109 protein-coding genes are annotated in these 114,683 nt (G+C 66.9%); 40 read left to right on the top strand and 69 right to left on the bottom strand.

Features of this window, described 5'->3' with window-relative positions; translation table 11 throughout:
* Positions 1 to 106: 106 nt before the first annotated feature.
* On the bottom strand, positions 107 to 934 hold the full coding sequence (locus tag ON22_RS03575) for a class I SAM-dependent methyltransferase (protein WP_033244212.1): 828 nt from the start codon (positions 932 to 934) through the stop codon (positions 107 to 109).
* Complete coding sequence (locus ON22_RS38715; protein WP_506329730.1) at positions 931 to 2,046, bottom strand: TetR/AcrR family transcriptional regulator; 1,116 nt, start codon at positions 2,044 to 2,046, stop codon at positions 931 to 933. Before ON22_RS38715 ends, ON22_RS03575 begins: the two co-directional genes overlap by 4 nt.
* A 449-nt stretch (positions 2,047 to 2,495) precedes the next feature.
* On the opposite strand from ON22_RS38715, the gene ON22_RS03560 reads away from it, so the two are divergent.
* Entirely contained in the window at positions 2,496 to 3,716 is a 1,221-nt protein-coding gene (locus ON22_RS03560; RefSeq protein WP_063820526.1) for a polysaccharide pyruvyl transferase family protein, read from the top strand.
* A 234-nt stretch (positions 3,717 to 3,950) separates the two neighbouring features.
* On the opposite strand, the gene ON22_RS03555 is transcribed toward ON22_RS03560, so the two are convergent.
* From ON22_RS03555 to ON22_RS03515, 9 genes are all read right to left on the bottom strand, one after another.
* Positions 3,951 to 4,376, bottom strand: a complete 426-nt coding sequence (locus ON22_RS03555; RefSeq protein WP_033244209.1) for a hypothetical protein — start codon at positions 4,374 to 4,376, stop codon at positions 3,951 to 3,953.
* Positions 4,377 to 4,680: 304 nt separating this feature from the next.
* A complete protein-coding gene (locus ON22_RS37360; protein ID WP_033244208.1) occupies positions 4,681 to 4,938 on the bottom strand; it encodes an alpha/beta fold hydrolase in 258 nt (85 codons plus the stop codon).
* 237 nt (positions 4,939 to 5,175) lie between these two features.
* Positions 5,176 to 5,799, bottom strand: coding sequence for a hypothetical protein (locus tag ON22_RS03545; RefSeq protein ID WP_051157116.1), 624 nt, complete (start codon positions 5,797 to 5,799; stop codon positions 5,176 to 5,178).
* A gap of 733 nt (positions 5,800 to 6,532) precedes the next feature.
* A complete protein-coding gene (locus ON22_RS36495) occupies positions 6,533 to 6,691 on the bottom strand; it encodes a hypothetical protein (RefSeq protein ID WP_156052293.1) in 159 nt (52 codons plus the stop codon).
* 91 nt (positions 6,692 to 6,782) lie between these two features.
* On the bottom strand, positions 6,783 to 7,112 hold the full coding sequence (locus ON22_RS03540) for a hypothetical protein (RefSeq protein ID WP_051157115.1): 330 nt from the start codon (positions 7,110 to 7,112) through the stop codon (positions 6,783 to 6,785).
* Between the two features lie 418 nt (positions 7,113 to 7,530).
* The gene (locus ON22_RS03530) at positions 7,531 to 7,920 is read right to left on the bottom strand and encodes a hypothetical protein (RefSeq protein ID WP_156052292.1); all 390 of its coding nucleotides are present in this window, start codon (positions 7,918 to 7,920) and stop codon (positions 7,531 to 7,533) included.
* 297 nt (positions 7,921 to 8,217) lie between these two features.
* A complete protein-coding gene (locus tag ON22_RS03525) occupies positions 8,218 to 9,759 on the bottom strand; it encodes an ArnT family glycosyltransferase (RefSeq protein ID WP_081595296.1) in 1,542 nt (513 codons plus the stop codon).
* 35 nt (positions 9,760 to 9,794) lie between these two features.
* Complete coding sequence (locus ON22_RS03520) at positions 9,795 to 11,375, bottom strand: FAD-dependent monooxygenase (protein WP_033244205.1); 1,581 nt, start codon at positions 11,373 to 11,375, stop codon at positions 9,795 to 9,797.
* A gap of 36 nt (positions 11,376 to 11,411) precedes the next feature.
* On the bottom strand, positions 11,412 to 12,431 hold the full coding sequence (locus tag ON22_RS03515) for a glycoside hydrolase family 113 protein (protein ID WP_033244204.1): 1,020 nt from the start codon (positions 12,429 to 12,431) through the stop codon (positions 11,412 to 11,414).
* 102 nt (positions 12,432 to 12,533) lie between these two features.
* On the opposite strand from ON22_RS03515, the gene ON22_RS03510 reads away from it, so the two are divergent.
* Entirely contained in the window at positions 12,534 to 13,199 is a 666-nt protein-coding gene (locus ON22_RS03510) for a TetR/AcrR family transcriptional regulator (protein ID WP_051157113.1), read from the top strand.
* Between the two features lie 447 nt (positions 13,200 to 13,646).
* Here ON22_RS03510 and ON22_RS03505 read toward each other — a convergent pair whose 3' ends face one another.
* The gene (locus ON22_RS03505) at positions 13,647 to 14,567 is read right to left on the bottom strand and encodes an oxygenase MpaB family protein (protein ID WP_231508562.1); all 921 of its coding nucleotides are present in this window, start codon (positions 14,565 to 14,567) and stop codon (positions 13,647 to 13,649) included.
* On the bottom strand, positions 14,564 to 16,492 hold the full coding sequence (locus ON22_RS03500; RefSeq protein ID WP_051157112.1) for a linalool dehydratase/isomerase domain-containing protein: 1,929 nt from the start codon (positions 16,490 to 16,492) through the stop codon (positions 14,564 to 14,566). The genes ON22_RS03505 and ON22_RS03500 overlap by 4 nt, the downstream gene beginning before the upstream one ends.
* Before the next feature lie 219 nt (positions 16,493 to 16,711).
* Here ON22_RS03500 and ON22_RS03495 point away from each other — a divergent pair, with 219 nt between their 5' ends.
* The gene (locus ON22_RS03495) at positions 16,712 to 17,326 is read left to right on the top strand and encodes a TetR/AcrR family transcriptional regulator (protein ID WP_169332446.1); all 615 of its coding nucleotides are present in this window, start codon (positions 16,712 to 16,714) and stop codon (positions 17,324 to 17,326) included.
* Positions 17,327 to 17,676: 350 nt separating this feature from the next.
* Here the strand turns inward: ON22_RS03495 and ON22_RS03490 are convergent, their stop codons facing one another.
* From ON22_RS03490 to ON22_RS03465, 6 genes are all read right to left on the bottom strand, one after another.
* Entirely contained in the window at positions 17,677 to 18,111 is a 435-nt protein-coding gene (locus ON22_RS03490) for a type II toxin-antitoxin system VapC family toxin (RefSeq protein ID WP_033244203.1), read from the bottom strand.
* The gene (locus ON22_RS03485; protein WP_033244202.1) at positions 18,108 to 18,359 is read right to left on the bottom strand and encodes a CopG family transcriptional regulator; all 252 of its coding nucleotides are present in this window, start codon (positions 18,357 to 18,359) and stop codon (positions 18,108 to 18,110) included. Before ON22_RS03485 ends, ON22_RS03490 begins: the two co-directional genes overlap by 4 nt.
* Positions 18,360 to 18,827: 468 nt before the next feature.
* Positions 18,828 to 19,862, bottom strand: a complete 1,035-nt coding sequence (locus ON22_RS03480; protein ID WP_033244201.1) for a substrate-binding domain-containing protein — start codon at positions 19,860 to 19,862, stop codon at positions 18,828 to 18,830.
* A 38-nt stretch (positions 19,863 to 19,900) separates the two neighbouring features.
* On the bottom strand, positions 19,901 to 20,914 hold the full coding sequence (locus tag ON22_RS03475) for an ABC transporter permease (protein WP_231508561.1): 1,014 nt from the start codon (positions 20,912 to 20,914) through the stop codon (positions 19,901 to 19,903).
* A complete protein-coding gene (locus tag ON22_RS03470) occupies positions 20,911 to 22,443 on the bottom strand; it encodes a sugar ABC transporter ATP-binding protein (protein WP_086007656.1) in 1,533 nt (510 codons plus the stop codon). Before ON22_RS03470 ends, ON22_RS03475 begins: the two co-directional genes overlap by 4 nt.
* Entirely contained in the window at positions 22,440 to 23,441 is a 1,002-nt protein-coding gene (locus tag ON22_RS03465; protein WP_033244199.1) for an NAD(P)-dependent alcohol dehydrogenase, read from the bottom strand. The genes ON22_RS03470 and ON22_RS03465 overlap by 4 nt, the downstream gene beginning before the upstream one ends.
* 275 nt (positions 23,442 to 23,716) lie before the next feature.
* On the opposite strand from ON22_RS03465, the gene ON22_RS03460 reads away from it, so the two are divergent.
* From ON22_RS03460 to ON22_RS03450, 3 genes are read left to right on the top strand one after another with little or no spacing between them, the layout of a single operon-like run.
* On the top strand, positions 23,717 to 24,667 hold the full coding sequence (locus ON22_RS03460; protein WP_033244198.1) for a sugar-binding transcriptional regulator: 951 nt from the start codon (positions 23,717 to 23,719) through the stop codon (positions 24,665 to 24,667).
* Positions 24,664 to 26,100 carry a xylulokinase gene (xylB, locus tag ON22_RS03455; RefSeq protein ID WP_033244197.1) on the top strand — a complete coding sequence of 479 codons (1,437 nt, stop codon included), beginning with the start codon at positions 24,664 to 24,666 and terminating at the stop codon, positions 26,098 to 26,100. Before ON22_RS03460 ends, xylB begins: the two co-directional genes overlap by 4 nt.
* Positions 26,100 to 26,765 carry an HAD-IA family hydrolase gene (locus tag ON22_RS03450; protein ID WP_033244196.1) on the top strand — a complete coding sequence of 222 codons (666 nt, stop codon included), beginning with the start codon at positions 26,100 to 26,102 and terminating at the stop codon, positions 26,763 to 26,765. Before xylB ends, ON22_RS03450 begins: the two co-directional genes overlap by 1 nt.
* Before the next feature lie 154 nt (positions 26,766 to 26,919).
* Here ON22_RS03450 and ON22_RS03445 read toward each other — a convergent pair whose 3' ends face one another.
* Positions 26,920 to 27,237: a DUF222 domain-containing protein gene (locus ON22_RS03445; protein ID WP_231508560.1), complete on the bottom strand. Its 318-nt coding sequence runs from the start codon at positions 27,235 to 27,237 to the stop codon at positions 26,920 to 26,922.
* Positions 27,238 to 27,406: 169 nt separating this feature from the next.
* Complete coding sequence (locus ON22_RS03440; RefSeq protein WP_033244594.1) at positions 27,407 to 28,255, bottom strand: helix-turn-helix transcriptional regulator; 849 nt, start codon at positions 28,253 to 28,255, stop codon at positions 27,407 to 27,409.
* 133 nt (positions 28,256 to 28,388) lie between these two features.
* Between ON22_RS03440 and ON22_RS03435 the strand changes: the two genes are divergently transcribed.
* Positions 28,389 to 28,832: a nuclear transport factor 2 family protein gene (locus ON22_RS03435; RefSeq protein ID WP_197039664.1), complete on the top strand. Its 444-nt coding sequence runs from the start codon at positions 28,389 to 28,391 to the stop codon at positions 28,830 to 28,832.
* Complete coding sequence (locus tag ON22_RS03430) at positions 28,829 to 29,698, top strand: NAD(P)H-binding protein (protein ID WP_033244194.1); 870 nt, start codon at positions 28,829 to 28,831, stop codon at positions 29,696 to 29,698. The genes ON22_RS03435 and ON22_RS03430 overlap by 4 nt, the downstream gene beginning before the upstream one ends.
* On the opposite strand, the gene ON22_RS03425 is transcribed toward ON22_RS03430, so the two are convergent.
* A complete protein-coding gene (locus ON22_RS03425; protein ID WP_033244193.1) occupies positions 29,687 to 30,877 on the bottom strand; it encodes an FAD-dependent monooxygenase in 1,191 nt (396 codons plus the stop codon). The two genes, ON22_RS03430 and ON22_RS03425, sit on opposite strands and share 12 nt — an antisense overlap.
* Positions 30,878 to 30,910: 33 nt before the next feature.
* On the bottom strand, positions 30,911 to 31,870 hold the full coding sequence (locus tag ON22_RS03420; protein ID WP_033244192.1) for a zinc-binding alcohol dehydrogenase family protein: 960 nt from the start codon (positions 31,868 to 31,870) through the stop codon (positions 30,911 to 30,913).
* Between the two features lie 70 nt (positions 31,871 to 31,940).
* Between ON22_RS03420 and ON22_RS03415 the strand changes: the two genes are divergently transcribed.
* From ON22_RS03415 to ON22_RS03400, 4 genes are all read left to right on the top strand, one after another.
* The gene (locus tag ON22_RS03415; RefSeq protein WP_033244593.1) at positions 31,941 to 32,576 is read left to right on the top strand and encodes a TetR/AcrR family transcriptional regulator C-terminal domain-containing protein; all 636 of its coding nucleotides are present in this window, start codon (positions 31,941 to 31,943) and stop codon (positions 32,574 to 32,576) included.
* 379 nt (positions 32,577 to 32,955) lie between these two features.
* Positions 32,956 to 34,506, top strand: coding sequence for an MFS transporter (locus ON22_RS03410; protein WP_063820525.1), 1,551 nt, complete (start codon positions 32,956 to 32,958; stop codon positions 34,504 to 34,506).
* A gap of 203 nt (positions 34,507 to 34,709) precedes the next feature.
* The gene (gene glsA / locus ON22_RS03405) at positions 34,710 to 35,747 is read left to right on the top strand and encodes a glutaminase A (RefSeq protein ID WP_306306580.1); all 1,038 of its coding nucleotides are present in this window, start codon (positions 34,710 to 34,712) and stop codon (positions 35,745 to 35,747) included.
* Between the two features lie 2 nt (positions 35,748 to 35,749).
* The gene (locus tag ON22_RS03400; protein ID WP_169332445.1) at positions 35,750 to 37,036 is read left to right on the top strand and encodes an MFS transporter; all 1,287 of its coding nucleotides are present in this window, start codon (positions 35,750 to 35,752) and stop codon (positions 37,034 to 37,036) included.
* 54 nt (positions 37,037 to 37,090) lie between these two features.
* Here the strand turns inward: ON22_RS03400 and ON22_RS03395 are convergent, their stop codons facing one another.
* The 3 genes from ON22_RS03395 to ON22_RS03385 all read right to left on the bottom strand — a co-directional run bounded on the left by ON22_RS03395 (position 37,091) and on the right by ON22_RS03385 (position 38,979).
* Positions 37,091 to 37,270: a hypothetical protein gene (locus ON22_RS03395; protein WP_033244190.1), complete on the bottom strand. Its 180-nt coding sequence runs from the start codon at positions 37,268 to 37,270 to the stop codon at positions 37,091 to 37,093.
* A 172-nt stretch (positions 37,271 to 37,442) separates the two neighbouring features.
* Entirely contained in the window at positions 37,443 to 37,673 is a 231-nt protein-coding gene (locus ON22_RS03390) for a hypothetical protein (RefSeq protein WP_033244189.1), read from the bottom strand.
* Positions 37,674 to 37,767: 94 nt separating this feature from the next.
* Positions 37,768 to 38,979, bottom strand: coding sequence for a YncE family protein (locus ON22_RS03385; protein WP_231508558.1), 1,212 nt, complete (start codon positions 38,977 to 38,979; stop codon positions 37,768 to 37,770).
* A gap of 99 nt (positions 38,980 to 39,078) precedes the next feature.
* Here ON22_RS03385 and ON22_RS03380 point away from each other — a divergent pair, with 99 nt between their 5' ends.
* Positions 39,079 to 39,840 carry a helix-turn-helix domain-containing protein gene (locus ON22_RS03380; RefSeq protein ID WP_231508557.1) on the top strand — a complete coding sequence of 254 codons (762 nt, stop codon included), beginning with the start codon at positions 39,079 to 39,081 and terminating at the stop codon, positions 39,838 to 39,840.
* On the opposite strand, the gene ON22_RS03375 is transcribed toward ON22_RS03380, so the two are convergent.
* Positions 39,822 to 40,397: a dihydrofolate reductase family protein gene (locus ON22_RS03375; RefSeq protein WP_033244187.1), complete on the bottom strand. Its 576-nt coding sequence runs from the start codon at positions 40,395 to 40,397 to the stop codon at positions 39,822 to 39,824. The genes ON22_RS03380 and ON22_RS03375 overlap by 19 nt on opposite strands.
* 114 nt (positions 40,398 to 40,511) lie before the next feature.
* Positions 40,512 to 41,549: a hypothetical protein gene (locus ON22_RS03370; RefSeq protein ID WP_156052291.1), complete on the bottom strand. Its 1,038-nt coding sequence runs from the start codon at positions 41,547 to 41,549 to the stop codon at positions 40,512 to 40,514.
* Positions 41,550 to 42,034: 485 nt separating this feature from the next.
* Between ON22_RS03370 and ON22_RS03365 the strand changes: the two genes are divergently transcribed.
* The 5 genes from ON22_RS03365 to ON22_RS03345 all read left to right on the top strand — a co-directional run bounded on the left by ON22_RS03365 (position 42,035) and on the right by ON22_RS03345 (position 45,381).
* Complete coding sequence (locus tag ON22_RS03365) at positions 42,035 to 42,403, top strand: ArsR/SmtB family transcription factor (RefSeq protein ID WP_033244185.1); 369 nt, start codon at positions 42,035 to 42,037, stop codon at positions 42,401 to 42,403.
* A complete protein-coding gene (locus ON22_RS38405; protein WP_033244184.1) occupies positions 42,400 to 43,467 on the top strand; it encodes an SRPBCC domain-containing protein in 1,068 nt (355 codons plus the stop codon). The genes ON22_RS03365 and ON22_RS38405 overlap by 4 nt, the downstream gene beginning before the upstream one ends.
* 67 nt (positions 43,468 to 43,534) lie before the next feature.
* The gene (locus ON22_RS34360; RefSeq protein WP_051157109.1) at positions 43,535 to 43,948 is read left to right on the top strand and encodes a hypothetical protein; all 414 of its coding nucleotides are present in this window, start codon (positions 43,535 to 43,537) and stop codon (positions 43,946 to 43,948) included.
* Positions 43,945 to 44,142 carry a DUF6186 family protein gene (locus ON22_RS03350; protein ID WP_156052290.1) on the top strand — a complete coding sequence of 66 codons (198 nt, stop codon included), beginning with the start codon at positions 43,945 to 43,947 and terminating at the stop codon, positions 44,140 to 44,142. Before ON22_RS34360 ends, ON22_RS03350 begins: the two co-directional genes overlap by 4 nt.
* Before the next feature lie 144 nt (positions 44,143 to 44,286).
* Positions 44,287 to 45,381 (top strand): CapA family protein, encoded by a 1,095-nt coding sequence (locus tag ON22_RS03345; protein ID WP_033244182.1) that lies wholly within the window; start codon positions 44,287 to 44,289, stop codon positions 45,379 to 45,381.
* A gap of 156 nt (positions 45,382 to 45,537) precedes the next feature.
* Here ON22_RS03345 and ON22_RS03340 read toward each other — a convergent pair whose 3' ends face one another.
* Entirely contained in the window at positions 45,538 to 46,920 is a 1,383-nt protein-coding gene (locus tag ON22_RS03340; protein ID WP_033244181.1) for an FAD-dependent oxidoreductase, read from the bottom strand.
* A 275-nt stretch (positions 46,921 to 47,195) separates the two neighbouring features.
* Between ON22_RS03340 and ON22_RS03335 the strand changes: the two genes are divergently transcribed.
* Together ON22_RS03335 and ON22_RS03330 are read left to right on the top strand one after the other, a co-directional pair.
* Entirely contained in the window at positions 47,196 to 48,314 is a 1,119-nt protein-coding gene (locus ON22_RS03335) for a cytochrome P450 family protein (RefSeq protein ID WP_033244180.1), read from the top strand.
* Between the two features lie 137 nt (positions 48,315 to 48,451).
* Complete coding sequence (locus tag ON22_RS03330; RefSeq protein ID WP_063820524.1) at positions 48,452 to 49,198, top strand: DsbA family protein; 747 nt, start codon at positions 48,452 to 48,454, stop codon at positions 49,196 to 49,198.
* A gap of 69 nt (positions 49,199 to 49,267) precedes the next feature.
* Here ON22_RS03330 and ON22_RS03325 read toward each other — a convergent pair whose 3' ends face one another.
* Together ON22_RS03325 and ON22_RS03320 are read right to left on the bottom strand one after the other, a co-directional pair.
* Positions 49,268 to 49,855 carry an NADPH-dependent FMN reductase gene (locus tag ON22_RS03325; RefSeq protein WP_197039671.1) on the bottom strand — a complete coding sequence of 196 codons (588 nt, stop codon included), beginning with the start codon at positions 49,853 to 49,855 and terminating at the stop codon, positions 49,268 to 49,270.
* A gap of 144 nt (positions 49,856 to 49,999) precedes the next feature.
* Positions 50,000 to 53,215: an ATP-binding protein gene (locus ON22_RS03320; protein ID WP_033244178.1), complete on the bottom strand. Its 3,216-nt coding sequence runs from the start codon at positions 53,213 to 53,215 to the stop codon at positions 50,000 to 50,002.
* 125 nt (positions 53,216 to 53,340) lie between these two features.
* Here ON22_RS03320 and ON22_RS03315 point away from each other — a divergent pair, with 125 nt between their 5' ends.
* The 3 genes from ON22_RS03315 (at position 53,341) to ON22_RS03305 (ending at position 55,571) form a co-directional block, all read left to right on the top strand.
* Positions 53,341 to 53,598 (top strand): ferredoxin, encoded by a 258-nt coding sequence (locus ON22_RS03315; RefSeq protein WP_306306579.1) that lies wholly within the window; start codon positions 53,341 to 53,343, stop codon positions 53,596 to 53,598.
* A gap of 23 nt (positions 53,599 to 53,621) precedes the next feature.
* Complete coding sequence (locus ON22_RS03310; protein WP_033244176.1) at positions 53,622 to 54,848, top strand: cytochrome P450; 1,227 nt, start codon at positions 53,622 to 53,624, stop codon at positions 54,846 to 54,848.
* 78 nt (positions 54,849 to 54,926) lie between these two features.
* Positions 54,927 to 55,571, top strand: a complete 645-nt coding sequence (locus ON22_RS03305; RefSeq protein WP_033244175.1) for a DUF4097 family beta strand repeat-containing protein — start codon at positions 54,927 to 54,929, stop codon at positions 55,569 to 55,571.
* Positions 55,572 to 55,671: 100 nt separating this feature from the next.
* Here the strand turns inward: ON22_RS03305 and ON22_RS03300 are convergent, their stop codons facing one another.
* Positions 55,672 to 56,115 (bottom strand): helix-turn-helix domain-containing protein, encoded by a 444-nt coding sequence (locus ON22_RS03300; RefSeq protein ID WP_033244174.1) that lies wholly within the window; start codon positions 56,113 to 56,115, stop codon positions 55,672 to 55,674.
* A gap of 59 nt (positions 56,116 to 56,174) precedes the next feature.
* On the opposite strand from ON22_RS03300, the gene ON22_RS03295 reads away from it, so the two are divergent.
* The gene (locus ON22_RS03295) at positions 56,175 to 56,834 is read left to right on the top strand and encodes a class I SAM-dependent methyltransferase (protein WP_197039663.1); all 660 of its coding nucleotides are present in this window, start codon (positions 56,175 to 56,177) and stop codon (positions 56,832 to 56,834) included.
* A gap of 30 nt (positions 56,835 to 56,864) precedes the next feature.
* Here the strand turns inward: ON22_RS03295 and ON22_RS03290 are convergent, their stop codons facing one another.
* The 7 genes from ON22_RS03290 to ON22_RS03260 all read right to left on the bottom strand — a co-directional run bounded on the left by ON22_RS03290 (position 56,865) and on the right by ON22_RS03260 (position 63,913).
* Positions 56,865 to 57,152, bottom strand: a complete 288-nt coding sequence (locus ON22_RS03290; RefSeq protein ID WP_051157105.1) for a hypothetical protein — start codon at positions 57,150 to 57,152, stop codon at positions 56,865 to 56,867.
* 78 nt (positions 57,153 to 57,230) lie between these two features.
* Positions 57,231 to 57,779 carry a hypothetical protein gene (locus ON22_RS36255; RefSeq protein ID WP_033244173.1) on the bottom strand — a complete coding sequence of 183 codons (549 nt, stop codon included), beginning with the start codon at positions 57,777 to 57,779 and terminating at the stop codon, positions 57,231 to 57,233.
* 236 nt (positions 57,780 to 58,015) lie between these two features.
* Complete coding sequence (locus ON22_RS03280) at positions 58,016 to 58,948, bottom strand: aldose 1-epimerase family protein (protein ID WP_051157104.1); 933 nt, start codon at positions 58,946 to 58,948, stop codon at positions 58,016 to 58,018.
* A 129-nt stretch (positions 58,949 to 59,077) separates the two neighbouring features.
* Positions 59,078 to 59,365, bottom strand: coding sequence for a DUF1330 domain-containing protein (locus ON22_RS03275; RefSeq protein WP_033244172.1), 288 nt, complete (start codon positions 59,363 to 59,365; stop codon positions 59,078 to 59,080).
* Positions 59,366 to 59,516: 151 nt separating this feature from the next.
* The gene (locus ON22_RS03270; RefSeq protein WP_033244171.1) at positions 59,517 to 60,521 is read right to left on the bottom strand and encodes an adenylate/guanylate cyclase domain-containing protein; all 1,005 of its coding nucleotides are present in this window, start codon (positions 60,519 to 60,521) and stop codon (positions 59,517 to 59,519) included.
* A 327-nt stretch (positions 60,522 to 60,848) separates the two neighbouring features.
* Positions 60,849 to 63,158 (bottom strand): CocE/NonD family hydrolase, encoded by a 2,310-nt coding sequence (locus tag ON22_RS03265; RefSeq protein ID WP_081595291.1) that lies wholly within the window; start codon positions 63,156 to 63,158, stop codon positions 60,849 to 60,851.
* Positions 63,159 to 63,301: 143 nt separating this feature from the next.
* A complete protein-coding gene (locus ON22_RS03260) occupies positions 63,302 to 63,913 on the bottom strand; it encodes a class I SAM-dependent methyltransferase (RefSeq protein WP_033244583.1) in 612 nt (203 codons plus the stop codon).
* A 91-nt stretch (positions 63,914 to 64,004) separates the two neighbouring features.
* Between ON22_RS03260 and ON22_RS03255 the strand changes: the two genes are divergently transcribed.
* Complete coding sequence (locus ON22_RS03255) at positions 64,005 to 64,586, top strand: helix-turn-helix domain-containing protein (RefSeq protein ID WP_033244170.1); 582 nt, start codon at positions 64,005 to 64,007, stop codon at positions 64,584 to 64,586.
* A gap of 277 nt (positions 64,587 to 64,863) precedes the next feature.
* Positions 64,864 to 65,379: a C40 family peptidase gene (locus ON22_RS03250; protein ID WP_033244169.1), complete on the top strand. Its 516-nt coding sequence runs from the start codon at positions 64,864 to 64,866 to the stop codon at positions 65,377 to 65,379.
* 118 nt (positions 65,380 to 65,497) lie between these two features.
* On the opposite strand, the gene ON22_RS03245 is transcribed toward ON22_RS03250, so the two are convergent.
* The 4 genes from ON22_RS03245 to ON22_RS03230 all read right to left on the bottom strand — a co-directional run bounded on the left by ON22_RS03245 (position 65,498) and on the right by ON22_RS03230 (position 69,769).
* Complete coding sequence (locus ON22_RS03245; RefSeq protein WP_033244168.1) at positions 65,498 to 66,664, bottom strand: thiolase family protein; 1,167 nt, start codon at positions 66,662 to 66,664, stop codon at positions 65,498 to 65,500.
* A gap of 224 nt (positions 66,665 to 66,888) precedes the next feature.
* A complete protein-coding gene (locus ON22_RS03240; protein ID WP_033244167.1) occupies positions 66,889 to 68,046 on the bottom strand; it encodes a Fic family protein in 1,158 nt (385 codons plus the stop codon).
* Between the two features lie 65 nt (positions 68,047 to 68,111).
* Positions 68,112 to 68,912 (bottom strand): inositol monophosphatase family protein, encoded by an 801-nt coding sequence (locus ON22_RS03235; RefSeq protein WP_033244166.1) that lies wholly within the window; start codon positions 68,910 to 68,912, stop codon positions 68,112 to 68,114.
* Positions 68,909 to 69,769 carry a DUF5919 domain-containing protein gene (locus ON22_RS03230; RefSeq protein ID WP_033244165.1) on the bottom strand — a complete coding sequence of 287 codons (861 nt, stop codon included), beginning with the start codon at positions 69,767 to 69,769 and terminating at the stop codon, positions 68,909 to 68,911. The genes ON22_RS03235 and ON22_RS03230 overlap by 4 nt, the downstream gene beginning before the upstream one ends.
* Positions 69,770 to 69,973: 204 nt before the next feature.
* Between ON22_RS03230 and ON22_RS38400 the strand changes: the two genes are divergently transcribed.
* The gene (locus ON22_RS38400) at positions 69,974 to 70,789 is read left to right on the top strand and encodes a nitroreductase family deazaflavin-dependent oxidoreductase (protein WP_306306578.1); all 816 of its coding nucleotides are present in this window, start codon (positions 69,974 to 69,976) and stop codon (positions 70,787 to 70,789) included.
* 49 nt (positions 70,790 to 70,838) lie between these two features.
* On the opposite strand, the gene ON22_RS03220 is transcribed toward ON22_RS38400, so the two are convergent.
* The 8 genes from ON22_RS03220 to ON22_RS03185 form a co-directional block, all read right to left on the bottom strand.
* On the bottom strand, positions 70,839 to 71,765 hold the full coding sequence (locus tag ON22_RS03220; RefSeq protein ID WP_051157102.1) for an EamA family transporter: 927 nt from the start codon (positions 71,763 to 71,765) through the stop codon (positions 70,839 to 70,841).
* 68 nt (positions 71,766 to 71,833) lie between these two features.
* Entirely contained in the window at positions 71,834 to 72,298 is a 465-nt protein-coding gene (locus ON22_RS03215; RefSeq protein ID WP_033244163.1) for a PIN domain-containing protein, read from the bottom strand.
* A complete protein-coding gene (locus ON22_RS03210) occupies positions 72,295 to 72,528 on the bottom strand; it encodes a ribbon-helix-helix protein, CopG family (protein WP_033244162.1) in 234 nt (77 codons plus the stop codon). The genes ON22_RS03215 and ON22_RS03210 overlap by 4 nt, the downstream gene beginning before the upstream one ends.
* 53 nt (positions 72,529 to 72,581) lie before the next feature.
* Positions 72,582 to 73,346, bottom strand: a complete 765-nt coding sequence (gene narI / locus ON22_RS03205) for a respiratory nitrate reductase subunit gamma (RefSeq protein WP_051157101.1) — start codon at positions 73,344 to 73,346, stop codon at positions 72,582 to 72,584.
* A gap of 63 nt (positions 73,347 to 73,409) precedes the next feature.
* Entirely contained in the window at positions 73,410 to 74,084 is a 675-nt protein-coding gene (gene narJ, locus ON22_RS03200; RefSeq protein WP_197039661.1) for a nitrate reductase molybdenum cofactor assembly chaperone, read from the bottom strand.
* Positions 74,081 to 75,751: a nitrate reductase subunit beta gene (gene narH / locus ON22_RS03195; RefSeq protein ID WP_033244161.1), complete on the bottom strand. Its 1,671-nt coding sequence runs from the start codon at positions 75,749 to 75,751 to the stop codon at positions 74,081 to 74,083. Before narH ends, narJ begins: the two co-directional genes overlap by 4 nt.
* Positions 75,751 to 79,446 (bottom strand): nitrate reductase subunit alpha, encoded by a 3,696-nt coding sequence (locus ON22_RS03190; RefSeq protein ID WP_033244160.1) that lies wholly within the window; start codon positions 79,444 to 79,446, stop codon positions 75,751 to 75,753. The genes narH and ON22_RS03190 overlap by 1 nt, the downstream gene beginning before the upstream one ends.
* 140 nt (positions 79,447 to 79,586) lie before the next feature.
* Positions 79,587 to 80,822 carry a nitrate/nitrite transporter gene (locus ON22_RS03185; RefSeq protein ID WP_231508556.1) on the bottom strand — a complete coding sequence of 412 codons (1,236 nt, stop codon included), beginning with the start codon at positions 80,820 to 80,822 and terminating at the stop codon, positions 79,587 to 79,589.
* A gap of 310 nt (positions 80,823 to 81,132) precedes the next feature.
* Between ON22_RS03185 and ON22_RS03180 the strand changes: the two genes are divergently transcribed.
* Positions 81,133 to 81,873 (top strand): RluA family pseudouridine synthase, encoded by a 741-nt coding sequence (locus tag ON22_RS03180; RefSeq protein WP_033244159.1) that lies wholly within the window; start codon positions 81,133 to 81,135, stop codon positions 81,871 to 81,873.
* Between the two features lie 169 nt (positions 81,874 to 82,042).
* Complete coding sequence (locus ON22_RS03175; protein WP_231508555.1) at positions 82,043 to 82,837, top strand: metallophosphoesterase; 795 nt, start codon at positions 82,043 to 82,045, stop codon at positions 82,835 to 82,837.
* Positions 82,838 to 82,841: 4 nt separating this feature from the next.
* On the opposite strand, the gene ON22_RS03170 is transcribed toward ON22_RS03175, so the two are convergent.
* Both ON22_RS03170 and ON22_RS03165 read right to left on the bottom strand, forming a co-directional pair.
* On the bottom strand, positions 82,842 to 83,894 hold the full coding sequence (locus tag ON22_RS03170; protein WP_033244157.1) for an AraC family transcriptional regulator: 1,053 nt from the start codon (positions 83,892 to 83,894) through the stop codon (positions 82,842 to 82,844).
* Between the two features lie 41 nt (positions 83,895 to 83,935).
* Entirely contained in the window at positions 83,936 to 84,850 is a 915-nt protein-coding gene (locus tag ON22_RS03165) for a cation diffusion facilitator family transporter (protein WP_255218507.1), read from the bottom strand.
* Positions 84,851 to 85,011: 161 nt separating this feature from the next.
* Between ON22_RS03165 and ON22_RS03160 the strand changes: the two genes are divergently transcribed.
* Both ON22_RS03160 and ON22_RS03155 read left to right on the top strand, forming a co-directional pair.
* Positions 85,012 to 87,105, top strand: coding sequence for an ABC transporter ATP-binding protein (locus ON22_RS03160; RefSeq protein ID WP_051157129.1), 2,094 nt, complete (start codon positions 85,012 to 85,014; stop codon positions 87,103 to 87,105).
* The gene (locus tag ON22_RS03155; protein ID WP_033244155.1) at positions 87,102 to 87,836 is read left to right on the top strand and encodes a CbiQ family ECF transporter T component; all 735 of its coding nucleotides are present in this window, start codon (positions 87,102 to 87,104) and stop codon (positions 87,834 to 87,836) included. Before ON22_RS03160 ends, ON22_RS03155 begins: the two co-directional genes overlap by 4 nt.
* A 9-nt stretch (positions 87,837 to 87,845) precedes the next feature.
* Here the strand turns inward: ON22_RS03155 and ON22_RS03150 are convergent, their stop codons facing one another.
* The 7 genes from ON22_RS03150 to ON22_RS03120 form a co-directional block, all read right to left on the bottom strand.
* Entirely contained in the window at positions 87,846 to 88,706 is an 861-nt protein-coding gene (locus ON22_RS03150; RefSeq protein WP_197039660.1) for a CPBP family intramembrane glutamic endopeptidase, read from the bottom strand.
* Positions 88,707 to 88,709: 3 nt separating this feature from the next.
* Positions 88,710 to 88,892, bottom strand: coding sequence for an antitoxin (locus ON22_RS03145; protein ID WP_033244153.1), 183 nt, complete (start codon positions 88,890 to 88,892; stop codon positions 88,710 to 88,712).
* An 86-nt stretch (positions 88,893 to 88,978) separates the two neighbouring features.
* A complete protein-coding gene (locus ON22_RS03140) occupies positions 88,979 to 91,198 on the bottom strand; it encodes an ATP-dependent DNA ligase (protein WP_051157099.1) in 2,220 nt (739 codons plus the stop codon).
* A gap of 50 nt (positions 91,199 to 91,248) precedes the next feature.
* Positions 91,249 to 91,488, bottom strand: a complete 240-nt coding sequence (locus ON22_RS03135; RefSeq protein ID WP_033244152.1) for an antitoxin — start codon at positions 91,486 to 91,488, stop codon at positions 91,249 to 91,251.
* Positions 91,489 to 91,522: 34 nt separating this feature from the next.
* On the bottom strand, positions 91,523 to 92,668 hold the full coding sequence (locus tag ON22_RS03130; RefSeq protein ID WP_033244151.1) for an MBL fold metallo-hydrolase: 1,146 nt from the start codon (positions 92,666 to 92,668) through the stop codon (positions 91,523 to 91,525).
* Positions 92,668 to 93,393, bottom strand: coding sequence for an enoyl-CoA hydratase (locus tag ON22_RS03125; RefSeq protein ID WP_033244150.1), 726 nt, complete (start codon positions 93,391 to 93,393; stop codon positions 92,668 to 92,670). The genes ON22_RS03130 and ON22_RS03125 overlap by 1 nt, the downstream gene beginning before the upstream one ends.
* A gap of 152 nt (positions 93,394 to 93,545) precedes the next feature.
* Positions 93,546 to 94,403, bottom strand: a complete 858-nt coding sequence (locus ON22_RS03120; protein WP_033244149.1) for an aldo/keto reductase — start codon at positions 94,401 to 94,403, stop codon at positions 93,546 to 93,548.
* A gap of 99 nt (positions 94,404 to 94,502) precedes the next feature.
* On the opposite strand from ON22_RS03120, the gene ON22_RS03115 reads away from it, so the two are divergent.
* Positions 94,503 to 94,781 (top strand): helix-turn-helix transcriptional regulator, encoded by a 279-nt coding sequence (locus tag ON22_RS03115; RefSeq protein WP_062972656.1) that lies wholly within the window; start codon positions 94,503 to 94,505, stop codon positions 94,779 to 94,781.
* The gene (locus tag ON22_RS03110; RefSeq protein ID WP_033244147.1) at positions 94,778 to 95,326 is read left to right on the top strand and encodes a hypothetical protein; all 549 of its coding nucleotides are present in this window, start codon (positions 94,778 to 94,780) and stop codon (positions 95,324 to 95,326) included. Before ON22_RS03115 ends, ON22_RS03110 begins: the two co-directional genes overlap by 4 nt.
* 109 nt (positions 95,327 to 95,435) lie before the next feature.
* Here ON22_RS03110 and ON22_RS03105 read toward each other — a convergent pair whose 3' ends face one another.
* From ON22_RS03105 to ON22_RS03085, 5 genes are all read right to left on the bottom strand, one after another.
* Positions 95,436 to 96,947 carry an acetyl-coenzyme A carboxylase carboxyl transferase subunits beta/alpha gene (locus ON22_RS03105; protein ID WP_033244146.1) on the bottom strand — a complete coding sequence of 504 codons (1,512 nt, stop codon included), beginning with the start codon at positions 96,945 to 96,947 and terminating at the stop codon, positions 95,436 to 95,438.
* A 72-nt stretch (positions 96,948 to 97,019) separates the two neighbouring features.
* The gene (locus tag ON22_RS03100) at positions 97,020 to 97,622 is read right to left on the bottom strand and encodes a GTP-binding protein (protein ID WP_174375547.1); all 603 of its coding nucleotides are present in this window, start codon (positions 97,620 to 97,622) and stop codon (positions 97,020 to 97,022) included.
* The gene (locus tag ON22_RS03095; RefSeq protein ID WP_033244145.1) at positions 97,603 to 97,977 is read right to left on the bottom strand and encodes a DUF742 domain-containing protein; all 375 of its coding nucleotides are present in this window, start codon (positions 97,975 to 97,977) and stop codon (positions 97,603 to 97,605) included. The genes ON22_RS03100 and ON22_RS03095 overlap by 20 nt, the downstream gene beginning before the upstream one ends.
* 7 nt (positions 97,978 to 97,984) lie before the next feature.
* Positions 97,985 to 98,398 carry a roadblock/LC7 domain-containing protein gene (locus ON22_RS03090; RefSeq protein WP_030522784.1) on the bottom strand — a complete coding sequence of 138 codons (414 nt, stop codon included), beginning with the start codon at positions 98,396 to 98,398 and terminating at the stop codon, positions 97,985 to 97,987.
* Positions 98,395 to 102,051 carry a sensor histidine kinase gene (locus ON22_RS03085; protein ID WP_231508554.1) on the bottom strand — a complete coding sequence of 1,219 codons (3,657 nt, stop codon included), beginning with the start codon at positions 102,049 to 102,051 and terminating at the stop codon, positions 98,395 to 98,397. Before ON22_RS03085 ends, ON22_RS03090 begins: the two co-directional genes overlap by 4 nt.
* A gap of 427 nt (positions 102,052 to 102,478) precedes the next feature.
* Here ON22_RS03085 and ON22_RS03080 point away from each other — a divergent pair, with 427 nt between their 5' ends.
* From ON22_RS03080 to ON22_RS03065, 4 genes are all read left to right on the top strand, one after another.
* Positions 102,479 to 104,416 (top strand): acetate--CoA ligase, encoded by a 1,938-nt coding sequence (locus ON22_RS03080; protein WP_033244143.1) that lies wholly within the window; start codon positions 102,479 to 102,481, stop codon positions 104,414 to 104,416.
* A gap of 92 nt (positions 104,417 to 104,508) precedes the next feature.
* Entirely contained in the window at positions 104,509 to 104,907 is a 399-nt protein-coding gene (locus ON22_RS03075; protein WP_033244142.1) for a hemophore-related protein, read from the top strand.
* Between the two features lie 145 nt (positions 104,908 to 105,052).
* Positions 105,053 to 105,757, top strand: a complete 705-nt coding sequence (locus ON22_RS03070) for a response regulator transcription factor (protein ID WP_231508553.1) — start codon at positions 105,053 to 105,055, stop codon at positions 105,755 to 105,757.
* Positions 105,754 to 107,121, top strand: coding sequence for a sensor histidine kinase (locus ON22_RS03065; RefSeq protein ID WP_081595287.1), 1,368 nt, complete (start codon positions 105,754 to 105,756; stop codon positions 107,119 to 107,121). The genes ON22_RS03070 and ON22_RS03065 overlap by 4 nt, the downstream gene beginning before the upstream one ends.
* Positions 107,122 to 107,388: 267 nt before the next feature.
* Here the strand turns inward: ON22_RS03065 and ON22_RS03060 are convergent, their stop codons facing one another.
* From ON22_RS03060 to pdxH, 3 genes are all read right to left on the bottom strand, one after another.
* On the bottom strand, positions 107,389 to 107,748 hold the full coding sequence (locus tag ON22_RS03060) for an FKBP-type peptidyl-prolyl cis-trans isomerase (RefSeq protein WP_033244141.1): 360 nt from the start codon (positions 107,746 to 107,748) through the stop codon (positions 107,389 to 107,391).
* 28 nt (positions 107,749 to 107,776) lie between these two features.
* Positions 107,777 to 109,114, bottom strand: coding sequence for a citrate synthase (locus tag ON22_RS03055; RefSeq protein ID WP_373280841.1), 1,338 nt, complete (start codon positions 109,112 to 109,114; stop codon positions 107,777 to 107,779).
* Between the two features lie 333 nt (positions 109,115 to 109,447).
* Positions 109,448 to 110,167: a pyridoxamine 5'-phosphate oxidase gene (gene pdxH, locus ON22_RS03050; protein ID WP_033244140.1), complete on the bottom strand. Its 720-nt coding sequence runs from the start codon at positions 110,165 to 110,167 to the stop codon at positions 109,448 to 109,450.
* 60 nt (positions 110,168 to 110,227) lie between these two features.
* Between pdxH and ON22_RS03045 the strand changes: the two genes are divergently transcribed.
* Positions 110,228 to 111,373: a citrate synthase 2 gene (locus tag ON22_RS03045; protein WP_174375546.1), complete on the top strand. Its 1,146-nt coding sequence runs from the start codon at positions 110,228 to 110,230 to the stop codon at positions 111,371 to 111,373.
* A gap of 380 nt (positions 111,374 to 111,753) precedes the next feature.
* Here ON22_RS03045 and ON22_RS03040 read toward each other — a convergent pair whose 3' ends face one another.
* Complete coding sequence (locus ON22_RS03040; RefSeq protein ID WP_231508552.1) at positions 111,754 to 112,467, bottom strand: hypothetical protein; 714 nt, start codon at positions 112,465 to 112,467, stop codon at positions 111,754 to 111,756.
* A 63-nt stretch (positions 112,468 to 112,530) separates the two neighbouring features.
* On the opposite strand from ON22_RS03040, the gene serC reads away from it, so the two are divergent.
* Entirely contained in the window at positions 112,531 to 113,655 is a 1,125-nt protein-coding gene (gene serC, locus ON22_RS03035) for a phosphoserine transaminase (protein WP_033244139.1), read from the top strand.
* A gap of 233 nt (positions 113,656 to 113,888) precedes the next feature.
* A partial coding sequence (gene sepH, locus ON22_RS03030; RefSeq protein WP_051157127.1) for a septation protein SepH occupies positions 113,889 to 114,683 on the top strand: 795 nt, incomplete at its 3' end.

Below are 114,683 nucleotides of genomic sequence, written 5' to 3'. Positions count from 1 at the left end.
CGTACAGCGCCCGGGTCGGTGGCTACCGACCCCGCGGGATAGTGCGTCACCGTGGCTGCCCTGGAACCACACCTCAACCAACGGAACCCGAGGAGTCGGCGTCGGGTCAGAAGCGGTAGCGAACCACCCAGACACCACGGCGGGCTTGGGCTCGCCAGCGGGCGAACAGCGCGGCGAGAAGACGGTAGCTGATGTTGAGTTGCCCGACTTCCGGGGAGGCGTCTCCGAATTGCTCTTCGACGAAGGTGAGTCCGGGATTGAGAGCAACAACGTCGCGTGGCTCGCTGATTCCAAAACCGCGGTAGTCGGCGGGCATGCCCACGACCTTCGTGTAGCGGCCGTTCATGCGGGCGGCAAGTTTGGTGTAGGCGTTGAAGACGAGTTCGCCGCTGCCGGTGAAGTGATCGGTGATGTGGGTGAGTATCTGTCTGTTGTCGGATTCGGTGAGGAATCCGAGCACGCCGTCGGCAACGAGGACAGTCGGGCGGTCGGCGGGGATCGTGCCGGTCCAGTTGGGGTCGAGTAGCGAGATGCCGATGTGGTGGGCGTTGGTTCGCTGCGGTAGCAGGGTTTTCCGTAGTTCGATGACGTCGGGGAAGTCGATGTCGTACCAGTCGACGGTGTCGGGTGGATCGAGGCGGTTCATGCGGGTCTCGAGGCCGCAGCCGAGTTCGACGACCACGGCGTCGGGGTGATCGTGTATGTAGTTGCGAACGGCTCGGTCGAGCATGCTGCTGCGGATCGCGATCGCGGCCGGAACGCCGAGTGTCAGCTTGACCGTGTCGAGGTCGTAGTCGAGCCGGCGGATGAGGTCGGCTGCCAGGTCGTCGCCCAGGATGGGTTTCTTCTCCGCGCTGTCGAGGGCTCGGCCTTTCAGCGTGATCAGCAGGGTTTTCGCCAGAGGTGTGAGGCGGTCGAGGGATTGCGTTGTCATTGCTGCTCTCCGGGGTGGTGGCCGAGGTTGTCGTGATATGTCGCGGTGGATTCCCGGATTCGTTGGGCGGTGGGTGAGATGGCGAATTCACCCATGGCGGCGTAGAGGTCCAGCATCGCCGTCCCGATGCGGGTCGCGTGTGCACTGTCGAGTGGGTCGATGCCGAATCGCCTGGCGAGGTGATCGTGGAGTACGACTGTGCCGCTGTGCATGGCGGCCATCACCGAGGCTGCGTCGCGGACCCGTGCCGTGCCCGGCGGGAAGCGGTCCGGCCAGGTGTGGCTGAGGAATTCTTCGGCGCCGGCGGTGAGTTCGTCGAATACCTCGGCCGCTGCGGCCGATCCGTCGATCATTGCCCGTGCGAGATAGCGCAGTAATGGTCCGCTGGTCGTGTAGAGGTCGGTCATCAGGCCCGGTGTGCCGAGGGTGTCTTCGGCGGCGCTACGGGTGAGCTCCCGGCGGAACTTCGCGACGATGACATCGTCGCAGGCTTGCCGCAGCGCGTCCTTGGTCCGGAAGTGGTGCTGCACGAGCCCGAGTGACACACCGGCTGCTTCCGCGATCCCTCGCATCGTGGCGCCTTTGACACCGTGTTCGGCGAACTGCTCCATTGCGGCGTCTCTGATCCGGGCCCGTGCCGTCAAATCCTCCGGGGCGCGCTCCTGGGCGCCGAATACCGAATCCATACTCGAACAATACGCTTGTATGGCAAACAATACAAACGTATTTCCTGCAGGGTCAGTACCAGAATTGCAGGCAGTGAACGGACCTGCCGAGGCCCGCCCGAGTTCACCGGATGGGCGAGATCGGCAGAGCCGGTGGTTGCCACGCCCAGATGGGGTTACTGTCCGGTGCGGTGAGAGTCGCCGCCACGGCGGTGCGGGGGTAGCTCGCTGTGCGAGTCGGGTCAGGTGGTGCGCAGCCCGGTTACCGTGCACCATCTGCTGTCCGGCGCGGCGCGCGTTGCGGACGACTGGTTGTGTGCGTGGCCTGCGTTCCCGGTCGAACCGGGCCAGAGCCGTGTCGAGGTTGTCGGTGGCGGCGAGGGAGGCGTCGAGGACCACCGCGTCCTCGAGGGTTTGACGCGCGCCTTGGCTGCGGTCGGGACTCATAGCGTGCGCAGCGTCACCGATGAGCACGACATTGCCGTGGACGTAGGTCGGCAGCGGTGGAAGATCGTGGATATCGATGCGGCGGACCTTGCCGGGGACGGTGGCGGGTGACCCGTTCCCAACTCGCGAGACCGGCCAGGCGTTCGTATCGAGCCGGAACGCCCGTAGAGATCGATGTCGGACCAGAACACCGGCGACAACGCGAGATGCTCGGTGCCGCCGACGGGGATACGCGGGATTCTGCTCGGAGGACCAGCCGACACACTGCGGATCGGCTTCTCACCGAGCAGGCGCTCGACGAGTACACGACCGGGCCCGTATGGGGAGTTCCCTCGCAACAAGGAGGTTCACCGTGGCACTGCGGTACGCCCGCCGATCGCGGGCGTCATGCATGTGTACCCAGCCGGGATATCATGACCGGAGTTCTCCTCGCGCGATCGGAAACCGCAATGCCCGCCCCATCATCGCTCTACTACTTGGTCGGCCCAGCGGGCCATCCGAACTACGGAGATGAACTCATCACCGCCGGTTGGTTGCGTCATCTCGCCGACATCGCGCCCGATGCGACCGTATGGGTCGATACACACTCACCGGGACCGGCGCAGGTTCTGCTCGGCGACTTGCATCCGCGAGTGCGATTCACCGATACGCTGTGGCGACTGTGCTGGGAAGCACCGACGGACGACCCGTGGCAGGTAGCCGCCTGGGTGCGGCGAGCGGTCAGCGATCCCGGCCTGGCCCCGCGATGGGATCGCGGTATCGCGTTGCTGCATCGCGCCGACGTGATACATCTCCTCGGCGGCGGATACATCAACCGGATCTGGCCGCGACATATCGGGCTGCTGGCGGGCGCGGCCGCGGTCGGCTGCACGTCCGGCGCACGGTGCGCGGCCACCGGACTCGGGCTCTTCCCGGAGCCGGCAGGGACGTCGCAGCTGGTGCAGGCCACGAGCGCCGAGTTCGCGATCACCGAGGTCCGGGATCGGAGGTCCGCAGAGCTGTCCGGGATCGAGCTGGGCGCCGACGATGCCTTTCTGGCGCAGCCGGCCATCCGCAGAGACGAGGAGAACCCGCGCGATGTCATGTTGTGCCTGCAGAGCGACCTGCTCGACATGGACATCAATGCGCTCGCCGCGAGCGTCTTGCGGATTCTGCACGCCTGGCGGATCCCGCCCGAACGGGTCGGGGTGGTCGAAGCCATCCCGGGCGTGGACCGTCGGGTGTTCGACCTGATCGAGCATCAACTCCCAGGCGCACGGTTCTATCCATTCGTCGAGATATGGGAACGCGGGCTGCCGGTCTCGCCAGGACAGACCTGGCTGTCGACACGATTCCACATGCACCTGGTCGCGGCAACGGCGGGCGCGAACGGAGTGGCGATCCCAATCAGTTCCGATTTCTACGCCACCAAGCACCGTTCGCTCACAGAACTCGGATCGGGCTGGACGATACTCGACGACCTGGATCAGGTGCCACAGCGACCGACCGGCACCGGTTTCGACGCCACCATAATCGCGAGCACACGCCGAGCAAAGCAGGCGCTCGCCCGATCGATCTATGCCCCCACCACAGCAGACGACGTGCCCGTCGCACCGATGAAATCACTTGGCCGCCTTGCCGGGGCAGCGAGCCGGTGGAGCTCCGGGTTCGGATTGTACGGCTCCCGCTGATTGCTGTCCCTCCGGCCGGAAACCAGGGAAAAGTCGACACCACCCGATCCCGGCAACGCTGACCTCTTCGCCAGCGACACAACGGAGAAACTCCAGAAATCGACCAAGCGCAATGAACCGTCGACTTATCCGATCGCAGCGGTTCGCGGTTGGGGAATGCGGCCGAGCATACGGCACCAGCTGTCAGCACGATCACAGCTGCTTCTCTGAACTTGCGCCGGTGAGGCGATCGAGTCAGGAGCGCCCGTGTTCGTGGTTGAGTTCGTGGTAGCCGCGAAAGTCGAAGAAGCGCAGGCCGTCGATCACCGTTCCAGACAGGATTTCCGGCAGGGTCCACGGGTGAGTGGTGTAGTCGTCCGTTGCCACACCTCCATGCTCGAGCAGCAGAGCGACCATTTGGTGGACCTCTGCGGTGCCGTCGATCCGCCCGGAGGTGTCGATCTGCACCGCCCAAGTGGGGTGATGTCCGATGGCCGCTTCGAGGAGAGTCACATCCTCGGGATCCCAGTCGGAGAAGAGGTGGCCGGTCTGCTCATCGTCGATGCCGATGTAGAGGTTGCCGTCCAGAGTCCACGGATCCCGCTGCCCAGGCAGATGCCGATCGAGCGAGGCGACGGCCTCAGCTCGCTCACCGGTGGGAAACACGAAGACAGTTCGCATGGGTTGGAGCGTAGCCAGTTCAGCTTCGTGGCGACCACGGATTTCAGGGACGGTGCTGGCCCGTCGATGTAGTGGTGGTGCGGTTGGCGATGTCGGCGAAGGCCGGCATGCCGAGGCCGACTGCGGAGGAGCGGCGGGCTGCTTCAGCATCGAGGTGGTCCAGCTTGTTTTGCGCGCCGGCGAGGCTGGTCTGGAGGCCCTCGACATCACAGCTAGAGCTCCGAATCGCCTAGGAATCGAACGACGTCGCCCACGAAATGCGGATACGAGAGAGTGCCGAGATGGCAGGTGCGCGGGTACAAGATCAGACGCGTGGCCGGGATGCCGTCGGCTGAACCAGCGGATCAAACTGGCACACCGCCAACACCACACCGAGTTTGCGCACCACATCGGGATGATCGGCTGCTAGCTGCAGGGCGATCGAACCACCGGAGGACACACCGAGAACAACAACCGGTTCGCCGAATTCGGTACGCAAAGCGTCGGCATGTTCGTCGCCGAGCCCGGCCATGGCGGCACCAGCCTCGGCTCCCCGCGGGCGGTCCGCGAAAATCTGCGGCACTTCGGGGTTCCGGTAGTAAAACTGCCTCTACCCCCATACCCCCAGTACACGTTTCGGGGACGTGTTCGTGGTGGGCGAGCCCGCGGCGGCGGGTGAGTGTTCGCGCCCTTGGACTGCACCAGGGCGCTACGTGCGGCCAGGTCCAGATCCTCCTCTATGTCGAGCTGGAACAGTTCGCACAGCAGCGCACCGGCCGCCGGGCAGAACGATTCTGCTGCTGCCCCGGCCTTTTCGCACTCAGAAGATGTGCTGGTTTTCGGCGGCGATGGCGAAACCGTGGCCGCCCGCGACACAACGGACACCCTGCGAGGACGAACTGCACGTGTAGCCGTTGGCAGTCAGGGACTCGCCGTAGTTCAGCACCGCGCCACCGGCAGGCAAGCCGTCCGGCGAAATACCGACGAAGATGCCCTGGCTGGTGCACAGGAACTCCGACTTGCCCTCATAGAGGTGCGCAGCGACCTTACGATCCGGCGCATCAGTACAGTTCGGCAGTTCCGGCGTAACGATGGTCGCTTTCGCCAGCTGGCAGCCGACACCGTAAGGCGCCGAGGCGAGGATGCCGCATTTGATGTTCCCGGAAGGTGACTGGAAGAAATAGCTGCCGTCGATCTGATACTTACTCGCGTCGACGTCGGTGAAGCCACCATTGGTAGGAGCGGAGGTCTCCGAGGCATTCGCCGACGCCGTAACAGGCGCTGGTGCCGAACCGGACACCGGCGCCGATGCCGGTCCGGCGGTCTGCTGGCCGGACGTGATGGCGTGCAGGCTCGGTGCCGACGTGGTGACCGGCGCTCCTCTCTGGTCGACCGCGCTGTCGCAGGCGGTGAGGCCCACGGCCGCTGCCACCAGTGCAGCCACCACAAATACTCTTCGCATGAATCTCTCCTGTTCGCTTATCCCCGCCCTCGCAGGGACAATCGAGGAGTAGACCATTTCGTTACGCCTCGATACGAAACGGTGCTCGATCACTAGCGCGTCTGTGACACAAGACATCTGGTACGCCACCTATGGCTCCCGACATGTGTGCGGCGCGCTCCCCCAGCCAGCGCCACGCGCATGCTGAGCGCGAAAACCCTTTCCTAGTTGGCAGCTCCGCTATATCTGCCCGATTTTCAGTGAATGCTATGGCCACCCGACCCCACCGAAACAGCGCGCCGGCGGGCTGCGAAGTGGCGAACACACGGCCACCGTCGCCGCCGACAGCCTCTACACCGCTCTGGTCAGGTCGCGAACCCTGCGCCAACGCCGGTAGAACGCGAGGATCCACCTGCCCGGTGCAGTCATCGGCGGCAAGGCCCGCAGAGGCGCGGCAGTACCTCGGAACGCAACGAGCGAACCCGCCAAGACGTGTACCCGACGCGCCCCGAGAACACCCCTGGGGATCGGACTTCGCCCGGTCCGCGATCCCGGGCGACAACGCCGCTCGGCACGAGGCGAAGCCCTATCCCCAGGCAGCGAAACGGGGTCCGCCCCGGGCGACGCCCGAGTTCCGGGATAGCTCCCGGCCAATTCTCGTGCTGATCACGGTTTCAGGCGTCCAGCATCCAGTACCAGCGTCAGATCGGGCCAGTTGATCGGGTGCTCGGTGTGCTCAGTGCGGCCAGGGGCCTTCCGGCAGTTCCAGCGGCACACCGGGCGGTTTCACCCGGTTCTCGCGTTCCAGGGGGCCGCACGACCTGGGGCCGCGGTAGCACTCGCCGGCAACCAGGTAGATATCCGAGGAACCGCAACTGAGGGTGCTATCGGTCATGACGCCGGGTCCCCGGTCCGTCGGCCGGCCACCAGAACAGCCTTCGGGCAGTTGCCGGCAACGCCGCGAGTGCAGGAGCGGACCACCCGGCTCATGCCTGAACAACCACGTCGTGCACGCTCGCGCCCCCGTTCGGGCACCATACCGATACCTTCCTCGGCCCCGGCGGTACGTTGTCGACGAAGAGGTTCCCCGACGGCGCGACCTCCAGGCTGACGGTTTGTGGCGTACCGAAATAGGGATCGACCCGGCACCATTCCGGCAGGTCTCCGCCGGTGGTGGTCACCGAGACCACAATCCACTTCTTGCCCGCAGTGACTGTCGCGGTCGCATCGGCGGCAGCGACGCCCGTCGATGCTGCCAACATGACCGGCACCGCAACGAGCACGGTGAGGAAACCGAGGATCTTCGATGCCTGCATGAGGTCCTTTCTCGAAATATCACGCCACGCGCTGCCCTACCGCCCGTGGCGACGTACAACCGGATTCTTCCACCCGGACTCACCTGAAGCCTGAACTTCCACGCCCACAACGGCGGACGTCAGATCCGATTTCTCGACATCGTGGACGAGTTCACTCGCGAAGCACTGGCGGTCACCGCGTTCCGGTCGCGCACCGCTGATCAGCTTGTCGACGTACTGGATGAGGCCTTGGCCGCTACCGGCCGGAAACCGGAGCATATCCGTCGGCGGCCTGGCCGTACTTTTCGATCCGCCGGTGGGGGCGCTGAGATTGTCGAGGGAGTGGCCTGAGCACCTACCCGCGGCGCAAATCAGCGATGATGGATTGATCTGCGCCGTCGTCCGTACCCGTGTCGGAACCAGCAATCGGGAGACCGACCTAACCGCTGCCGGTTTCGATGAGATCGAGGACGGGGTTGGATGCGGTGACCTCGACTTGTCCGTTGAAGACCTCGATCCCGTGCGGATTGTCGAGGCAGTGCGCACCCTCGGCGACTTGCAAGACCACCATGACGTGGCGGCTGCCGGGTGCGACATCGGTGAGGACGAATTGCGGATTTTCGGCATTGGCGAGTGGCACCTGAAGCTCACCGTCGATCAGGGCGTATGCACTCCAGCACTGGTAGTCGGACTCTGCCGACACAGTGATCTTCTCGCGCCCTCCGGTGACATTCGCCGAATCGGCGGCGGCAGCGGTGCCGGGTACCGCCAGCATCATCATCGCTGCGGCGAGCCCTGTTACCGCAGTTGCGATCTTGAAATTTCTCATGCACATGTTTAGCACGACGAATATCATCTACGACGAGGCGTTCACGTCGCACCGCGTTGTGTGCTGGGTGTAACTCCGATGCACTCCGACGCGACCTGCATCGATAATCGGGACAGTTTCTCGGCCCCTGTATTCAGGGTCGTTTCGTGCGGGAATTCTGGGCAACCGCTGTGGGTAGCCATCAGGCAGCCTCACCGGTTCCGGTCAGTCCCTCCTGCTCAGCGATCCATGCCCGCGCGGCCATGAGTTCCGCGAGTTCGACCGGGCGAGATAAGGGTCGAACATCGCGCTATCCCATTACCCGGGACGGGATTCTGGAATATCGGCCGGCCCGATGCGACGAATCGAGAGCCACAGCTGCGCCCACGACATCGTCAGGTCCTGACAAAGGAAGACTCGGGTGCCGTTCTCCTGATTCTCGATGCCGTATTCGTTGTGCACGACGGCGACCTCGGTGACCCGACCGCAAGCCTGCTCGGTCCACGCCGGGACTATCGAGGGTGCATCGGTACCCATGACGACGACCGTTGTGTAGCGCTCGGGCGGAGGCCCCCACCAGCCATACGCCTGATGCCCACTGTAGATAGGCGGAAATCGCGTGTCCTGGGCGGAGAAGGCAGGACCGAACTGCGCGATCGCCCCGGCCTGACCGTAATTATCTGCCACCACAACAGTTTCGGTGCGCACGTCGATTGGTAGTCGATCAACGACGTCGGCGACTGTGCGACCCATCTCCGGCCAACCGATCTGTTCACCGATTTCCCCGTTCACACCGACCACCGGGGTGTCCGCGAGCACCGATACCGGCAGTATCGGCAGCGAGAACACCGCTGCGATCGCGGCCGACACGGCAACCAGCAGGCTCACTGCCAGTGTGCGTAGTTGTCGACCACCGGCAGCAACCCACTGCGAGGCGGCGACACCGGCCGCGGCCAGTAATGGCGGGTAGGCGTCGACCAGATAGTGCTGCTGACCGCTGGTGACCAGAAGTAGTCCCAGCAGAGTGAGGAACGCGACACCGAAACAGCGCACCCCGGGCCGTTTCAGCAGCCACCACAGGCCGGCGATCCACACCGGCAGCAGCAGCGGGCCGACGATCACGATCTGGTAGGCCACCAGCTCCCAGCGGCTGTTGTCGGCACTGATCTCGGTCGCCATCTGCCACTGCGGCCACCCGTTGCGGGCCTGCCAGACAACCGTCGGTGCCGCGATCACCACCGCCAACACCACCCCGACCGGCAACCACCGGCCGCGCAGTACCTTCCGTGGCCCCATGGCGACAACGGCGCCGAGGACAATCACGGCATACACGGCGAGGAACACCCTGTTGAGCAGACCGAGACCGAGCACGATCCCGGCGATCGCCCACAAGCGTCGATCGCCGGTACGCACCAGTCGCGCGGCGACGAACACGAGGGCGGTGGCGAAGGCGATATCGAGCGTCGCCGTCGACAGGATGTGGCCGGAGACCAACACCAGGGCCGAGCTCGCCGCGATCACCGCGGCGAAGAATTGCGCGCGGCGGTCACCGCCGAATTCTCTGGCAATGAGACCGATCAACACGATCGTGACGGCAGCCGCCAGCGCCGCGGGAATACGCAGCGCCAGCAACGAGTCCGGCGCCAACTGGTCGGTGATCCGAGCCAGTAGAGGGCTCAGCGGCGGATGATCCGGATAACCCCACGCCAGATGCCGGCCGGATTCACGGATATAGAACTCGTCGCGATGAAAGCCATACCGCTCGGAGCACACCATCAGCACCCCGAAAACCGCGGCCGCAAGCACCATCAGCGGCCAGAACTCGCCACAAGCAGTACGAAAACGGCTACGCGGGACCATGTCCGACTCGCCGATGTCACGGGTTGGTCGATGTCTCAACGGATTTCCGACGCCGACGGCCAGCTCGGGCGCCCTACCGGTAAGAGACAGCGCTGCAGTGCTGTGCGAAGGGCCCGTCGGTCCGTGGTGTCCGGGTGAGGCGATGCCGTTGCCCATGCGACGTAGCAGTCCGGGCGTAGAAGCAGTGCGGTGGGCAATCCGGGTTGGAGGCTTGCGGTGACGATGTCGAGTTGGTCATGCCATTCGGTCAGCGATTCGGCCAACCCCGTATCGCCGGTCAGGTCGAGCAGCAGTGGCCGTGCGTTTCTGGTCAGCTCGGCCAGCCGGACGGTCCCGTCCGGAGTGAGCAGTTCCATGTCCGGGGCGAACCGGCCGATGAGTGGATGGGTATCGGGTCCACCCATGTCGTAGCGAATATCGGTGCCTGCGGTCAGGGCGGCAAGGCGCTGCACCGTGGCCTGATCGTGGAGCAGTTCGGTGAACAGTTCACGCAGGGCAGTGATGTCGCTGCCCGGGCCGATCAGTGCGGACTGCGCCTGGGCGTAGGTGACCATGCGGGCGGCGGCTTGCCGGCGTTCGGTCTCGTAGCTGTCCAGCAACCCGACCGGGGCGCTGCCGCGGATATGGGCCGCGAGTTTCCAGCCGAGGTTGGCCGCATCCTGCAGGCCGAGGTTGAGCCCGGGACCGCCTCCCGCGGTGTAGATGTGGGCGGCGTCGCCGACCAGGAAGACGCGGCGATCTCGGAACCGGTCGGCGATTCGGGTGTGGCCACCGCTCAGCCGCCGCAGCACGTGCGGTCCCTGGCCGGCGGGCGGGCCGAGGGGTATATCGGCGGCGAGTACGCGGTGGACGCTGGCCCGGAGTTCGCCGAGGCTCATGGAAGCGCCGGTATCGGGCTGGTCCCACTCGATGGTGCTGATCAGCGGCGGGTGACCGGGGAACGGCGCGTAGGAGAACCCCCCATATTCGGTGCGCAGCGGCAGGAACGGCCGGACGGTTCCGTAACCGGGCACGGTCAGCGCGCCGGTCGCCGGGTCCACCCAGTCGGACGGGACGGTGGCGTGCGCCGTCCGGCTGGTCGCGCGGTCGTAGCTGACACCGGGGAATCCGATGGCGGACAGTTTGCGGGTGAGGCTGTGGGCTCCGTCCGCGCCGACGAGGTAGCGGGTACGCAGCCGGTAACGTCCGTCCGGGCCCGCGACGTCGACGGTGACCGCGTCGTCGTCTTGCGCCAGGCCGATGACCTCGTGTCCGCGCCGGATCTGCGCGCCTAGTTCGACAGCACGCTTTTCCAGAACCTCCGTGATGCGATGCTGCGGGGCGGGCAGACCGTAGATCGGACTGTCGTCGAGCAGGCTCAGATCCAGGGCCATCGCGGCGAACATGAAGTAGGTGGAGTTCGGTTGCGGCGGTGACGGACTACCACTGAGCTGCTCGTAGAGGCCCCGCCGATCGAGCAGTTGCACGACCTGACCGAGTAGCCCGTTGGCTTTCGGTTCCGCACTCGGTGTGGCCAGCCGCTCCAGCACGAGCGGACGGACCCCGGCCAGGCTCAGCTCACAAGCCAGCATCAGCCCGTTCGGGCCACCTCCGCTGATCACAACATCGACGGTCATCGGTGTCTCTCTTCTTTTGCTCGTGCCGCGATATGGTCAGCCGCCGTAGTAGTCGCCAAGGGCGGTGAAGGCGGCCTTGGGTTCCCAGGACAGGCCGGGATATGTTTCTCCGCAGCGGTTCTCCAGAACTTTGACGATGCCGAGGCTGGCCAGATCGAGGTCGTCACGGGGGTCGCCGTCGGGACGGTGCGGGAAGTTGTCGAGCGCGAAGAGGAACACGAAGGCGCTGTCGACGCCCGCGTCGTCGAATACCTTCAGCAGCTCGCGCAGGTAGATGGCCTGCCCGGGCTCGTCACGGACGTACTCGCCGGTCAGTCGGAACGGCGAGCCGTCCTTGCTGTACTCGGCCACTTCCAGAACGCGACCGCCCCGGTGACCGGCGTCGCGGTAGGCCGCAGTGCCGAACTCCGTGATCGCGACCGGCTTTCCCTGCGCTACGAGTGCGCGGACGCCTGCGGCGAATTGATCGGCGACCTCGGCCGAGCGGTAGAGATCCACGCCGATGATGTCGAAATATTCCCAGTCGACGCGCTCGAGCGGGATGGCGGCGTAGGTGACTTTGCCGCCGAATCGTTCGCGGACCGAACCCACAGCGGCGGCAAGGAACTCGTTGACCCGTGTGCTGAGCTCGCCGATCCGTTCGGCCATGCCATCACGCCTGCTCAGCAACTCGAGCCGGTCCTGCTGTGTGTCGCCCGGCAGGAATCCCTTGTTCATCAAACTCAACTCGGCGCCGGTGACGAATACGACCTCGGCGCCCCCTTGCCGTAGCCGTTCCGCCCGCTCGGCGCAGTCGGCGAACAGCGACAGCATCTCGTCGGCAGTCAGCTCCAGCGGGTAGGGCGAGAACCAGACCTCTAAACCGAGGTCGGCGGCGAAGATGGCGGCACGTTCCATCCGCTCGGGATCACCGCCGATGACGCGGACCGCGGTGCAGTGCAGGTCGTCTCTGATGATGCGCAGCTCACGTGCGACCTCGTCCGGGTCGAAGCGCACACGGGAGAGTGCGCCGTGGCTGACGAAGCCGGTGTCGTAGCTGATGCCTTTGCCTCTCATCGGCCTGGTTCCTGTCGGTCGGGGGTGAGGACCCCAGACTAGAAGACAAAACTGCGTACACGCAACTTTGCGTACACGCAGCTAAGGTGGAATGCTGAGACGGTGACGACACAACGGACAGGCTTGCGTGAGCAGAAGAAACAGGCCACCCGGGAGGCGCTCCGCACGGCGGCACTTCGACTGGCACTCGAGCGCGGACCGGACAACGTGCGCGTCGAGGACATCGCAGCAGCCGCCGGCGTCTCACCGAGGACCTACAACAATTACTTCTCGAGTCGAGAACAGGCGATCGTCGCCGCTGTCACTTCCGAACGAGAAAGGCGGGTCGCGGCGGCAGTGGCCGACCGCCCCGCCACCCGCCTCGCCGACGCCGTCATCGACGCGATCGTGGATCAATACACTACCCACGGCGAATCCGACCGCGACGCGCTACTGCTGATCACCACCCACCCTGCACTGCGCACCGCATTCGTTCATGCCCCCAGCGCGATCGAACACCCCCTCGCCGACGCGATCGCCGAACGCATCAGCGACACCCACCCACACACCGCCCGCGTGCTCGCGGCCAGCGTGGCCGCCGCGGTTCGCGTAGCCCTCCAACAATGGTTGCAGCCCGCCGGCCCTTCCCCAGCGATCAGCGGACTCGTCGTGCCGTCCGGCGCGTTACCGGATTTACTCCGTTCCGCACTCGCGTCACTGGCCCCCGCACTCGATGCCGCCGAAGACGGCCGTACCGCCGACATCAGCGACCTCCGAAACCATGGTTGAGCCCACGCTCTGACCTGCACCGACAACGAACACCACGGTGATGTGAGCCGGAGACACCGCAAGGCTTGTGAACATGGAGACGGTCGGCCGATCCGTGATAACCGACCACTACCGTCAGACCGGATACACACCTGCGATTACCAGCCGTTTTCCAGTTGCCCATGTTGTTCGAATCCTGCCGAGGGCACAATTGGCCTCTGACCTGCATAAATTACCGGCCAAAGGCCATTCTTCACGTCCGCACAATGCTGTAACAGCTAGAAACTTTGCCGGTATAAGTGACCTTATCGGCCAGGACCTCGATGACATTGACGAACTGCTCGAGGTGGATTTATTCACGAAGACTACGTCGAGAACGCAACGGGCGCTCCCCAACCCGGCCACGCTCCCAACCCAGTCCTTCTTTTGTAAGCCCTGATTGTGGCCCATCCGAGGGCGGGCCACGCTCTAGGACTTACCCGCCCTCCGATGGGGGTGGGCGCGGTTGGGGGTTCCGCCGCGTCGGTAGCCGACTTCGTCGGGTGTGCGCGGTCCGTAGCGCCGTTCGCCGAAGTCGACGGCGAGGGACCGATGCGGGTCGAGGCGTTGGAACTCGACGCTTGCCGCGTAGGCGCGCAGCCCAGCGGCCACCAGCGAACGGGTCGCGAGGTCGGGCTCGGGGAGGCCGTGCACGCGACGAAGCAATTCGGGGCAGAGCGCGGCGATAACCCGGGGCGCGGCGGACCGCACAGGCCGGGGCAGGCAGCGCTCGCCGAAGGCGTCGATCAGGGCGCGGGCGATCGCGCGTCCGTCGTCCGAGGCCGCGTACTCGCGCTGCTCGTAGGCGATCGCCCAGCGGGCGAGTTCGGCGCGCTCGTCGGGTAGGTCGACGAGGTGCTGGCGTACCGCCACCGCCCGCCAGAATCGCCAGTGCGCTTCCCGCTCGGCCTCGGAGAACAGCCGGACGCCGAGTTCGGAGGTAATGGCGTGCGGGTCCAGAGCCAACGTCGCGAGGGTGTAGACGGAGTCCTGGTTGCGCAACGGGAAGTGCGCGTGGATCTCGTTGAGCCGTTCGATCCAGGCGCTGCCGATGGCGGAGCCGGGTCCGTGCTCGAGCAGGTTGCCGAAGAAGACGATCGTGTCGTCGTTGCGGCGCAGGGTGTCGCGGACGATATCGCCCGTGCCGCGGCGGTACAGCGTGCGCGCCATCGTCGGCACCGCCACCTGCTCGAGGAAGGCGACGGTGAACAGCGCGTACACCAGCGCGCTGTGGCCGTGCAGGACTGTCAGCGAAAGGCGGGCGATCTCGTCGGCATCGCGGATGGGGTCGAGCGCGGCGATGCGGCGTCGTACCTGCGCCCCGGAGATGTGGTTGTTCGCACGGGTCACAGCCGGGGCTCCACATCGAACTGGAGCCGGTCGCCGAGGTCGAGGGTGAGCGTCGTCCGACCTGCTCGGTCGGCGACGATCTCGCGCTCGATCGCTCCCGTCACGAGGTAGGGGCGCCCTGGCACCAGCCTGTCGACGACGACGGTGGTGCGTACCGGACCCGAGCCGGGCCGCAGAACGCACCGCAGCGCAGCGCCGTCGGAGACCGCCCGGGCCACCAGGACGTCGGGGTAGGCGGCGTCGGCGAGCCGGGGGCCGGTGCGCCAGGGGTCCGGCAGACCGTGCCCGATGAGATCGCGTAACCCGGACGCGCGCCCGAAGCGGGCCATCAGCTCGTAGAGGTTGCCCTGGGTGGAGACGCCGGCGTAGCGCGCCGCCCCGCCCGCGCGGTGGGTGGTCTCGGTGTCGGCCAGGTGGGCGAGTACGCGGGCGGCGACCTCTTCGTCGCCGATCTCGCGGGCAGCCATCGCCAGCAGGATCTGCCCGAACGCCTCACCGCCGAAGGCATAGGAGCCGGAGTCGCAGCGGTTGGCCAACGTCGCAGGCAGAACGAAGCGGCCGTCGCGCTCCTGCAGAACGGTCTCGCGCAGCAGCCGCCAGGATCGGTGCGCGAGTTCGGGGTACGCGGGGTGCAGCCAGTAGGTCGTTGGCAGCCACACGGCGTCGCCGGCCCACGGACTCCACGACAGGCCGAGGGTTTCGGAGCGGACACCGACGACACGGCCGTCGGGGCGATGGAACTCCTCCAGGTAGGCGGTGCGGACGCGCTCGTGCAGTCGGTCGTAGGCGGTGCCGCCGCGCAGGCGGCGGTCCATGAGGAGGGTGTTGACCGCGAAGGTGTTGCAGACGGGGTATATCCACCGAGGTTCGCAGGAGAACAGCGTGAACGACGAGCGCTCCATGTTGGTCGCGATCGAGGTGGCCAGCGCGGGTAGGTCGTAGCTGTAGGCCTCGTCGTCGGACCAGCGGTAGGTGAGCCCGCCCGGCGCGGAGAAGCGGGCGTCGTCGAAGGTCTCGAAGAGGCCGACCGATACGCCCTGCCAGCCGGTAAGCATGACGTTGTCGCCGTTGTCGACCGGATCGCGGCGCAGTGACAGGCGGCCCCACGCGTTCTCCAGCGCCCAGTAGCCCCATACGCGCCGGTCGCCCATCTTCTCGATCGAGCGGACGTGCGCCTCGGTGAGATAGCCTGCGAAGGCAGGGGCGCAGGTGTGGCGGTAGGCCGCCAGCGCGTAGCCGAGCAGACAGAGTTGATAGCGCAGCGCTGCCTCGCGGAACTGGTCACGCCGGTCGAACCCGTCGAAGGACGCCACCGGCTGCAGGGCGAGGTCGAGCGCGAACCGGAGCCGCTCGAGGTCTTCTGGGGTCGCCTCACGCACCGGCGGCTCGACGCGAGAGGGCACCTGGGTGATGGTGGCCGGCCTGGCCAGAACGCCCGCGTTGAGGCGCACAGCTCGCTGTCGGCGCCGGGCGTGCCGCACCGCGTGCGCGGCGAGGCAGAGCGCGGCCAGAGCCGGCCCGGCGACGGCGACTGCGCCCAGTCCGGCGTCGGTGGGGTGGTGGCCCGTCGCGAAACCGAGAGCGAGGTCGAGCGCCCAAACCGTCACAGGCGCGACGACCGCGCCGATCATCCACCAGATCAGCATGGCCGCAACGAGGGCCAGCACCGCGACGAGCGCGTGCAGCGGATGGCCGCTCGCGAGGTGCTGGCCGCCTGGCAGCATCAAACCCGCGCCGAGGAGGCGGAGCCGGTCGTCGCCGGCGAGGGCCAGAGCCGCGCCGAGTAGCCAGACGACACCGAGGCCACCTCCTGCGCGGAGCATGGTCCGCAGGGTGACCGGCGGTAGCAGGGGCGCGCGCTCGTCGAGCGGGGTGAGCGCCACGGTCATCGTGCGCAGCGGCTCGGCCCCGGTGGTCGCGCTCATCGGGTCACCACGTAGCGAGCGGGTGGAGCGAACACCGTCTCGCCCCCTCGCAGCGCGCGTAGGAGTCGGTCGAGCGCGGCCATCACCGCGAGCGCGGCCACACAACAAACCATGACGAGCCTCCTTGAACTGCCGGACAAAAATTCGATTTCAGGAACCGGAACGTTTTGGTTCCCAATAAGGTGACAGGTCGCGGGACGGCGTGTCAAGATGCTCGCCATGTCCTCCGTCGCCCGCCCCTACGGCGGCATGTCCAGCGGAGCGCGGCGCGAGCAGCGTCGGGCGCGACTACTCGAGGCAGTGCTCGACGTCGTCGCCGAGAGCGGTCTCGGCGTGTTGACGGTGGCGTCGGTGTGCGCCTCCGCCGGCGTCGGTAAGCGCTACTTCTACGAAAGCTTCGCCTCGCTCGACGAGCTGGTCGCAGGCGCCCTGCAGCTGATCTACGACCAGGTCGGCCGGGCTATCGAGGATTCCGGGCTCAAACCCGAAGACCCCGCCGAACGATTGCTGGAGGTAGCCGCCCGCAGCGCGCTCGCGGTCATGGACGACCCCCGGGTAGCCCGGTTTTACCTGGAGTCGGCCGGCAGCCCCGCGGGCATGGCCGTCCGCGAGGCCGCGGTCGGAGCCCTGACCGAACAGCTGCTCGTCCGACTGGTCGGCGCCGGCCCGCCGCAGGCGACCGCCCGACTGCTCGGACATCTGCTCGTGGCAGGCACCCACCATGTGGTGGCGCTGTGGCTGGGAGGAAAGTCCGGAGTCGGGCGTGAGGAGCTGGTCGCGCTGCTCGTCGGTATCGGCGTCGACGCCGCGGAGCGGATGCGCCGAGAAGCCTGACGGACCGTGCCAGGTCCGATTTTCTGTCCGCCGTTGAAGTCAGGTTCCCCCGCATTGCTGGAGGGCGGGGATATCAGGTTCCAGCCGGAACCGGGTGATGGGTAGCTCGCTTCGAACTCATCCGGCGATCGCCAACCCAGCAGGGCGGCCCCGGGTCCGGCAAGCCCAGCGATCAGGTGAGGCCGTCGGCTGCTCTTCGGCGTGTTCGCCCATGGGCCCGCAGTGTGCAAGTCCAGGCCGAGCGGGGTCAGCTCACCGATCTGCTCGCGCCGGAGTCGGCCGTGGGCTCATGCCGCCGGAAGATCGTGTCCCCGTACTGGATCACCTATCGAACGTTGCTCGATAGGGCATTAGAGATCATCGGGCAACAGACGAAACGCGGCATCACCAGTGAGCGGGCTGATTGCGCGGAAATCACGTCGGTCGAGGGTCAATACCGCCACCGTTTCGTATCGTTCCGCCAATGAAACATTGGTGGCGTCCGTGAGATCCAGGCGCAAGGCCAGGTATCTGTTCTGCACCCTGCGTGCGACCCGCAACAAGTCCGCCGAGACCGTGGGCACTTCGATGCGTCCGGTGCGCTCTTGCGCCAACAACCAATCATTCACCGCATATGCGGCTCGACGATTGAGATTTCGGGTGGTGATGTGTTCGACTTCCAGCAACACGAGTGGAGAGACGATGGTCAGCGCCGCCTGCTGCAGCGCTGCGCGCGCACGGACGTGCTCGGGATCCGCGGAGTTGAAAGCGGCGACCAGACCTGAGGTGTCGCCGATCACGATCATCCAGCATCGGATTCGGTGTTGGTGATCGCTTCTCGCACAGTGCTATCGATTTCATCCGCCGACACCGCATGCCCGTAGTCGAGTACGGGGATATCCCACTCCTCATCCCATCGGCGAGTGCGTATCGCGGCCAGATGAAAAGCTTCACGAAAATACTCGGACTCCGGCCGCCCTTCACGTGCCGCGGCCGTCTTCACCAGCTCGAGGTCGGCCTCGTCGACCATGACCGTCGTCTTCTTCAGCGCCATAAGGTTATGGTACCCGAACCATAACTTCAGGGCGCGCGCAACATATCTCCCGCGCTCCTCAGAACCGGCATAACCCCACGATGACCAGGTATTTTCCAGTTGCCCATGTTTTGCGTGTCCTGCCGAGGGCAGGATATCGGAGCTGGTCAGCCCGCTTTTTTTGCGGAGACTGACCGGCCCCGACCCGCTCTCGGTACGCAGTGAATACGCAGCAGCGAAACCCGTACGCACTGTATGAGCTCGGAAGCGACCGTATCCAGATCGTCGTCGAACAGGTCGGCGTAACCATCCAGCGTTGTACTCGGCTTGCCGTGGCCGAGCATCCGCCGTAGTTCATGATGCCGACCGGCTGGTACAACGCCGTGACAGCTGCCCGGAGACGGACTTCGCCGCTGGTGAGCGCGGACGCGCGCGTGGCGGAGAAGCGCGGTTCGATCGCAGCCCCGAGTGGCTACCGGCCGCTGTTTGTTACTGGCCGGGCAGGCCCTCGAAGGCGATATTGCCGTTCGCGAGGTTCTTGTCGACAAGGTCGGGCAGATTACGCAGGAAGTTCTCGCGATCGGTGACCACATTCTTCATCGCGGCGTCGACGTTGTCCGTGGTAATCGCGGGCATCCGGTAGACCGGCTTCGCATCCACCGCCTCGCCTTTGGCGAGTTTCGTCGCGACGGCCAGCCCCACCGCCATCTCGACCGTGCCGTGCTGCAGGGAAGTGCCGATGAACTGACCGTTCTTTACCGCGCGCAAACCATCCTCGATGCCGTCGATACCGACGATCGGAACCTGCTTGCCCGCCTCGGTCAGGGCCTGCAGGGCGCCCAGTCCCATATCGTCGTTCTGCGAAATCACCCCGTCGATGGTGTCGCCGAACGCGGAGATCCAGTTCTTCATCTTGTTGACGGCCTCATCGCGCTTCCAATTGGCCGTGTCCTTGGCGAGTACCTTGATGCCGGGATACTTCGCCAGCACGGAGTCGATACCGGCGCCGCGGTCGATCTCGCCGGAACCCCCGAGCGGACCCTGCAGGATGACCACATTGCCCTTACCGCCGAGTCGGTCCACCATCATCTGCGCCTCCTGCGCACCGGCGGCGACATCGTCGGGCTGCACGGAGCCGTCGAGATCCGAATTCTTCAGGGAGGCATTGACGTCGACGAACGGAATGCCCGCGGCCTTGGCCGCCGCCACCTGCGGCGCGAGCGATCCGGCTTGGACCGGATTGACGAGGATGGCGTCGACCTTCTGGTTGATGAACTGGTCGATCTGATTGGCCTGGGTGCTGACGTCGAGATTCGCCGAGTTCCACAGCACATTCACGTCGCGAGCTTCGGCGTAGGCGTCGATACCTTCCTTGCCCTGGGTCACGAACGACGACATATCGTAGACGCTGACCCCGATCGTGATCTTGCCGCTACTGGTATCACCTGCGCCGCAGGCAGCCAACATGGTGGCACCGACCGCGCCGGCGGCGAGCACCGCGAGCGTGCGAAGGGTTCGTTGCATGACTATCTCCTTGCAGTGGATTCACCGATGTGCCGGTGTCAGCGTTTGCGGTATTTCGACGTGGCCAGATCGATGGCGACGGCGGCGACGATGAGTGCGCCCGTGATGACGTCCTGCCAGTAGGCAGGGACAACGAGCAGGTCGAGACCGTTGTTGAGGGTTTGGATGAGTAGCAGGCCCAGTGCCGTTCCCCAGATGGTGCCCCGCCCGCCCATGAGGGACGCCCCACCGATGACAACGGCGGCAATCGCGTCGAGTTCATAACCGCTGCCGAGATTGGGCGCACCGGAGATCACCCGGGAGGCGAGCATCAGGCCGGACAAGCCGGCGAGGCCGCCACTGATCACGTACACGCTCAACAGGATCCGATCGGCCTTCACGCCGGCGATCTCGGCGGCGAGCCGATTGCCGCCGACCGCGTACACCCGCAGACCGAACGCGGTGCGCTTCATGATGATTCCCAGCGCGACCAGGCCGGCGATCATGAGCAGGACCGGAATCTTGATCCCGAGAAATTCGGTATTGGCGAAGGTGCCGAAGTTGTTCGGGAGTCCATTGATCGGCGCGCCGCCGCCGATGACGTAGGCGATGCCGGAGCCGAGGGTCAGCATGCCCAGTGTCGCGATGAACGGAGGCACATTGAGCCGAGCCACCACAAACCCGTTCACCAGCCCGGCGGCCAGCCCGACCCCGACGGCCACCACGAGCGCCAGCCACATCGCGTCCGGGTTGTTCTTGGCCGTCAGCGCCGAGGCCATGGCCGCCATCGCGATGACGCTGCCCACCGAGAGATCGATGCCGCCGGTGATGATCACCATCGTCTGTCCCAGCGCAATGAGGGCGAAGGGCGCGGCGGCGATCAGGATGGTGCTGAAGTTCTCGATCGTGCCGAATCGCGCGCTCCGATACAGAAAGAACGCGATGATCAGCAGCATCACAACGACCATGGCGTGGTCGATGACCAGATTGCGCAGCGTCTGCGGGCGCAGCCACCGTCGTGACCGGAGCGCGAGTGTGGTTGTCGCGGTGTCGGGTTGCTCGTCGATGGTCACGATGGGAATTCCTTCGATATCCGGTCGGTGTCTCCGGAGGCGAACCGGAAGATTCGGTCTTGCACATCTGGCCGGCCCAGCTGGTCGCGGTCGAGTTCGCCGGCGAAACGCCCTGCGTGCATGACGAGCACGCGATGGGACAGCGAGACCACTTCCGGCATATCCGAGGACGCCATGACGACGGCCATCCCACGCTCCGCCAGCTGGGTAATGATCTTGTAAATCTCGTTGCGTGCGCCGACATCGACACCACGGGTGGGTTCGTCCAGCAGCAGCACGTCTACGTCTTCGGTGAGCCAGCGGCCGAAGACGACCTTCTGCTGATTTCCGCCCGAGAGAGTTTCCACCGATTGCGCCAGACTGTGCCGGCGCAACCGCAGCCCATCCATCACCTTTCCGATCGCACGCGTCCGGCCGAGGGAGCTCAGGTAACCGGCGGTACTGAAGGCGCCGGCATGCGGAAGGGTGGCGTTGTCCAGAATGGACATGCCCATGATCGCACCGGCGCGTTTGCGGTCCTCCGGAACGAACACCATCTTCGCGACGATCGACGCGGCCGGATTGCCCGGGCGCACCCGGCTACCTTTGACGGAGATCGTTCCCGCGCGCGGGGTGCGCATGCCGAAGATCGTTTCCAGCAGTTCGGTGCGCCCAGCTCCCATCAGGCCCGCGAGTCCGACGATCTCGCCGCGGCGCACCGTCAGGTTTGCCGGCGGACGCTCGTCGACCGCCAGATCCCGCACTTCCAGCACAATCTCCTCGGAATGCGGTGCGACCGGAGGAAAGAGGGTGCCGAGCTCACGGCCGACCATGGCGGTCACGATCTCGTCGTCGGTGATATCGGCAAGGGGCGTATCGGTGACGAGTTCACCGTCCCGCAGCACGACGACGCGATCGGCGAAGTTGCGGATCTCCTCCATCTTGTGTGTCGTGAACAGTACGGCGACGCCGTCGGCTCGCAGTTGCCGCAGCACTGCTCCGAACCGGGCGACCTCGCCCTTGGCGATCGCGCTCGTCGGCTCGTCGAGCAGCAGCACCCGCACCCCGCGACTGGTGGCCTTGGCGATCTCGATGATCTGCTGCACACCGACCGACAGCTCGCCGACCTTCCGCAGGGGATCGAGATCGAGTCCGAAGGGTTCGAGCGATTCCCGCGCCCGGCGGGCCATGGCGCGGCGATCGAGCATCCCGGCGCGATTGATTTCCCGTCCCAGGAACAGATTCTCGTAGACCGTCATCTCGGGAATCGAGGCGAGTTCCTGGGGAACGATCCCGACGCCGAGCCGGTATGCCTCCTGTGGATCGCCGACGCGGAGCACCTGTCCGTGCACCGAGACCTGGCCATCGTCGGGGTGATACTGCCCGGCGGCAATCTTCATCAGCGTCGACTTCCCGGCGCCGTTCTCGCCGGCCAGCGCGGTGATCGTGCCCGGCTGCAAGGCCAACGACACTCCCTGTAAGACCGGTACCGAATTGAATGCTTTGACAATGCCGTCGCAAGCCAGCGCGGCGCCCGTGGTCACACTCATCTCTGGGGATTCACGATCAACTTCAATTGCGCGGAATCCGATACCGCGCGCAGTGCTTTCCCTGTTTCTTCCAGGGCGTAGTGGCCGGTAACGAGACGGTCGAGGTCGACGCGGCCCGTACGAACGAGTTCGATCGCGGTCGGCCAGGTATTCGCGTACCGGAAGACCCCGGTGACCACCAGTTCGCGGTTCTGCAGCACCGGGAGGGCGACCGTGATGTCGTCCGGTCCCATTCCCACCAGCACCAGGGTTCCGGCCGGGCGCAGCGCCCGCAGCGCCGAATCCATCGCCGCCGGCGCTCCCGAACATTCGATCGCGACGTCGAAGGGGCCGAGATCGGCGACAGCCGACGGCGCGACCGGGTCAATGGGACCGAATTGGGTTGCTCGCTCGCCTCGATTCAGGTCCGGGTCCGAGATGACGACCGTGGTCGCACCGAACGCGACGGCGGTCTGCGCGACGACGACACCGATCGGCCCCGCACCTGTCACCAGCACCCGCTGCCCGGCGCTGACCCCACCCTTGCGAACGGCCGCGATCGCCACGGACAAGGGTTCCATGAGCGCGGCCGCGTCGTCGGACACCGTATCGGGAACATCGAAGGCGAAGCCGGACCGGATGGTGACGTACTCCGCGAAGGCGCCATCGACCGGCGGTGTGCCATAGAAACGCATGTGCGGGCACAAATTATAGTGGCCCGCCAATGTTTCACGACTCGACAGATCGGGGTGCTGGGGCTCGATCGAGACGCGCGCCCCCACCCGATCATCGGAGATATCCGCACCGACCGCGACGATAGTCCCCGCGGCTTCGTGGCCGAGCACCAGCGGGGATTCGACGACGAAATCACCGATTCGGCCGTCGTGATAATAGTGCGCATCGGATCCGCACACACCGACCGCGCTCACCTCGACCAGCACTTCATCCGGCGCGACCGCAGGTACCGGTCGTTCTTCTATCGCGATATCGCCCGGAGCGCGCAGCACGCTGGCTCGCATTGTTCGAGGGATCTGATACATGGACTTCTATTCCTCCAAAACAGGTGGCCGCCGGCGCGCCCGGGGGTACCCGACCCAGCATTCGGCCACATTCACGACGTTCGGCGTGTTCGGCTCTCCCGATGTGACATGAGGCACTGCGTCGACCTTCGGCCACCGCGAATCATATGTGCAACTACCCTGCTCAAATGAGCGGGGTGCTGGCACGGGCACCCCGGACAGGGCATAAAGAGGGGAACGTCGAGTTGACTGCGCGAACATCGGGAGGCGAAGCAGTGCCGAGTCGAACGCCCGGACCGGACGAGGTCGTTCGTCTCGTCTACGCGGCGCGTCAGTACTACGTCGAGGGACGCACCCGGGTCGAGATCGCCGACCGCCTGGGTGTGAGCCGATTCAAAGTCGCGCGCATGCTCGAAAACGCGACGAAACTCGGCGTGGTCCGCTTCCAGATCGCCAGCCCCGGACCGGTCGACGCCGATCTGTCCCTTGCCCTGCGTGAACGCTTCGGGTTGCGGCGGGCAGTGGTGGTGCGCACACCCACCCAGGATCCGCCGACCGTGCAGGAACACCTGGGAGAGGTCGCGGCCGGGCTGCTGTCCGAGATCCTCGAGCCCGAGGACGTGGTCGGAATGACCGCCGGACGGACCTTGAGCCAGATGGCGAGTCGCGTTCGAAACCTGCCGCGTGTCCAGGTCGTCCAACTCGCCGGTGTCGCCGGATTCCGCCAGGCCACCGGGGTCGAGGTCATCCGCCGGGTCAGCACGGCCGCCGGCGGGCGCGCGTGGAATCTGTTCGCACCCATTCTCGCCTCCGATCCGGCTGCCGCCGAGGCAATCCGGCGGCAGCCGGAAACACAGGCCACGTTCCAGCAGTTCCCGCGAGTGACCTTGGCGCTCGTCGCGATAGGGAGCTGGGTGCCCCCGGATTCGGAATTCGCCACCAACTCCGCCCTGTCGGCAGACGATCGCAAGAGGCTGCTCGCGGCCGGAGTGCGAGCCGATGTCGGCGCGGTATTGCTCGACGGTGACGGCAAACCCGTCGACCTGCTGCGTGATCGATGCGTCGCGATCGACGCGGCCGGGCTGGCCGGAATCAACGAGGTGATAGGCGTCGCCGGCGGCGAGTTCAAGACCGATGCGGTACGCGCGGCGTTGGACTCCGGTCTGCTGAATTCGCTCGTTTCCGATAAAGCTCTCGCCGAACGACTGATGGGATTGCCGTCATGACCCAGCGCCGGCTCGTGGCAGGTGTCGACTCCTCCACGCAAAGCACCAAGGTTCTGCTCGTGGATGCCGAGACCGGCCAGATCGTCGCGCGCCGGGACGCGCCGCACCCGGATGGCACCGCCATCGACCCGGAACATTGGTGGCGGGCGCTGGAGACCGCGGTGGACGGGCATTTCGATCCGAACCCGCGGAAGCGCCACGAGCTCGGGCTCCTCGACCAAGCCGCCGCCATCTCCGTCAGCGCCCAGCAACACGGGATGGTCGCCCTCGATGCCGCCGGAACACCGGTATACGACGCGCTGCTCTGGAATGATGTGCGTTCCGCGCCGCAGGCTCGCCAACTCCGCGAGCTCCACGATTCCCACTGGTGGGCAACCGAACTCGGTGTCGTACCGGTCCCCTCGTTTACTTCCACAAAACTGGCATGGCTGGCCCGGACCCACCCCGACCTCGCCGCGCGTATCGATTCCGTTCTCCTGCCACACGACTGGCTGAGCTGGCGGCTGCGCTCATGCGACGGGCCGCCGTCCACCGACCGCAGTGACGCTTCCGGCACCGGCTATTACTCGGTGCCGGGCGATACCTACCGCGAAGACCTCGTCGAAACGATCCTGGGTCACCTGCCCACGCTCCCGACGGTGTTACGGCCCTCCGAGTGGGCGGGAACGACCCGCACCGGGGTACCGATCGCTGCTGGATGCGGCGACAATGCGGGGGCCGCACTGGGATTGGGCATACGGGAGGGAGATGTCGTCATCAGCATCGGCACCAGTGGAACGGTTTTCACGACAACGCCGAATCCGGTGTGCGATCCCACCGGCACCGTCGCCGGATTCGCCGATGCGGCCGGAGGCAACCTGCCGCTGCTCGCGACACTCAATGCCGCCCGGGTTTTCGACGCCACCGCCACCATGCTCGGCGTCGACCTCCACCAGTTCGACCAGCTCGCCCAGGCCGGGCCCCCCGACGCCGGCGGTCTCGTCATGGTGCCCTACCTCGATGGGGAACGTACCCCCGATCTGCCGGACGCCACCGGCATCATCGCCGGTGTAACCCGCCGCAATATGACACCGGAGAATATGGCCCGCGCCGCCGTGCTCGGCGTACTGCATGCGCTGCGTGACGCATTGGACAGTCTGCGGGCGGTGGGCGTGCCACTCGAACACGCCCTGCTCATCGGCGGCGGCGCTCGCTCGGGCGCGGTGCGCCGGGCGGCCGCTCAGGTCTTCCAGATGCCGGTCACCGTCCCGATGCCGGAGGAGTATGTCGCGCTCGGTAGTGCACGTCAGGCGGCGTGGGCGCTCTCCGGCGCCGCGGAACCGCCGACGTGGACCACCCGAATCGACGAGGTGATCGAACCGCGGACCGAAACCTGGTCCGCTACCGCGCGTGACAGGTTTGTGACGGCCCGACGCGCGTCCTATGGACGATGATGGCCAGATGCCACCCGGACGGTGACGCCCTATATGTCGCCGCTGTGCTGTTCGACCTCGACGGCACCCTGATCGATTCGCTCGCGGCCACGGAAAAAGCCTGGAACCGCTGGGCTATCGAGTTCGACATCGATATGCCTCCTATCGTCCACGGCGTCACCGCGAAACACCGTGTCGACCAATTGCTCCCGCCGCCATCGCGGGAACGGGCCCTCCTTCGCATCGACGAACTCGAATTGGAAATTCTCGACGGTATCGCCCTGACCGAAGGCAGTACCGCCCTGCTCTCCCGAATCCCCCGGCAGCAGTGGGCAATCGTGACCTCCTGCTCACCCCAACTGGCCTCGGCCCGGATGCGCGCCGCCACCTTGGCTCCACCCCCCACCATCGTCACCGCCGCCGATGTCGTCCACAGCAAACCGAGCCCCGAAGGCTATCTCGCCGCCGCAGCAGCGCTGGGCGTCGATCCCGCCGACTGCCTGGTGATCGAAGACGCACCCGCCGGCCTGCACGCGGGAAGTGCGGCCGGATGCTGGACCATCGGTGTGACACAACCGAATTCTCACGACGAACTCGACGCCACCTACGTGGTCGGATCGCTCGGCCAGATTCGCGCGACCAGCGAACCGCGCGGCATTCGGATCAACGTCGGCACGCGCGGATGACGACAGCTTGATCAGCCGAGATTTCGATCACCTCAACGCTCTCTCCGGGAGGCCGCCCTGGAATTCGGCGGTTACGGACGAATTGTCCGCCATCGCGTATTGAACCGGGCAGCCTTCGCCGTCGTTGTCTCGGCCGGGCTACGACCCGCCCGGCTCAGCTCACGGCCGCCAAGGCCCTCCACGGCTTTCTGGAACGCGATCGCGGCCGCGGAGCGGCGCATTCGATTCGCCGGTGCGCCTCGGAGGTACTGATCCGCAGCAGATCACTCAACAGCTCCGCTGTATCCCGGTAGCCGGTGTCGGCGGCGAGACCACGGCGCTCGGCCTCGGCGACGGCAGCGACCATGGCCGCGCCCAGGCGTCGGCGGTGGCGCTCGGTTTCGACCAGTGTGCGCAGCAAGTCGACATCGGCCAGGTCCGACCATCTCCGTGTCGGCGCATGCGGTGCCAGTGCAGTCGAATGTGTGTTCACCCCGCCGACTTTACCCCACCCATAGAACATATGTTCGATAAACGGCCTGATGGCATAGGCCGTGTCGGGCAGCCGCACTGTGGCCGACCACCATATCTGTCACATCCGATCGGCACATCTGTTACCGCGAACGCACGGTATTCGGCATGAGGACGTCTCGAGCGGGCGATCACCGCCGGGGCGGCGGTGCCGAACCCGAAGAGGCGAGCGCGGCGGCGCTCGGGCTGCCCGGTTCCGCAATGTACATCGCCAGCTGCAGATCGGTTCCGGGCAGCAGCAGGGTTTGACAGGTAACTTCGAGCTCACCCAGCTCGGAGTGACGCAGATGTTTGTGCAGCGTGGGTACGGGGCGAACATCGTGGTCGCGCCAGCCGGCCGCGAACTCCGGGCTGTGCGCGGCGAACTCGTCGACCAGTTCGCCGAGGCCCCGGTCGGCCGGGTAGCGAACGCCGGCCGAGCGCAACTGGGCGGCGAACTGCCGGGCAAGCGCGCCCTCCTCGCTCGGCGGTGCCCCACAGAGGGTACCGCCGTACCGGATGGCCAGCCGCACAACGTTGCGGTCGTCAGGGGGCAAGAGCCCGAAATCGGTGATCAACGCCGCTGCCGCAGAATTCCAGGCGACGATGTCCAGCCTGCCGTCGACGAGGTAGGCGGGGATCGACCCGAGCCGGTCCAGCAGCTGCTGAGCATCGGCAGGCACCGGGGCGGGACCGCGATCCCCGGCCGGCGGGACCTGCCCTGCCAGGCGCACCAGGTGCTCGAACTCCGCGGCGGTGAGCTGTAGTGCTGTGCCCAATTCGGCCAGCACCTCCGGAGATGGATGCGGGGCGCGGGCCTGTTCCAGGCGTTCGTAATAGCTGAATGACATATTGGCCAGCGCCGCGACCTCCTCCCGGCGCAGCCCGGGGGTGCGCCGGGAACGTCGGCCGGGCGAGTACGCGCGAATTTCCGGAACTCGGTCCGGGTGCAATGCCTCCCGGCGGCGGCGCAGAAAGTCGGCCAGTTCGGCTTTGCTCACCCGGCTCATGGTGCCACGCGGGTCTCCGGTGAGCCACGGACTGGCAGTCCGGGGCTCGGCTGTGGGTTCCCGGGTCTCGAGCCCGCCTCCATTCTGGTCTGGACTGAATACTCCTCGAACAATGGAGGTCCCCGTGCCCCGCACACCCGAAGAAACAATGCGCCGCCTACTGGATTTGCTGCTGGCAAAGGATATGGACGCCGTTGCCGATCTGTGGACAGAGGAAGGCACTGCCGAGTTCCCGTTCGCCGCCGGGGCAGCGCCACGCCGACTCCTCGGTCGAGAAGAGATCCGCGGCTACTTGTCCGGGTTCCCGGAGATGTACGACGTGCGAAAAATCCCGGCACTCACGGTGCATCACACAGCCAGACCGGACACCGTGGTGGTGGAGTACACCGCGCACGGGTATTCGGTCCGCTCCGGCGAGCCCTACCGGATGGACTACATCGTGGTGATCACCGTGCAGTCCGGTGCGATCACCGCCTTTCGCGACTACTGGAACCCGGTTGCCAACGCGACAGCAGCCGGAACGCTGCCCGATCTGCTGACCTCGCTGCAGTCGGAGACGGCCCGATGACCGGTGTGCTGGTAACCGGCGGCACCGGAAAGACCGGCAGCGTGGTGGCGACACTGTTACGCGACCGCGGCGTACCGGTCCGGGTAGCCAGCCGCAACCCGGAAGCCGGCCGCTCCGGCGCCGTCCGGTTCGACTGGGGCGACCCGGCCACCCACCCGGCCGCACTGCGCGGGATGGACCGGGTCTTCCTGGTGCCTCCGATCAACAGCGTGGACCCGGCCCCGCTCGTCGATCCGTTCTTGGACGAGGCACAACGCCTCGGCGTGCGCCGGGTGGTCCTTCTCGGCTCCGCCATCACGCTGCCGAACGCTACCGGTGCGCTGGAGCTGGCCGACCGGGTACGGACCCAGCCCGGCTGGGTCGTTCTGCGCGCAGCCGGGTTCATGCAGAACTTCCTGAGCCCGCATCCGCTGGGCGAGCGAATCCGGCAGCACGGCGAGATCCACACCGCTGCGGGTGACGGCCGACTGGGCTGGATCGACGCGCGCGATATCGCATCAACCGCGTCCGCGCTGCTGGCCGGGTCGGCCGTCGAGCCCGGCGATCAGCGCGACTACCTGCTCACCGGCCCGAAAGCATTGAACTATTCGGACGCAGCAGCGATCATCGCCGCTCGTACCGGACGGCCGGTCGAGGTGGTGCAGATCGGAGTCGACGAGCAAGCGGCCCGATACCGTGCCGCGGGTATGCCCGCCGAGTTCGCTGCCGCCCTCGCCGCCGTGGAGGAGGGCATCAGAGCCGGCCGGGAAGAGCAGATCAGTACCGCGGTACTCGACCTGACCGGCCGTCCACCTCGCACCTTCACCGATTTCGTCCAGGACCACGCAGCCGAATGGGCGGGAAGATCGCGATGGTCACCGGCGTGACGCCCTCCCGTTCTCGGCACGACTCTTCGCCGACTGCCGCTGCCGCACCGTGCCGCCGAGGCGCAGGACCACCGAGCGCACCGCCTCGGCGGTACGGCTCGACGGCACGAACATCTGCTGTTTCAACCTGGCAACGCGCTGATGCCTGCCGATGAACGGGCGCAACCGCGACTCCCAGGCGGTCAGTGCCGTATCGAGGTCGTCCGGGGATTCCCTCAGCGCCTTGCCGAGCTCGGCACCACCTCGGAGGGCGCAGCCGGCGCCCATTCCCGAGTACAGGTTCGGGCACCATGCCGCATCGCCCGTGAGCACGACCCGCCCTTCACTCCACCGGGGCATCTTCACTTGGTGCACCGAGTCGAACAGGAACTCCGGCGCTTGTTCCAAGGAGTCCAGGACATGCCGCACCGCGGGGTCGTCCATACCCGAGAAGACGGTGCGCAGCCGCTCGATCCCGGACCCGCTGCGCTGGCCTTCGGTATCCCCGGTGCGGTAGGTCAGCAAGGCGGTCGGGGGCCGGTCGGCAAATCCGAACACCCACACCGCACGGCCCGCGCGGGCACTGATGATGCTGTCCGACTCGGCGAAGGACGGCACCTGCTCTCGGAGCTGGAACGCACAGATCATCGCGTCCCAGTCCGTCATGTAGTTCTCGTGCGGGCCGAAGATCAGGCGGCGCACGCCCGACCGCAGTCCGTCGGCGCCGACGACGAGGTCGAAGTTCTCGCGGTAGCGAGCGCCGGCGGCCTCGAGTAGCACGCGCACGTGGCCGCCGGTGTCGTCGATCTCGACGGGTTTCGTCGCGAACCGTACCTCGATGGGCTCGTCCGTCGCGTCGCCGCGGATGCCTTGCCAGAGTGCGGCTTCGATATCGCCGCGGACCACTGCTACGGGGTTGCCCGGCTGATGCAGGAATCCCAGCCCCGGCTCACGGTCCCCACGCCGGTTCAGCGACCATGCCTTCCCGCCGTCGGGTGGATTACGGGTGTGCAGGTGGCCGTCGATACCGAGGTCGGCGGCGGCCTGCTTGCCCGCCGCCGACAGACCGACGAAGTAGCCGCCTTTCCGGCGCTGCGGGGCCCGTTCGGCGATCACCGGCTGCCAGCCGGCCTGCCGCAGCCCGATGGCCGCGGCCATACCGGTGATCCCGAGCCCGACGACCAGTGCGCGTTTGCGCATGATGCCGTTTCCCTTCCGCTCCGGTCTGCCCGGTCAGTCCGGGACGACGACGGCCCGGCTACCACCCTGATGCGCCCAGGCTTCGCCGATGCGGCCGAGCGGGTACGCGGTGTACGGCGCGTCGAAGGTACCGTCGGCGAACCGGGCGAGAATGGCGGGAAACTCGGCGATCATCTGTTCCTTCGAGACCGAGCCCAGACCACTGCCGCTGATCCGGATCCGGCGGCTGCGCAGTAGTGCCGCGGGCAGCGACGCCTCGGTTCCGGCGAGCGAACCGATCTGTACGTAGTCGGCCGGCACGCTGTTGTCGGCCGGGCGGGAACTTCCCAATGCCGTGAAGGCGGCCTCGGCGACGGTGCCCCACACATAGTCGAGGACGAGGGTGGGCTGCGCCTCGGCGACGGCCGCTGCGAGGGTGGCCGACCAGGAGTCGGGCGCTTCCGGTGCGAGCGCAACGGTCACTACCCCCGGGCCGCGCAGCTGTTCCAGCACCGCGCGGTTGCGCCCGGCCGCGACGACCTGTTTCGCACCGAGTGCCAGTGCGGCCCGCACCGCCAGGCCACCGGATGCGCCGGTCGCGCCGAGCACGAGTACGGTGCCGAGCTCGCCCGCCTCCTCGCGCCGGGCGGTCAGCGGCATCCACCCGGAGAGAGCGGGATTCATACCGGCGGCGACGGCGAGCGGATCGGCCCCGGCGGGAAGCTCCGCCTCGAACGGCGTGACCATCCATTCCGCCATGGTTCCCCATGGCGCCCGAGCGAACCCCGTGTAGACCAGCCGCCCGTCCTCGGTCCGGGCCACGGCATCGATGCCCGGTACGAGGGGATGCGCTCGGCCGCCGCCGTAGTGGCGGCCGGAGGCCTGCCCACGGACGACGTGGTGCAAACCGGCGCCGACCAGCCTCAGCGGCGCTCGTCCCGGCTGCTGTTCCGGATCCGGAAAGTCCGCGCAAACGGGTGTCGCGTCGGGGGCGTTGACGACTGCAGCGCGCATGAGATGACTCCTTAACTAAGTTAATCTCCGATGCCGACAACGGTGCCTTAACTTTGTTAAGGTGTCAACCGTGGCAAAAGGAATCACGCGGGAGCAGATCGTGACGGCGGCACTCGAACTGCTCGACGAGCAGGGCATGGACGCCCTCACCGTCCGCGCGCTCGCCTCCCGGCTCGACGTGAAGGCCCCCGCCCTGTACTGGCACGTCCACAACAAACAGGAACTTCTCGACGAGATGGCCACATTCGTCATGCGACGCGTCACCGACGCCCTCGCGGCGATCCCGCGCGGCGGAGACTGGCGTGACGACATAGCCGCCTACGCCCGCGTCCTGAGGTCGGAGTATCTGATGCACCGGGATGGGGCGCGCATCTTCAGCGGCACGCGTGTCGCCGACCCCGAAGTGGTGAAGGCGAAAGAATCGTGGCTGGAGCGCTTGACCGCGGCCGGATTCTCACTGCCCGAGGCCGACGACACCCTCGACCTGACCACCGCCTTCGTGGTCGGCTTCGTCATCGAAGAACAGGAGCGCAGCCCGTCCACCGGTGCCGATCCCGCTCGATACTCGCTCGCCGGACGTGACGCATGGCTCGGCGAAGGCGCCGAACTGGTCAAGGCCGCAGGGCATCTCCGCGACGACGGCGCCCCGAGGTTCGAACGGCAGCTCGGCGTTCTCCTCGACGGACTCGCGGCCCGGCTGCACTGACGGCCGTTCAGCCGGGCCGCCACAATGGGCGGTCCCGGGGCTCGGCCCCGAAGGGTCACTCCGCCTCGAGGCAACGATCTTCTCCCACTCGCCGGACGCCGACAGCGCCGACTTCCCCTCCCGCGCATGACATGACGCAGCCCCGCGCCCATCGGGCGCGGTAGCCACCCGGGCAGGGCCGAAGAACTCCGCGCGCACAGGCGCGATATCGGACGCGGTGACGACTGCCGCCCGCGTCACCCCTCCCTATTCGAATTCGACCGACCGATTGCCACCCCTCCTTAACTTAGTTAAGGTGTTGGCTCGGGGCGGGGAATCATCCGGGATCGAACCGTGGCGGCAGCGCTGAAACTGCTCGACCATCCGCAAAGGAGCTTTCGTGGACACCACGCCGGACACCGGCCTTCCACCGGGCACGACACGGCACAGACGGTGGAACAAGCGCCTCGCCGCACAAATCGCCGCACTCCTCATCGGGAATCTGATGGCGGACACCGTGATCGTGGCGCCGCTGCTCTTCCTCCCGCAGATACTCGAGCACTTCCAGACCGATCAGGCGGCCTGGATCAGCTCGAGCGCGGTGCTCGCCGGTGCACTATGGGCCCCACTGCTGGGCCGGAGCGCCGACCTGCGCGGCAAACGCCGGATGCTCGTCATGACGCTGCTCATCGGCTGCACCGGCTCCGTCATCTGCGTGCTGGCTCCCAACCTGCTGGTATTCACCCTCGGACGACTGGCCCAAGGCGCCGTCATCGCATCGGTCTTCCTCTCCGCCACGATCGTCCGCGAACTCTGCGAACCACGGATCGCGATGCCCGCGGTCGGAATCGTCACCACCGGCACCGCTGTACTCAACTTCGGCGCCGCCTTCCTCTACGAGAATCTGGTCGCCGAGCTCGGCTTCCGCGTCATCTTCGTGACGGCAGCCGCACTCGGCGGCGCCGCCGCCGTCGCCGTGCGCGCCGTCATCCCCGAATCCACGATCAGGACATCGGGCCGACTCGACGTCGGCGGGGCTCTCTTACTGGGCGCCGGCCTGGTCTCGGTGCTCGGCTACATCAGTCTGGGCCCGGAGATCGGCTGGTTCGGTGTGGTCCCGTTCGCCCTCCTCGGCGCCGGTCTGGCCGCGCTGGCGTACTGGGTACGGCACTCTCGGCGGGCCGCCGATCCCGTGATCGATATCAGCAACCTCGGGCGGCCCCTGCTGCTCACGCTGCTCGTCATCGTGCTCGCTACGGGAGCGACGCAGAGCATGGATCAGCTCCTCGCCCTGATCGCCCAGGTCTCGCACGAGCAGCAGCTCGGCTACGGGCTCGACGCGCAGGGCATGCTGGGGCTGCTGTTCGGGATGCCCGCCATCGGGGTTGTCGTCGGCGGAGTGCTCTCGGGCTGGCTCGCGACCCGGATCGGACCGGCGGCCACGCTGGCCGTCGCCACGACGGTCGGCGCTACCGGCGCCGCGGGGATGCTCACGGGGGCGTCCTGGCTGCCCGCGGCAATCGCCTGCTCCTTTCTGCTGCAGTGCACGATGGGCGCCCTCCTGACCACGGGCTTCAACCTGGCGGGATCGCTCGTATCGGCCGATCGCCAGGCAGCGGTCTCGAGCATGGTCTCGGTCGTGGGCGCGATCGGCTCGGTGGTCATGACGTTCGTGGGTGCAGCCGTCCTCTCGTCCACCCGGACGATCATCGACGGTGCGGCGGTGAACTCCGCGACGGGCGTGTACGGCTACATCGCGATCGCGACCGCCACATTGGCGATCGCCACTGTGCTCGCCGTCGGCTCGGCCCGTCGGCTCGGCCCGTCGGCGACCATCCGAGCCCACCGTCCCCGATGGCCGGCCACGCCCGTGAGGGCGATCGCGGGCCGGATCCGGTGCCGCAGCGTCGTCATGCTTCGTCTCGTCGGTCGATGCCGAGGGTGGCGATGAGGTCTTCGTGGAGTTGGAACCAGACACGATGACAGGAGTCTCTATCGGTTTTGTCGATCCAGCCGGGCAGTCCGTCTGCGGCGTTCCGCAGTGCCTCGCCGTAGCGGGCCGCGTACCCGTCGAATCGTGCGAGAACGCGCGACAGGGCGCTCCTCCAGCGGAGCGAGTGCGGCACCGACCGCCGCGAGCTCGTCGAGGATGCGCTGATCCCGGGCGCTGTCGGTGCGATCGTTCGGGGCGCACAGCATGCGTTCACCGGCGATCTTCCCACCGAATCCCGAGTGGGCGAACTCGTCACCGAAGCCCACCGGCGCTATGCCGGCCTGCACGACGGGCAGGTCGCCGACTACATCCCGATCCTGGCCGAAGCCGATCCGAACTGGTTCGGGCTGACGCTGGCCGGGACGAACGGGCGTACCCACTCGGCCGGTGACACCGGGATCGCGTTCTCGATCCAGTCGATTTCGAAGGCCTTCGTCTTCGCACTCGTCTGCGAGGCGTACGGGCACCAGGCCGTTCACGAACGTGTCGGCGTGAACAATACGGGGCTGCCGTTCAATTCCGTGATAGCCGTCGAACTCAATGCGGGCAGCCCGATGAATCCGATGGTCAACGCGGGCGCGATAGCGACGACGGCGCTGATGCCCGGCGCGACCCCGGCGGAACAATGGGAGAACATCCGCACCGGCCTGTCCCGTTTCGCCGGGCGGTATCTCGAACTCGACGGGGTGGTCTATCGCTCCGAAATACTCACCAACCAGCGCAACAAGGCGATAGCGCGACTCCTGGAGAGTTACGGGCGCCTCGACACCGACCCGCTGGAAACCGTGGACATCTACACCCGCCAATGCGCCCTCGCCGTAACCGCTACCGACCTCGCGGTCATGGGCGCAACCCTGGCCGACGGCGGCGTCAACCCGATCACCCGGGAGCAGGTGGTCTCGTCGGAGGTATGCCGCGACACCCTGGCCGTGCTCGCCTCGTGCGGGCTCTACGAACGGTCCGGGGAGTGGTTGTTCGAGATCGGATTGCCGGCGAAATCCGGTGTCGCGGGCGGCATCGTGGCGATATCGCCGGGCAAGGGTGCGCTGGGCACATTCTCACCGCGGCTGGATGCGGCGGGAAACAGTGTCCGCGGGCAACGTGCCTGCGCCTACCTCTCGCGCGCCCTGGGCCTGAATCTCTTCGCGTCCTCCGTCCACCAGCCCGTCACAGCCGCCGACAGCGCGAAAGGAGCCTGACCGTGCCGGACAACACCGTCGCCGCCGCGGCGATCATCGTTCCGGCGCTGGTGGCGCTCATCGCGGAGAACTACACCGGCGATCAGCAGGCGACAGCGGTCGGCTCGCTGGGTTCGGCCCGCGCCATCTCCGGTGTCAGCGCATTCCTGATCGGCGGCACGCTCGGAACCCTGGTCGGCTGGCGTCCCGTTTTCGGTGTCACGCTGGCGATCGCGGTCGCCGTCTTCGCGCTGAGTTTCGGCCTCCGCACCGATGAGGGCGACCCGAATATCCGCATCGATATCTTCGCCTCGGTGCTGATCGGATCCGCAATCGTCGTACTCACCCTGGGCTTCAACAACCTGAACGCGTGGGGCATCGTCTTCGCGAAAGACGCCGCGCCGTTCTCGATACTCGAACTCTCACCCGCGCCGGTGCTGGTCGTGGCCGGTGTGATCCTCGGCCAGTTGTTCGTCATATGGACCAGGCGCCGGACGCGACAGGGCAAGGTTCCGCTGATCGATCTCGGCGTGCTGGGGCGGCCCACCGAGCGTGCCGCCATCTACGCGATGTTCGTCATCGTGGCCATGGAAGCCGCGGTGAACTTCACCATCCCCACCTACATCCAGGTCGTGCAGGGACGCAGCCCGTTCGATACGTCGCTGGCGATGATCCCGTTCAACCTGACCGTTTTCGTGACCGCGACACTGATCGTCCGGTTCTACAAGCAGTACCCGCCACGCGTGATCGCCCTCTTCGCGTTCGGCCTGACGACGGTCGCGCTGCTCTGGCTCGCCTTCGCCGTGACGAACAACTGGGAAACCCTTCCGACGATCTTGGGGCTCATCGTCTTCGGGATCGGGGAGGGCGCGCTGGTCACGCTGGTGTTCAATGTTCTGGTCACCGCCGCGCCCAAGGAACTCGCCGGCGATGTCGGATCGTTGCGGGGTACCGCGCAGAACCTCGCCTCGGCCGTCGGCACCGCCGTCATGGGCGCCGTGCTCGTGACCACGCTGAGCTTCGGGGTGACCCAGTCCGTGGAAGAACACCCGGAGCTGCCGCCGGAACTGGCCGCGCAGGTGGACCTCGACAACGTCAACGTCGTGAGCAACGAGGAACTGCGCACCCTTCTCGAGCAGACCACCGCCACTCCCGAACAGGTCGATGCCGCCGTCACCCTGAACGAGGAACAGCGGCTGCGCACCCTGAAGCTCGGTTTCCTCATCCTCGCCGGTATCAGCGCCGCCGCCGCGCTGCCCGCATCACGACTGCCGAAGTACCGGCCGGGCGAAATCCCCGCACCCCACTGATGCCACGACCGAGCGCCGCCCGTGGAACCGGGACGATCACCGATATTCGCGACGTCAGCGCGAGTAATCCCGGAAGGTCATCACGCCGCCGACCAGGAAAACCATCACCGCGAGGATGTAGACGGTGACGCGGAACCACGTCGGCCCGTAGTAGCTGACCGCCATCGCCGCACCCAGCGCCGCGAGAATCAGTACCACCCCGTAGAACGGTGTGCGCTGCTCCCTGTCAACCATTCCTCCAGTGTCCGCCGGTGGCGTCCCGGTAGCAATGAACATCACACAGATCGTGCTCTGACCTGGTGCGCTGTCGCTCTCCGCACCTGCCGGGCCTCTTCAGCAATCGGCCCGATTGCCGCACAGGTAAAGCGTGTGTGGCAACCGGGCCGAGAGCATTCACCCGCTGTGATCAGGCAGCGGACATGGTCGACAACATCTGCGCGAGCTGCGCCATCCCTGCCGCTTCGTTGGCCGAGGAGCCCGGGGCGATCGGCAGCTGCACCGATTCGGCGGACGGGGCTGTCACCTCGGTGGCCGGTTGCAGCGGCAGCCCGGTTCCGGCACTTGCCTGCGCCGCACCGGCTACTGCGCCGATCGCGATGGCCGCGACGGCGATGCTGCCCGACAGAAGACGTTTCATACTTTTTCTCCCATTGATCTTTCCGCGGTTGCGGATTCCTCCCGACCCGTTCCCATCCAACTCGCTCGGCCCGGGGGCGGGCAAGCCCCTTCGGTTATCGCATGACCCCGGTGTGCCCGGTCGAGTAGCGGCCTGGTTGCGGCCACACGGTCAAACCGTGCGGTCCTTGGCCGACAGGGATACGAGCCAATAACTTCCAATCGATGATATCGATCGCGTAGACCTCGTCGTGTTTGCGTCCGGATACCCAGAATGTCCGGCCGTCGACTGACAGGTTACCCATGTCTGGGCTGCCACCGCCCGGCAGGAACCATTTGTGCACGAGAGCATCAGCGGCGAAATCCCATACCGAGATACTGCCTTCGTCGCGGTTGGTGATGAGCATCTGCTTGGAATCCCGGGTTACATACAACCCGTGCGTACCGGCCCCGGTCGGGATGAAACCGGTGTTGTCGAAACTCAGTGCGTCGAAGGTGTAGATACCGCCGGCGTGCATATCGGCGACGAAGAAGGTGCGGCCGTCCGGGGAGAGTTTGACGTCCTGCGGCATCCCGTGCCGTCCGTGCGGCAGATCGATGGTGCGTACCAGGGTGCGCCCGGCGATATCGATAACCGACATCCGTCCGGCGAATTCGCAGCTCGCCAGGGCGAACCGGCCGTCGGCGGTGAAATCCATATGATCGATCCCGGCACAGTCCGGGACCGGGATCGCCTGCTTCTTCTCCCAGGACACCGGGTCGTATAAGTCGAGCGATTTATCCGCCTCGGCGACGACCAGGGCATATTTGCCGTCCGGTGTGTAATACATGTTGTACGGATCCCGCACCGGGAAACTTTCCCCCGGCTTACCCGTGCGTGGATCGATCGGCAGCAGACTGCCGCCGCCGATCGGCAGATCGTTGGTGACATACAGGGTTTGCAGATCGTAGGACGGCACCACATGCTGCGGTTCCACGCCACCGGCCGAGAAGGTGTCGATCACCTGGAAGGTCGCGGGGTCGATCACCGAGACATCATGGGATCGGCTGTTCGGGACATACACCAGTTCGCGATGCTCGGCCACCGCCGGACTCAGCTCCCGGTTGGCCGCGTAGATATCGTCGAACCGCAGCGGCGGAGGCATTCCCGGCAACAGATCCGCCATAGGTTCGGGTGGCGGTGGCGCACTCGCGGAAGTTGCCGAGGCCCGGCCGGATTCGTTCGTCGATACCGCCTCCCCCGAAGTACAGCCCGTCATCGCAACGAGGACCGCAGCTGCCGCGGTGAGCCGGACCGACCGGTCACGCCGCAGGGTGGTTACTGACACCGATGTCCTTTCGTCCTGCCGAGTGTTCACCAGGTCGAAAGGAGATGCCTCGAGTCAGAGTCTCTTCCGGGCACATCGGTGGTAACACTCGAGCGCAATATGAGACAACAGTTCGTGCACGATTTCCGCATCCGGAAGCGTAGTGGAGAAATGGGACTGCTGTTCGAGACACGGGCATCGGATTCGCCGTGGGTGGAGTCCGTGTGGATCTGCCGGAGCGAGCAGGTCTCGGAGATGACATCGGTGGCGACCGAGACCTGGGGCCTGGTGTTCTGGGAACTGGAGGGGCGCCGCTATACGGCGATCACCGGACCGGAGAGCCGCACGGCTACCGCACCCGTGCCGGAAGGCGCGCAGTTCGTCGGTATCCAATTCGCGGTAGGGACATCGCTGCGTACGACGGCGACGCCGGCTCTGGTGGACGGCGGGATCGCGCTGCCCGATGTGACCGGCCGGACCTTCTGGCTCGACGGCGCCCACCGGGAAACCCCGCGGGCCGACGATGCCGAGGCGCTCGTCGACCGGCTCGTCCGCGAAGAAGTCGTGATCCGCGACCCTCTGGTCGCGGCGACACTGGCGGGTTCACCACCGGCGGTCACCGAGCGAACTCTCGAACGACGGTTCCGCGCGGCGACCGGGCTCACCCAGGGCGCCGTCCGGCAGATCGGCCGCGCCCGCACCGCCGCGCTGCTGCTGGCCTCGGGCGAGATGCCCGGCGATGTCGTCGCCAAACTCGGGTACTACGACGAACCCCATCTCGCCCGCGCACTACGCCGGTACGTCGGCCGGACCGCTCAGGAGTTGCGCACCCGGACCGGTGGCGCGCTCGCGCTCGATCCCGGTCAGTGTGCGACCTCGTAGACGAGTTTGGTCACTCCGTTGGAGTAGGTCGCCGAATCCCGCAGCCGCAGCGTCTGCTTATCGCGGTCCGACCGGGCGAACAAGCTCTTCCCGGCCCCCAGGAGCACGGGGAACACCAGCAGGTTGTACCGGTCGATCAGGTCGGCGTCGGCGAGGCGGCGGGCTAGTTCGGCACTGCCGTGGATGTAGATCGCGCCGCCGTCGGCCTGTTTCAGCTTCGCGACGTCGTCGGCCGATCGCAGGATCGTGGTCGGACCCCAGCCCTCGACCAGGGAGTCCTCGCTCAGTCCGGCGGAGACGACATACTTGGGCAGATCCTTGTAGGCGGCGTGATCGTCCGAATCGCGCCAGACCGGGGCGAACGCCTCGTAACTGCGGCGGCCGAACAGCAACGCGGTCGTATCGGCCAGCTCCTCGGCTTTGAGAGAATACGCTTCGGGCACGAACTCGGTGTCCATCACCCAGCCGCCGCTGCGGTGCCCCTCGGCTGTGCCACCGGGCGAGTCCACGACGCCGTCCAGCGACATGAAACCCGTGTAGACCAGTTCGCGTGTCATCTAATTCCTCCAGGGCATGGGCGTCGGATTCGATCTGCATTCAGCCTAGAAAGTGCCGCTGCCGATGTCTTGGACGAAACCGACACCACCTGCAGGTCGGCGAGCCCGCCGTATTCACCCGGGGATGAGCGGCCGGCCCGATCGGGGCGAACCACAGTTGCCGGCCGAACGCTTCGCGGAGGCGGCCCCGCTGCCGGGCTGCGGTGTGGCGGCGGGCCGGTTGGTGGGACGAGGCCGCACGCGGCGGGCGGTAGGCCGGTCGCGGCGCGCCGGGCCGTCGGTCCGGCGGGGCAGTTCGGCACGGGTCAGGAGGCGTTTACCGACTCCGAGGTCGTCGTGATCGGACCCGGCCGCACCGAGCAGCCGGGGCTCGTACGGCAGAGCGATATCGAGTTGCTGTTCGAGGACCGTCACGCTCTCGGAAACCGCGAGGCGGGCGTCGGCCGGTAGCTCGGCAGGGCCGGGGCGGGAAACTTCAGCCGGTACAAGGGCAGCGGCGGTGCTCGCCCGTATCGATTTCCGCATGCTGAGAGCGAGCACTGCGGCGAGCACCGCGACCAGGCCGCAGACGAGTGCCTGATTCGTCAACACCGCGGTAGCCACCGGTGCGGTATCGGGGCCGGATTCGCTGCCGCCTCCGAAGAGCTTGCCCAGGATATCGCCGAGCGCGGTTTTCAGTTCGTCGTGCTGTTCGGTCATCGCGTGCAGCTCCGGCGCTTTGCCGTTGAGGTGCAGCAGCGCCGCGGGGACGAGTACGGCATTGGCCGCACCGGCACCGACCATCGCCGGCAATCCGATACCGAACATCCGGTACGACCACGCCGCGGCCACGGTGATCACGGCGGCCGCGGCGGCCAGGATGCCCCACAGCCCGCTGATGGAAACGATGCTGTCGGTGAGGCGTTCGCCGACGTTGCGGAGCGCGGGAACGGAACCGTCGAGCCGGCCGAAAGCATCCGCCTGCACGTCACCACGGGGTCCCGAAGCCGACAGCCAGGGCTGGAACAGCAGGATGAGAGTGAGCAGGCCGAGCGCCGAAATGGACCAGCATTTCCAATCGGATGGTAATTGCGAACCCGGTCGGTCGATATTTCCGGTCCTGGGTTGTGGTGAATATTCCGACGTATTTCTGGTCTCGACCCTGTGGTCCACCGTTTCGCCTTACCGCGCGAATGTCAGGGGTGCGGCACCGTATCCGGCCACATCCCCGATGAGCCCTTGCCGCCCATCGACTTTCATCAGCTTAGAACACCACACCCGCAGGTCAAGGGCCATTCGGACGATAAAGAGAGCTGTGCCACAATACCTTTCGGTAACATAGCTACCCGACGTAGTCGACCATAGACCGGTACATTCTTGTGAAATAGCTTGAAATAGGCGCTATTCGGGCGAAAATGCCCGCCGGGGATACGCCGGCGATCCATGCGCTCGTTGTGACCGGTTCCACGAATGAGGCACCCCTCTCTGTTTCGTGAGCGAGCACACCGGAAACCATCCGGCCGACCACGGCGAGACGACCGGACCGGAACTCTGGACAGATCACGGGCATACCCACACTTCTTCATCAACCAGAAGGTTGACTACATCCCCGCAAGAGCCCTACCTTGTTAATCAACCAGAAAGTTGAGGACGATCGTATGGATGAATCCGGGGAACGGCTCAACCGCGTGTTCGCGGCACTGGCGGATCCGACCCGGCGTGCACTGGTGGCCCGGCTGGCGGCGGCGGACGCGACGGTGAGCGAACTCGCCGAGCCCTACGAGATGAGCCTGCAGGCGATCTCCAAACATGTGAAAGTCCTCGAGGACGCCGGGCTGGTGACCCGGAGCAGAGACGCCCAGCGGCGGCCGGTGCATCTGGACGCCGAGATATTCGACCTGATGACCAAATGGATCGAGCGTTATCGACGCACCGCGGAACAGCGCTACCAGCGCCTGGATGCGGTGCTGGCCCAGCTGGCCGACGACGAACAACCGCAGGTATTCCCGCCGAAGGAGGCATCATGACCACAACCGGGTACGACACCAGAATCGTCGCGGACGAGAACGTTCCCACGATCGAGATCGTCCGGGAGTTCGATGCGGAGCCCGCCCAGGTGTTCCGGGCACATATCGACCCCGGCCTCTACGCGAAGTGGGTCGGTCCGCGTTCGCTGAGCACGAAGATCACCCGCTGGGACGCCCGCACGGGCGGCGCGTGGGCATTCGCCAGTGAAAGCGACGGCGTGGAGATCGCCGCCTTCTACGGCAGTTTCCACGAGGTACGGCCGGCCGAACGGATCGTGTGGACTTTCACCTATACCGGCGAACCGGACGGGGTCGCGCTGGAAACGCTGACCTTCGAGAGGGTCGGCGAGCGACGCACCCGGCTGCGGACGTTGAGCGTAGTGGCCGATTTCGCGACCCGCGACGGGATGCTGGCCAGCGGTATGGAGACCGGTGTGCGCGAGGGTTACGACAAACTCGACCACCTGCTGGCACCGGAGTCCGGAACACCCGCGGTCGCAGGCCCCGCGACCCGGCATTTCGAGGACGCGGCCCGGTTCACCGCACTCGTCGAATCCGCCTCCGCCGAGGAGTGGACGCGTCCCAGCCCGGTCCCGGAGTGGACGGCCCTCGATATCGTGCGGCATCTGATCGAATGGTCGCGCGGGTTCCTCGGCGGCGCCGGAATCGAGCTGCCCGCCCTGGATATCGCGGCCGACCCGGTGACGGCATGGAAACGGCACGTCGCCGATATCCAGGGCATTCTCGACAACCCCGCCGGACGGGTCCACAGCAATCCGCACACCGGGGACCAGCCGGTGGACCAGGCGATCGATACCTTCTACACAGCCGATATCTGGATGCACAGCTGGGACCTGGCCAAGGCCCTGGGCCGCGAACCCGACCTGGGCGAACAGCGCTGCCGTACCGCACTGGAGGGTATGGCGCCGATGGATCGGATGCTGCGCGAGAGCGGACAGTTCGGACCGGCCGTACCGGTCGGCGAGAACGCCTCGGCTCAGGACAAGCTGATGGCCTTCATCGGCCGGGACCCGGCCTGGCAGCCGCCCGCCACCGCGTCCTGAACCGGAGGGCCGACGCCACTCCCCGCACAGCCCCGGACCAGGCGACAGTGGCGGTACGCTGCCGATCATGGCAGCCGAATCGAGCCGGCCGGCCGATGGGGGTTCGCTTCCACCGGCGATATGGGCAGGTGCCGCGCTCGTCGTCGCCACACTCGGCGCCCTGACCCGTCCCTTCGAATGGGCAGCAACAGGTTTGGTCGTGATCATTGCCGGCGCGGTACTCGTGTACGCCGTTCGCCGGCCGTCCGAGCCGATTTCGCCGGGGCCACGACTGCGCAACGGCCTGTTGCTGTGGTCGCTTCTGCTGCTGGTGATTTCGAGCTGGGAACTGTTCGCACTGTCGCGGCAGGAATCGTGGAATGTACCGGATCGGTCCCATCCCACCCTGTCCACACTGCTGGATCCGGCGCTCGAACAGGGCCCGGGCCGTTGGGCCGGCTGGCTGATATGGCTGGCCGCCGGGTGGCGGCTGCTGCGATGACCGACCGGGCTCTCGTTCTCCTCGGGTTCGCGGCGCTCGCCGTGGCGGGTGTACTGGCCGAACTCGCGGCGCGCCGCTCACAGCGCTGCACCACCTTCGGTGAAACACTCCGCCTGCTGTTGCGGTCCCGCGTCCTGCGAATACTCACAATCCTGGTGTGGGCCTGGCTGGGCTGGCATTTCCTGGCCCGATGAGCATGTGCCGTATCCGTGCGAACAGGCGCTGACCAGGCTCGATCAGATCAGCGTCCGGTGGTAGCGTTTCTGTATGAAGCTCGGTGCCCGACCGGCGGGCCGGGCCGGAACGGGTGAACCGATATCGCCGGATCCGGCGCCGCCATGACGGTCACGGCCCTGCTCGGTGGTGATCTCATGCTCGGCCGTGGCGTGGATCAGCTCCTGCCGCGACCGGGGCATCCGGGATTACACGAGCCGTGTGTCCGAGATGCCCGGCGCTATGTCGAGCTGGCCGAGCAGGCCAATGGGCCGATCCCCCGGCCCTACGGGTTCACCGGCCCCTGGGGTGCGGTGAACCGGCTCCTCGAGGAACTCGCACCCGATCTTCGGCTGGTCAACCTGGAAACCGCCATCACCGCCGACGGCAGTTTCGCGGCCGGCAAAGGGGTCCACTATCGCATGCACCCCGGCAACCTTGCGGCGCTCACCGCATTCCGGCCCGACGCCTGCGCACTGAGCAACAACCATTCCCTCGATTTCGGTCTCCGCGGACTGGCCGACACCCTCGAGGCGCTGTCCCGCGCGGATATCCGGGCCCCCGGCGCGGGCGCGAACCTCGCTGCCGCACAGCAACCGGTGGAGGTACCGGTTCCGGGAGGTCACCGCGTACTGATCGTGTCGATATCGACCCGGTCCAGCGGTGTCCCCGCGAGCTGGGCCGCGGGCCGCGACCGCCCGGGAATCTGGCTGATCGACCACCCCGGCGCCCGCCACGCCGACGAGGTGGCGGCCCGGTTCGCACCACTCGCCCGCAGCGGTGACCACACCATCGTGTCGGTGCACTGGGGGCCCAACTGGGGCTATGGCACCGGCCTCAGCGAGCAGGAATTCGCCCACCGGCTGATCGACGCAGGTATCGATATCGTGCACGGCCACTCCGCACACCATCCCCGCGCGATCGAAATCTATCGAGGCAAACCCATCCTGTACGGCTGCGGCGATATCGTCGACGATTACGAGGGAATCGGCGGCCATGAGTCCTACCGGCCCGAACTCCGGCTGCTCTACCTCGTCGGCCTCGATCCCGGTGAGCCCGCCGAAGTGCGCATGCTGCCGCTGCACATCAGGCATATGCAACTCGAACGGGCCGGACCCGCCGATACCCGATGGCTGAGAAATACGCTCGGCGAGATCAGCGCCCGGTTCGGCACACGAGTCGTCAGCGGCCCCGGCGGTCTGCTGACGGCATCCCGGTAGCCGCCCCGCCGCCGGGCGTCAGCAGAAGACGACCGACGACCCGGTTCGTCGCCGTTGTCGATCTCCGATCCCGGCATCTCACCGCCAGGTTCGTTCCCCGGCCGGCGTAACCGCGTCAGGACCGTGAAGCCGGACCGGGCTCGCGAGCGAGCACGCTCAGCCCGCGTTGTGAATTGTGCTCGGCAGTTCGGTCGGATCGGTCAGGGACGGGTCCGGCTGCCGCCCGGTGGACGCCCATTCGGCGATGGTCTGCTGGACCTCAGGTGCTTGCATCCCGGAGGGGTCCATGTAATAGGCGGCCCGCCGCATGGCCTGAGCGACAGCGGGATCGGTGGTGGCGGCGGCCACCGCGAACGCTTCGCCCGCGACGGCTTCCGGATCCGGCGGGGTGTAGTTCACGAACTCGGCGCCGGGGAAGAACGCATCGGTGTTCGCGGCCATGGCGAAGGCGTAGTCGGTCCACGGCGCCAGCTCGGCCGCGAACTTCTCCGCGATCCCGGTGACCGAGCCGTCCGCGGACGCGACGACCTGCGCGAGCAGGGAGGCACCGATCGCGGCGATCGTCATCCCCTGGCCGTAGATCGGGTTGAATGCCGCGACGGCATCGCCGATGACGACGAATCCCTCTGGCCGCCGGTCCAGTTGCTCCCACAGCCTGCGCTGATTGCCCGGCATCCGGTAGGTGTCGGGCTCGACGATCAATTCCCCGGCGCGCACGACGCGGCCGAGAAGGGGGCTCGGGGCCTCGTCCAGGTAGTCGAGCAGTTCCGCATACCCGGCCGGCGGGTAGTTCTTCGACATCCCCATGGCCGCCACCACATGCTGTCCGTTACCGCAGGGCAGAATGGCTCCGCCTTTGAGATGCGCGGGGTTCGGGGTGGCGGCGATCCCGCGGAACCCGTCCGGTAGCGCGCCCTCGGGCAAGCGGACCACCATCGTGGCGTAACCGAGGTGCGGCCGCACATGCTGTTCGGCCGGCGGTGTGTAACCCAGTTCGCTCAACCAGTTCGGTGCCTTGGATCCGCGGCCCGTCGCGTCGACCACGAGATCGGCGTCCAGTTTCTCGCCGTCGGCCCCGGTCACCTTCACCCCGGTGACGGCGGTGCCGTCCGCGCCGGCCAGCAGCCCGGTGGCGATACCGTGCACCGCGCGCACATTGGGCAGCGCCAGCACCCGCCGCCGTAGCACCCATTCGAAGGTCGGCCGGAGAAAGCCGATGACGTCCATGCCTCCGGCGACCCGGGCGGCCCAGCCCCGCGGGTACAGGATCGCGACATCACGGTCGACGTCATAGCGTTCACAACCCTGCTCGAGGAGGTCGTCACCGAACCCCGGTAGCAACTCTTCGATCCGCGCCAGACCGGCCGGCATCAGCTGATGCACTTGATTGCCCTGTGGCACACCGCGGCGCGGCACGGCACCTTCGGAGAGCTGATCCCGTTCGACGATCGTGACGGTGCCGAAGTTCTTGCTCAACGCGGCGGCCGAAAGCAATCCGGCGACACTCGCGCCGAGTACCACGGCATGAGAAAGGGACATCCGAAGCCTCCGAAACAGATTCGACATCACATTCACGGCCACCGGCCCGCCGCGACGACCCCGGGCATGCCGAAGTCCTGTTCGCCGACCGTACCCGATCCACGCGGGCCGACTGTATCAAGTCGTGTACTTTCGCTACAGAACCATATTGGAACGCAATGACATTCAGCGATCCGTGAGCGCGGTTTTCACGATCGGCCCGGGCTGCGTGCCGACGGAGTAGCCGGTGGGCCTATTGCGGTCCCACCGTCGGCGCACAAGGAGTTGTCGTACCCGTGAGAACCCGGATGTTTTCCTCACCGATCGAGCTCGACGGCCCCGCCGTACCGATCTACACGCCCGAGTTCGCCGCGAACCCACACGCGGCATACCGGGAAATGCGGCGAACCCACGGTTCGCTGGTGCCGGTGGAGATCCAGCCCGGAATGCCGGCGACCCTGGTGATCGGTTACCGGGAAGCGCTGGAGATCCTCAACGACCACGAGCATTTCTCCTCCGATCCGCGCACCTGGCAGGCCGGGCCGGCGCCGGGCACGCCGGTGGAACGCACCGCCACCGGACTGATCAACAGCTTCTGCGAAACCGGCTCGGCCGAACTCGTTTCCGGGTTCAGCGTGCCACTGTCGTTCCAGCTGGTGAACCATATGCTGGGCTTCTCGCTCGAGACCGGCCAGCGGCTACTGGGTGCGATCGGGGGTATCCGGATGGCGGAGAACGCGGAAGCCGCCGAAGTGGCCAACCAATCGCTGATCACGATCCTGCTGGAGGAGCTCGACGTCAAACGCGGCGCCCCGGCCGACGATGTCACCTCGTGGATGATGGCGCACCCGGCCGGCCTGGAAGATCTCGAGGTCGCACATCAGGTGGTCATGCTGTTCGGCTCGGGAGTCGAGCCGATGTCGGATCTGATCATCAATTCGCTGGTACTGCTGGTCACCGATCCCCGTTTCGCCGATTCCCTGCTCGGCGGCGCCCTGTCCATCAAGGAAGCGATCGAAGAAGTGCTGTTCACCGACCCGCCGCTGGCGAATTTCTGTATCCGGTACCCGCGCCGGCCGCAGCTCGTCGGCAAGGTGTGGCTGCCGGCGAATCAACCGGTGATCGTGAGCTCCGCGGCGGTCAGCGGCGATCCGGCGGTGGTCGGTATGGGCACCGGCGACCGTTCCGGTAACCAGTCGCATCTGGCCTGGGGCGCGGGACCCCATGTCTGCCCGGCCCAGGACCCCTCCTTCGTAATCGGCCATTACGCACTGGAACAGCTACTGGACGCGCTACCCGAAATCGAACTCGCGCAGCCGGTGAACGAACTGTCCTGGCGGGTGGGCGGTTACAACCGCGCACTGGACGCGCTACCCGTCCGGTTCCCGCCGGCGCCGCCGATTCCGCTTCCCTGAGCAGCCGATACGGCGAATATCGCCTGGTTCGTGCGGTGATTTTCGAGGTACGCCCACCGAACCGCCGCCCACCGCCGGGCGGCACCGCCGCGCACTAGTGTGTCGAGGAGAATGTCCGGCGAGCAGGGAGCGACGATTTGAGCACCTATCCGGGCGGGTGGCCACCGCCGCAGAACCCCGGGCCGAACCGACGGCTTCTCGTCGTGCTGCTCCCCCTTGTCACTGTGCTGCTGGTCGGCGCAGCGGTCGGCGCCGGGCTGCTGGCCCGCAACGCGATGGCGGAGACGATCCCCGGTACCGCGGCGGCGGTCGGCAGCGGTTCCGGCCCCGCGAACGTCGCGGCCGACGGCGCGGTCCGGATCGGCGAACCGGACGCCGACGTGACCGTGCGGGTCGTCATGGATCTGCAGTGCCCGTTCTGCAAAGCCTTCGAGGACGCCAACGGCAGGGTGCTCGAGGATGCCGTGCGCGAGGGCACCGCGGCGGTCGAGTACAGCGTCATCTCCTTCCTGGATCGCGCCAGTACCACCGAATACTCCTCGCGAGCGGGTAACGCATCGTTCTGTGTCGCGAACTCGGGGCTGGACAGTTACCAGACCTGGCTGGCGGAAATGTTCGCCGAACAGCCGGCCGAAGGCGGCGCCGGCCTGCCCGACAGCGACTTGATCGCTATCGCCGAATCCACCGGCTATGCGGATTCCGCGGTGGCAGAGTGCATCACCGACCGCCGCTACGACACCTATCTGCGCACCAAGACCGACGAAGTCCTCGCCTCCGGCGTCAACGGCACCCCCACCGTCTACGTCAACGACGAGGAAGTCACCGATTCCGAGGCCCTCCTGGGCCAGGACGGCCTCGCCCCGGTCATAGCCGCCGCCCGCTGAGCGGCGCGATGGCAGGCGCCCGTGCCGGCCGAGTCCGGGCCGTTGCCACACTGTGTCGCATCACAACCCTCACTGCCCGTAGGGCCGGGTGGCACGGGCCGCACGCAGCGCCTCGCCCCACCAGACCAGCTGATCCAACAAGGTTTTCGCGGCCGTTTCAGCTTCCGCGGTGGCGATCGGGTCGTCCTGTGTAGCACTGTTGCGCCACGGGTTGTGGAAGCTGACGGTATCGCGCACGGTGACCGCATGGAGTTCGGCGAAGACGCCGCGCAAATGTTCGACCGCGCGCAGGCCACCCGAGATCCCGCCGTAGCTGACGAAGCCGACGGGTTTCGCCTGCCATTCCCGCCCGTACGCGTCGATGAGGTTCTTCAGCGCCGCGGGATAGCTGTGGTTGTACTCGGGTGTGACGATGACGAAGGCGTCCGTGTCGGCGAGCGCGGCCCGAGTCTCGGCGGCTCGGGGAGTAGGGGCGCCGAAGGTGTGTGGCAGGTCCAGTTCGCCCACGTCTACGACGTCGACCGTGAAGTCCGGTCGCGCAATCGCCCGGGTACGGAACCAGTCGGCCACGGTCGGCGCGAAGCGGCCCTGCCTGCTGCTGCCGATCACGAGGGTCAGCCGCAACGGTTCTGCGAGGGTGGTGGTGCCGGTCGATATCGTCATCGGTTTCTCCCCTACTACGTTCGGCGGCCCCGTCGGCCACCCGCAGACCACCTTGCTTCCTCAACAATTGTTGAGGTCAAGCTCTGGGGCGAAAGACCCTGGTGAACCACGACCTGGCCTGACAGCCAGGCACCGCCGTCAGCGAGCGAGCACGGTGGTGGCCAGCTCCCGCCAGTCCGCTTCCGAACCCTCCCGCATCGCCTCGGTGAACTCCGCTTCGCCGAGGCGATCCCGCACCGTCTGTTCGACGCGGACCGCGTCCGGCTGGGAGCGATCGGGCACCCCGTGGACCACCGCGCTCACTGCGAGCAACCGCGCGGCCTCGGGATCGCGGCCCGCGCGCAGCGCCCAGTCCGCGATCCCGACGAGCACCTGGGTGACCAGGAGCGCATGACCGGCCTCGGTCGCTGCCCGGAAGGCCGCGGCATGATGTTCGCGCGCCTGCTCGAGATCGCTGCCGAGGTAGCCGCGCAGGGTGTGGACGGCCGCCGCGAACTGCGGCATCTCGGCTTCGCCACCCGAGACGGTTGTCGCGATATCGACCTGTTCGAGGGCCTGCTCGGGATCGCCGCTCCAGCGGGACAGCTCCGCCCTGGCCAGCGCGAGTTCGGCCAGCGCGAACGGCCAGACCACCCGATCAGCGCGGCGCTGCGCCTCGGCCACCGCGGCCGCACTCGCCTCGGAGTCGCCTGCCAGCCAATACAACTGGGCCTGACGTGACAGCAACGCCACGATATCCTCGGCCGAGCCGATCTCGGCGACAACGGCAATGCTCTCCTCGTAGAGTTCGCAGGCCGAGACGAATTCGCCGCGGGTGGCGCGCCGGTTCGCCAGCTCGGTCAGCGCGAACGAGATCCCCCACCGTTCCCCCAGCGCCCGGAACTCGGCGAGCGCCCCTTCGAGATATTCGTCCACATCCGGCCCGTCCTGCCCGACCACGATCCGCATCTTGCCCATCTGCAACCGGGACAGCGCGCGCACCCAGGGGTCGTCATCGGTGAGCAGTGGTTCGAACGCGGTCGGTAGCGCCGCCGGCCCCTGCAACATCGCTTCCAATGCGTCGATGAACGCGAGCGTGGGATGACCGGCCTTGATACCGCGGCTGAACCGGTGGGCTTTGCGGATCCACTCCGCCACCTGGACCGCGTCATTGCGGCCGGAACTCATGAAATGCGTGACCAGCCCGTATATCAATGCGCGGGTCGCATCGTCGACCTCGGCGGGTTCGTCGGCAACCGCCATGAGCAGTTCCTGACCTTCGGCTTTGTGACCGCCGAGCCACCAGTACCAGCCTGCGGCCGCGGCGAGCCGCAACGCCCCGGTCGTATCGCCCGCCGCGAGCGCGGTGCGCATCGCAGCCGAAATATTGTCGTGTTCGGCCTCCAGCACCGCGAGCCATTCCAGTTGCTCGGCGCGCCGCAGATGCGGTTCCGCGGTATCGGCGAGACCGGTGAAGTAGGCGAGATGCGCCCGGCGCACCGCCTCCGCTTCCCCCGACTCCACGAGCCGTTCGTACGCGTACTGCCGGATCGTCTCGAGCATCCGGAAGCGCGGCTGGCGTTCCCCCGCAGCACCCGGCACAAGCGGCCCGGCGCCGGCCGCATCGCCCACCATCCCTCGTTCTGCGGTGAGCAGTAGCGATTTCTCGGTCAGCGTGGTGAGCAGATCGAGCACCTCCAACTGCTCGACCACCACCGGCCGTCCGTCGCCCGGATCGGCACAGACCTGTTCGGCCGCTTCCAAGCTCGCGCCTCCGGCGAATACCGCGAGCCGGAGCAACACCGCCCGTTCGGCTTCACTGAGCAGCTCCCAGCTCCAGTCGACCACCGCGCGCAGTGTCCGATGCTGCGGTATCGCGGTGCGACTACCACCGGTGAGCAGCCGGAACCGGTCGTCGAGGCGTTCGGCGAGCTGATCCGGCGAAAGAGTGCGCAGCCGGGCGGCGGCCAGTTCGATCGCCAGCGGTATTCCGTCCAGTGCCCGGCAGACGCGGGCCATGGTCGCGAGGGTGCCGGGATCGGCGGTGAGGTCCTTGCGCACCGCGCGGGCGCGGTCCCGCAGCAACTGCACGGCCGGGGAGGATTCGATCGCCGCGGGATCGGCGTCTGCAACCGGCAGGGCCAGCGGCGCGACCTGCCACAGCGCCTCACCCGTGATACCCAGCGGTTCGCGGCTGGTCGCGAGGATCCGCAGCCGCGGGCACTCCCCCAGCACCCGGTGCGCGAACGCGGCCACGGATTCGATCACATGCTCACAGTTGTCCAGGATCAGCAGGGTTTCGCGGTCACGGACCGCCGCGATCAGCCGGTCCACCGGTTCGGTGTTCACGGCATTGCCGAGCAGTGCGTCGCGGAGGCCGATCGCGGCGAGAGCCGACTGTGCCACATCACCACTCGTACCGACCGCGGCCAGCGCCACCAACCAGGCACCGTCCGGCAGATCGTCGAGCAGGGTCTGCGCCGTTTCCCCGGCCAGCCGTGTTTTCCCGGAACCGCCGGTCCCGGTCAGCGTGGTGAGGCGATGATTCGCGATGAGGTCACGGACGGCGGCGATATCGGCGACTTTGCCGACGTATTCGGTCAGTTCGGCGCGCAGGTTCGTGCGGCGCTCGGCGGTCTGCTTCGCACCCACTTCGCCGCGCAACAACGCGACATGCAGCGCGGAGAGTTCCGGTGAGGGGTCCACGCCCAGCGTATCGGCAAGGGCCTCGCGGGCGTTCTGGTAAACGAGCAGTGCCTCGGAACCACGCCCGGCGGCGCCGAGAGCGCGCATCAGCGCGGCGGCCAACCGCTCCCGCACCGGGTTCCGGGCCACCAGCTCGGTCAATTCGGGTACCAGCTGCGCCCCGAGACCGAGGTTGATCTCCGCTTCGTACAGATCCTCGAGCGCCGCGGAATGCAGCCCCTCGAACCGGGTGATCACGGCGTCGACGGCCTCGCTGTCACGTACCTCGATACCCTGCATCGGCGCTCCCCGCCACAGGTCGAGCGCCTCACGGAGCACCCCGGCGCGATACGCGTCGCCACCACCGCGCGCCCGGTCGACGAGCTGTTCGAACCGGACGGCGTCGACAGCATCGGGTTCGATCACCAGCCGGTACCCGCCCGACTCACCGTCGAGTGACCCTTCCGGCAGCACCTTGCGCAACCGGGAAACCAACGCCTGCAAGGCATTGGCTGCGTCGGCGGGCGGCTGTTCACCCCAGATCCAATCGACCAGCGTCGTTTTCGGGACCGCCCGCCCGGGTTCGAGCGCGAGCGCGATCAACAACGCCCGCAGCCGGGCACCCGGGACCTCTATCGATCCGCCGTCATCTGTCCGGATCTCGAGGGGCCCGAGCAACACGATCTGCACCCGGCCATTCTGCCGTGCGCGGCCGGTCGGCAGTTATTCTGCCGGGCTGGGTTGCCGACCATCTGTCAGCGGGCTTATCAGGCGGGTGTCAGGGCGGTATCAGCGGGGGCCGCGACAGTACTCACATGAACAGCACGGCACCTTCCGGACCACGGAAGAACTCGCACCTGGGCGGGCACGCACCGATGGAACTCCGGGTCGATCGCGAGCGCTGCATCGGCGCCGGGATGTGTGTACTGACCGCCGCCGGAGTTTTCGACCAGGACGACGCGGACGGGCGGGTGGTCGCGCTGATCACCGCACCCACCCACGACCAGGAGTCGGACGTCCGCGAGGCAGCCCAGATGTGCCCCGCCGGCGCGATCACCCTCCTCACCCACTGACCCCACACGAACAGGAAACCTCGATGACCCGCACAGTCCCCGTACCGCACGGCCTGCCCACCGAACGCAACGCCGGCCCCTTCGACCCGCCCCGCGAAATCACCGAGCTGCGTCAGGCGCGCCCGGTCAGCCCGATGATCTTCCCCGACGGGCACCAGGGCTGGTTCGTCACCGGTTACGACGCCGTCCGGCAGGTGCTGGCCGATACCCGGTTCAGTTCGCGCCAGGACATCGGCGTACTGCACGCGCTGGACGCCGATCCCGATATGCCTGTCCAGACCGAACCGTCCCCGCAGATCCCGGGCATGTTCATCGCGATGGATCCGCCGGAGCACACCCGGTTGCGCCGCAAGCTCATCAGCGCGTTCACCGTCAAACGGATGAAACAGCTCGAAGAGCACATCATCGAGATCGCCGAGCGACAGCTCGACGAGATGGCGCTGCTGGCACCGCCGGTCGATCTGGTCGCGGAGTTCGCGCTACCACTGCCCTCCCTGGTGATCTGCGAAATGCTCGGCGTCCCCTACTCCGACCGGGCGGGTTTCCAAGCCAACTCCGCGAAGTTCATGCTGCGGGAGCAGCCGATCGAGGAGAAGATGGCCGCCTATGGCGCGATGATGGCGTACCTGGGTGGACTGGTCACCACCAAACGTGCGGAACCCGGCGACGATATCCTCTCCGACCTGGCCCGCGACGCGGACCTGAGCATCGAGGAACTGACCGGGATCTCGTTCCTGCTGCTGCTCGCCGGCCACGAAACCACCGCAAATATGCTGGCCCTGGGCACGTTCGCGCTGCTGGAACATCCCGATCAGCTGGCCGGGCTGCGCGCCGATCCCGAGCTGGTTCCCGGCGCCGTCGAGGAACTCCTGCGCTATCTGGCGGTCGCCGATATCTTCTACCGCTACGCCACCGAGGATCTCGAACTCGGCGGCGAAACGATCCCCGCGGGGTCGACCGTCGTCGTCTCGCTGCTGGCCGCCAACCGCGACCCGAAGCGTTTCGACGACCCCGACACCCTCGATATCCACCGCACGGCTCGCGGACTGGTGTCCTTCGGCCACGGCGTGCACCAGTGCCTGGGCCAGCAACTGGCCCGGGTCGAGATGCGCGCCGGTTTCGCGGCCTTGATCCGCCGCTTCCCCACGCTCGCCCTCGCCGTCCCCGCGAGCGAGGTGAAGTTGCGGACCGATATGAACATCTACGGCGTGCACGAACTGCCGGTCACCTGGACCGAAACGTCCCGCTAGTCCCGTCGGCGGCAATACAGACCGTGCGAGTCCGCCGCCCGTTCACCGAGCACAACACATAGTCAGAGGAGTACCGCCATGCCTACTTTCCAGACCCCGGCCCCGATCGCCGTCACCGTCGAGGTGCTGTCCGCCGACGTCTTCGTGCACGCCACCGACCGCACCGAAACCGTTGTCGATATCCAGCCGGCCGACGCGTCCAAGAAGGGCGATATCCGCGCCGCCGAGCAGACCTGGGTCGATTTCACCGACGGTGTCCTGACCGTGACCACGCCGAAGGACTGGCGTACCCACACCCCCTTCGGCGGTAATCCGACGATTGCGGTGACCATCCAGGTGCCATCCGGCTCCCGGTTGAAGAGCTCCGCCGGAGTCGGCCGGATCGAGGCGACCGGCGAACTCGGCCGGAGCGACCTCGAAATAGCCGCCGGCGATATCAGCATCGAGCGCGCCGGCGATTCGGTGACCGCGAGAGTCGCCAAGGGCGATATCCGTATCGGCGAAGCCATCCGCGGCGAGTTGCGGCTCGAAACGTCCATGGGCGAACTGGAGATCGGGATCAGCCACGGTAGCGCGGTCCGGCTGGAGCTCAATGCCGTGCAGGGCAGCGTGCACAACCAGATGGGACCGGCCGACCGACCGCAATCCGACGAGGACACCGTGCGCGTGTACGCCCGGAATTCCTACGGCAATATCGCCATCCGGCACGCCACCGCCGCCTGACAGCGCACTCCGAGCAGTACCGCGAACGGCCCCGGTCGACCCCACCTCGGTCGACCGGGGCCGCTCCTGTCCGGCCGCAGCCCTGTGCGCACTGCCGGGTTCAGGGCTCGGCACGGTGCGCTGCGACGCCGACCACGGCCGTGACGACCTCCTCCTGGAACCGGGGACATTCGGTGAAGTCCTCATGGCGGCAGGTCAGCACATGGGTGATCAACTGTTTCGAGGTCTGGATGCGCTCGATCTGCTCGTCGAGAGCGCTCAGCTGGGACTGCAGGATCCGGCGCCGGCCGCGACCGTCACAGGCGTCGAGCAGGTCGCGAATCTGCGCCAGGCTCAGACCGATCTCCTTGCTGCGCAAGATCATCGCGACCCGTGCAAGATGCGCCCGGGTATAGCGCCGCCGGCCGCCGACCCGGGTGGCCGGAGTGAGCAGGCCGACGGATTCCCAATGCCGGAGTACATGCGGTGCTAGGTCGAAGTAGGCGGCGATCTCACCGATCGAGTACGTCGCGTCGTTCACGCCGCCGGACGGGCTTGACTTCATGTTCACATTAACTTGCACAGTGGGCTGTGTCGTCAAGATATCGCCACCGAGGAGTACAGATGGAAATCCGGACACCGGCCGACCTGTGGAACGAGCGCTATACCGAACCGTTCGCGTCGTACGGCACCGAACCCAACGACTACCTGCGCGAAGTCGCCGGACAGATCCCTGCCGGGCCTGTGCTGTGTCTGGCCGAAGGCGAGGGGCGTAACGCCGTGTACCTGGCGAAACGCGGCCATTCGGTTACTGCAGTGGACCTTTCCGAGGTGGGCTTGGCGAATGCGCGGAAACTGGCGGCCCGGCACGGGGTCACCATCGATACCGTCGTCGCCGACCTCACCACCTACGACTTCGGCGATACGCACTGGTCGGGGATCATCTCCATCTGGGCGCATATGCCCTCGGCGGCCCGCCCGGCACTGCACGCGGCCTGTGCGCGAGCGCTCCGGCCGGGCGGCGCCTTCGTCCTCGAGGCCTATACCCCGCGCCACCTGGATCGCCCCGGCGTCGGCGGACCACCGGTCGCGGACGCACTGCCGACCCCGGCCGAACTGCGCCGCGATCTCCCCGGCCTACAGCTGGAACACTGCCGGGAAGTGAATCGCGAGATCACCGAGGGGAAATTCCATCACGGTCCGAGCGCCACGGTCCAGGTGCTGGCATTCAAACCGCCGGCCGGCGCGGCAGGGCAGGATTCGCACGACGACCGGCGGCATTGATCGATCGGCGCCGCTCGCGGGGCGCGGAGCTCAGCCCATCCAGCCCTGGGAGAGCATCACATGCGCGGCCAGGTCTTCGATCGTCATCATTTCCGGATGGCTGTAGTACACCAGCTCGAAGCGGCGCCACCGCCATTGCACCGGGTCCATCCGACCCTCGTGGCTGGTATCGCACAATGCTTCCAGCCGGTCCAGATCGAAGGGCTCCTTACCGCGGGCATGTGCGTCCGCTTTGACGGCGGCCAGCCGTTCCGGCCCGGACAGATCCGGGCGCCGCCATATTGCGCCCGCGAACCGACGGGCGCCCTCGACATCCATTCCGTTCCCCTGCCTGCTCGCGAATTCGTCCGAACCCGCTGCTGTCGAGGATAGAGCCGTCCGGTCCCGGAGCGGCGTTCAGGAGGTGGGGCGATCGGACAAGGCAGGTAGGCATTTTCGCCCGGCGACCAAATCCCGTGCGAGGGCCTCGTAGGCGATGTATTCGCGGACGAGCCGCCGGCGGTTCGGCCCTGCGGGGCCGTCGAGCACGAAGCGGTCGAAACTGATGGTATACAGATGCGCCATCCGGCCGAATACCGCGCCGAGCCCCTCGCGATGTGGCATCGAATCGGGGCGCGCCGGCCCGAGAATACGGCGCGCTTCGAGATCGATCGACAGCATATGGCGCTGCACGTCGTCGCAGGCGCAGGCGAAAGGGTCGGTATCGGAGCCGGTTGCCACCGGCCCCGGCGGATCCTCGGGCTGCTCCCAGGGCAACACGATCTCGTCCCAGACCGGTCGCGCCGCGGCCATCCTGCGATGCGCCACTACGAGGCCCGCCAGCGATTCGAGCATTGCACAGCCGAATTCCGCGGCGGTGGACCGATCGAATTCGGCCGCACGAGTGAATACCGCCGAGATGATCCGGCTGCTCGGGAACGGCCCCAGTTCATCGGCGTCGCTCACCCCGGTCCCCTTTCGTCCCCCGGGTGTGACCGCTGAAACCCCCAGCCCCCCGGACATACTCTGCGGCCGGCGACCCACTCGCCGGCTCCCCTGGCAGATTCCCGAGCACAGGTTAGCCGGTTCCGGGCGGCCGAGAGGACTGTTCGGCGGTTGCCGATCGCCGAATTTTCAATTGGGACAATACTTTCCACAACCACCTGATTGCTCGAAGCGACCATGGACGGCGCCTCGGTATATCAGCGGGAAACCGTGACGCCGGGTATACAGCGCACCACCCAGCGCCCCTCCCAGGTCTCCCCCGGCTCCAGATGGCGCAGACCGTCTCCGGAATTGAGGGCGTCCGGAGCCGCGGTCATGGGTTCCAGCGCGACCGCGAGTCCGGGCCCCGCCGGTCGCGGAAATTCCGTTGCGGTGAACACCTGGAGATAGCGCCAGTCGTCCTCGAGCAGAAGCTCTACCCGCGTCCCACCCGGCGCGGTGAGCCGGGCGGCGACGCCCGGAACCACTCCACCGAACGGGGTATCCAGCGTCAGGTCCGCCAGTGCGACCCCGGCCCGCAGATCGTACGGCGTGCCCTCGACGGGATGCACCGCGACGGGATTCATCCGCGCATCGACCTCGTAGTAGGTGGTCGCGGCGACGGTGAGTTCCAGCTCCTCCACCGGAACCGCGCCGACCCGGAAGTACGGATGTGCGCCCACCGCATACGGCGCCGGCCGGTCCGAATGATTGACGACCCCGTGGGTCACCGCCAGCCCGTCGGGGCGTAGTTCGTAGCGCACCCAGGTATCCAGCAGGAAAGGCCAGCCGTGCTGAGGCGGTATCAGCGCGCCGAGGGTCACCGAATCCGGGGCCTGCGCCCGGACTTCGTAATCGGTGTTGCGCAGCAGGCCGTGGATCGCGTTCGACCGTGCGACCTCGGTGATATCGAGTTGCTGCGGCCGACCGTCGAGCAGCCAGACCGCATCGCGAACCCGATTGGGCCACGGCGCCAGCACAATACCAGCGGCCATCGGCGGCGCGGCACCGGCGGGAAGCGGTTCGGTCACCGCGATACCGCCGACGGTGAGACCGCGCAATACGGCGGCCACCGTCCCGATTTCGGCACGTACCGCCGCCGCTGCCAACACGATCGAACGGCCGGTCGCGGAGGGGCGGGATGCGGTCACGTCATCAGCGTAGATTCCCCGGCGCCGGATTCGGCGGCGGCGCGGCCGCGCCACGGTCGTCGCCCCGCGATGCCGGGCGATGCGATGTCCGCCGGCAACCGGCGACGAATCAGCGCCCCCGCGGTACGGCTACAGGCCGTTGATGATCACGGCATTGCAATCGGCCGCCGCCTGCCGCAGCGGGATCGCGGCCTGGTATTCCTCGGATTCGTACCACGCACGCGCGGCCTCCGGGGACTCGAACTCCAGCACCACGGTCTGGGTGGCGGGCCACTCCCCTTCGAGGACCTGCGGTTTCGTATCCACCGCGAGGACTTTCACGCCGTTGGCCATCGCCTTTGCGGCTGCCTTGCCGTATTCGGCCATCCCCGCCGGATCCTTGATCGACTCGGTCACGATGACATAGCCCTTGGCCATCCCGGAACTCCTCACTCACACACGAGCCGGACACTTTCGGCTCCCCGACGACCATACTCAAAACGTGATTTCCTAATAAGGGAATCCCATATGGTGAAACCGGCTGCGGCGCTCTCGATCGCTGGGCGATGCGGTCCGGCCGGCTTGATGTTCAGGACTTGCCGTTACGCCGGAGTAGATGCGGACGCAGCCGGTTGAAACCCCGGACCCGGACGCTGCGCAGATTCCGGATGCTGAACTCCGTCTCCCCTTCCAGCTCCGCTGCCGCGCCGTCGTCGACCAGGATCGTGCCCGGCCGGGCGACGCCGGTGAGCCGGGCCGCCATATTCACCACGGACCCGTACAGATCGCCGAAGCGTTGCAGCACCGGCCCGTAGGCGATCGCTACCCGCAGTTCCGGAGTGGTACCGACGGTCATGGTGGATTCCTGGATCTCCAGCGCGATCCGGGCCGCGATCATCGGGGATTCGGCCGCGTACATGACCTCGTCCCCGACGTTCTTGATCACCCAGCCCCCGTTTTCGGTGATCGCCGCCGTGGTGGTGGATTCGAACGCCTCCAGCAGCGTGGACAGCTCGTCGGGATGCAGATGCCGGGTGAGCCGGGTGTAGCCGACCATATCGGCGAACCCGACGGCCAGCGTCCGGGTGGAATCCTGGGTCGGCCCGGTCTCCTGCAGATGCCGGATGAGCGCCGCATCCAGGTGGCGCCGCCAGGCATAGGACAGCAGGCTCTCCATGAGCTCCACCGTTTCCGCGGTGGCATTACGGGTGATCTCGTCGGGGTCGGCCCCGGGCCCGGCCGCCGCGACCCGCCGGTCGATCTCCTCGAGCACCAGATCGACCTGCCATTCGGCCAGCCGCGCCATGGCCTGCCCGATAGTGCGGGCGGTCGCGGCCTGCTGCCGGGAACCGGCCGCGGACAGCACCTCGACCTCCCGGAACCGGTGGATGGCCGCGATATCGGAATCGGTGTACTCGGGCGCGCTGTCGTCCTCGCTGGCCGGGAACCCCAGCGATACCCACAATCGGCGCGCCAGCTCGGGTGTCACCCCCGCCTTCTCTGCCACCTCTATGCGGTTGTACCGCCGGCTGCCGGCGAGCAAGCTCGTCTCCGCCGCCGACCGAACCAGTTCGGACCTCTCCTGCGACCCCATGCGCGCCACATTACGACCCACCGGCCGCTACGCGGGCAAACCGGGCAGATGCATCGGTGATCTGCGTCATGCGCGTGTGGACACCGGCCGGAATACGGCGTCGCAAAACGCCCACGGGCCCGGCGACGGGCGGACGCAAGGATCCGCAGCTACGGCGCCACGGCACCCGCTGTGCCGCATCACCGGAGAATCCGGCAGCGACAGCAGGCCCGGACAAGCCGACTACCACGAGGTCCGGCGTCGTACTTGTCGGGCGGCGGCCGGTGAGAGTCCGAGGGCGAGACCGTCCCGGCCGATAGCGGCGCGCGATGGGGTGCCGGGTAGACGCTACGGCTGCGACGTCGCGGACCTCGGTGAGGTGTATTCCGGGATCGGCGCGGGCGACCGGGTCGGCGCAACGGCAGGTGGCGTCGACTGCGGCTGCGGCCCAGCAGGTGCCGGGGTATTCCGTACCGGCGGCTGCGAGGACTCGGCAGGGCGAGGAGCTTCCGCGGCCCCGGAAGGTTCCGCCGGCGGAGCAGCCGGCGCGGCCGGAGCCACCGCGGGCTGCGGAACTGCGGACGGGCGCCCCGGGGCGCCGGGCAGTGGGCGGTCGGTGGGGAGGTTGATGAAGCTGGGGGCGGCCGGGTCCAGCGCGAGATGCTGAGGTTTGAGTTCGGTGTCGTTGAGCATCGGCCGGAATGCCAGCGCTTTGGGGGCGTTGGCGGCGAATACGTCGAGGCGCAGGCGGTGGCCGGGTTCGAGCACGGCCTGGGTGGGGATCACCCCGATATCGAGCGCGACCTGCTCGCCCGGCGCCACCGGCTGCACGCTGTCCAGGGTGATCGGGTTGAACGGGGCGGTGAGGTCGCCGTTGGGTGAGCGGGTGCTGCGGGCTTCGTCGATCGCGCGCAGGGAGGCGGTGAGCTGGCCGGTGCTCAGCACGGTCGAGGTGCCGTCGGGCGAGACATCGTTGACCGTGACGCTCCAGTAGCCGTCGGCAGCGTCGTGCACCGTGTTGAGATGCACGTTGATCGGGCCGGAGATCACGGTCCGTTCGGTGACTTCGGCGCTGGTGAAGGTGAGCGCGCCACGTTCGGCGATCCGGGAATCCTTGGCGCACGCATCGAATACCGCGCCCATCCCGGCCGACCCCTGGGCCATATCCCGCGAACAGAGCGTGCTCAGTCCCGGCGCCACGGTGAGCTGGGTCTTGTCCCCCGGCTGACCGATCAGCGATCCGTCGTGCACGCTTTCGGCGCTGGTGCCGCTGGGTGCGCCCGACAGATACACCCGCCGGTGCGCCATTCCGGGCTGCGGGAATTGTTCGAGGAAAACCCAGCCGCCGCCCTGTTCCCAGACGATCACGGGCCCGTAGTCGGCGATACCGTTGTCGATATCTTTCAGCCAGTGGTCGAACCAGGCCCGCTGCAGGACATCCAGCCGCGGTGGTGCGCCGGGCCGCCCGGTCCCGGCCCCGGGGTTGGCGTGATAGGTGTCGCCGACGACGAGTTGTTTGTGGCCGGGTGGGAGCGGGATGTCGTTGTAGAGGGTGGTGGCGCTGTTGGCGAAAATATCGTGCCAGCCGCCGTAGACGAAGGTGGGGACGGTGATCTTCGACGGATCGCCCATGATGCCCTGCCGGAACGGGCTGTTCTCGTCCAGCGCCGCGGCCAGTGTGGGCGGCATCTTGTTCAGCGACGGCGTGAGCAGTGCCTGAGCGAGCAGGTCGTAGTTGGTGGCGGGATCGGCCAGCCGGTCGGCGAGCCATTGCCAGTCGAAGGTGCCGTTGAGCATCGACTGCACATCCGGCATGAGTTTGGCCTGATTCACCTGGTTGAGCCAGAGCGGCAGGAAGGTCACACCGACACCGCCGCCCGGCGCCACGACATCGCGCATGAGATCGCTACCGGGTTCCACCGGGAAGATGGCCTGCAACGGTTCCGGGGCGTTCTCGGCGGCGCGCAATTGATTGATGCCGGAGTAGGAGCCGCCGCTCATCGCGACCCGCCCGTTCGACCACGGTTGCGCCGCCGACCATTCGATCACCTCGCGGGTGTCGAGTTGTTCGCGCGCACCGAGGGTGTCCCACAGCCCTTGCGACTGCCCGGTACCGCGGACATCCACCGAGACCACGGTGTATCCGGCGTGCACCAGTTTGCTGTCGAGGCCGAGCACCGTGGCGACGGTGCCGCCGTCGAGGGCGTGCAGCAGATCCTCGAAACCGCTGATCGGGGTGCCGGACAGGTTGATCCGGTTCACCAGGTCCATGGTGAACTTCTGCGCCTCGGGATTGTTCATCGCCGAATCGATAAGGGCGGACATCATTTTCGAGTACGGCGTCATCGTGACGATTGTGGGCAGCGGTTCGGTCTCCACCCGGTCACCCGCGTGGGCGGGCCGGTACACATCGGCTTTCAGCACCACGCCGTCGCTCATGGTGATGTGCACGTCTTTGTCGATATGCACCTCGGGGTAGGGCTGTGGGCCGTCGTGGGTGCCGGTCCACTGCTGTGCGAGTTCGGCCGGGGACGCGGCCGGCGCGGTGTCGCGGCTGACCGGGTGCCGGGCGGCCTGCGCTATCACCAGGATTACGGCGAGGGCGACAACGGTGATCGCCGTTGCGGCCGCGAACCCGTGGATCCGGTACAGCCGCATGAACAACCCTCCACCTCATGGTTCCGGTTTCCGCGCACAGATTCCGCCGACGATAGCAATCAGCTCTCGTCGCAGCGTGTACCGACGCGCGGTATCCGGATTCGGGTGGCGGTGGCGATTTTCCGGCGCCGGCCGCCGCGGCCTCAGTTCGCGCGACGCAACCGGAGGACGAGGTCCTTGACCTGATGGCCGGCCGCGGGGCGGTTACGGTCGCGCCGTTCGTCCACCTGCACCGTCCACTGATCGTCGAGCAGGCCGACGACATCGGCGGGCAGGTAGTAGGCGTAGGGGTCGAACTGGGGCCCATGCCGTTCCTGCTCGTGCGAATGTTCGTCCGGCTCGGGGAATTCGGTCGGGTCGTGGGCTACGAACAGCAGCGTGCCGCCCGGTGCGACCGATTCCAGCAGACCGCGCACGGTGGCGTGGTCGGGTTCGTGTGCGATCGGGAAGTAGTGCGCCGACACCAGATCGAACGAGCGGGCCGGCAGCGGTGTGACGGTGATATCGGCCTGCCGCCAGGAGATCTCCGGATGCCCGGCCGATGCGCGTTCGATTGCCACCTTCGAAATATCCACCGCGGTGACCTGCCATCCGCGCTCGGCAAGCCAGTAGGCGTCGGCCCCCTCCCCGCTGCCGAGGTCGAGTGCCTGACCGGGCGCCATACCGGTCACCTCCGTGACAAGGGCGTCATTCGGCAGGCCGCTGAATCTCTGCTCGCTCTCGCCGTACATATCGTCCCAGAACTGCTGGTCCATCGGTATCTCCTGATCTGCTCGGGGCTTGTTCTCCAGCATCCGGAGGCAGCGGCATCTTGACAAATAAATTTGCCATAACTGCAATAGAGGCATGGATCCGGAGTTCGGCGATGTCATCGACGCGATCGGCCCGCGGCTACGTGAGCTGCGGCGACGCAACGGCACCACCCTGGCCGCACTGTCCGAGCTCACCGGCATACCGGTGAGCACGCTGTCACGCCTGGAATCGGGTCAGCGTAAACCCAGCCTCGAACTGCTGCTACCGCTGGCCAAGGCACATCGCGTCCCGCTGGACGAACTGGTCGCCGCGCCGGAGACCGGCGACCCCCGGGTCAATATCCGGCCGATCACCCGGCACGGCCAGACCCTGATCCCGCTCACCCGCAAACCCGGCGGCCTGCAGGCCTACAAGCAGATCCTGTCCGGCCGGTCCTGGGCCGAACCCGATCTGCACACCCATGAGGGTTATCACTGGCTTTACGTCCTCAACGGCAAGATGCGCCTGATTCTGGGTGACCGGGATATGGTGCTGACCCCTGGTGAGGTCGCCGAATTCGACACCCACCTCCCCCATTGGTTCGGCAATGCCGACGAACACCCCGTCGAATACCTGAGCCTGTTCGGACCGCAGGGCGAACGGTTCCACATCAAGGCGCGGTATCGCCCGTCGTAATTCCGATATGCCCCATACGCTGGACCGATGCGAACCGTTACCGTTCCGTTAGCCAACTTGTCCGTGTCGTTTCCGAAGTCTGCGCGACGGACGGCGAAACATGACTCCCCGGGTTTGCAGGACCGACATATAGCTGTGGTGTATTTCCAACGCTGTTCGAGTAGTCGGTGAATTCCTCGCCGCGCAATCGGCGGTGAAAGTTTTTGCGATCCACCGGCTCTCGACCTGAGCACGGAGGACCGCAATTATGGAGTCAGTACCGCTAGTCCGAAAACGCATGGCCGTCATGGCCGTTCTCGCCGCGGCGGCAGGTTCTCTTCTCTGCACGGCCGCACCCGCCGAAGCCCGGCCGGTCACAGTGCCCGGTCTCGGCGTTTTCGAAGTTCCCGATCATATTCCGCTACCGGCCGGGATTCCCGGTATCGCCACCCCGGAACCGGCGCCACAATTCACTCCTGCCCCGGGCGATCTCGCCATCCAGGCGGCGCGCAGCAAACTCGGCGCCCCGTACGTCTCCGGCGGCACCGGACCCAACACCTTCGACTGCTCCGGACTGGTCAAATGGGCCTACCAGCAGGCGGGCGTGGACGTCCCCCGCACCAGCTGGTCCCAGCTCTCCGCCGGCACGCCGGTCCCGCTCGACCAGCTACGGGTCGGTGACGTGATCTCCTACAGCGGCGGCGGCCATTCCGCCCTCTACGCCGGTGACGGGCAGGTTATCCACGCCGCAACCACCACCGTGGAGATCTCCCCCATGTCGTATTCGCCCGTGGTCGGAGCACGCCGCTACTGACCCGCGGCAGCGTCGTGGCCCCTCTCCGGCGGCAAGCCCGAACCACAGCCCGGGCCCACGACGCACCGATGGACCGCCCCTCCAGGCGTACGGCAAGGAGGTGGCGGTCCGTCCGGTATCAGAGCCGTTCGACGATGGTGGCGTTCGCCAGCCCACCCGCTTCACACATGGTCTGCAACCCATAGCGACCACCGGTCTGCTCGAGATGATTGACCATGGTGGCCAGAATCCGCACACCCGAGGCGCCCAGCGGATGCCCGAGCGCGATCGCCCCACCGCGCGGGTTCAGCTTCTCCGGGTCGGCGTGCAGTTCGTGCTGCCACACCAGCGGCACCGGGGCGAAAGCCTCGTTCACCTCGTAGGTGTCGATATCGTCGATCGTCAGACCGGCCCGATCCAGCACCTTCTTCGATGCCGGGACGGGCGCGGTCAGCATGAGCAGCGGGTCGTCGCCGAGCACCGCGAACGAATGGAAACGGGCCCGCGGGGTCAGCCCCAGCTTCGCTGCCATCTGCTCACTCATGATCAACGCCGCCGAGGCGCCATCGGTGAGCGGCGAGGAGTTACCCGGGGTGATCGACCAGTCGATCTCCGGGAACCGCTGTGTGTACTGCTCCTCGGCGAACGCCGGCTTCAACCCCGCCAGTTTCTCCGGAGTGGACCCGGCCCGGATGGTTTCGTCCGCGGTGAGCTCACCGGCGGCCACGAGTTCCCGGTCGAATCCGCCCGCCGCCGCGGTCTCGGCCGCCAGCCGATGCGAACGCGCCGCGAATTCGTCGAGGGTCGGACGGTCCAACTTCCACCGGGCGGCGAGGATCTCTGCCGCGACCCCCTGCTGCACCAGCCCCTCCGGGTACCGGTGCGCGATCGGCCCGCGGTTGGCGTCCTGCCCCTGCGCATTGGAGAACATGGGCACCCGGCTCATCGACTCCACCCCACAGGCGATGGCGATGTCATAGGCCCCCGACATCACCCCTTGCGCCGCGAAATGCGCCGCCTGCTGGCTGGACCCGCACTGCCGGTCCACGGTCGTCGCCGGCACCGACTCGGGGAACCCCGCTGCGAGCACGGCAGTCCGCGAAATATTGAACGCCTGCTCACCACTCTGGGTGACGCACCCGCCCACCACATCGTCGACCAGCGCCGGATCCAGATCGTTGCGCTGGATCAGCTTCTCGAGCACCCCGGCCAGCAGGGTCGCCGGATGCACCCCCGACAAACCCCCGCCCATCTTGCCTTTCCCGGACGGCGTACGAACCACATCGACGATGACCGCGGACTGCATGGGTCCCTCCTGACCTGCTCGGCACGGTCGCCCAAGTTAGTGACCGTTCGCTATTAAGTTAACACGGATTCGCAACGGTAAGCCAGAGTGGATCCAGGGACGACAACGGTTCGACCGGGATCCGAACTTTGCGGAAGTACATTCAGCGGAAATATATTTCCTCAATAGTTCGACACCACCGACACTCAGCGCGCCTGCTATAGCAGGGCTGGGTTCGTATCGCCCTACACCGAGCGGCCGTCGGCGCCAATTGCGTACGGGTCGGTCAGCGACGTCGGCGTACGGGCAATCTCGAGGACAGTCTCCGGAAACTGCGGACCGGCGACATAGATACGAGCACGGGTGCGCCCCATCGGTTCCAAAATCTCCCTGCGCGCCAGCTCGCGCAGATCGCGCTGAGCTTGCTGGAGGTTGAGGTTCTCGTTCTGCTCGTAGCGACTACGCCGCACCCGTCCGGATATCGCCACATCGTGCAGGGCGGTCACCAGACGTTCGTCCAACGACTTTGCGCGGGCGAACTCGGATAGCCGCTCCCACACCCGGCCGGAGCGCACAAACCGCGCCCGCACGGTCTGCGCCTGCTGGTGATAGGCGGTCAGATTGAATCGGACCCACTCCGATACATCCTGTTCCGGCCGGTATTCATTGCCGCGCCGACCGAGCACCTGGTAGTACTCCCAGGTATTTCCCGGTCGGCCGAGCCATGCCTCGATCGACGAGAACTCAGGCGCAAGCACCCCTTCGCGCGCGATCATCAGCGTTTGCAACGACCGTGACATCCGGCCGTTCCCATCGGCCCAGGGATGAATCGACACCAGATGCAGATGTGCCATCGCAGCACGCACCAGCGCATGTGTGCCATCGTCGACGTTCAACCACTCCACCAGTTCGGCCATCAACCCAGGAACCGCGGTAGCCTCCGGCGCTGTGTACGCGGCAATACTCGGATCTCGAGCATCGGTGACATACACCGGCCCCCGCCGCCACTGCCCCGCCGGCTTTCGCGTGGAATATCGATGTCCCTGCAACATCCAATGCAGGGCATTGAACAGCCCCTTGCTGAAACCGAAATCCTCGACATCATGGAGCGTTTGGATGTAGGTCATCATCTGCTCATAGGCGAGCGTCTCCGCCCGGTCCTCTTCGGAGACATCCACATCACGCTCACCCGCCATCAAGTCCTCGACATCAATGGTGGCAACCTTGAACCCTTCGATGGAATTCGAAGCTGCCACAGCATCCGCCGTGAGGAACTTGCGCAGACCACCCGCCCATTTGCCCGGCACTTTCTGCAACTGATGCCGCAATTCCTCACGCATGTCGTCGACCTCGGACAACACACGCTCATCGCTGCCGGCGAGCGCCGGGGTTGGGTACAACACAACGCGACAATATAATGACGCAATCATTACGTCAACACCATGGCCCACGGAAGAGTCCGTCGAGCTCAGTCGAGCGACCCGGTTACCAAACGCACCAGCTCCCGAGCGAGCACCGGGTTTGCGGCGATCGTGTGACGTGCACGGACGCTGTGTTCTGTTCCGTCGGAGTCCAGCACGACTGCGCCGCTCTCTCGCGCGATCACGACGCCTGCCGCCATATCCCACGGCTTGTTCGACAAGATGACACACCCATCCGTCCGGCCTTCGGCTACCCATGCCAAATCGAGTGCCGCCGAGCCGAACATTCTGATTCGTTCGACGGATTCTGCAAGCTTTCGAGTGAGAGCGAATCGGTTGTGGTTCGCGACAGCAGCGTCAGGGCCGACCGCGTAATCGCCGATCGAGACAATGGCCTCGCGAAGCTGTCGCGCCGCACCCGCCGACAACCGCACGCCGTCAGCGAATGCGCCGACGCCTTCGGCGGCGTAGTACTCGGCCCCGAGAAAAGGTGCGCGGATTACACCGACCTTCGGCTGTCCATTACGAACAAGAGCCAGCGAAACTGCGCAGAGCGGAAGACCGTGTATGAAGTTGGATGTGCCGTCGATGGGGTCCAGGATCCACACCTGCTCAGTTTCCGGGCCGGTGACCGCATCGATATGCGATTCTTCGCCGAGAAATCCGACCCCCGGGGTAGCAGCATGCAGATACCGCTGAACTGTCCGCTGTATCTCCAGATCCAGCTCGGTAACGAAGTCGCGGTCGCTCTTCGTGTGCACCTCACCTGGAACCGCCCGCGACAGCAGATCCGCGCCTTCCGCAACAGCCTTGCGGGCAACAGACAGCAATCCGGCGAGTTCGGTCACGAACCGAGCCCCTTTCCTCGCGCCCATATCCCATCGAAGACACCGACAAAGGTATCGAAGATCCCTGCGGCCTCGGACTTGCGTGCGACCAAGGTGGGCGATTCGAGTCCTCGAACCAGTGGCAGGTAAGGCTGGACGACACAGAGTGCCGAGTCGACAGCAACGATGTTGAACCGGGCAGTTTCATCGTAGGTCCGAATCTGCAGCGAACCCGCGCTCGCAGGGCCCGAATTCTCGCGGATCCGCTGCAATACCCCTATATTCAACGCGGTCAGACCTGACAATGCGCCCGGCGCCTGGCCTTCCTCCGCCTCACGCCGCGAGATCTCTTTCCCCTCGGGGTCCAGAAACAGACACCTCACCGCCGTCCCAGATTCGAGGAGTTGCACAATTTCCCGGTCGGAGTACTGCTGACACAGCAAGTTCAAAGAGATGCCGACGATGTCGATCGTTCTCGCGCCCCCGAACAACTGCTGCGGCGACATCGCCTGAGTGAAGGCGATCCGGCTCGGGAAAACAGAGTCGACATCAGCGGTGCCGGACAGACATTGCCGCGCAGGCGGCAGCACGCCCGATCGAGCACACTCGGTCGACGCGGCCTCGCCCTCGGCATCATGCTGCCTGAACAGCTCATCGACAGTCCTGTCCGGGAACATCGACTGCAGAACGCGACAGTGATGGGGGTACGGCAATCCCGTGATCTCCCCTGACAGCCATCGGTAGAACTGCGCCTTCTTCGGCCCGGCACCGACAAGTGTGGAATCGACCTTCATCGCATGTCGGTCGTACTCCCTGTTGAACGCCGACAGCGTTTGGATATGACGTTGCTGCAGCAGCGCTTTCAAAACCGTCGCCATGTTCCATCCCCAGGATTACGCGATCGCAGAGAAGAAGAGGCCTAGAAGATACCGCCGCGCACCAGGCGAGACACCGGCGGCGGCGCGAAGATACAACGCTTCCCGAGATTCTCGATTCCGGCCCCGCCGTCGGGTCGAACACTTCCTTCCTCGACGGCGGGTGCCAGCCAACAAGACCAGGACAGAACCTGAACGGGAGTCAGTATGCGGCGACAGTCGAGGGCTATCGGGACTGGCCGTTCTCATTACTCCTATGCAGGTCTATCCGCATGGCTACCGCTGGCCCGATCCGGTGACAGAGGGTGGCGCTCGATGATCTGGGATCTTCGGTTGATTGCGTTGGTGATCGGATTGGTGTGCCTTACCACCATCCTGGCTCTGCCACCTCGGGAAGACCGGCCGGAAGACAATCTATCCGATCCATCACGATCGGGGAGGTCCTCGCGCTCCGGGAATTGCCATCATCATTCACTCGGTCCTCGCTCGGCGATCATCCGGGCGCGCCGGCCGTTGACAACTCCGGACGGTGCGGAGCATGGTCGGGGACACAGTCCGAGTACGGGGGTGAGGCAGATGCGGGACAGGTTCGCCGCTACCGTCGCCAGGGCAGTCGCGCGTATCGCGGCTGCGGCGGGCCCGAAGCGGATGCGGGCACTTGCACGGTTCAATCGACATGTCACGAATCCCGTCCAGCGGCTCTGGGCCCCATATCTGCCGTACATGGCAGTCCTCGAACACGATGGCCGAAAGTCCGGCAACCCCTACCGCACACCGGTTCTGGCGTTCATCGAATCGGGTGCCATCACCGTTCCACTCAACTACGGAACGGAATCGGACTGGGTGCGCAATATCCAGGCCGCGGGCGCGGCCGGAGTTGTTCACCGCGGTAAGCGCTACCGGTTGACCGCTCCACAGGTGTTACCCGCCGATTCCGATGAGCTACCGGCCGTGATGCGGACGGTCGGAATCCCGGGCCGCAGTGTGCTGTTCGGCGCCCTCGGCCCAGAAGGACCCAGCTGACCTTCCTCCGGACCGATTCGGTGCCGGCCGCCGCGAACCGAGAGACGTTCTACGGCATCGCACGTTGTACCAGTATCGCGCCGACGAGCAGTATCGCCGCACCGGCCAGTTGAGCCGGGCGCAGCCCTTGCCCGAGCAACAACCAGGCCAGCACGGTGGCAACCACTGGTTCCACCATGGCCAACACGCCTGCGAGTGGCGCGGGCAGATCTCGTAAAGCCCACAACCCAGCCAGGTACGGCACCACGGTGCCTGCCACTGCCAGGACCAGCAGCACCACCCAGACGGGAAAGTCCGAACCACCCAACACAGCAGACAGCGTCAGGCGATCGAAAGGCAGCGTCCACGGCGGTACGACCACGACCATCACCACAGCGCCGATCACCAATCCGACCGCGGTCATCCCGAACGGATCGTGCCGGCTCGCGCCGTGCTCGCCGAGTAGGAAGAACCCGGCCGAACAGGCCGCCGCGCCCAGGCCCGCCGCGACACCGACCGGATCCAGCCGGGCACCATGCCAGACCTGCGCGATCAGGACCAAACCGGCCAGTGCCAGCCCGATACCCGCCCACACCGATCCGGGCAACCGTGTTCCGCGCACGCCCCGTATCCACAACGCGACCAGGGCAGGTGCCAGGTTGACCAGCACCATCGCCACACCCACCGGGACTCGGGCGACAGCCACGAAGAACAACAGCTGCACCCCCGCGACACCGAGCAACCCATAGCCCAGCAGAAGCCAGAGATCGCCGCGACCGAACCGCAGTGCCCGTGGCCGCCACAGTGCGACCACCAGAACCAGTAATACGGCGGCCGACCCGATGCGCACCGAAGTCACAGCCGCCGGTGACCAGCCCTCTACCATCACCGCTGCGGCCAGCGGACCTGAACTCGCGAACAACACCCAGGAGAGCAGGCTCAACTCGATCGCCCTCGAACGGCCGGGTACGCGCGCCACCTTCACTGGCCTGGTCACGCTTGCAGCTTCGCCGAGCGATCACCCGCACGCCAATCAATATCCGGCAGAATTCGCCGGTCTTACGGTCAAAGGTCGTCGGGTAGCAGCCGGAACGCCTGGTGGCAGGTCAATGGTGTGAGCGCCCGAAAGTCACGGCGGTCGAGAGTGAGTACCGAATTCGTTTCGTATTCGGCAGCCAGCGCGACGCTGACAGCGTCGGCGAGGTCGAGTCGCAATGCCGGATACAGGGTGCGCACGGCGTTCGCCTGATCGAGGACGTCTGTTGTTACTGTGGCGATCTCGAATGCTCCCCGACGCGCTTCGGCGGCGATATCCTCGATCATCGAGATGGCGTGCCGCTGCCCGAGAGCGCGACGACCCACATGGTCGAGTTCTGCCAGCACGAGCGGCGACAGGACGACGAGCCCTGCCGAGCCGAGGGCCGCAAAGGCCCCGTCACTGTCCGGCGAGGATGTATCGAAGGCCGCGATGAGCCCCGACGTGTCCGCGATGATGATGCCCGCGCCGACCGGAATTGTAGAGCGGGTCATTCTGTGTCGTCGTCGGCGAGAATCTCGTCGACACGATCCGCCAGAGTGGGGTCACCGCTCGCGAATCGCCGCAGACGTAGCGGTTCGGAGCGCCGGCGCACTCGCATGGCGGCCAGGTGAATGCCTTCTCGAATGATTTCGGCCTCGCTGGTCTGAGTGCGCGCTGCCGCTTCCTTGATCGTCGCCAGGTCCTCGGCATCGGCGTACACCATAGTGCGCTTCAGAGACATATGCGTATGGTGTCATATATGTCCGGCGCCCGGCAAGAGCCCAAGAGCACCGCCTACTGAATTCGCTCCCAGCCGCGCCGCTCGTGCCGGGACCCCAGCTCCACATCGCGACTCCGGTAGACGATATAAGGCCTGGTCAGATAGCCGATGGGCATGGAGAAGACGTGCACGAGGCGGGTGAACGGCCAGAAGGCGAACAGGACCCAGGCGGCTATGACGTGGAGTTGGAAGCCGAGGGGGGCAGCGAGGATCAGGTCGGTGTCGGGCCGGAAGGAAAGGATGGAACGGAACCAGGGGGAAACCGTGTGGCGGTAGTCATGGGGTTGACCGATGGCGTTGCTGATCACCGTGGTCCCGAAGCCGAGAACAAGGGTGCCGATGAGCAGGACGTACATGATCTTGTCGTTGCGGGTGGTCGCGGAGAACACCGGGCCCGTGGTGCGGCGACGGTAGATGAGGATGGCGGCGCCGATGAGCGTGGCGGCGCCGGCGAGGACGCCGAGGCCGACGGATAGTGCGTGGTAGACGGGTTCGCTGATACCGACGGCTTCGGTCCAGCCCTCGGGGATGAGCAGGCCGACGATATGGCCGAGGATCACCAGCAGGATTCCGAAATGGAACAGGGGGCTGCCCAAGCGGAGCAGGTGGTTTTCGTAGAGCTGAGAGGAGCGGGTGGTCCAGCCGAACTTGTCGTAGCGGTAACGCCAGTAGTGGCCGACCAGGAAGATCGCGATGGAGGCGTAGGGCAGGGCCACCCACAGGAGGATGTCGACTGTGGTGAGCTGTTCGGCCGCCTCGGCGTGGAAGGTTGTATTCATCGACGCACCTCCGTGAGTTCGGCGTCGCCACCGGCGGCGTGGAGTCCTGGATACCTATCCGGGTCAGTGCGGAACATGACTTCGGCGCTCTCGCGGCATGGCTGGGTCGGGGAGGTATTGGGGTGGGGTGAAGGGGGCCAGACCGACGGATTCCTCCGGGGGGCCTTCGGCGATGAGGCGGGCGATGGCGTCTTCTTCGCGGCCGGCCAGAGCGGGGAGGGTCGCGAGCACCGAATCGAGTACATCGCCCCAGGGCGAACCGGTTTCGTGGAGTCCGCGGCGCATCAGTTCCAGGCCCGCGCGATGTTCGGTGAGCAACCGCACACCGGTTTCGGCATGTCCGGAGGCCGCGAATTCCAGAACCACGGAGAGATGGTCGGGTAGCTCTTCCTCGCTCAACCGGAGCCCGGCGGCCTGGTAGGCCTGTTTGAAACGCAGGAGCGCCACCCCGCGTTTGCGGGTGTCGCCGTAGGCGAAGTAGGTGAGGTAGGGACTGAACCGTTTGCGGTGGTCGAAGGTGGCGACATAGTCGGCGGCCAGTTCGAACAGGGAGCTGCGCTGCACGTGGGCGAGGAAGCGGGCGAGTGGATCGCCGACCGTGGGCGGCAGGGTCGCGGCCACTGCGCCGAGCAGATGCAGGTTGCGGTGCAGCGTCTCGTCCGGATACCCGACCAGCAGGGATTGCGCCTGCCATGCGGCGGACCGGAGAGCGGGATCGGTTTTCACGGTTTTCTTCACGGCTGCTCCGATCCGGACGAGTTGTCGTCGGTGGGCGGGAACAGGCCGTCGGGTGCTTTACCGTCCCAGTTGAGCAGGTTCACCCGCCCCTGCCCGCGCACCGTGGTGGGCGCGTCGGCGGTCTGCCGGTTGCGCAGCATATGGAAGTTCTCGACCGCGATCGGTGCGGGCCCGCCGGAGCTTTCCCCGAACGGACCCGACGCGGTCATCCCCGGGCCACCTTCGTAATCGAGGCTGCATTCGGTGGCGAGTTCTTCCAGACCGTGTGCCTGTTCGGCGTGTGTAGGCGGAATAACGTAGCGCTCATCGTATTTGGCGAGCGCGAGCAGGCGGAACATATCGTAGACCTGTGCACCGGTCATCCCGACCGCCTCGGCTATCCGCTCGCGGGGTTCGCGGCCGAAATTGATATCGCGCATATAGCTGCGCATGGCGGCCAGCTTGCGCAGGACATCGGTGACCGGGGCGGGATCGCCGGCGGTGAACAATTGGGCGAGATAGTCGACCGGGATACGCAGGGCCTCGATGGCAGCGAAGAGGTTGTCGTAATCCTCCGCGTCGTGACCGGTATCGCGGACGATATCGACCACCGGCGACAGTGGCGGGATGTACCAGACCATCGGCATGGTGCGATATTCCGGATGCAGCGGCAGCGCGACCTTGTAGGTGTTGATGAGCGCGTAGATCGGTGACCTGTCCGCGGCTTCCACCCAGTCGTAGGGTATTCCGGCGCGTTCGGCTTCCCGCCGGACCTCCGGATCGGCCGGGTCCAGGAACACATCGCGCTGCGCCTGGTAGAGCCCCTGCTCGTCGGGAGTGGCGGCGGCTTCCAGCACCTTGTCCGCGTCGTAGAGCACCAGGCCGATATAGCGCAACCGGCCCACGCAGGTCTCCGCGCAGACGGTGGGCAGCCCCACCTCCACCCGGGGAAAGCAGAAGGTACATTTCTCGGCTTTTCCGGTGCGGTGATTGAAATACACCTTCTTGTACGGGCAGCCGGAAACACACATACGCCAGCCGCGACAGCGGTCCTGATCGACCAGGACGATCCCGTCCTCACTGCGCTTGTAGATGGCGCCGGACGGGCAGGATGCCGCGCACGACGGGTTCAGGCAGTGTTCACAGATCCGGGGCAGGTAGAACATGAAGGTCTGCTCGAATTCGAACCGGACCTTTTCGGCGAGTTTTCCCAGTAGCGGGTCGCGGTCGCCGTATTCGGTGGCGCCGCCGAGGTCGTCGTCCCAGTTCGCCGACCATTCGATTTTCGTATCCTTACCGGTGATCAGCGATTTCGGCCGGGCGACCGGGGTGTGCCGCTGGGCGGGGGCGGTGGTGAGGTTCTCGTAGTCGTAGGTCCAGGGTTCGTAATAGTCGCCGAGTTCGGGCAGGATCGGGTTGCTGAAGATGGTGAACAATTTCCGCCACCGGCCGCCGCCTTTGAGTTTCAGGTTGCCGCGGCGGTTCAGTTCCCAGCCGCCCCGCCATTTCTCCTGGTCCTCGTAGGTTCGCGGATACCCCTGCCCGGGCCGGGTTTCCACATTGTTGAACCAGACGTATTCGACACCGGAGCGGTTGGTCCAGGCCTGTTTGCAGGTCACCGAACAGGTATGGCAGCCGATACATTTGTCGAGATTCATCACCATCGCCATCTGCGCCATGACCCGCATCAGTAACTCACCTCCTGTCCGCGACGACGGATCACCGTCACCTCGTCGCGTTGATTTCCGGTGGGACCGAGATAGTTGAACGCGAAGCTGAGCTGGGCGTAACCACCGATGAGGTGGCTGGGTTTGATCAGCAGGCGGGTGAGGGAATTGTGGATACCGCCGCGCTGCCCGGAGGTTTCGCTGATCGGGACATCGATCAGCCGGTCCTGCGCGTGGTACATGTACACCGTGCCGGCGGGCATCCGATGCGAGACCACGGTCCGCGCCACGACCACCCCGTTGCGGTTGACCGCCTCGACCCATTCGTTGTCCGCGACCTCGATCTTCGCCGCGTCCTGCGGTGACATCCAGATCGTGGGCCCGCCCCGGGACAGGCTCAGCATGAACAGGTTGTCCTGGTATTCGGAGTGGATGGACCATTTGCTGTGCGGGGTGAGGTAGCGGACGGTGACGCCGAGTTCGCCCACCGAGCCGATACCCGGTTCACCGAACAGCGCCGCCATGTTCAGCGGCGGGCGGTAAACGGGTAGCCCCTCGCCCAGTTCGGACATCCAGTCGTGGTCGAGATAGAAATGCTGACGGCCGGTGAGCGTATGCCAGGGTTTGCGCCGTTCGACATTGATCGTGAACGGGGAGTACCGGCGGCCGCCCGACTCCGATCCCGACCATTCCGGTGACGTGATCACCGGTACCGGCGCGGCCTGGGTATCGGCGAAGGTGATGCGTTTGCCCTCGTGTTCGGCGGCCAGATCGGCCAGCGGCACGCCGGTGCGCTGCTCCAGGGTGCGGAACCCCTCGGTGGCGAGGCGGCCGTTGGTGGTGCCCGACAGCGCCAGGATCGCCTCGGCGGCCTGGATCCCACGCTGTAGCGACGGCCTGCCGTCGGCAGGGCCACCGCGGATCATGCCGTTCTTATGCCGTAGATAGTCGACTTCGGGGGCGAGGTCGAAAGTGACGCCCTTGGTGGTGGCGCCGAGTTTCTCCGCGAGTGGCCCCAGGGCACGCATCTTGGCGCCGACAGCGCCGTAATCACGTTCGACCACGACGAGTTTCGGCATGGTGACGCCGGGGACCGGTTCGGCTTCCCCGTACTTCCAATCCACGACCCGGCCGTGCGGTGTGGCGAGTTCGTCCGGGGTGTCGTGCAGCAGCGGCACCGCGACCACATCCTTGCGGACCCCCAGTCGCGGCCCCGCCAGCTCGCTGAACTTCTCGGCGATCGCCTGGAAGGCGTCCCAGTCGCTGCGGGTCTGCCAGGGCGGTGCGATGGCCGGGTTGAACGAATGCACGAACGGGTGCATATCGGTGGTGTTGAGGTCGTGTTTCTCGTACCAGGTGGCGGCGGGCAGCACGATATCGGAGAACAGGGTGGTGCTGGTCATCCGGAAATCGAGGGTGAGCAGCAGATCGAGTTTGCCGCGCGGCGCCTCGGGCCGCCACACCACATCGCGGGGCCGGGCACCGGCAGGGGTGGGTGAGGCGCGCAGCGAGGATTCGGTACCGAGGAGATGTTCCAGGAAGTATTCGTTGCCCTTGGCCGAGGACCCGAGCAGATTCGCCCGCCACACGCTCAGCACCCGCGGGCAGTTCTCCGGCGCATCCGGATCCTCACAGGCGAACCGCATTCGTCCCGCCCGCAGTTCGGAAACAACGTAACCGGCCAGCGATCCGCCGTCCGCCTCGGCCGCATCGACCAGATCCAGCGGATTGCGGTCGAAGGTCGGATAGGACGGCATCCAGCCCAGCCGGGCCGCCTGCGCGATCACATCGGCGGTGGTCATATCGGCCAGGCGACCACCGCCGTGCGCGGCCGAGAGTGTGTCGGCGCCGAACCAGTCGTAGCGGAACTGATCGGAATGCAGGTACCAGTAGGCGGTCTGGATCATCTGCCGCGGCGGGCGCGACCAGTCCAGCGCCGACGCCAGCTGGGTCCATCCGGTCACCGGCCGGCATTTCTCCTGACCCACATAGTGCGCCCACCCGCCGCCGTTGACGCCCTGGCAGCCGGTGATCGTGGTCAGTGTGAGGAAGGCCCGGTAGATGGTGTCGGAATGGAACCAGTGGTTGGTACCGGCGCCCATCACGATCATCGAACGGCCGTGGCTCTCCTCGGCATTGGTGGCGAATTCGCGCGCGATCCGCAGCACCGCGGCCGCCGGAACCCCGGTGATCGCTTCCTGCCAGGCCGGAGTGTAGGGCTGGGCGGGGTCGTAATAGTCGACCGGCCACAGCCCCGGCAGACCTTCGCGGTGCACCCCGTACTGCGCCAGCAGCAGATCGAAAACCGTGGTGACCAGGTGACCGTTCACCCGGCGCACCGGGACGCCGCGTTGCACGGTCGCGCCTTCACCGCCGGCAGTGTCGAAGCGCGGCATCAATACGGTGACCGCATCGTCACCCAGCAGGGTGATCTGCGGCCGGACCCCTTCGAGGTCGAGATTCCAGCGGCCAGCACCGGTTTCACCGAAGCGATACCCCAGCGAACCGTTGGGCACCACCGCCCTGCCCTCGGCATCGAGTACCACCGTCTTGAAGGCCGCGTTCTCGGTTCCGACGTATTCGTCGAGGTCGGCGGCGGTCAGGAACTTTCCCGGTAGATAGCCGCTGTCGCTCTCCTCCAGCCGCACCAGAAACGGCAGATCGGTGAACTGCCGGATATAACTGGCGAAGTAGGGAACCTCCCGTTCGACGAAGAATTCCCGCAGCACCACATGCCCCATCGCCATCGCGAGGGCGCCGTCGGTGCCGGGGTGCGGGGCCAGCCATTCATCGGCGAATTTCACGTTGTCCGCGTAATCCGGGGATACCGCCACAACCTTCTGCCCCCGGTACCGGGCCTCGGCCATCCAGTGCGCGTCCGGGGTGCGGGTCACCGGCAGATTGGATCCCCACATGATCAGATAGCCGGCATCCCACCAGTCCCCCGACTCCGGAACATCGGTCTGATCGCCGAACATCTGCGGGGACGCGACCGGCAGATCGGCGTACCAGTCGTAGAACGACAGCATCGCCCCGCCGATCAACGAGACGAACCGCGCCCCCGAGGCATGCGACACCATCGACATGGCCGGGATCGGGGAGAAGCCCGCGATCCGGTCCGGGCCGTACCGCTCGATGGTGTGGATATGCGCGGCGGCGATCATCTCGGTCGCCTCGTCCCAGGTCGCCCGGACCAGACCGCCCTTACCGCGCGCGGCCTTGTAACGCCGGGCCGATTCCGGGTCCTCCACGATGGAAGCCCAGGCGCGTACCGGGTCACCTATGGCGTTCTTCGCCGCCCGGTACATCTCCAGCAGGACGCCGCGGATATACGGATACCGCACGCGGGTCGGCGAATAGGTGTACCAGGAGAACGCGGCGCCACGCGGGCAACCGCGCGGTTCGTACTCCGGTTTGTCCGGGCCCACCGACGGATAGTCGGTCTGCTGGGTCTCCCAGGTGATGATCCCGTCCTTGACGTAGATCTTCCACGAACACGACCCCGTGCAGTTCACTCCGTGCGTGGACCGCACCACCTTGTCGTGACTCCAGCGGTCCCGGTAGAACTCGTCCGCCTGCCGCCCGCCGGTTTCGTACATCGACCGCCGGTCCGGCGAGACCTCGGCGCGGGTGAAGAACCGCCGGGTGCCCACCAGCGCGTCGGTGAGCTCACCGTCGAGCCGCGTCCCGCCGGAGTTCCGTCGCCCACCGGTCATACGACCTCCTCGGAAGAGTGCACCTGTGATTCACGGAGACCGATGCGGCGGTGACGCATCTCGAGACCTCCCGGGAGCGGGGTACATCGGCGGAGGTGTCGCATCGTCGGTACTCCTTCTGCATATTCGATCGGGACACCTCAGCTGCGTTGCCGGGTAACTTCACGGCGGACGACAGTGAGTGTGAATACGAGCGCGGCCAGCGCGACCGCGGCCAGCGCGAGCAACCCCGGGCCGTAATCGGCGGTCGATTCGTAGATGGCACCCATTACCAGCGGCGGTACGAAACCGCCCAGACCGCCCGCGGCTCCCACGAACCCGGTGATGGACCCGACCTTGCCGGGCGGCGCGATCTGCGCGACCAAGCCGAAGGTCGCCCCGCTACCCGCGCCGAGTGCCGCGGCCAGCACGAGGAACGCGATGGTGCCGACCGGCATCAGGTCCGGGGTGGCGGCCTGTACGGCCGCGGCGGCGACCACGAATCCGAGGGTGGTGGCGAGTACCACCGGCCCGTTGAACCGGTCGACCAGCCAGCCGCCGACCGGCCGCATGACCACCGCGAGCAGTACGAACCCGGCCATTCTGTTTGCTGCGTCCGCCTGGGAAAGGTCGTAGGCGGTGCGCAGATACGACGGCAGGTACACCGAGAACGCGACGAACCCGCCGAATGCGACGGCGTACAACGCCGAGGCTTCCCAGGTGGCGGGCAGGCGCATGGTCTGCTTCAACCGAGTGGTCATCGATTCGGTGGGGGCGGTCCGGCCGGGAGCGTCGCGCAGCAGGTACCAGGCGACGATCGCGTAGACGGCCAACGCGGCGGCGCACAGCAGGAACGGGGTCGCGGTATCGCCCATATCCACCAGTTGCACGGTGGTGAGGGCGCTGATGGCGGTACCGCCCATCCCCATCCCGTACACCCCGATCGCCAGCCCCTGCTTCTCCGGCGGGAACCAGCGGCTCACGAACGGCACCCCGACCGCGAACACCGTGCCGCCGACTCCGAGGAAGAAACCCCCGATCAGCAACGCCGCCAGCGCCGAATGGCCGACCAGCCCCAGGAACAGCACCGGCACCACGGTGATCAGCGAAACCACCGGGAACATCAGCCGCCCGCCGTAGCGATCGGCCAACGCCCCGACGGGTATCCGGCCCAGCGATCCCACGATCACCGGAACCGCCACCACCAGCGACTCCTGGAACGAATTGAGACCGAGTTCGTCGCGTAACCGCGGTGCCAGCGGGCTGAGCAGGGCCCACGCCCAGAAGTTGAGCGCGAACCCGACGGTCGCCAGGACCAGCATCAGGGTGCGTCCACCGGTCATCGTGTGATCACCGGCCAGGGCGCGGCCGGAGTTCAGCGGAGTCGAAGAGGCCACCATTGCTCCCGAGGAGGGTCGGTCCGGCAAGCTCTTTGCGCCCGGTCCACAACCGCTCGACGGGCGATTTCGGTCAAACGCGACCGGGACCGCAATCACGTCCCGGGCCGCCGTGTTGCGCTATCGGTGACTCGTGGCGGGTAGCTTCATCAGCCACCTCCACGCGACCTGGGCGAAGGCGGCGGCACGCCTTATTCTGCCCGCAACATTGCGAAGTTGTCGGCCCACCCGGGATTCCGGGAGTTTCGTGCAAACGGCGGATCGCAGTCCCTGCCGATCCCAGCTCGGGACCCGGCTCTACGCTCGACCGGTGGATATCGACTGGCCCGAGCTGCGCGCCCGCTGCCTGCTCGCCGAGGACGAGGCGATTCTGGCGCTGAACAAACCCGCCGGAATCTCGGTCACCGGGGAGCGGCACGACATCGATATCGTCGCCGCCGCCGAGGCCACGGGGGAGAAGTTGTATCCGGTGCACCGGATAGACAAGGTCACCTCCGGTCTGGTGCTGCTGGCCCGTCAGCTTCCGGCACATGGGCAGCTGACCCGCCAGTTCAACAAGCAGACCGCAGCGAAGAGCTATCTGGCCGTCGTCGCCGCCGGACCCGAACCGCTGCCCGACCGCGGGGTAATCGAACTGCCGCTCAGCGTCGGCCGGAAGAACCGGGTCCGGGTGGCCGCGCCCCGCGAGACGATCCAGCGCACCGGTGATCACTGGTTCGTCGCCGACGCCGACCTGCTGAACACGAAGAACTACCCTTCCCGCACCGAGTTCGCCGTCGTGGCCCGGCACAGCGAGTACACCGTCGTGGCCCTGTATCCGATCACCGGCCGCCGCCATCAGCTCCGCGTACACCTGGCCTGGATCGGCTACCCCATCACCGGCGACCCCCTGTTCGATCGCACCGGCACCCACCCCCGCACCCAGCTGCACTCCTGGCGGCTGCGCCTCGGCGCGGACTGGCGTCCCGACGGCCGGCTCGACCTGGAAGCACCCCCCGACGAGGATTTCTGGGCGCCGCTCCCCCACCCACCGGCCGCTCTCCCCGACTGACTGTGGTCATACACACCGGAAGAGGTCGTGGCGTGCCTCATAGCCCCGCCGTTGCCGCTGGCCAACTGCCCTAAGCTGGGTGACGTGACATCGGCCTGCGGAACCACCGTGGTGCCGAGTTCAGCGAGGCCCTGGGAGGGTTTCGGCCCCGCGCGCCGGAGGCGCGCCGATGAACACAGGAGCACCGATGATCCTGGTGGCTCAGGTCAGCGATACACATTTCGATCTCGGGACCCGTAATACCGAGCGCGCGCAACGGGTGATGGCCTATCTGGCGGATCTGCGGCGGCGGCCGGATGTGATCGTGGTGACCGGCGATATCACCGATTCCGGGAAGCCCGAGCAGTATGCCGAGGCCCGGATGTCGCTACAGGCCGATCTGCCGGTGCTCGCGATTCCCGGGAACCACGATGAGCGGGCAGCGTTCCGGGAGGTGCTGCTGTCCGGGTCCCCCTCGGACGATCCGGTGAACCAGGTGCACCGGGTCGGCGGGCTGACCTTGATCCTGCTGGACTCCAGCGTCCCCGGGCAGTCGGGTGGCCGGCTGTCCGACGAAACCTACGACTGGCTGGACGACACCCTCGCCGCAACCGCGCCCGACGCGGCCGTGCTGCTGGCCCTGCACCATCCACCGGTTTTCCTGCACAGTCCGATCGTGGACACGATCGCACTGGACGAGCCGGAGCGGCTGGCCGCGGTGATCACCGGTGATCGGCGCATCATCGGGACCTTGGCCGGGCACGCGCATACCGCCGGGGTGAGTACTTTCGCGGGCAAACCGCTGCTCATCGGTCCGAGCACGGCCTCGGTGCTGGGCGGCGAATGGGAACTCGCACCGCCCGAGCGGGTGATGGACTACGGGCCGGACCCGTCGGTCGCCCTGCACGTGATCGACGACGACCATCGGCTGATCACCCATTTCCGCAGTGTGCCGATGGGTGGCTGGATCGCGAGCCCGTACTGATCGTTCAATACCGTCCGGCGCGGGCTCGGCGGTAGGCGGCGGGGGTCGCGCCGGTCCAGCGTTTGAAGGCGTAGATGAAAGTAGAGGCCTCGGCGTAGCCGAGCCGGATCGCCACATCGCTCACCGACAGCGGGGTGGTGGTGAGCATTTCCTCCGCCAGGGCCTGGCGTACCTCGTCCAGCAGTGCGCGGTAACTGGTACCGGCGGCATCGAGGTGCCGGCGCAGGGTGCGGGTGCTCAGGTTCAGGTCGGCGGCGACGGCGTCGATACCGGGCGGTGCGGTGAAACCGTCCAGCCCGCCCCGGGGCACCAGCCGGGCCCGGACCTCGGCGGCGATCCCGGTGCGGGCGCGGCGCCGATGGACCAGATCACGGCATTGCGCCAGGCAGATGGCCAGGGTGTGTTCGTTGGCCTGTGGGAGCGGCTGATCCAGGATCGCCGGATCGAGAGCGACCAGGTTTTCCGGGCGGCCGAACCGCGGCGGGGCCACGGTGACCGCGGCGATCCGATCGGCGTACGAGGGTTCGGGGAATCGGAATTCGGCCCGGATCAGTTCCAGGTGCCGGCCCAGCAGATCGCTCATCACCTGATGCATGGCGGTCACATCGCGTTCCACCAGGAACTGCCGGAGATCGGCCGGGACGGAATCGTCGAGGATCCGGCCGACGAATTCGCCGTCCTCCCACTGCGTCACCGGCAGGCAGAAGGCGAAGCTCAGTTCCATATAGCGCAGGGCGAAATCGATCGCCTCGGCCAGAGTGGGACTGCTCACGCAGGCGAAGCCGAAGATACCGAAGGTGGTGATGCGGTAGCGGCGGCCCACTTCGATGCCCATACCGGGGCGGTCGAGCTGACGCACCAGATTCCGGACCACCGCGAGTTCGGTATGGGCGTCGATCTGGACGTCGGGGTCGCGTAGGCGGGCCTCGGTGAGATCGGTGCCGCGCAGCAGGGCCGCGGGCGCGACCCCGTGTTCGGCGCCGTAGCCCACCATCAGCGCGACACTGGCGACACCACGCGGGAAATCCCAGTCCCGGACCGACGGACGCTGCACCATCCCGCCATTATGGCCGAATATCTCTATCGGCCGGGCAGCGGCTACCAGGACAGTTCCGTGCAGCGACGGGCGGTATCGGTGGTCTCGATCTGCAGGGTGGCGTGCTCGATATGGAAACGCTCGGCGAGCAGGTGCTGGGCTGCACGCAGGATATCGTCGCGCATATCCGGACCGGACGTGGTGATATGCGCCGAGGCGACCTCCATTCCGGAGGTCAGTGTCCACACGTGCAGATCGTGGACATCGCAGACCCCGGGGACCGCGGCGAGTTCGGCCGCGACGGCCTCGACGTCGAGCTCTTCGGGGCTGTGCTGGAACAGGATCCGCAGCGAGCGGCGCGCCAGCAGATAGGTGCGGGGCAGCACCCACACACCGATCGCCACACCGACGACCATATCGGCGTAGTACCAGCCGGTGGTGAGAGTTATCGCCGCCGAGACCAGCACCCCGAACGACCCGATCATATCGGCGAGGACCTCGAGGTAGGCGCCGCGCACATTGAGGCTCTCCGCCGCGCCGCGCCGCAGCAACAAGAAGGACACGATATTGGCGGCGAGACCGATCACGCCCGCGATGAGCACCGGCACCCCCGGGACCTCCGGAGGTTCGCCGAAGCGGCGCACCGCCTCCACCAGGACATAACCGGCCACTCCGAACAGCAGGACGGCATTGGCCAGCGCGGCGATCACCTCGGCGCGGTAGTAACCGAAGGTGCGGGTGTAGCTGGGCCGGGTGTTGCGGGCCAGCAGGATTGCCGACAGCGCCATCGCGATACCGACGACATCGGTGAGCATATGCGCGGCGTCGGAGAGCAGTGCCAGCGAACCGGTGGCCAGCGCGACCGCCATTTCGACGAGCATGAATGCGGCGCCGATGGCCAGCGCCAGCGCCAGGCGTCCGACGTATTTCCCGGAGGCGCTTTCGGGTGATACCCGATGCGTATGATCATGTCCCACGCAGACAACATATGCGTTGATGCGCATGCTTGCAATACCGTCGATTCGCGCCCGGCCGCGTGGCTGGCAGACTTGACGTCGTGAGTGACCAGCCCGCTACCGCCCGGCCCGGCGCATCCGACCGGCCCGCCCGCGACCCCCGAGCCGCGGCACTACGGCCGATCGAGCTCGCCACCGGCGCGGTTCTGGGCGGCGCGACCGTCGGACTCGTCACGGTCGGCTCGGTGATCCCGTTCGCCGCGGCACTCCAACTCGTCGCTGCCGTCCCCATGGGCCTGCTGGCGCACCGCTATCGATTCCGCGCCCTGTTCACCGCCTCCGTCTCGGCCGCCCTGGTCACCTTCGTCGCGGCCGGACTCACCGCTGCCATGGCCATGGTCGCCACCGCGACCATCGGCGGTATCGTCGGCACCGTCAAACGCCGCCGCGGCGGCCTCATCACGGTCACCGGGCTCTCGATCGTCGCAGGTCTCGCGTGGGGCGCGTTCTCGATCGGTTTCCTGCTGGTCTTCTCCGCCACCCGCGACCTGCTGTTCGACAACATCCGCAATACCGCCACCGGCCTGGCCGACATCACCTCCCGGCAAGCCCAGCTGGCACCGCTGGGTCGCGGTGTACTGGACGTGGCCGAGGTCGTCCTGCAGTGGTGGTGGATCTATATCGGCGCCACCGTCGCCCTCGGCACCGTGGTCACCGCACTCGTCTCCTGGTTCGTCCTCGGGTCCGTGCTGGACCGGCTCACCTGGCTCCCCGGCGCCGACCGGCTCGACGCCCCCGCCGACGATCGCCCCATCGCGCCGCTACCGGTCACGCTGCGCGGGGCCGGCTATCGCTATGCGGGCGCGGCCGATGATGCACTGGCGGCGATCGACCTACGCGTGGCGGTCGGCGAATTCGTGGCTGTGGTCGGGCACAACGGCTCCGGGAAATCCACCCTCACCCGGCTGCTGGCCGGGCTGCCACCGAGCAGCGGCACGGTGGACCGGCCCGGATCGGCGGGCCTCGGCCATCTCGGCGGCACCGCCCTCGTTCTCCAGCGACCGGAAAGCCAGACCCTCGGAGTACTGGTCGCCGACGATGTCGTCTGGGGACTGCCCACCGAACTGGCGGCCGAGGTCCGGATCGACGATCTGCTGCGCGAGGTCGGGCTGGACGGAATGGGTGCAAGGGAGACCGCGACCCTCTCCGGTGGTCAGCAGCAGCGGCTCGCCGTGGCGGCCGCGCTCGCCCGGCGCCCGGCGCTGCTCATCGCCGACGAAGCCACCTCCATGATCGACCCGGACGGCCGCCGCGAACTGGTGGCACTACTGACCGAACTGCCGAAACGACATCCGATGGCGGTAGTGCTGGTGACCCACCACGAAGCCGACGCGGCCGCCGCCGACCGGGTGATCCATCTCGCGGACGGCCGGATGGTCGACCGCCTGCCCGCCTGGCCGAAACCGGCCCGCGCGCACCGCCGCCACCCCATGGGTGCTCCGATTCTGGAGCTGCGCGGCGTCCGGCACACCTACAACCGCGGCACACCGTGGGAAGCGCAGGCCCTGCACGGGATCGACCTGACGGTTTCCCGCGGGGAAGCGCTGCTGGTGGTCGGCGGGAACGGGTCCGGGAAATCGACCCTGGCCTGGATCATGGCCGGACTCATCGCCCCCAGCGTCGGCCGCTGCGAACTGGCGGGGAAACCGGTCAGCAAACAGATCGGCAGGGTGGAACTGGCCTTCCAGCATTCCCGGCTGCAACTGCAACGCCATACCGTCGGCGAAGAGATCGCCGATTGGGGCGGAGACGGCACCGGATCGGGCACGGTCGGCAAGGCCCTCGACGCCGTCGGCCTGGACCGCTCACTGACCACCCGCTCCATCGAAGAACTCAGCGGCGGCCAGGCGAAACGGGTGGTGCTGGCCGCCATCGTCGCCAGTCATCCACAGGTCGTGGTACTGGACGAACCTTTGGCCGGACTCGACCCCGAGGGCCGCGCCGATATCGTCGACCTGCTGGCCCGCCTCCGCGATTCCGGGCTCACCCTGATCGTCATCTCACACGATGTCGAGGATGTCGCGGCCATCTGCGACCGCACCGTCCACCTGCAGGCCGGGCGTATCCCCGAAACCGAGGCCGCACACATCCCGGCCCCGGAATCGGACGCCGATACCGCACCCATCCCACCGGTCCGCCCACCCGGACCAGTCCACCAACCCGCCCCAGGCACGGCGTGGCGGCTACCCGGCGACGCCCACGGAGGTGCCCGATGAGCACCGTACTGCTGCGCCAGGTCCCGGTCGCCAGCCCGATCCACCGGCTCTGGGCCGGCACCAAGATGATCGGCGTCTTCCTGATCAGCCTGCTGCTGATGTTCCTGCCCAGCTGGCCGATCCTCGGCGTCACGATCGTCTTCCTGATCGCGGTCGGGGCCCTCGCTCGCCTCCCCCTCGGCGTCGTACCCCGGCTACCGTGGGTGTTCTGGCTGCTGATCGCACTCGGCGCGGTGATCAGCGCACCGGTCGGCGGGGTCGCGCTGCTGCGCTACGCGCAGGTCGTGGTCTTCGGGCTCATCCTCCTGTCGGCATCCATGCTGATTGCCTGGACCACCCCGATGAGCGAAATCGCCCCCGCCCTGGCAACCCTCGGCCGCCCGCTGCGCAAGCTGAGGGTCCCGGTCGACGAACTCGCCGTCGTGGTGGCACTGACCCTGCGCGGACTACCGCTGCTGCTGGAAGAGATCCGGGTCCTGCGCGCCGCACGCCGGCTACGCCCCAAACCCGATCTACTGCACCGCACCACCGACCCACTGATCGATATCCTCACCGCCGCCATGGCTGTTTCGACCCGCCGCGCCGGCGAACTCGGCGAAGCCATCACCGCCCGCGGCGGGACAGGCCGGCTCACCGCCCACCCGGCCGGCCCCGGCCGCAACGATGCGGTCGCGCTGGCCATCGTCGTAGCGGTCTGCGCCGGAGCTCTCGCCCTCGACCTGCTGACCTGAGCCGGTGGTTCAGCCGTTCCGGAGCGACAACCCACCGCGCCGATATCCGAGGTACAACAGCAGCACGGTCGCCGCCGAACAGACCAGTACCGAGACAATGCTCGCTTCCGGTCCGAAACTCCCCCCGGACAACCAATCCGGGCCTGTCGTGACCGCTGTGACCAGCGATTCGCGCGCCTCACTCCCCGAGACGACGGTGCCGAAGATCCCCATGGTTGCGGCGTTCCAGCCGAAGTGCATGCCGATCGCCAGCCAGAGCGAACCTGTTGCGAGGTAAGCGGCACCGAGCAGCAAACCCGCCTCGACGGCGATCGCGATCGCGCCCCATACCGAAGCATCGGGATTGATCAGATGCACGAGGCCGAAGATCAGGGAAGATACGGCAAGCGCGACCGCGGTCCCCCAACGCCCCCAGAGGAGCCGGAAGACGACACCGCGGAAGAAAACTTCCTCCGCGACGGCGACGGCGCACATGGCGCCGGCGACCGCGAGAGCACCGGAGACCGACCCCCACCCGCTGATTCGATACACGCCGGCGAGGGCAAGGAAACCGATCGCCACCGCCGCAAGGCCCAGCCCGGATACCGTGCCGACCACAAGATGGAGCCCGCCGCCGCGACGAGGGAACTCGACAACCCGGCGGCGCTCGATACGGCGTCCGGCCCAGATGTAGAGCCAGACCACCACGCCCGCCAGCACGGGGCCGACGACAAGGGCAGCCACGGGATTGTGAACCGACGAAGCAATGGAATTCGAGACGAGCATCACGACGGCGAAGCCGACGACCATGATGGCCGCCCGGCCCATACTCAGGCCGCTGGGAACACCGGAAGCAGCCCGCGCCCGGAACTCCCTCCGGGCGGAACTCACCACCTACTTCTGCTGATCACGTACGGCTTTACGAGCGGCCTCCTGCGCCTTGTCGACCTGCGACGCGTATTTTCCGCCGGTCTTCTTGTCCACCGCGTCGCCGACCTTCTCGATCAGCGGGTCGACCTTGCTGGAGTTCTTACGCGCCAGACCCAGCGCTTTGTTGGCCAGCCCTTTGAAATCCATGGTGTGCTCCTCATTTCCACTCGCTACGTAGGTAACGATACCCAGGGGAATCGCGGCGAGCGGGGGAACTACGGCAGCGACGGCTGTCACACCTCGCCGAGCCAGGCAGGATGCCAGAAGCGTCCGCCGTCGGTCCAATCCATGTAGCGAACAGTGCCTTTGATCTTCGGTGTCACCCAGATCGCGTCCCGGAGTTCATCGGCCGACATCTCGTTGGTGAACGGCGGCGTCTTACGTTCCGACCGGCGCAGCCGGGCCGCGAGTTCGGTCATCCCCGCTTCGTCGAACCCGGTCCCGACCCGGCCCGCATACACCAGGCCGTCCTCGGCCGGTATCCCGACCAGCAACGAGGCGAACGGTCGCGCCTTACTGCGCCGCATACCCCCGATCACCACCTCCTGGGTACGCCAGTTCCGGTGCTTCACCCACGAATGCCCGCGGGTCCCGGGCAGATACACCGAATCCAGCCGTTTGGCGATCACGCCCTCGGCGCCATCTTCTTCGCTGCGGTGCAGGGCCTCGGTGCCGTCGCCCTCATAGCGCGGTGGCACCCGGAGTTCGGTGGTGGTCGCGGCCAGCGCTTCGAGCACGTGCCGCCGATCGCGGTAGCGTTTGCGCAGCAGTGAAGTGCCGTCGAGGAACAGCAGATCGAACGCCAGGAATTCGGCGCGCCGCGGATTCGCCTTCAACAGCGCGATATTCACCGCGCCGTCGGGGCCGCGGACGATGAGCTCACCGTCGAGTATCACCTGATGGTCGGCCAGCTCCTCGGCCAGCACCGACAACTGGGGATAGCGCGCGGTGACGTCGTTACCGGCCCGGCTGCGCAGCCGCATTTCGCCGGCATCGATTTCGACGAGCAGCCGGTATCCGTCCCATTTACGTTCGAACGCCCACTCCGAGTCCGGCAGCCCGGCCACTTCGCCACTGGTGGCCAGCATGGGGGTGAGTCCACGCGGCAGTTCCCCGGTCGCGGGCTGGTCCTTCATGAGATGCATCAGCCATTGATCGCCCTCGGTCCGGATCATGGCGTACCGGCCGTTGAGCCGCTCGCCCCGGAAAACCACGATCACCTCGTCGTCGCGCCATTTCTCGGCGCGGTAGGTGCCGGTATCCCAGACCGACAGCTCCCCTGCCCCGTACTCGCCGGCCGGGATCGTGCCGTGGAAGTCCAGGTATTCCAGCGGGTGGTCCTCGGTGTGCACGGCGAGCCGATTCTGCCGGGTGCTTTCCGGCGGCCCCTTGGGCACCGCCCACGACACCAGCACCCCGTCGCGTTCCAACCGCACATCCCAGTGCAACCGCCGGGCGTGGTGTTCGTGGACGACATAGCGGTCACCGGGGCCGGGCCGGGGCGAATGCGGCGGTACCGGCTCCGGTGTACGCGCCGGGTCACGCATCGATCGGTATTTCGTCAACGCGTCGTTCAGGGGTGTATCCAGGCCGGCCAGCAGATCACCCTCGGACCGATAACGCTCCAGAACTTCGTCGAACCGCAGCTGCCGCAGTTCACGGGCGTCCTCGAGCTCCGCCCAGTGGCGTGGTGCGGCGACGTTCGGCTGCTCGCGGCCGCGCAGCGAATACGGTGCGATGGTCGTCTTGGACGGGTTGTTCTGACTCCAGTCCAGGAACACCTTCCCGGCCCGCACACTCTTCGCCATGGTGGCGGTGACCAGGTCGGGAAGGAGTTTCTCCAGATTCGCGGCGACCTGTTTGGCCACCGTGGACGCCCCGCCGGGGCTCAGCACCCGGTCCAGCGGGACGTACAGGTGGATACCTTTGCTACCGCTGGTCAGCGGGAACGCGCGCATCCCGATTTCGGCGACCATATCCCGCACCCCGAGCGCCACCCGCGCGCATTCGGGCAGTCCCGCGCCGGGGCCGGGATCGAGATCGAACACCAGCCGCGTCGCGGGTCCGCGCGCATCGCCGTCGAAGCGCCATTGCGGTACGTGGATCTCCAGGGCGGCCTGCTGACCCAGCCAGACCAGGCCGGCCTGCGACGAGATCACCGGATAGTGCGCGGTGCGGTCGGAATGTTCCTGGGCACGGCGCGGTAGCCACGACGGTGTACCCGCGCCGAGGTTCTTCTCGAAGAACGACGATTCGGCGACACCGTTCGGCCACCGTTTCCGGGTGATCGGCCGGCCCGCGATATGCGGCAGCATCGCCGGGGCGATTTCGGCGTAGTACTCGATGACCTCGCCCTTGGTGGTGCCGGTCGCCGGATAGAGCACCTTGTCCAGGTTGCTCAGCCGGACCTCGATATCCGGCTGCCCCGGTTCACCGCCGAACGCCCGGTGCACGCCGGGTCACCCGCGTGAGCGGTCGGCCCGGTACGGCACCCGGCCGCGGCTCACGGGCGCGGGCCGGGCCCCGGTTCGCCGGGCTGTCCCGGACCACCCTGCTGCTCGGGCGGAACCACCTTGCGGGCGGCTTCCTTACCCTTCTGGATCTTGTCCGAGTACTTGCCCTTGGTCTTCTGGTCGACGAAATCGCCGGCCTTGTCGACCGCCTGGTTGATCTTGTCGGAGTTCTTGGCCGCCGCCTCCTGACCCTTGCCGGCCAGATTCTTCAGGTTGTCCATCAAGCTCATTGCCGAATTCCTTCCTGTCGCCGAGCGGAAGTGTTCACTCCATATCCTCCCACCAGGAACGCCCTGGCGCGAGATCCCCGATATCGAGCCGTTGCCCGGGCACCGGCACCACGATTTCGGTACCGGCCGCGGCCGCGGCCGCCACCAGCCGGCGCACCGGCTCGTCCCAGGGATGCGGAGCCAGATTGAAGGTCGCCCAGTGGATCGGCAGCAGCACGCCGTGGCCCGGTTCGCCGCCGCACAGGTCGGCGTGGGCGCGCACCGCTTCTTCGGGATTCATATGGATATCGGCCCAGCTGTGGTTGTAGGCACCGATGGGCAGCAAGGTCAGGTCGAAGGGGCCGCACTGCGCCCCCGTCTCGGCGAATGCCTTGGTGAACCCGGTATCGCCGCCGAAGTACACCCGATGCGCCGGACCGGCCAGCGCCCAGCCCGCCCACAGGGTGGTGTTACGGACCAGGCCGCGGCCGGAGAAATGGCGGGCCTCGGCGCAGGTGATCGTCAGCTCGCCACCCGACTCGTCCCGGGCGGGCAGCGAATGCGACTGCCCCCAATCCAATTCGACGATCCGCGATTCCGGTACACCCCAATGCCGCAGATGCGCGCCGACCCCCAGCGGGACCACGAAGACCGCGCGCTGGGTGTGCAGCAGGGTGGTGATGGTATCGGCGTCGAGATGGTCGTAGTGGTCGTGCGAGACGACCACCGCGTCCACCGGCGGCAGCTCGGTCAGCTCGACCGGCACCGGGTGGATCCGGCTCGGACCCACCAGCCGTGACGGTGAAACCCGCTCACTCCACACCGGATCGGTGAGCACCCGGAAACCGTCGACCTCGATCAGCGCGCTGGCATGCCCGTACCAGGTGACGGCCAGATCGGCGGCCACCGCCGGATGTTGCGGCTCGGCCAGCGGCACGGCCCCCTTCGGCCGCCCCGTCCGCATGGCGGACGCCATCGACAGCAGCCCGGCGGGATTGTCGGGTACGACGATCGGGGACGCGGGCTCGGTATTGTGGAACTGACGGTTGCGGTAACTGCGCGCTCCCGTAGCGGTGGGCGCGATCGCCGACACCGAGGCACCCAGCGCTGCCGGTAGCCCGTCCAGCGCACGCAGCACCCAGCCCAGTACGGTCATCCCGGCCAGTCCCACCACCGCGGCGGGCAGAATACGGGGTCGCATCACCGGCCCACGAATTTCGGCGAACGCTTCTCCTTGCGGGCCTGCCGGCCCTCCTCGGCGTCCTCGCTGTTCCATGCTGCCTCCAAGGCGGACTGCTGTTCCTTGGGCGACTGTCCCCGGGTGCCGTCGTCGTTGAGTTCCAGCTTCAGATGCCGCAGCGACAGCGGTGCGAGTTCGGCGACCGATTTCGCCCAGGTCTGTGCGTCCGCCAGGGTACCGAGGCGGTTGGCGAAGCCGAAGGTGTAGGCGTCGGCGGCCGAGATGGGTTCAGCACCGAGCAGGACGGTACGGGCCGGACCGCCACCGAGCAGCGAGACCAGCCGCCGGGTCGTCCAGCGATCCACGGAGATACCGAGTTTCGCCGCGGGGATCGCCAGATACGAATCCGGCGCCATCACCCGCAGATCCGCCGCCATGGCCAACTGCACACCGGCACCGAGCGCGGGACCGTTGAGAGCGGCGATCACCGGCACCGGCAACGCCTCGACCTCGTGCAGCATCTCCAGCAGAGTGTCGAGGAATTCGGTGGAGTACACACCGTCGAGATCCGCGCCCGCGCTGAACACCGGCCCCCGGCCGGTGATCACGATGACGCGGGCGTTGTGAGCTGCCTGGAGGAGCGCCTCGCGCAGTTGTACGACCAGATCCAGGTTCAGCGCGTTACGACGCTCTTCACGCTGCAGTTCGATGGTGACGACGTCGCCGTCGCGGCTGACCCCGAGCATGTGTGTCCTTCCCCGCTCAACGAATACCGATCCAACAGCCAATAACGAAGCCTTACCGACCACTTTGCCACAGTGACAGGCGGGCCCACCCGGCACGACGCGGGGAGCCGCCACCGGGGACGGCGTGGTGGTGGTGCGCGGAACGCGCGGGCTCAGGTTTCCAGGCCGACCGCGAAGGTCGCCGGATCTGCCCCGGTCCGGGCGCCGCTGTCCAATCCGGTGATCGCGTTCATCTGCTCGGCGGAGAGTTCGAAGCCGAAAACATCGAAATTCTGCTCGATCCGCTCGGGCGTCACCGATTTCGGGATGACGATATTGCCGAGCTGCAGATGCCAGCGGATGACCACCTGCGCCGGTGAGCGGTCCACTTCGCCGGCGATCCGGGTGATCACCGGGTCGCCGAGCAGGGTGCCCTGGCCGAGCGGGCTCCACGCTTCGGTGGCGATGGCGTGTTCGGCGTGGTATTCGCGCAGTTCGCGCTGGACGAGCCGGGGATGCAATTCGATCTGGTTCACCGACGGCGTCTCCCCCGTTTCGGCGACGACCCTTTCCAGATCGGTCACGCGGAAGTTCGAGACACCGATGGAACGCACCCGGCCGTCGGCCTTCAGTCGCTGGAAGGCGCGGAAGGTGTCCACGAATTTGTCCGCCGCGGGAACGGGCCAGTGGATCAGGTAGAGGTCCAGGTACTCCAAGCCCAGCCGGTCGAGGCTGGCCGCGCAGGCACGCAGGGTCGATTCGTAGCCCTGCTCGGAGTTCCAGAGCTTGGTCGTGACGAAGACCTCGTCCCGGGGCAGGCCGAAGTGCCGGATGGCGCGGCCGGTGCCTTCTTCGTTCTCGTAGGCGGCCGCGGTGTCGATACTGCGGTACCCGGCGCGCAGCGCGGCGGTCACGGTATCGAAGACCTGGTCCGGCGGTACTTGGAAGACCCCGAAACCGAGCTGCGGAATCAGGCTCCCATCGTTGAGCACGATGGGCGGGACAACACCGATCTCACGTCTAGTGGTCACCGCCTCGACGGTAGGAGCGGTTCGGCGGCAGGTCAACGATCCGGGCCTCGTGTCCGAATCACCTTGACAGATCGTTGGGTTTTTACAACACTATGTTGTGTGAGCCCAGTAAGACGCGGGGAAACCCTCCCCATCTACAACCGCATCGCAGTACTGCGCGCGGAACACCGGATGTCGCGGGCCGCACTGGCGGAGGCGGTGAACGTCAACCCCCAGACGATCGGCGCACTCGAACGCGGCAACCACTACCCCAGCCTGGACCTGGCCCTGCGGATCTGCGAGGTGTTCGGGCTACCGGTCGAGGCGGTGTTCTCCCGCACCGAATTCACCCCGCTGTCGGCCGAGCTCTATCCGCGCGAGAAAGGAAAGCTGCCATGACCGCAGCCACCGGACCGTCCACCTTGATCGATCGCTATCAGGCCTACCGCGTCCGGCGGTGGCTCGTCCGGGAGAAACAGCTCGCCGGCATGCTGCCCCGCTGGCGTACCCGCGGCCGCCGGCATGCGCTGGTGATCACCGCTACCGTGGCCCTGACCGCCATGTTCGTCAGCGGCGTACTGTGCGCGTTCGGCCTCGAATGGGCGGCCCTCCTGGCGGGCCTGGGCGCCCTGCTCTTCCTGCCCTCGTGGACCATGGTGCGGATCGTGTCGCACGCCCAGGACAACGCGCCCGCCGAAACCCTCGACGAATTGGAGATGGCCCAGCGCGAAACCGCGCGCTCGATCGGCCTCACCATTACGCAGTCACTCTGCGTGATCCCGGTGATGTACCTCATCTACAGCGGCGCACTGTTCCCGGAGGCCGATGCCTTCCGCACCGCCTACGCCGGCGGGGTCATGCTCCTGGCGACGCTACTGGCCGGCGGTTGCGCACCGGCGATGATCCTCGCCTGGTCGAAACCGGAACCGGAACCGGAGAGCTGAGCGAAGGCGGTCTCAGAACCATCCGTGCCGCGACCGGTCGGCGGTTCCGAACACGGCAGCGAGGGCCGGTCGGTACGCGGCGCAAACCCGTCGTCGGCGCACGACCGAACTATCGGTCCGGCAGCCCCAGGCGGCGGTACCGGAGGTGCCGGATCTCCCGCAACCGATCCGCGGGGCGGGTCGATAGCGCAGTCAGTTCCTCGGCGATGGCAGCAACCATGCGGCGTGAGAATTGGTCCGGTTCCGCTGCCGCGTCCGGATATTCGGGCACAATTCGATCCACGATCCCGTCGGCCAGCAGATCCGCCGACCGGATCCGCTGCTGCGCAGCCAATTCCGCAGCGTGCTCGGTATCGCGGTGGACGATGGCGCTCGCGCCCTCGGGCGGCAGCGGCGCCAGCCAGCCGTGTGTCGCCGCCAGCACCCGGTCGGCGGGCAGCAGGGCCAGTGCGCCACCGCCGGTTCCCTGGCCGAGTAGCACCGAGACGGTGGGGGTGTCCAGGGTCACCAGATCGGCTATACAGCGGGCGATTTCGGGTGCCAATCCCCGCTCCTCGGCTTCCTTGGACAGCGCGGCACCGATCGTATCGATCACCAACACCAGCGGGAGCCCTAGTTCGGCGGCGAGCTGCATACTGCGCCGCGCCGATCGCAGGGCGGCCGGGCCCATGGTGTGCTCCGGATCCTGATGCGCACGATCGTGACCGAACACAACACACGGACGGCCCTGGAAACGAGCCAGCGCAAGGACCACCGTGCGATCGGTTTCCCCCTGTCCCGTTCCGCTGAGCGGCACCCGCTGCCTGCTCCGGCGCAGAAGTTCACGAATACCCGGACGCTCGGGTCGCCGCGAAATACGCACCGACTCCCATGCTTCGACCGGTATCGGCTCGACACTGGAACAACGATCTCCGGCTGCAGGTTTCGGCTCATCCGGGACCCCGCTGAACACGCTCAGGGCCCGGTGGGCGATCCGCCGGAAGACCGATACCTCGACCACTCCGTCGATGACCCCGCTTCGATACAGGTTCTCCGCGGTCTGCACACCGGGTGGGAACGGGCGGCCGTACAGGGCCTCGTACACGCGCGGCCCGAGAAAGCCGATGAGTGCGCCGGGTTCGGCGAAGGTGATGTGCCCGAGCGACCCCCAGGACGCGAAAACCCCGCCCATGGTCGGGTTCCGGAGGTACACGATATAGGGGTGACCGGCCGATTTATGGGTGGCTACGGCACCGGCGATCTTCACCATCTGCACGAAGGCGACCGTGCCCTCCTGCATTCTGGTGCCGCCCGACGTCGGTGAGACGACCAGCGGTAGTCCCTCCGCTGTCGCCCGCTCGACGGCGGCGACGATCCGTTCGGCCGCGGCGACGCCCACCGAGCCCGCCAGGAACGCGAACTCACACGCGATAACCGCGATACGCCGCCCACGCAACCGGCCTTCGCCGGTGCGGACCGATTCGTCGGTACCCGCCGCGTCGGCCGCCTCGGCCAGCGCGGACCGATAGGCGCCGGTCGGCGCCACCGCTATCGGCGGCGCATCCCAGCTCACGAATGTTCCCGGATCGAGCAGCGCGTCGAGCAGCTCGCACGAGCCGATCCGGCGTTTCGCCGGCGTCATCCGAGCCCTCCCGGGCCGCCCGGCACCTCAACTGTCCCTACCGGCACGCCGCCCAGTATGACCGGCACCGCATCAGTACCCGCGGGTGACCTTCTGCAGGGCGTACTCGGTGAGCCGCACCAGCGCCTCCTTGGCCGGTTCCCGGCGCCGGGCGTCGATCGGCATGATCGGCACATCGGCGGGAACCGCCAGCGCCTGCCGAATATCCTCGATCGGGTACTGCGGGGCATCGTCGAACTGGTTGAGCGCGACGAGGAACGGCAGGTTGCGCGCCTCGAAGTAGTCGACCGCCGCGAAGCTGTCCTCCAGGCGGCGGGTATCGATCAACACCACCGCGCCGATGGCGCCACGGATCAGGTCGTCCCACATGAACCAGAAGCGGTACTGGCCCGGAGTACCGAACAGGTACAGCACCAGATCGTCCGCCAGGCTGATACGGCCGAAGTCCATCGCCACCGTGGTGGTGGATTTGCTCTCGATACCCGCGAGATTGTCGATCCCGGCGCTGGCGTTGGTCACCAGAGCCTCGGTTCTCAACGGGACGATTTCCGAAACTGCCCCCACCAGCGTCGTTTTGCCCACGCCGAACCCGCCCGCGACCACGATCTTTGCCGAGGTCGGCTTGATGACACGGGTATCGACCTGCGCCGTCGAATCATATACGCCGGAGTCCACTGAGAACCCTTTCGATCAGCTCGCGACGTTCATCGTCGCTGGAATCGTCTTTCAAAGTCGCCGAAACGCGGACATGCCCGGCTTCGATCAGGTCCGCTACCAATACACGCGCCACCCCGATCGGTATACCCAGTCGCGCCGCAAGTTCGGCGACCGACGGCGACTCCCTGCACAACTCGACTATCGAGTTCTCGATATTGCTCAGTTCGTACTGGCGTTCGAGCGGAATGGGATGGGACGCAACGAGAGCCTCGAGCGCCAGCTCCACCTTCGGCCGGGTACGACCGGCGGTCAGCGAGTACGGGCGCACGAGACTGGGCTCGGAACCTCCCACGCGGTGATCCTCTATGTCCATCCCACCATCAGGAACCCATTGTGACGCGCGGAGTGGCCTGAACTGTCTGGCCCACGCGTTCGACCAACAAAGCCATTTCGTATCCGACCTGTCCGATATCGCAGGACGTATTGGTCAGAACAGCGAGGTATGACCCGTCACCTACCGCCATCAACAGCAGGTAGCCGTGTTCCATTTCGACGACGGACTGCAGGACCGTCCCGCCCTCGAAGAGATTGGACACACCCACCGAGAGACTGGCCAGACCTGCCGTAACAGCCGAAAGCTGTTCGGCCCGATCGACCGGTAGCTGGGCACTCGCCGCCATCAGCAGGCCGTCGGCCGAGACCAGAACGGCATGGGCTACGCCAGGAACCTCGCCTGCGAAGTTCGAAACCAGCCAATCCAACTGACGGTTCGTACCACCTAGTTCGGGGTTCATCGGTCTCCTTTGTCTCCGGTTAGGTTCATTGCTCGCATTGCACGGCCATCCCGAACACCTTGCTGGTGCCGACTCAAACTAGACCGGATCGTTTCGGGATTGCGACTCGGCGTCCGCTCCTGGGCGCCGTTGACGGCGCCGGGCACCAGCCGGCCGCCCGGATTACGTTGCGGAAGACCGGCCGAGGTGCGGGTTTCGGGTTCTGCCTCGCTGGCCCGTCGAGCAGCCGTCCAGCCCTCGTCGCCCGGTGATTCGAAGGAGGCGACGGCCTGGGAACGGTCGGCGTTCGGATCCGACAGCCAGGCCGACATCATCTCCGCGAAAATGGGCGTACCGCCGATGATGTTGTCGGTTTCCTCGGCCGGCTGCAGTCGGGTCTGGAAGAACGAAGCCGTCTTCGCCGGGTTGGACTTGTAACTGTGCCGGCCGGACTCACGGGCCGGCGCCGAGTCCTCGGCGGGTTCCGGTTCCCGGGGCAGCGCGACACCCGGCGGGTTGTCGAACCGTTCGGCGGTGTATCCACCCGGCTGCCGCCGCGGCAGCCCTCCCGTCTCCTCGGGGCGGGGCGGGCGCTGCGGGGCAGCGTTCTCCCGCTGCGGCAGACCGTTCTCGGCTCCGGCAGGTTCGGGACGTCCGTTACCGGCCGAGTTGCGCTGCGGCAGGCCACTGCCGCTCGCAGCTCGCTGCGGTAACCCGCTGCCCGGGGATTTGTGCCGGGGCGGCGGACCGCCGGCGGGGCCCCGCTGGGCGGGGAGTTCGCCGGAAGATTCCCGCGACGGCCGGCCCTCGGCCGGTCCACGCTGCGCCGGCAGTTCACCGGAGGTATCGCGGGACGGCAGACCGTTACGTGTGGGTTCCCGCCGGGTGGACAGGGCACCGGACGCGGTATCGGCCTGCGGCGGCCGTTCCTGGTCGCCCGCCGGACGACGCTGGGGCAGACCCGGGCCACCGGATTCGCGGGCACCGTTCGTACCGGGTTCGCGTTGCGGCAGCCCGTTGGGCCCCTGCGGGGCCGGACGCCGCGGGGGTACCGGTCCGGCAGGACGCTGTGGTGCCGCCGTTTCCGACGCGGTTTCGGCGGGGCGCTCGGAATCGGGACGCGCGGGCGGTGTCTGGGGATTTCCGGGGGCACCGTTCGCGCCGGGACGACGCTGCGGCAGACCACCGGACCCGGATGACGTTGCTTCGCCGCCGGCCGGCTGACGCTGCGGCAAACCGCCGGGGCCGGATTGCGGTGCGTCACCGGTCGGCTGACGCTGCGGCAGACCACTCGGGCCGGGCCGCGATGCGTCACCCCCACCCGGCTGACGCTGCGGCAGGCCACCGGGTCCCGGCTGCGGCGACCCACCACGCTGCGGCAACCCGCTGAGGCCGCTCTCCGTGGGGCGCGCGCCGCCCGCGGGCGAATCGCCCGGGGTACGCGGCGGCAGGGTCGGGGTGGCACCGCCACCGCCACCGCCGGGGCCGAGATTGCGTTTGGGGAGGTTGGCCGCGGCAAGTTTGCCGCGCTGCGCGGTACTGCCCGCACTGGCCTGGCGCAGGCTCGTGGTGCCCTGTTCGCCGTCACGCAGACCGCCGGCCATCGCGGAACCGGGCTGACGCTGCGGCAGGCCACCCGGGCCCGCCGGCGCCGGACCGCCCGGACGCTCGCCCGGCTTGGGACGTTCGACCGCCGGCAGCGGACCGCTCATCCCGGGATCGACGGTGACCATCATGTTGCCGTCGGCGGTACGACTGATACCGCGGGTCTGCATGGACTGGCCACCGGCGTTGCGCAGTGCCGCGGCGGCTGCCTCGTCGGCGGATTCCTCCGGCTTCGACTTCTTACCGCCGTCGCTGGGCACCAGCGGCTGCGGGCCCGAACCGGTCGCCAGCGGCAGGATCTGGGTTTCGCCGGCCACGATCAGGCTCATCGGCACATGCACGGTGACCGTGACGCCGGGATCGCGGGCGGTATCGAAGGTCGGCCGCAGCCGCACGTTGAGACCATGCCGTTCCGCGAGCCGGCCGACGACGAACAGACCCATATGGCGGGCGGTGTCCGGGCCGGGTTCGGCGGTGTTCTCCAGCCGGCGGTTGATCTCGGCCATCTCGCTCGGCGGCATACCGATACCCCGGTCGGCGACCTCGATCAGCAGACCCTGGTCGTGTGCCTGCGCGAAGGTGAACTTCACATCGGTTTCCGGCGGCGAGGCCCGCAGCGCGTTGTCCAGCAGCTCGGCGAACAGATGCGCCATATCGGAGGCGGCCGGTTCGATCAGGGCACCGCGCGGGGTGGCACCCAGCTTGACGCGTTCATAGTCCTCGACCTCGGAGATCGCGGCGCGCAGCACATCGGCGATCTCGACCGGCGCCGATTTCGCGCGGCGCTGTTTGGTGCCGGCCAGAATCAGCAGGTTGTCGCCGTTACGGCGCATACGGGCGGCGAGATGGTCCAGCCGGAAGAGGTTCTCCAGCAGTCGCGGATCCTTCTCGTCGTACTCCATCGCCTCGATGAGGCTGAGCTGATGGTCGACAAGCGATTTACTGCGCCGCGCCAGGGTCTCGAACATATCGTTGACCTGGGAACGCATCTGCGCCTGATCACTGGCCAGGCGCAGCGCCTGACCGTGGATATCGTCGATCGCGCGGGCCAGCTGGCCGATCTCCTCCTCGGACCGGATGGGCATCGGTTCGAGTGGGACTTCTTCCGGTGCGGCACCGGTCCGCAGCTGGGCGACCTCGTCGGGCAGATCGCTTTCGGCGACGCGCAGCGCGGCCAGCCGCAGCCGGTGCAGCGGCACGATCATCGAGCGGGCCACGAACACGGCGAGCAGCAGGGCCGCGAGGATGGTCAGCAGCACCACGATGGAGTAGATGACGGCGTCGGACAGGGCCCGGTCGGCCATCCGCTGCACACCGCTGTCGATTTCGGTGGTCGCCTCGCCGATGAGTTTATCGGTGGTCGAGGTGCTCGCCAGCAGCGATTCGCGGGCTTCGCCCAGCGGTATCCGGCCCGCTTGCGCCTCCGGCGTATCCAGCATCGCCTGGCGGTTGATGACGCCCTCGCGCAGGGCCACGATATCGGGGTCTTCGGCGTTGTAGCGCTGGCTCAGAATGTTCAGCAGCGCGAGTTCGGTATCGGTCGCGGCCCGGTAGGCCTGCTCACCGGTTTCCTGATCGCGTAACAGCTCGGCGGCGGCGGTGATTTCGCCGACCATGGCGGAACGCAGATTGAGCGCGTCGACCAGCCGGAGTTTGTCCGGGTCGATCGACGGGTCGCCGACCTCGCCGATGATCGCTTCCACAGCGCGGACACCGGCGTTACGGGCTCGGTCCAGCTCCGCGACCGCCTCGTCCGGTGAACCCGACGGTGCCAGCCCGCCGGTACGCACCTGCTCGGCCTGATCGATCATCTCCGACAACGCCTGGTGCGCGCCCGGAAGGTCGTCGAGGTCGACGAGCGCATCCTTGGCCACGGTGATGGTCTGGTCCAGGGTTGTCAGATTTTCCTCGGTGACCATGGAACGGTTGGGCGCGATCGCGATGGCCTGTGAACCCGCGACGGTCGAGGTGGCCGAACTGAGATCGAGGACCGCCGGAACGAGACTGACGTTCTCGGCAGACGCGCCCAGCCGGTTCGCCTCGCCCCATTGCGCCGAAATCCTCGACACACCGAGTCCGACCGCGACCGCCAACGGCACAGCCAGGACGGCCGTAACCTTCCAGCGAAGGTCCCAGTTACTAAGCGCCCAGCGCTTCGTGCCGGACCTAGCGGCGTCACGCATTCCCACTCACTTTCCAACCTGGCCCCAGCCATGCACCACAGGGGAACTCCACACTCGCATAGTGGCTCGACGGGTGGAGCTGCCCGTGGGTCGCGGCTGGCCGAGAAATTGCGTCTACGACGGACCGAATTCGTGTCATCAGATTCTAACGGATCAATAACTTCTTGGTGTACTAGGCCCGGGTCGGCGCACACTGACCAGCCGATTACAGGCATAAGCCATGGTCGCGACACCCGCCAGGGGGTCGCGTGAAGTCTGCCACAATCGTGCTGATCTATCGAGGCGAGGATTGCTGCGAGGCTAGGGAGCACGGGTGAACGCGAGGAACGAGTATCGACCGGTCTATCAGACCAGTTTGGTCGATCCCGCCGAGTTCTGGTCCCGGGCCGCGGCAGATATCGACTGGGATACCCCGCCGGAACAGGCACTCGACACCGCCCGCCCGATTTCGCGCTGGTTTCCCGGAGCCCGCCTCAATACTTGCTACAACGCGCTCGACCGGCATGTGATCGGCGGCCGCGGCGAGCAATCGGCATTGATCTACGAATCGGCGATGACCGGCGAAAGCCGGGTCTACACCTATTCCGAACTTCTCGACCGGGTCACCCGATTCGCCGGCGCCATGCGTGACCTCGGCGTCCAGGCCGGTGACCGGGTCGTTATCTATCTGCCGATGATTCCCGAGGCCGTGGTCGCGATGCTGGCCTGCGCCCGGATCGGGGCTGTGCACTCGGTGGTGTTCGGGGGGTTCGCCGCGCCCGAGTTGGCGGCACGTATCGACGACGCGGAACCGGTGCTTATCGTGACCGCCTCGGGCGGTCTCGAACCCGGTCGCACCATCGATTACCCCCCTATCGTGGCCCGGGCACTCGAACTCGCGGAGACCGCGGCCCCCGGAACCGTCCTGGTGAAACAGCGCGCCGGGTTTCCCGAGCACGATTTCGGTGCGGTTTCCGGAACGGCGCGCTGGCTCGACTGGGATGTCGCGGTACGCGATGCCGCCCCCGTGGATCCGGTATCGGTGGCGGCGACCGACCCCCTGTACGTGCTGTACACCTCGGGTACGACCGGTAAACCGAAGGGTGTGGTGCGCGACAACGGCGGGCATGCCGTCGCCCTGACCTGGTCCATGCGCAATATCTACGATGTCGGGCCGGGGCAGGTGATGTGGGCCGCCTCCGATGTGGGCTGGGTGGTCGGCCATTCGTATATCGTCTACGCCCCACTGCTGGCCGGGGCCACCACACTGCTGTTCGAGGGCAAACCCGTGGGCACGCCGGATGCCGGCGCATTCTGGAAAGTGGTCGCCCGGCACCGGGTGCATACCCTCTTCACCGCGCCCACCGCGCTGCGGGCCATCCGCCGCGCGGACCCCACCGCCGAATCGGCCCATGAGCACGACCTATCCTCCCTGCGCGCCTTGTTCTGCGCGGGCGAACGGCTCGACCCGGCCACCTTCACCTGGGCCGACGAAACATTGCTCGCCGGCCGCGACGACTGCCCGGTGGTAGATCACTGGTGGCAGACCGAAACGGGCTGGCCTATCTGCGCCAATCCACTGGGGATACAGCAACTGCCGATCAAACCGGGTTCCGCCTCGGTGCCGGTGCCGGGCTACCGGTTGCGGGTCCTGGATTCCTCGGGTAATCCGGTCGCCGCGAACACCGAGGGCAATATCGTTATCGGCCTACCGCTACCGCCCGGCGCACTGACCGGCCTATGGCACGACGAGGAGCGGTTCAAACGCTCCTACCTGGCGGCGTATCCGGGCCATTTCCTGACCGGCGACTCGGGCTATTTCGACGAGGACGGCTACCTTTTCGTCCTCGGTCGCAGCGATGATGTGATCAATATGGCGGGGCACCGCCTTTCCGCGGGCAGTATCGAAGCCGCCGTCGCGGGGCACGAAGCCGTGGCCGAATGCGCGGTGATCGGGCTTCCGGATGAACTCAAGGGGCAGCGGCCGATCGCTTATGTAGTACTCAAATCCGATGCCCGGATAGATATCGAAACGCTGCGCGACGAACTGAGTGAGCGGGTGCGGACCCAAATCGGCGCCGTCGCCGGACTGTACAACGCCGTTGTCGTCCCCGCGCTGCCGAAAACCCGCTCCGGAAAGATCCTTCGCAAAACCATCCGCCAGATGACAGCGGGCGAGGATTACGAAATACCTTCCACGATCGAGGATCCCACGGTGCTCGACGAACTGGCCCGGATCATCCAGCCGCCACAAAGCACAAAGTCCTCTTAAGAAAACCTCAGAGTCGGGCCAACACTGCCCCATACGGTCTGAGGGGTCCACGAGCAACGGCTCGACTCGACACATAGGAGGCAGTAATTCCCATGGCACACAACACGAACCGGCGGTTCGGCAAGTTCGGTCTCACCACCCTCACCCTGGGAGCGGCCGCCGCGGCCACGGCCTTCCTGAGCCCCGCCGTCGCCTCGGCAGGCCCCATGGAGATGGTAGAACCCCTGCTGACCAGCGACTGCTCCTTCGCTCAAGTCGATGCCGCACTCCACGACCAGGCCCCGGACCTCGCGGCCATGCTGGATGCCAACCCGGATGCCAAGGCCCAGCTGCAGGCCAAGTTCGATCAGCCGGTCGAACAGCGCAGGGCCGAGCTGCAGCAGTACATCGAGCAGAACCCGCAGGCCGCTCAGCAGGCCCAGGACGATCCGCGCGCCCAGCAGATGCAGGCCACCCTGCAGGGCGTGGCCGATACCTGCGACAGCTACTGAGTTCTCGGCGCACCGAGGATGAGAACGACCGGGCGTCCGGTTCGCGGGAGCGGGCCGGACGTTCGGGTTCCGCCGGCTCCGGCGTCGCACAGATGCTTGCCGCGGCGGCACCGCGCACGGATTGCTCGTCAATACACTGGGCGGTGTGGTGGATCGGACCAAACCGGCAGTTCTGGTTGTCGATGACGACGAGGATGTACTCGCGTCGGTCGAACGAGGCTTGCGCCTGTCCGGGTTCCAGGTGAGTATCGCCCGGGACGGGGCGGCGGCGCTGCGGGCGGTGGCCGATAACGGGCCCGACGCGATCGTGCTGGATATGAATATGCCGGTACTCGACGGTGCAGGGGTGGTGACCGCGCTGCGGGCGATGGGTAACGAGGTACCGATCTGTGTGCTCAGCGCACGTAGTTCGGTGGGCGACCGGATCGCCGGGCTGGAATCCGGAGCCGACGACTACCTGGTCAAACCGTTCGTTCTCGCCGAACTGGTCGCCCGGATCAAAGCGCTGCTGCGCCGGCGCACCGATACCGCGTCGACCGGGGCATCCGACACCATCGTCGTCGGGCCGCTACAGGTCGATACAGCCGGATACCGGGCAGTTCTGGGCGACCAGGAGATCGACCTGACCAAACGCGAGTTCGAACTGCTGTCCACACTGGCCCGCAACGCGGGGGTGGTACTGAGCCGGGAACGGCTCCTGGAACTGGTATGGGGCTACGATTTCGCCGCCGATACGAATGTGGTCGACGTTTTCGTCGGCTACCTGCGCCGCAAACTGGAGGTCGACGGCACCTCGCGGCTACTGCACACGATCCGTGGCGTCGGATTCGTCCTGCGGGACACCAGGTGAGCGACGGCATCACCCGCCGGAGCCGCAGATCGTATTCCCTGCGTACCCGGGTCGCAGGGGCGGCGGCCGCGGGATCGGTACTCATTGTCGCGCTGGTCAGTGCCATCGCCGTACCGGCAATCGAACGCAACAACTTGCGACAGACCGACCAGCAGTTGCAGATCGCGTCCCGGCTGGTAGTGATCGACCCGGTGATCGCGGTCGGGATCGTGAACCTGGTGGGACCGGATCGCGATATGGCGCTGACCGTCCGTGACGACGGTCAGATGGTGGCCTCCAGCGTCACCCGGCTACCGGAACTGGACCCGGGATCACGCACGGTCACGGTGGACGACACCCCGTACCGGGTACTGACCACCACCGAGAACCAACCCACGGGCCGCACGGTGTCACTGGGCATCCCTGCCACGGACGCCGCGCAGGCGACGGCCGACCAGCAACGGTGGCTGCTGTTCGCGGGTTTGGCGGCAATCGCCGCGTCGGCGGCGCTGGGCTGGCTGTTCGGCGGCCGGGCGGTCCGGCCCATCGTGGTGCTCACCCGCCAGGTCGGCGCCCGGACCGGCTACCGTGACGCCACCCCCGAACCGGTGGACAGCTCCGGGGTGCTGGAGGCCGAGCAGTTGGCGGACGCGGTGAACACGATGCTGCGCCGGGTAGACCAGGCGCAGACCGAAACGGCGGCCGCTCTGGAGACCGCGCGGGATTTCGCCGCGGTCTCGGCGCACGAACTGCGCACTCCGCTCACCGCGATGCGCACCGACCTCGAGGTGCTGGCTACGCTGGACCTGAACGAGGAACAGCGCACCGAAATCCTCGCCGACCTGCAACGCAGCCAGGAACGAGTGGAAACGACCCTGGCCGCACTGGAACGACTGGCCTCCGGCGATCTGACCTCCGAACGCGACCATATCGACACCGATATCGCCGAACTGTGCGATCTGGCCGCCCACGACGCAATGCGCCACTACCCCGGTCTTGCGGTCCGCGTCGATACCGATGCCGAACTGGTCACCCGCGGTCTGCCCGCGGGTCTGCGGCTGGCGGTGGACAACGCCCTGAAGAACTCGGTGAAACACGGCGAGGCCACCGAGGCAGTGCTGTCGGCCCACCGCCATAACGACGGCACCATCGTCATCTCCGTCGACGACAACGGCCGCGGGATTCCGCCCGACGAACGGGGATCGGTTTTCGCCCGCTTCGCCCGCGGTTCCGGCGCCCACAAGGGCGGATCGGGGCTCGGACTGGCACTGGTCGCCCAGCAGGCCCAGTTACACGGCGGCCGGGCCTACTTCGACGACGGCACACTCGGCGGAGTCCGCCTGGTTCTCGTTCTGCCGGACGACCGACGCGCCGGCACGCTCTAGTAGCCAACCGGCCGGCGCCAGAGGTTCGAGCGAGTCCGTCTCCGAACCGGTGGTGCGCTGCTCGGCCCCAGCGCGGCAGTCCAGCGGGCGCGCGCGCTGCGCCCGGACTGCTGATGAAACGCATGCACGGCGCCACGAGTCCAGGCATCGGCAGCGGACGAGGCGCCGCAACCCCCGCAGACGCAGGAGCCGGCTCCCTCGACGCCTCGGCGCGCGCCTCCTGGAGGAGGCGCGCGCCGAGCGGGATTGTTCAGGTGTAGCCCGGGTCTACTTCGCGTCGAGCAGATCGATCACGAAGACCAGGGTCTTGCCGGAGAGCGGATGTCCGCCGCCCGCGGGGCCGTAGGCCAGTTCCGGCGGGATGGTGAGCTGTCGGCGGCCGCCGACCTTCATCCCGGGGATGCCGTCCTGCCAGCCCTGGATCAGGCCGCGCAACGGGAAGCTGAGCGATTCGCCGCGGTTCCACGACGAATCGAATTCCTCGCCGGTATCGAATTCCACGCCGACGTAGTGCACTTCTACGGTGCCGCCGGGCACCGCTTCCGGACCGTCACCGACGGTGATGTCCTTGATGACCAGCTCGGTGGGCGGCGGACCCGCCTGGAATTCGATTTCCGGTTTGCTCATGCCTTGAATCCCCTTCGATTCAATCGGTTCAGCGGTTGGTGATCTCGGAATAGTCCCGTGCACCGTAACCGGTGTAGATCTGCCGCGGACGGCCGATCTTGATGGCTTCGCTGTGCATTTCCCGCCAGTGCGCGATCCAGCCCGGCAGCCGGCCCATGGCGAACAGCACGGTGAACATACGGGTCGGGAAGCCCATGGCCTTGTAGATGACGCCGGTGTAGAAGTCGACGTTCGGGTAGAGCTTGCGCTCGACGAAGTAATCGTCGGTGAGCGCGGCCTCTTCCAGAGCCTGGGCGATATCGAACAGCGGATCGCTGCCGAGCTTGCTGAGGATGGTGTCGGCGTGCTTCTTGGCGATCGCGGCGCGCGGGTCGTAGTTGCGGTAGACCCGGTGCCCGAAGCCCATCAGCTTCACACCGTCTTCCTTGTTCTTGACCTTGCGGATGAATTCCTTGACGTCACCGCCGGCGGCCAGGATACCGTCCAGCATTTCCAGCACCGCCTGGTTGGCGCCGCCGTGCAGCGGGCCCCACAGCGCGTTGATACCGCCGGATACCGAGGTGAACAGGTTGGCGTCGGAGGAGCCGACCAGCCGGACCGTGGAGGTGGAGCAGTTCTGCTCGTGGTCGGCGTGCAGGATCAGCAGCATATCCAGGGCGTTGGCGATCTCCGGGTCGACCTGGTAGGGCTCGGCCGGGAACCCGAAGGTCATCCGCAGGAAGTTCTCCACCAGCGACAGCGAGTTGTCCGGGTAGAGGAACGGCTGGCCCACCGACTTCTTGTACGAGTACGCGGCGATGGTCGGCAGTTTGGCCAGCAGCCGGATGGTGGACAGCTCGACCTGTTCGGGATCGCGAGGGTCCAGCGAATCCTGGTAGTAGGCGGACAGCGCGTTGACCGCCGAGGAGAGCACCGGCATGGGGTGCGCATTACGGGGGAAGCCGTCGAAGAAGCGCTTGAGATCCTCGTGCAGCAGCGTGTGCCGGCGGATCTTGTCGGTGAAATCTTCCAGCTGATCCTGGGTGGGAAGCTCGCCGTAGATCAGCAGATAGCTGACCTCGATGAAGGTCGAGTTATCGGCCAACTGTTCGATCGGATACCCGCGGTAGCGCAGAATTCCCTGTTCACCGTCGATATAGGTGATCGCCGATTTGGTCGACGCGGTATTGACGAACCCGGGGTCATAGGTCGTATATCCCGTGCTCGCCAGCAGCTTGCCGAGATCGATACCGTCGTTTCCTTCGGCGGCCTGGGCGATCGTCATGGGGTACTCGCCACCCGGATAGGTCAGAACCGGTTTGGCGTCATTGATGTGATTCTCCGGCACGGAAGGTTCCCTCTCAGGCTGTGACCATCGGCATCGCATGCGGTCGGCACGCGGTGCGTTATCGGTAGACGCTAGTCCTTGCTCCGACGGGACCGGCGAGGAGGGTACCCGCGTTGCGATCTCACAATACGGCCCGCGCGGGGGTGCGTTTCGGCCTGCCGGATAACGTTCGGCACCGCTGTGACCGGCCCGATTACGGACCTGCGCCGCTGTGTCGCGCCCCCGATGCAACGATCGGCGTCGCGGTGGGTGAACCGCTGCGACGCCGGGTAGCAATATGGTACCCACAGCACGAAAAACAAAACCGTGCGGAATATCACCGAAAGGCCTGCACACGGGCGTAACGGGCCCTGACGGCGGGCGATCGGCCCCTCACGGCTGCAGACGCTGCACCGACATTCCGGTTGCGCCGACCCGGACGAGGATCCGGTTGTGCAGCCGGCCCCGGCGCCCCTGCCAGAACTCCGCTTCGTCGGGCCGTAGTAGATAACCGCCCCATTGCGGTGGCACCGGAATCTCGGCGGCGGTGGCGAAGCGGGCGGTGGTCCGGACCAACCGCCGATCGAGCTCCTCGCGCGAGGCGATCGGTTGCGATTGCTCCGATGCCCACGCACCCAGCTGCGATTCACGGGGGCGCGACCGCCAATACTCCTCGGTGGTTCCGGCCGGCACTCGCTCCACCCGGCCGCGGAGATGCGCCTGGCGCGCGAGTTGCGGCCACAGGAAGGTCGCCGATGCGTACGGCACCGCCGCCAGTTGCGCACCTTTGGCCGAGTCGTAATTCGTATAGAAGATGACCCCGTCGGGCGAGAGCCCTTTACACAGGACGGTGCGGGTCACCGGCCGGGCCACGGGCCCCGCCGAATCGAGCGTGCCGAGCACCATGGCGTTGGCTTCGGCAATTCCGGCCGCGGTGGCCTGGTCGATCCATTGCCGCAACAGCGGCTCCCAGCCACCGGCCACCGAATTCTCGTCGAGTTCGGTATCGCGCACACCGAGCAGCGGCCCCTGTTCCGGTGAACGCGGATGGGCCGCACCGTATTCGGCACGCATCGCGGCGAGATCGGCGCCGGAATCCTCCACATCGGACATGGGCCAGACGTTACTCCGGAGTAGCAAAGCGCTAGAGTTCTGTTGAAAGGAGAGTCGCGTATGACCACCAATTCCGGCATTTCGGGGGCCGGCCAGGTCCCGGACGATTTCGTCAGCGGCCTCGAGGGGGTGGTCGCGTTCACCACCGATATCGCCGAACCCGATAAAGACGGCGGCGCGCTGCGCTACCGCGGCGTGGACATCGAAGATCTGGTCACCAACCGGGTCACATTCGGCGATGTCTGGGCCCTGCTGGTGGACGGCGAATTCGGGCACGGCCTCCCGCCGGCCGAACCGTTCCCGCTGCCGGTGCACACCGGCGATGTCCGGGTCGATGTGCAGGCCGGTCTGGCCATGCTCGCACCCATCTGGGGTTATCAGCCGCTGCTGGATATCGATGAAGCGACCGCGCGGGAGAACCTGGCCCGCGCCTCGGTGATGGCTCTGTCTTATGTCGCGCAGTCCGCGCGCGGTATCTACCAGCCTGCGGTGCCGCAGCGCCGGATCGACGAGTGCACCACGGTCACCGAACGGTTCATGACGCGCTGGAAGGGCGATCCGGACCCGCGGCACACCGAGGCCATCGACGCCTACTGGGTATCGGCCGCCGAACACGGGATGAACGCCTCCACGTTCACCGCCCGCGTCATCGCCTCCACCGGTGCCGACGTAGCGGCGTCGCTCTCCGGCGCCATCGGCGCCATGTCCGGCCCGCTGCACGGCGGTGCACCGGCTCGTGTGCTGCCGATGATCGAGGAAGTCGAACGCAGCGGCGATGCGCGTGCGCTCGTCAAAGGCATCCTCGATCGCAAAGAAAAGCTCATGGGTTTCGGCCACCGGGTCTACCGCGCCGAAGATCCGCGCGCCCGGGTGCTGCGCGATACCGCCCGGCGCCTGGCCGCCCCGCGCTACGAAGTGGCGGCCGCCCTGGAACAGGCGGCGCTGGCCGAACTCCGCGAACGCCGGCCCGATCGCGCCATCGAAACCAATGTCGAATTCTGGGCGGCGGTCATCCTCGACTTCGCCGAGGTCCCGGCCCATATGATGCCGGCGATGTTCACCTGCGGCCGGACCGCGGGCTGGTGCGCGCACATCATGGAACAGAAGAAACTCGGCAAACTGGTCCGCCCCGCCGCCATCTATACGGGCCCCGCCCCGCGGTCACCGCAGGACGTCGCGGGCTGGGACAGCGTCGCAGCCGTATAAGTTGCGCCACGTCCGGCGGGCGCAGGTTTGTCCCGCTCGGCACATGGGTTCTGTCTATGGGTCCTGTGCGGGCAGGACCCATAGATGTGCCGATACTTCTGAGCGCTTCGTAGGAGCGCTGCTTGTCGCGCCGGGTTCGGTGCGGGCCGAGGTGTCGCGCCGGCCTCCCCGGTCCGGTGGATGCCGGCGCCACGGATTGCGGTGTACTCGCCGAGGCGTTCGATTACCGAATTCGCGTGGGGTCGGCGCTCGCGCCGGTCACTGTCCACCACAATGCCGGCCGGAGGCGTGCAGGCGGCGGTGAGCACCGCCTCCCGCACTCGCGGATCCGCGAGTGCGCGGCCTCGCCACAGCGCGCGGGGCGACCGTGGCCCTTTCCGTCAGACGCAGTCCGGGTCTGCTTCCCAATCGATCGCGACCGAGTCGCCGCTGTCGACCGCGAAGAAGGCGACCCGGAGTTTCGCGCCCAGGTCCAGGAGTTCTATCGCGGACAGGGGCACCGGCTGGACCACCCGCACATGCCAGGGGTCCGGTTCGTCCCAGGCACGTAACTCCAGGTCCAGGCGCATCACCGGATCGTCGCAGCCGCAGTAGTCGACTTCGACGGGATTCACCGCCAGTACGGTCGCGGTGGCCCGGCGGCCGTCGGCCAGGATTTTCGCCAGGGCGGCCCGGCCCGGATCGGCCTCACCGGGGGGATACAGCACCATGCGGTCGCGGTCGTCCGGGTCCACCCGGCAGCACACCAGATCGCCGGGGCGCATCCGGTCCAGTTCCCCGCCGGATACACGCTGCCGGACCTGGGCCTCGTAGGGCGGCAGCCCGGGCAGCCGGACGCGGACCCGGAAGGTGTAGCCGGGTTCCCGTTTGCGGGTACCGGCCGCCAGTACCGTGGCCGATCCGGCCGTACCGTAGGTCAGCAATTCCCGGCGATCGGCGCCGCTGGGCGCCTCACCGCGCCGGCGGAAACGCCGCGGCAGCAGTCCGCGCAGCCACCCGCCCGGCGCCGGTGGACCCGGTTCCTCGCCGTGACCACCGCCACGGCCATCATCGGATCGATCTCCGGCAGCGCCCCTCGACGACCGCATGCTCATACCCACTCACGTTAGCCGGAGTGTGGTACGCGGCACAGCAACGGCGCGGTTACGCTGTTGGCCATGACCAGTGCGTTCCCGACCATCCCCGATGAGCTCAAGCCCACCGACGGTCGTTTCGGTTGCGGCCCGTCCAAGGTCCGCCCGGAGCAGTTGCAGTCCCTGGTGGAGGTGGGTGCCTCGGTGTTCGGCACCAGCCACCGGCAGAAACCGGTCAAGGATGTGGTCGCCCGCGTGCGATCCGGGCTGCGGGACCTGTTCTCGCTACCCGAGGGCTACGAGGTCGTCCTCGGCAACGGTGGCACCACGGCGTTCTGGGATGCCGCGGCGTTCGGCCTGGTCCGCGAGCGCTCTCTGCATCTGACCTACGGCGAGTTCAGCTCGAAGTTCGCCAGTGTCACCAAGAAGAATCCGTTCCTCGGCGATCCGATCGTCGTATCGGCCGATCCGGGTAGCGCACCGGAACCGGTCGCCGACCCGGCCGCCGATCTGATCGCCTGGGCACACAACGAAACCTCCACCGGTGTCTCGGTTCCGGTACTGCGGCCCGCGGGATCGGACAATGCACTCGTCGCCATCGACGCCACCTCCGGCGCGGGCGGGTTGCCGGTGAATATCACCGATGCCGATATCTACTATTTCGCGCCGCAGAAATGCTTCGCCGCCGACGGCGGGCTGTGGATCGCGCTGATGAGCCCCGCCGCGCTGGCACGGGTGCAGGAGATCAAGGATTCCGGTCGCTGGACCCCCGATTTCCTGTCGCTGCCGATCGCGATCGAGAACAGCCTCAAAGACCAGACCTACAACACCCCGGCGCTGGCCACCCTGCTCATGTTCGCCGATCAGATCGACTGGCTGAACCGCAACGGCGGCCTGGACTGGGCGGTGAAGCGGACGCTGGATTCTTCCTCCCGGCTGTACGCCTGGGCCGAGGCCAGCGAGTACGCCACCCCCTTCGTCACCGATCCGGCCCACCGCTCCCAGGTGGTCGGCACCATCGACTTCGCCGATTCGGTGGACGCCGCCGCGGTCGCCAAGACGCTGCGTGCCAACGGGATCGTCGATACCGAGCCGTACCGGAAACTGGGCCGCAATCAGCTGCGCATCGGTATGTTCCCGGCCATCGATCCGGAGGACGTGGCTCAGCTCACCCGCTGCGTCGACTGGGTGGTCGAGAAACTCGGCTGAACCGGATCACCTGCGAATTCGGGCCCGTCGCGCGTGTTGCGCGGCGGGCCCGCTGCCTCGACATCCGGTTCATCCGGAATCGACTTGATACACAAGGGAATAGAGCAGATTAGCCGTAGATGACGGCCACAGGGTACATTTCGGTGCCGCGTGTCTTGCCACACGAATCCCAGAAGTGCACTACTGTTCCAGAACGTGGGCGGTATCGCGAGCGACGCGATAAGGAGGTAACGGTGCGTGAACTTCGAGTGATCGGGGTGACGCCCGACTCCGCCCATATCGTGTGCGTCGACACGGAAAGTGGCCAGAAATTCCGGCTTCCCGCCGACGACAAACTCCGTGCCGCGGCCCGCGGCGACCTTGCCCGATTCGGCCAGATAGAGATCGAAATGGAAGCAACTATGCGTCCTCGCGATATCCAGGCTCGAATCCGCGCCGGCGCTTCCGTGGAACAGGTGACCCAGGAATCCGGGATGCCGTTGAGCCGGGTGGAACGTTTCGCCTATCCAGTACTACTGGAACGCGCACGGGCCGCCGAACTCGCCCAGAAGGCCCACCCGATCCGGCCCGACGGGCCCGCGGTGGAAATCCTGATCGATGTGGTCACCGCGGCGTTCACCGCCCGCGGTCATACCCTCGACAATGCCGAATGGGACGCCTGGAAAGACGAGAAGGGCTTCTGGGTCGCGCAATTGCAATGGCAGAACGGCCGTTCCGAGATCGCCGCGCATTGGCGCTACCAGCCGGACGCGCACGGCGGCACGGTATCCCCGCTCGACGATCCCGCCACCGATCTGATCGATCCGGATTTCGGCCGGGCGCTGCGCGGGCTCGCCTCGATTCTGCCGGTCGAAGCCGAAGCACCGGCCACCCCGGAACCCGTTGTGGCCGAACCCCGCCGGGAGCCGGCGCGACCGGCCGCGGTGGACAACTTCTACGAGCAGCGCGCTGTCGCCGCGGGCGGTAGCGCGACACTGCCTGCTCCGGCGCCGCTGTCGCCGGGTACCGGCCGGCCCACCGGCGCGACT

Origin of the sequence: Nocardia carnea NBRC 14403 (assembly GCF_000308515.1) — a bacterium.
In the GTDB taxonomy this organism is placed as follows: domain Bacteria; phylum Actinomycetota; class Actinomycetes; order Mycobacteriales; family Mycobacteriaceae; genus Nocardia; species Nocardia carnea.
This window is presented reverse-complemented; position numbering and strand designations above follow the sequence as displayed.

What these genes read in the sequence shown, in the direction of transcription:
- ON22_RS03575 (WP_033244212.1), bottom strand. Translation starts at nt 934, where the DNA reads ATGACAACGCAATCCCTCGACCGCCTCACACCTCTGGCGAAAACCCTG.
- ON22_RS38715 (WP_506329730.1), bottom strand. Translation starts at nt 2,046, where the DNA reads ATGAGTCCCGACCGCAGCCAAGGCGCGCGTCAAACCCTCGAGGACGCG.
- ON22_RS03560 (WP_063820526.1), top strand. Translation starts at nt 2,496, where the DNA reads ATGCCCGCCCCATCATCGCTCTACTACTTGGTCGGCCCAGCGGGCCAT.
- ON22_RS03555 (WP_033244209.1), bottom strand. Translation starts at nt 4,376, where the DNA reads ATGCGAACTGTCTTCGTGTTTCCCACCGGTGAGCGAGCTGAGGCCGTC.
- ON22_RS36495 (WP_156052293.1), bottom strand. Translation starts at nt 6,691, where the DNA reads ATGACCGATAGCACCCTCAGTTGCGGTTCCTCGGATATCTACCTGGTT.
- ON22_RS03540 (WP_051157115.1), bottom strand. Translation starts at nt 7,112, where the DNA reads ATGCAGGCATCGAAGATCCTCGGTTTCCTCACCGTGCTCGTTGCGGTG.
- ON22_RS03530 (WP_156052292.1), bottom strand. Translation starts at nt 7,920, where the DNA reads ATGAGAAATTTCAAGATCGCAACTGCGGTAACAGGGCTCGCCGCAGCG.
- ON22_RS03525 (WP_081595296.1), bottom strand. Translation starts at nt 9,759, where the DNA reads ATGGTCCCGCGTAGCCGTTTTCGTACTGCTTGTGGCGAGTTCTGGCCG.
- ON22_RS03520 (WP_033244205.1), bottom strand. Translation starts at nt 11,375, where the DNA reads ATGACCGTCGATGTTGTGATCAGCGGAGGTGGCCCGAACGGGCTGATG.
- ON22_RS03515 (WP_033244204.1), bottom strand. Translation starts at nt 12,431, where the DNA reads ATGAGAGGCAAAGGCATCAGCTACGACACCGGCTTCGTCAGCCACGGC.
- ON22_RS03500 (WP_051157112.1), bottom strand. Translation starts at nt 16,492, where the DNA reads ATGAGCGCGACCACCGGGGCCGAGCCGCTGCGCACGATGACCGTGGCG.
- ON22_RS03495 (WP_169332446.1), top strand. Translation starts at nt 16,712, where the DNA reads ATGTCCTCCGTCGCCCGCCCCTACGGCGGCATGTCCAGCGGAGCGCGG.
- ON22_RS03490 (WP_033244203.1), bottom strand. Translation starts at nt 18,111, where the DNA reads ATGATCGTGATCGGCGACACCTCAGGTCTGGTCGCCGCTTTCAACTCC.
- ON22_RS03485 (WP_033244202.1), bottom strand. Translation starts at nt 18,359, where the DNA reads ATGGCGCTGAAGAAGACGACGGTCATGGTCGACGAGGCCGACCTCGAG.
- ON22_RS03480 (WP_033244201.1), bottom strand. Translation starts at nt 19,862, where the DNA reads ATGCAACGAACCCTTCGCACGCTCGCGGTGCTCGCCGCCGGCGCGGTC.
- ON22_RS03470 (WP_086007656.1), bottom strand. Translation starts at nt 22,443, where the DNA reads ATGAGTGTGACCACGGGCGCCGCGCTGGCTTGCGACGGCATTGTCAAA.
- ON22_RS03465 (WP_033244199.1), bottom strand. Translation starts at nt 23,441, where the DNA reads ATGCGAGCCAGCGTGCTGCGCGCTCCGGGCGATATCGCGATAGAAGAA.
- xylB (WP_033244197.1), top strand. Translation starts at nt 24,664, where the DNA reads ATGACCCAGCGCCGGCTCGTGGCAGGTGTCGACTCCTCCACGCAAAGC.
- ON22_RS03450 (WP_033244196.1), top strand. Translation starts at nt 26,100, where the DNA reads ATGGCCAGATGCCACCCGGACGGTGACGCCCTATATGTCGCCGCTGTG.
- ON22_RS03430 (WP_033244194.1), top strand. Translation starts at nt 28,829, where the DNA reads ATGACCGGTGTGCTGGTAACCGGCGGCACCGGAAAGACCGGCAGCGTG.
- ON22_RS03425 (WP_033244193.1), bottom strand. Translation starts at nt 30,877, where the DNA reads ATGCGCAAACGCGCACTGGTCGTCGGGCTCGGGATCACCGGTATGGCC.
- ON22_RS03420 (WP_033244192.1), bottom strand. Translation starts at nt 31,870, where the DNA reads ATGCGCGCTGCAGTCGTCAACGCCCCCGACGCGACACCCGTTTGCGCG.
- ON22_RS03395 (WP_033244190.1), bottom strand. Translation starts at nt 37,270, where the DNA reads ATGGTTGACAGGGAGCAGCGCACACCGTTCTACGGGGTGGTACTGATT.
- ON22_RS03390 (WP_033244189.1), bottom strand. Translation starts at nt 37,673, where the DNA reads ATGAAACGTCTTCTGTCGGGCAGCATCGCCGTCGCGGCCATCGCGATC.
- ON22_RS03380 (WP_231508557.1), top strand. Translation starts at nt 39,079, where the DNA reads ATGAGACAACAGTTCGTGCACGATTTCCGCATCCGGAAGCGTAGTGGA.
- ON22_RS03375 (WP_033244187.1), bottom strand. Translation starts at nt 40,397, where the DNA reads ATGACACGCGAACTGGTCTACACGGGTTTCATGTCGCTGGACGGCGTC.
- ON22_RS03365 (WP_033244185.1), top strand. Translation starts at nt 42,035, where the DNA reads ATGGATGAATCCGGGGAACGGCTCAACCGCGTGTTCGCGGCACTGGCG.
- ON22_RS38405 (WP_033244184.1), top strand. Translation starts at nt 42,400, where the DNA reads ATGACCACAACCGGGTACGACACCAGAATCGTCGCGGACGAGAACGTT.
- ON22_RS34360 (WP_051157109.1), top strand. Translation starts at nt 43,535, where the DNA reads ATGGCAGCCGAATCGAGCCGGCCGGCCGATGGGGGTTCGCTTCCACCG.
- ON22_RS03350 (WP_156052290.1), top strand. Translation starts at nt 43,945, where the DNA reads ATGACCGACCGGGCTCTCGTTCTCCTCGGGTTCGCGGCGCTCGCCGTG.
- ON22_RS03345 (WP_033244182.1), top strand. Translation starts at nt 44,287, where the DNA reads ATGACGGTCACGGCCCTGCTCGGTGGTGATCTCATGCTCGGCCGTGGC.
- ON22_RS03340 (WP_033244181.1), bottom strand. Translation starts at nt 46,920, where the DNA reads ATGTCCCTTTCTCATGCCGTGGTACTCGGCGCGAGTGTCGCCGGATTG.
- ON22_RS03315 (WP_306306579.1), top strand. Translation starts at nt 53,341, where the DNA reads ATGAACAGCACGGCACCTTCCGGACCACGGAAGAACTCGCACCTGGGC.
- ON22_RS03310 (WP_033244176.1), top strand. Translation starts at nt 53,622, where the DNA reads ATGACCCGCACAGTCCCCGTACCGCACGGCCTGCCCACCGAACGCAAC.
- ON22_RS03305 (WP_033244175.1), top strand. Translation starts at nt 54,927, where the DNA reads ATGCCTACTTTCCAGACCCCGGCCCCGATCGCCGTCACCGTCGAGGTG.
- ON22_RS03300 (WP_033244174.1), bottom strand. Translation starts at nt 56,115, where the DNA reads ATGAAGTCAAGCCCGTCCGGCGGCGTGAACGACGCGACGTACTCGATC.
- ON22_RS03295 (WP_197039663.1), top strand. Translation starts at nt 56,175, where the DNA reads ATGGAAATCCGGACACCGGCCGACCTGTGGAACGAGCGCTATACCGAA.
- ON22_RS03290 (WP_051157105.1), bottom strand. Translation starts at nt 57,152, where the DNA reads ATGGATGTCGAGGGCGCCCGTCGGTTCGCGGGCGCAATATGGCGGCGC.
- ON22_RS03275 (WP_033244172.1), bottom strand. Translation starts at nt 59,365, where the DNA reads ATGGCCAAGGGCTATGTCATCGTGACCGAGTCGATCAAGGATCCGGCG.
- ON22_RS03270 (WP_033244171.1), bottom strand. Translation starts at nt 60,521, where the DNA reads ATGGGGTCGCAGGAGAGGTCCGAACTGGTTCGGTCGGCGGCGGAGACG.
- ON22_RS03265 (WP_081595291.1), bottom strand. Translation starts at nt 63,158, where the DNA reads ATGCGGCTGTACCGGATCCACGGGTTCGCGGCCGCAACGGCGATCACC.
- ON22_RS03260 (WP_033244583.1), bottom strand. Translation starts at nt 63,913, where the DNA reads ATGGACCAGCAGTTCTGGGACGATATGTACGGCGAGAGCGAGCAGAGA.
- ON22_RS03255 (WP_033244170.1), top strand. Translation starts at nt 64,005, where the DNA reads ATGGATCCGGAGTTCGGCGATGTCATCGACGCGATCGGCCCGCGGCTA.
- ON22_RS03250 (WP_033244169.1), top strand. Translation starts at nt 64,864, where the DNA reads ATGGCCGTCATGGCCGTTCTCGCCGCGGCGGCAGGTTCTCTTCTCTGC.
- ON22_RS03245 (WP_033244168.1), bottom strand. Translation starts at nt 66,664, where the DNA reads ATGCAGTCCGCGGTCATCGTCGATGTGGTTCGTACGCCGTCCGGGAAA.
- ON22_RS03230 (WP_033244165.1), bottom strand. Translation starts at nt 69,769, where the DNA reads ATGGCGACGGTTTTGAAAGCGCTGCTGCAGCAACGTCATATCCAAACG.
- ON22_RS38400 (WP_306306578.1), top strand. Translation starts at nt 69,974, where the DNA reads ATGCGGCGACAGTCGAGGGCTATCGGGACTGGCCGTTCTCATTACTCC.
- ON22_RS03215 (WP_033244163.1), bottom strand. Translation starts at nt 72,298, where the DNA reads ATGACCCGCTCTACAATTCCGGTCGGCGCGGGCATCATCATCGCGGAC.
- ON22_RS03210 (WP_033244162.1), bottom strand. Translation starts at nt 72,528, where the DNA reads ATGTCTCTGAAGCGCACTATGGTGTACGCCGATGCCGAGGACCTGGCG.
- narI (WP_051157101.1), bottom strand. Translation starts at nt 73,346, where the DNA reads ATGAATACAACCTTCCACGCCGAGGCGGCCGAACAGCTCACCACAGTC.
- narH (WP_033244161.1), bottom strand. Translation starts at nt 75,751, where the DNA reads ATGCGGGTCATGGCGCAGATGGCGATGGTGATGAATCTCGACAAATGT.
- ON22_RS03190 (WP_033244160.1), bottom strand. Translation starts at nt 79,446, where the DNA reads ATGACCGGTGGGCGACGGAACTCCGGCGGGACGCGGCTCGACGGTGAG.
- ON22_RS03175 (WP_231508555.1), top strand. Translation starts at nt 82,043, where the DNA reads ATGAACACAGGAGCACCGATGATCCTGGTGGCTCAGGTCAGCGATACA.
- ON22_RS03170 (WP_033244157.1), bottom strand. Translation starts at nt 83,894, where the DNA reads ATGGTGCAGCGTCCGTCGGTCCGGGACTGGGATTTCCCGCGTGGTGTC.
- ON22_RS03155 (WP_033244155.1), top strand. Translation starts at nt 87,102, where the DNA reads ATGAGCACCGTACTGCTGCGCCAGGTCCCGGTCGCCAGCCCGATCCAC.
- ON22_RS03145 (WP_033244153.1), bottom strand. Translation starts at nt 88,892, where the DNA reads ATGGATTTCAAAGGGCTGGCCAACAAAGCGCTGGGTCTGGCGCGTAAG.
- ON22_RS03135 (WP_033244152.1), bottom strand. Translation starts at nt 91,488, where the DNA reads ATGAGCTTGATGGACAACCTGAAGAATCTGGCCGGCAAGGGTCAGGAG.
- ON22_RS03130 (WP_033244151.1), bottom strand. Translation starts at nt 92,668, where the DNA reads ATGCGACCCCGTATTCTGCCCGCCGCGGTGGTGGGACTGGCCGGGATG.
- ON22_RS03125 (WP_033244150.1), bottom strand. Translation starts at nt 93,393, where the DNA reads ATGCTCGGGGTCAGCCGCGACGGCGACGTCGTCACCATCGAACTGCAG.
- ON22_RS03110 (WP_033244147.1), top strand. Translation starts at nt 94,778, where the DNA reads ATGACCGCAGCCACCGGACCGTCCACCTTGATCGATCGCTATCAGGCC.
- ON22_RS03105 (WP_033244146.1), bottom strand. Translation starts at nt 96,947, where the DNA reads ATGACGCCGGCGAAACGCCGGATCGGCTCGTGCGAGCTGCTCGACGCG.
- ON22_RS03095 (WP_033244145.1), bottom strand. Translation starts at nt 97,977, where the DNA reads ATGGACATAGAGGATCACCGCGTGGGAGGTTCCGAGCCCAGTCTCGTG.
- ON22_RS03090 (WP_030522784.1), bottom strand. Translation starts at nt 98,398, where the DNA reads ATGAACCCCGAACTAGGTGGTACGAACCGTCAGTTGGATTGGCTGGTT.
- ON22_RS03075 (WP_033244142.1), top strand. Translation starts at nt 104,509, where the DNA reads ATGGCACACAACACGAACCGGCGGTTCGGCAAGTTCGGTCTCACCACC.
- ON22_RS03060 (WP_033244141.1), bottom strand. Translation starts at nt 107,748, where the DNA reads ATGAGCAAACCGGAAATCGAATTCCAGGCGGGTCCGCCGCCCACCGAG.
- ON22_RS03055 (WP_373280841.1), bottom strand. Translation starts at nt 109,114, where the DNA reads ATGCGATGCCGATGGTCACAGCCTGAGAGGGAACCTTCCGTGCCGGAG.
- pdxH (WP_033244140.1), bottom strand. Translation starts at nt 110,167, where the DNA reads ATGTCCGATGTGGAGGATTCCGGCGCCGATCTCGCCGCGATGCGTGCC.
- ON22_RS03045 (WP_174375546.1), top strand. Translation starts at nt 110,228, where the DNA reads ATGACCACCAATTCCGGCATTTCGGGGGCCGGCCAGGTCCCGGACGAT.
- ON22_RS03040 (WP_231508552.1), bottom strand. Translation starts at nt 112,467, where the DNA reads ATGAGCATGCGGTCGTCGAGGGGCGCTGCCGGAGATCGATCCGATGAT.
- serC (WP_033244139.1), top strand. Translation starts at nt 112,531, where the DNA reads ATGACCAGTGCGTTCCCGACCATCCCCGATGAGCTCAAGCCCACCGAC.